This is a genomic window from Psychrobacter sp. UBA3483, from assembly GCF_002377905.1.
In the GTDB taxonomy this organism is placed as follows: domain Bacteria; phylum Pseudomonadota; class Gammaproteobacteria; order Pseudomonadales; family Moraxellaceae; genus Psychrobacter.
Genome location: NZ_DFQS01000005.1, coordinates 115343 through 208988 on the forward strand (window position 1 = coordinate 115343; position 93646 = coordinate 208988).

The following is a 93646-nucleotide window of genomic DNA, read 5'->3' on the forward strand; positions in this document are numbered from 1 at the left end:
ACCGTACGGTCTTTTAAGGCTTGCCAATGGATGGCACGTGATTCTAAATCGACGGCAGATTGACGCCCTTCAATCAGTCCAAAACGCTCACTGATTTCAGGTAGCAGAACGGTTAGCATGCTGGCATCGACTGCCACGTCAAAAAATGGAATAGGTACGATTGCAACACCAGCAGAAAGCTTGGCGCGTTTTTTGACCAATTTTTCGCACTCCTTTTTGACTTTATCTAGGTCTAGATTAGGATCGATGGTATTAGGCAGTTTTTCAGCGGTTGGGGTGGTTTTCATGACGCGTCCTTAAAATGTTTAAAAAATAGAAAGTAGTTAATATAGTAAAAGCAAACTTGGCAAAAATGATGAGTGTCTTATAATTTTCTCATAAGTCATCTTCTAATAACTCATCTTGAATCTTTACCATTTTATGGCTTTATAAGCGCCATACAATCATTGCTTTGTAGCAAAATGCAGAAAATTGCAGGCTCTCTGCACCGTTTTTGTAAATAAAGGGCAGGTTGGCAAGCAAGCGTTTAAACATTCGCCATCTGTAACCTTTATTTTTTCTACATGATATGTCATATAAATTACGCCATAAACCATAATTGGGCAATCGCCAAACCTAGACGATAGTGCTAAAAATTCTCATTGTGGCTATGTGCCAAAGCCAGTAGAATAGCACCATGCTAAATTTAACCCCCCGTTATACCTGCACTCGTATCGACGAGTTGCCCGCCGCGTTGCAACCACTTGCCGCCCAATCCTTTACCCTTGCTAGGCTTTATGCCGGTCGCGGTATCACTGCGTCTGATGAGTTAGAGACTGGCTTATCTGGTTTATTGCCAGCTGAAATGCTACATGGCGTCACCGAAGCGGTGCGTTTGTTAGATGTCGCCATCGACGAAGGTCAGCGTATCTTAATCGTCGGTGATTTTGATTGCGATGGGGCAACCAGTACCGCATTAATGATGCGCGCGCTGACCAAGATGGGCGCGGTGGTTGATTTTTTAGTCCCTGACCGTTTTAAATATGGCTATGGTCTGACGCCAGAGATTGTCGAATTAGGTATCCAGACTTATAAGCCCGACATGATTGTGACGGTGGATAATGGTATCTCAAGCCATGACGGCGTGGCGCGGGCTCAGGCTGATGGCATCACTGTCATTATTACTGATCATCACTTAACCACCAAAGAAACACCGCCTGCCGAAGCAGTGGTCAATCCCAATCAGCTTGATTGTCACTTTAGCAGTAAGGCATTGGTTGGCGTCGGTGTGGCGTTTTATGTGCTGGGACGCTTGGCGAAACTGCGCCGCGAAGCAGGCAAGTCTAGCGTGCAAGTCAGCCAATATTTAGATTTGGTCGCGCTTGGGACGATTGCCGATGTGGGTGTACTTGATAAAAACAATCGTATTTTAGTCCATCATGGTTTGAGCGCCATTCGCCAAGGTCGCTGCTCGCTTGGGATATTGGCACTGCTCGAACAAGCGGGCCGTGACCCGAAACAATTGCAGGCGCAGGACTTTGGTTTTGTTTTAGGTCCGCGTATCAATGCCGCTGGGCGTATGGATAATATGCGTATCGGTATCGAGTGCTTATTGACCGATGACTGGAGCACCGCACAGCGTTTGGCGCAAGAGCTTGAGCAGCTTAACCGTACGCGCCGTCATGTCGAAGGTGAAATGCGCGCGCAAGCAGATAACATTGTGCAAGCATTAGCTACTGCTAACTCCAATGCCAATAATGATGCTGACGAGAGCGATGAAACTCTTATTCAGCCTAAAACTGAAAAGTCAGCAATTGATAATCAAAACCGCAGCATCATTTTATATCAAGACGATTGGCATCAAGGGGTTATCGGTATTGTCGCTGGACGTTTAAAAGAAAGCCATTATCTGCCCAGTATCGTTTTTGCACCAGCAGACACAGAGCGCACGGGAGCTGACGATGCCATCAAAGGCTCGGCACGCTCTATTGCAGGCGTGCATATTCGTGATGCGATTGAGCAAGTGGCCGAACGTTATCCTGATTTAATCAGCCACTTTGGTGGTCATGCCATGGCAGCAGGTTTAACCATCAAACGTCGTAATTTTGATGGCTTTGTGGCTGCATTTAACGAAGTCATGGCGCAGATGGATGATAAGGTATTTGCTGAGCAGAAATTTACCGATGGACCATTGCAAGCGGCTGACTTTAGCTTATGGTTTGCAGAGCATCTAGCCAATGCCAGTATATGGGGTCATGGCTTTGCGCCGCCGATATTTGACGGTGTATTTGAGGTATTAAGCTTTAAGATATTAAAAGACAAACACCTTAAATTGTCGCTACGTTATCCCGATGTGCAATATCCGATTGAGGCCATTCAATTCAATTTCGATAGCAGTGCTTGGGATTACCGCGCCGAAAAAGTGCATGTATTATTTCAGCTAGATATTAACGAGTGGAACGGTAAACAAAGCTTGCAGTTGATGGTAAAAGAGTTGGCGCTGGTAAAAGAAACAGTAGAGGAAAGCGAGTAGTTGCTAGGCTTTAATACTTTAATACTTCCATTCAATGGTTGGAAATTGCCAGTCATAACGAATGGCAAGCATGCGTAAGGTAAAAATCGTCGCCATTGCCGAGATATCGGCAATCCAAGCGCTTACGCCAAGATTGTGTAGGGCAAAATAAAGGATACCGCCCGTTAAAGCCGCACTGATATAAATCTCTTGCTGTAGCACCAGCGGAATCTCATTACAAATCATATCGCGGATGATACCGCCGACAATAATGGTAATCACCCCGAGTAATAATGCCACCGGCACATTGGCGCCCATACTATCAGCAACTTTGATACCTATTAAGGTAAAGGCTGACAGGCCAATAGTATCAGAGAGTTTAAGGAATTTATCAACGCGCCTAGAGTTGGGATGAAAGAATATCTGCATCACCAGTGATGAGATGGTAATAACCGTCAGGTAACTCATGTCTACCATCCAAAACAGCGGATGACGATCCAAAATCACATCGCGCACCGTACCGCCGCCGATGGCAGTCACAATCGATACCAGTAAGCAGCCAAAGACATCAAAGTTCTTATGCTTGGCTAATATCGTCCCTGAAATACTACAAGCGACAATCCCAATCATATCAAAAAGATAAATCAGCGAGCGCGGGTCAAAAGTAGTCATCAATTCAGAATTTAAAGCAATGGTGAGCATGCGTTTTTCTCATTAAAGCACTGCTATTTTTTCGGCCATGATGATAAGCGGCTAAACGACTCATTCGTTAATCGACCAAGCGAATAGAAGGCAGGTGCCAATCGAATTTAAGCGCGAGCATACGCACGGCAAAGATGATAAATAACATCATAAATTCATTGGTAACCGCATCAACGCCCCAGTAATCAAGCGCTAAATAGCTCAAGGATCCTGCAATACTAGCGGTGATATAAATCTCACGCTGTAGCAGCAGCGGTATCTCATTACAGATGATATCACGTAATAAACCACCGATAATCGCCGTCCAAACTCCCATCATAACTGCAATAACCGGCGACATATCTTGTGCCAACGCCACTTTAAAACCAATGACACTAAAGGCCGCGAGCCCAATCGCATCAAAGAATTTAAGCGCTTTATCAATCTTATGATACAGATGAAAGAAAATTTGTAGAATAAGAGAGGTGAGGGTAATGACGATGACATAGTTGAGGTCAGTCATCCAAAATAGCGGATGACGATCGAGCGCCATATCACGTAATGTACCGCCGCCAATGGCATTGACCATAGAAACCAAAATGCAGCCAGCAATATCAAAGCCTTTATGCTGCGCCAGCAAGGTACCCGCGATGGCGCAAGCAATGACGCCTACCATATCTAATAAATACAGCAAAACATCGGGGAAAATAAAGTGATTCATCATGACTTATTTTAGCCTCAACCGTCTTTTGCAAATAAAATCAGTCCTAGAATAATTAGCCCAATACCGACCAATCCCATTGCTGATGGTATGGCATTATCCAACAATAGTATACCACCAATCAAAGCAAAGATTACCTCGCTGGCTTGGGTCGAGTCAACGCCTGCGACTTCGCTTGAAGTCACCGCTTGCTCACGTGCATAAAAAAATATGCTTGTCGCCGCTACTCCAGCCAGTAATGCTACTAGCAAGGTATTAAATAACTGGGTGGTTGCAGGTGGTTCAGGCTGGATAAAAGCGCCTAAAATTAGCCAAAATGGAAAACTACCCAAAGTCATTAGCCAAACCTTGTTAAAGGCATTTTGTAATAGCGTCGTCTCGATAGCAGGAATGCGGGCGATGAAGTTTTGTAGAGGCGAAGAGGGTATGACTTCGATGCTAGAGGGGGTTTTTAAGGTAGCGTTGTTATCCGAAGTGCTAGACATGACAGCAGACAAATCGAAAGCTTCTGAGACAAGCGGTTGGTTAGCATTCTCGTGATAACTTTGTTCGCGATTGGGTTTATTTGCTTCTTTTGCTTGTTGCGTTTTAGCCTTATCTTTATGGGGATGGTGTTTGCGCGAGTTGTGTGAGACTTGCCAGACCAGTTGATTGCCGATTGGGTAACTAAAAGCCGCGATTAGCGCAGGTAGGGCACCGTAAAGCAGCATTTCTGCCATCGGTGCGCTATCAATATCGGCGAGGGCAGAGGCGCGCAAGCCTTCGCTGACATTGACCAATACTACCCCGATAAACACCAAAAAGGCATAAATAATAAATTTCTTATCAAACCTTTGCCCAAATGCCAATAGTACCAACAAACTGGTTACGACGGTAAACATAAAGGTAGCAGCCACGACCCAGCCTGCCACGTGGTCGCCTGCATAGCAAATACCGGTATAAAATACCCCAAAGCCAATACTGCCGGTAAGACACCAAAAGCGCCAGTGCTGAAGAAAAATGCTCGCAAGTGCTTCAATACGCCTAAAGCCATGTTGCAGGATAATAACAGCGCTGATAATCAGCCACATAAAGACATAGCGTAGGCTCGCTGACCAAAACCAATGACCACCGGCATTACTCATCAGCTCATTTAAAATAAATGTCGAGCTAAAGAACGCCCCTGCCAATAAGCCCAGTAAAATCAGTTTGACCATGTATGCGTCCTTGCAGTCGGCTGGTTAGCTATAGTCAGAGCACTTTTAAACCGCTACGGTGTTACCTGTCCTAGATGTACTCAATGTACTATCTGCGGTCGGTCGCCTTGTAGCGATTCTAAAATTCCTTGACTATATTCAGAGGATGTTTAGTTTGGAATTTTGGTTGCTTGTTTATTTGAACTACTGATTTGCCCAATTTGCGCAAAGCTCATTCCATTATTTACCTTTAGCATCGGCCCAAATAATCTTATGCAGTTGTAGTTGAAAACGTACAGGCAAGGCATCAGCCAGTATCCATTCAGCTAACTCACGCGCCAATACTGGCACATCGGGGCTGCTCAATGCTTCACTAGCAACGACTTCTTCTGCGACAGTAAACATTGGTGAAAACCAAACCGTACCGACCAATTTATCAAGTTGATGCTCAAACAGTGTTGCCTTTGCCCACTCATAATCATTGCGGTTCATAATGACAAATTTGATTTGGTCGTGCTGGGTGAGATAGTTAAGGTTTGACCAAAGGTTTTTATCGACTTCACCTGAGCTTGGCGTTTTCAGATCCATCACTTTGCTGACCGCAGGCGGTACATTTTTTACCGTCAGCGCGCCTGCGGTTTCAAGTGAAATCTCATAACCGTCATTTAATAAACGTTGCATCAATTCAATGGCATTTGGCTGCGCTAATGGCTCGCCACCAGTCAAGCAGATACGCTGACACGGATAGCTTTTGATTGTTGCGATAATGGCTTCTAACGATTGCCGCTCACCGCCACTAAAGGCGTACTCGGTATCACAATACACGCAGCGTAGCGGACAGCCAGTCAAGCGTACAAATATCGTCGGCAAGCCTGAGGTTAGCGCTTCACCTTGCAAGGAATAAAAAATCTCGGTCAAACGTAGCCCTGCTTCGAGATCAGTGACAGGAATTGCCGAGGTGCGTAAAGATAACTCACTCATAATATGTCAAATACAGTTAGGGATTGATAATGCTATCAAGCATTTATTAAATGAAAAAAGCGTCAATAATCTGACTAACTCTAAAAATGTTGGTATTCAAATGAGACGAAGATTATAACGTAAAGTTTTGCATTAAACTGCCATAAGGCATTAAAAAAGATGCTAGAGTCAACCTCAGCATCTTTTTTGATAAAAAATTAACGTCATAACTAAAGCTTAATCACCGAAAAGCTAGGCCAAACGTAATAACTCATTGACCGAGGTTTTGGCTCGGGTTTGCGCATCGACTTTCTTCACGATGATAGCAGCGTACAAACTGTGCGTACCGTCTTCTGATGGCAAGCTACCGGGTACAACGACTGAGCCTGCTGGTACACGGCCGCGATGAATCTCGCCCGTTTCACGGTCATAAATGCGCGTTGATTGCCCGATAAACACGCCCATAGAAATTACTGAGCCTTCTTCTACTATCACGCCTTCAACGATTTCAGAGCGCGCGCCGATAAAGCAGTTGTCTTCGATAATCGTTGGATTGGCTTGCAGCGGCTCTAAGACACCGCCGATACCGACGCCACCTGATAAATGCACGTTTTTACCGATTTGGGCACATGAACCAACCGTCGCCCACGTATCTACCATCGCGCCTTGATCGACATAAGCGCCAATATTGACGTACGATGGCATCAAGACAGCACCGGCTGCGATGTATGAACCTTTACGAGCAACCGCTGGTGGTACCACGCGTACGCCCGCTGCTTTAAACTGCTCTTGCGTCCAATCAGCAAATTTGGTCGGTACTTTATCGTAAAACTGCACGTGTTCGCCCGCCGCTTGCACATAGTTATCATTTAAGCGAAATGATAATAACACCGCTTTTTTGGCCCATTGATTGACCACCCATTCGCCATCTTTTTTCTCAGCAACACGCAAGCTACCGTTGTCTAACTGTTCAAGCACTGCGTTGATAGCCTCGCGTATATCTTGTGGCATGGTAGCTGGGCTATAGTCATTACGATTTTCAAAGGCTTGCTCAATGGTTTGTTGCAATGTCATAAATATTCCTAAAGTTTGTGAAGGGTAAAAAAAATAACAAAAGTGGTCGTTTAAATTAATCAAGCATGTTGTTACCAAGCATGTTATTACCAAGTATTTTGTTGCTAGGCAGCAGTATTGCTATTTATCCAGTCTACAATATCTTGATAAACCTGCTGTTTATTCTGCTCATGAATCGGCTCATGGCGCATGTGCGGGTAGAGCTGTAGCGTGATATTGCTAAAGTTCTGTTTTTCTAAACGGCTGGCAATTTTGCGGATACCTTTGCCCATATCGCCGATCGGATCGTTCTCGCCACTGACCAGTAACATCGGAAAATCTTTGGCAATAGTCGTTGCCCAGTTTTTATTGAGACCCGCTTCCATTAAGCTAAACAAGGTTAAAAACCCATTGTTGGTAAAGTCAAAGCCCGTCAATGGATCGGCTTCATAAGCTTCGACAGCCGCAGGGTCTTCGTTCAACCAGGCAAATTCTGAAGAAGAAACACGGTTATCAAGCTTGCTATTGAGTACCTTATTCATCACATTGGCAAAAACTGGGTTTGGCTTTTTGGGCGCTACTTTTGCCAGTACTTTATTGATCGGTAATAGCACTTTGGTCAATGGATTGGCATCAGCGGTACCCATTAAAATTGCACCAGTAAAGTTCTGGGCGTGATGTTTGAGAACATTGCGCACGATAAACGAGCCCATCGAATGACCCATAACGAAATGCGGCACATTAGGATGGCGCGCTTTCAAGCTGTCCGCCATGATAATAACGTCTTTTAATAGCGACTGCACCGGATGTTCTTCAGCAAAAAAACCCAAATCATTGGCTGATTTGACCGTCTGTCCATGACCCAGCTGATCATAAGTGGCGACCGCAATGCCATTATCCGCTAAAAACTGCGCAAGCTCTGCATAGCGGCCACTGTGCTCTGCCATCCCATGCACAATCAGTAGGGTAGCAGTAATCGGCGTCGTCTTATCGCTTGGCTCAAAAAAAGTATGGTGCAGATAATGGGTGTTGTCAGAGGAGGTAATTTGCGCGGTGTTACTCATAAACGAATCCTAATATTGATATAAAAGAGACAGAAAAAACCTTATAGTCAAAATTATAGGAATTTGACTATAAAGCATTAAATTTTTTTAGTATGCTGTCATTATAGTTTTACTTTGTTGGGCGTTGATAGATTATTTTACCTTCTTTAATGGTGGTGACTACATGAATGTCTTTAAGCTTATCTGTATTTATCGTCAACGGATTGGCATCTAATATCACCAAATCAGCGAGCTTACCCTTGGTTAAGCTACCTTTATTATTTTCCTCATAATACTCATAAGCGGCATTGGTGGTGATGGCTTTGAGCGCTTGATAAGGGGTCGCGCGCTCATTGGCGCCGATAATCTGGCCTGAGCGCGAAGTGCGATTGACCGCAGACCAAACGGTAAATAACGGGTCGACGGGCGTCACGGTATCGTCAGAATGGTTGGTGTATTTTAACCCCATTTTATCCGCTGTCGCTATCGGACTTAGAAAATCAGCACGTTTTTTACCTAAATTTTGCACATGCACATCACCCCAAAAGTAGGCATGATTGGTAAAAAATGACGGTAGCATCTTATATTTTTTAAAGGCTTCTAGCTGATCGGGGCGCGCAAACTGAGCATGAATAGGCACCGTACGGCGATCTTTATCAGCGGCTTGCCCCGTCTTTTTGACTGCATATTCATGAGCTTTGATAATCATATCTGTCGCGCCATCGCCATTATTATGGATAAACAACTGGTTATCGTGCTTATAAGCCTTGGCAAACATCTCATTGAGCGCATCTTGGCTGATACTCGGTAATCCACGACAATCTTTTTTGCAGTCTCGTACTGGCGTCAAATAAGGTTGACTAAAATAAGCGGTCTTCCCTTGCGGCGAGCCATCAGCTATGATTTTAGTCCCTTGTACTTTAAAACCGTTTTGATAGGTTTTCCAAACAAAGTCTTTGTCCGCTAAGTTTTCATCTAAATCACTGCTGCCTGCCAGTGCGACTAAGTCTATTTTCAGCTTGCCAGCATCCGCTTGTTTTTGGAAAAACTGAATAGTATTACGAGCCGTTGAACCGTTGTGGGCGGTAGTCAGACCATTTTTGGCATAATAATCTTGGGTTTGCTCAAAGAATTTGGCTTGATCGGGCTCTAATACCTCTAGCATTTGCCGCATAAATGGATACATAGCGATTTCTTGGACGAGACCATTTGGTTCGCTAGAACCTTTAACCCGTGCAATATTACCACCTTCTGGGTTTTTAGTATCTGCGGTAATGTTCAGGGCTGCTAAGGCCTTGCTATTAGCGACACCCATATGACCACTGGTATGTTGCAAATATACAGGGTTATTGGGCAATACTTTATCGATATCTGCTTTGTTTGGATGACGACCTTCTTTTAATTGACTCTCATCATAACCCCAACCGTAGATCCATTCACCATCGGCGATGTTATTGTCCTTTTTATAGTCTTTTAAGGCTTGTAGTAATTTATCCATACTATCTATCTTGCCAACTGGCGGCGGGTTTAAATTTGCCTGACCCATGGTGTTTGACACCATATCAAAATGACTGTGCGGATCGATAAAACCCGGTAGCAAGGTTTTGCTGTTTAAATTCACTTGAGCGGCATTTTTATATTCTGACTGCGCCGTATTTAAATCGCCAACATAAGCAATTTTGCCAGCCTGCGTGACCAAAGCTTCGACCATCTGCGGCTGCTCACCTTCCATGGTGATGATATTGCCATTGTAATAAACCGTTGCTGAGTTGCTTGCTTGTTCTGTATTTGGCTGTTTTGCGGTGGTTTGCAGGGCAGTACAACCAATCATGCTCATCAGTCCAATACTCAGTAACGTCGGCTTAATGGTACTTATGGTCATGGCGCTATCCTTAATAGTGTTTTTATAGTTGTTTTTATACGAATAAGAGCTCTAACCAATTTAACGATAAAGCTTTAAAGGGTCAATGCTAGTTATGATTTTATCGTTGGTCAACAATGCCATCAGTTTAAAATAAATTCAATATTTTAACAGCCGAGGACGATGCTAAAGGCTCGGCTTATATTATTTGTGGAATATATTTTATAGAACAGTCAAGCACTGTATGATTTATATGAGAAGAAAATAAAAGGAATGGTTTTTGGTGTTTGTCGGCTTGCAAAATAAAACCAACAGCCATAAAAAAACCCCCATCAAAGTGATGAGGGTCTTGGCAAATGCCATAATCGAATCAAAGAAGATTCAAAAGATTTACGACTAAAATATGGCTCTCCAACCTGGGCTCGAACCAGGGACACACGGATTAACAGTCCGTTGCTCTACCAACTGAGCTATTGGAGAATAAGCGGTAAGGGTTTTATTACTTACTGCGAGCTTAGAAAGTCTCTAACGAGTTCTTGCTAAGTGGGGCGTATTCTAGCAAAGATAAAAAATACGTCAAGCTTTTTTTTGCAGATTTTAGAAAGATTACGTATTTACTTGGTAGATAAAAGCATTTACAAGGTTTTTCGCGCCAATACAGGGCTAAAGTAAGCATAAATAACCCTAGCCAAATCAATAAAGAATATCTGCTACGCTCATTCTAAGGTCTTTATTTGCGATTTAGCAGAGGCTGCTGTATAACAGATATTTAAAATAAATAGGTTTTTCGATAACAGCAAGGAATATTATGTCGCAATACAATACCAGCTCTACTGCCAAAAGCGCGCCTCTCAATCATGAATTGTATATGTCGGTGCTGATGACGCCAGATATGGCCAATTTTATTGGTAACGTCCATGGGGGTGATTTGCTCAAGATGCTCGACCAAGTCGCTTATGCTTGCGCCAGTCGCTACAGTGGTAGCTATGTAGTGACGCTATCGGTCGATCAAGTAATGTTCCGCGAGCCTATCTACGTGGGCGAGTTGGTAACTTTTGCCGCTAGTATCAATTATGTCGGCAGAACATCTATGGAGGTGGGCATACGGGTTGAAGCAGAGGACGTTCGCGCCCGTACGATTCGCCATACCAATAGTTGTTACTTTACTATGGTGGCGATTGATGATAACGGTAAACCGACGCCTGTACCTGCGCTTGATATTAAAAATGAGATGCAGCAGTGCCGTTTTGATGCAGGCTTAGCGCGTAAAGAATTGCGTATGCAAAGCTCACATCGCCCGAGCTGCGATATTGATCAGATGATTAGCGAAAGCTTAGGCGCTAATAAGGTGACAGATAAAAGTGGCAACGACAATGATATGATTGGTGAGCTTTCTCAACATGAGAACCGCAAATAAAGCGCTTTTTACCCATCAAAACCATCAATACTTCAACAAAGTCTCACGAAAACATTACTGACCAGCAGTAGGTATTTGGTTAAATTTAATGATAAATAAGACAGTTCACGATCGTTAGCGCTCATGGCTTAACTTTTTTGATGGCTGTTTTAATTCATTGTATTAACCATTAATGTTGAGACTCATATGAGTTCAAAAAAAACTGTATCATCAAGCATGCCTTCCAAAGACCAGCCCACACCGCCAGTCGTCCGTACCCGCGGTGCTGGCAGTGCGCGTTCTATTGCCAATTTGACTAAAGATACCAGTACTACCGAAGACGGTATCAATCCTAAGCTCAGTTTTACTAACGTCATGAACCCTGAAACCAATCAGCAAGACAAGAAACAGGAAGACAAGAAACAGGAAGACAAGAAATCCTCGTCGCTGGTTACTGTACTAATTGCCGTTGGGGCTAATATTATTATTGCCATTGCCAAAACGGTGGCGGCATTTATGACTGGTTCCGCTTCTATGATTGCCGAATCAGCGCACTCATGGGCGGATGCTGGCAACGGTACCTTGCTCATTGTGGCGGAGAAAAAAGCGGTCAAACCTGCCGATAACAGCCATCCGTTAGGCTATGGTAAAGAATCATACGTATGGTCGATGATTGCCGCTTTTGGCGTTTTTATGGCAGGCTCGATTGTTTCTATCTATACCGGTATCACCGAATGGAATGCGCCTGAAACAGAAACAAATTACACCATTGGATTTATTATTTTGGCAGTGGCCTTTGTGCTTGAAGGTTTTTCTCTGGCGCAGGCGTATTTACAAAGTAAAAAGCATGGTCAGGCTATCAATGTCAGTGCGTTAGGTTATGTGGTGAATACTTCAAACCCAACGTTGCGCGGGGTGTTTTTTGAGGATTTGGCCGCGGTCATTGGCTTGGTGGTCGCAACGGCAGCGATGGGTATGCATGCCTATACAGGTGAGCCATTTTGGGATGCCCTTGGTTCTATTATCGTTGGCATATTATTGGGTATGGTTGCCATCTTTTTAATCAATCGCAATCGTGATTTTTTGGTTGGCTATAAAGTCTCAGAAAAAACCCACTGCTATGTCTTAACGGAGCTATTGAATCATCCTGATATCGACAGCGTCTCTTATTTGCACCTAGAGTGGGTCGGGCCTAAAAAAATATTTATGGTGGCAGCGGTTGATATCGCTGGTAATCAACAAGAACAGCAAATCGCGCAAAAATTTGAAGATATTGAAAGCCAATTCCGTGCCAATCCATTATTTCAAGAAGCGATTTTGACATTATCCGTTCCCAATGCTGAGGTTTTACGCCTGCCAGATGATCAGTGTGCTTAATAAGATTTGCCATATAATAAATAATCTTCACCTATAATAATAAGAGTCCTACATGAAAAATTACCTAAAATCTTGCAAAAAAAATACCAGTCGGCGTCCTACTACTACTACTACTACTACTATCAATCCATTGCTTACTTTGGTGGTGACAACGCTTCTATCAGCTCCTATTGCCAATGCAGAATTGATTATCCACAGTGAGCCTAATACCGTTCGTCAGGACACCAATAATATTGCCAATCAGCAAATTGCTAAACAAGCACCGAGCGATGTTTCTATCATCAAACTGATGCAAGTGATGCATATCGACGAGCAAATCCAAGCTATCGTCAATGGACAACAAGCGGCCATTGATGCCATTAATACGCAAACCAAAAATCAGGCTCAGAGTAATAGTCAGCGCGGCGGCGACAAGAATTTAAATAAGCGTCAACGCGAGCTACAAGAACAGATTCAAAGTGTCTTAGGTCAATACGCTAAGATTATGACTAACGGTATCGGCAATGCAGCCGACGCCCAAACCTTAACGCAAGCCTATATTAGTGCGGCTAGAACGTACTACACGCAAGCTGAAGTTGACGCCCAAATAAAATTCTACGACACAAAGATGGGGCAAAGTATCCTTGCTAAGCAGCCACAAATTACCGCAGCTTTTTTACAGCAATCCTTGCCTGATGATACCAGCGAGACTGAAGCGCAGCTAAGCGAGCTTTTGCCACAAATGAAGCGGATTATTAAAGGCGTCTTTTAATATTATTATTTTTAAGTCTACTTCCAATGCATCTTATGCACCTTAACGCACGTCTTTAAAATCAATATTGCTAGACTTAATAGTAGTTTGTAAGACTAAATTCTTTAGGTATAAAAAAAGGTCACCCTATAAGTGACCTTTTTCAAACAACATTTATTTATAGACTTTTTCAGTCGCTGTTACTTTTTCTTTGGGGCATTTGCACCAATAAACCAAGCGTCTTTATCAACGATACGGCTTACTTCGGTCAGCAAATCCGCCGTATCTTCATCGCCTGCGTCACCCGCAGTATCAATGCCTTCGCGCAGTGAAGCGGCAATGGTTTTATAGCGATTGGTAAGCTCGCGTACGTGCTCATCAACTTCTGTGATATCAGTTGGATAAGTCTCTAAGATAGAGTCTTCGACCACACGCTTAGAGATACCATTGGCTTTACCGCCAAGGATAACGATGCGTTCGGCAACTGTATCAAATGCTTCAGTCAAACGCTCATAAGTCTCGTCTAGTAATTGATGTACACCGATAAAGCCAGTACCTTGCAAGTTCCAATGGCACTGCTTGCTGTCCATACTTAGGTCAATCAGATTGGCTAAGTTAGCGTTCAACAATTCAACCATTTTTTCAGCTGTTTTGTCATCAATACCACTTGCGTAACGTTCTCTCATCATTTACTCCATTATTTTAAGTTTTTATTAGTTGTTGGATTAATCTTTAAGCATGTTGTTGATTGTACTTATTGCTTATTCATACTGCTTGTTCATTAATTCAGTACTCATAGTAGCAAGTTATGAGAGCGATTTAACCCCTATGTTTTAGGCTTTATTAAGTGGTCGTGTAATGACTTTGTTAAACGTGAAAAGCTTTGTAAAGTTAACTGCCATTCTAAACCTTTCCTATAAATAATAGACGTTACATGAATAGTAAAGTTTTTAAGGTAATTAACTTATTAACCCTTATTTTAATGTTGAGCGATGATAAATCTGGTTTAGATTTTAGGGTTCGACTAGCTAAGCGAACAACAAATGAAACCCACGATTATCCTTTAAAAACTGTGCTTTAGACCCCATATTGTTATCAACCTAAGCTCTTATAACTTTTTATAAATGTCAGGAAGAAAGCCATTATGCGAATGCCTGAACCGCGCTCGTCGCGTCAGTTAAACCAATTGGCCACTCAGCTGCAAGGCGAAGCTGAAATCAGTGGTGTCAACGCGTCTGGTACGCAAATATCAAGCCGCGCCTTTGAGATGGTCACCGACTTTGAGCCGGCAGGCGATCAACCGCAAGCGATTGCAAAGCTTGTTAAGGGTATCAATGCGGGGATGGATGAGCAGCTATTACTCGGTGTGACCGGTTCTGGTAAGACTTATACCATGGCAAAGGTCATCTCTGAATGCCAACGTCCAACCATTATTATGGCGCACAACAAAACCCTTGCCGCGCAGCTTTATGGTGAGTTTAAAGCGTTCTTTCCAAATAATGCGGTTGAGTATTTTGTCAGTTATTACGACTATTATCAGCCGGAAGCCTATGTTGCTGCCAGCGACACCTTTATCGAAAAAGACAGCGCCATCAACGACCATATTGACCAAATGCGCCTATCAGCGACGCGGGCGCTACTTGAACGCCGTGATGCGATTATCGTGGCTTCGGTCTCCTGCATTTATGGTTTGGGCGACCCAGAAAGCTATCTAAAAATGCTTTTGCATATCGTCGTCGGCGACAAAATCGATCGTACTGCTACTATTAAACGTTTGGTTGAAATGCAATATAACCGTAATGAGCTAGATTTTGGCCGCGGTACCTATCGCTTGCGTGGTGAGCTATTAGATATTTATCCTGCGGAATCTGAGCAGCTAGCGGTGCGTGTGCATCTGTTTGATGATGAAGTGGAGAAAATCACTTGGTTTGACCCATTAACCGGCAAAACCGTGCGAAGTGTGCCGCGTATTACCATTTATCCAAAATCGCATTATGTGACTCCGCGCAATAAATTGGAAGCGGCAAGTCATACGATTCGCGCCGAGCTTGAGCCGCGTCTCGAGTATTTTCGCGATAATAATAAATTGGTTGAAGCGCAGCGTTTAAAAGAGCGTACCCAGTATGACCTTGAGATGATTCAGCAGCTCGGCTACTGTAACGGTATCGAAAACTACTCGCAGCATCTGTCTGGTCGGCCATCGGGGGAGGCACCGCCGACTTTGTTTGATTATATTCCAGAAGATGCGCTGTTATTTATCGATGAATCGCACGTGACGGTGTCGCAAATTGGCGCGATGTACAAAGGCGATAGGTCGCGTAAAGAAAACCTCGTCAATTACGGCTTTCGCTTGCCAAGTGCGATGAATAATCGTCCGATGAAGTTTGAAGAGTGGGAGCGTATCAAGCCAAAGACCATTTATGTTAGCGCCACGCCAGCACAGTATGAGCTTGAACATAGCGAGCAGGTGGTCGAGCAAGTGGTACGTCCAACGGGTCTGATTGACCCTGAGATTGAGATTCGTCCGGTATTGACGCAGGTGGATGATGTGCTATCAGAGATTACCAAACGCCGTGAAAAAGATGAGCGCGTGTTGATTACCACCTTGACTAAGCGTATGTCAGAGGATTTGACCAGTTATCTAAAAGAGTACGATGTCAAAGTCGCCTATCTGCACTCGGATATTGATACGGTAGAGCGTATGCAAATTATTCATGAGCTGCGTACAGGCGTGCATGATGTGTTGGTTGGTATTAACTTGCTACGCGAAGGGCTTGATATGCCAGAGGTCTCATTGGTGGCGATATTTGATGCGGATAAAGAAGGCTTTTTGCGTTCTGAGCGTGCGCTGATTCAGACCATTGGTCGTGCGGCGCGCCATATCAACGGTAAAGCGATTTTGTACGCGGATCGTATTACGCCGAGTATGGAAAAAGCGATAGAGGAGACCGACCGTCGCCGCGAAAAACAAGTCGCCTTTAACCTCGAGCACAATATTACGCCAAAAGGCGCACGCCGTAGTATCACCGATAAAATTGATACCGGTGAAAACCTCGATGCTAACGACAATCAAGTGATTCCTGTGAAAAGTAATCTGCCTGATGTCGATATCAACATTTTGCGCAGCCCTGATTTGCTCGCCAAAGAAATCAAACGTTTAGAGAAGCAGATGCAGCAAATGTCGCGAGATTTGAAGTTTGAAGAAGCGGCAAAAACGCGTGATAAAGTGCTAGAGTTAAAAGCGCATTTGATTTAATGGTTTAATTCCGATTGAATGTAGACGTAGATAAGGTGAGTTGCATAAGCTGCAGCTCACCTTTTTTTATTTAACAGTGAGAATCAAGAAAACTTGTCCTTGTATGTATTGATAACTAATAATTTGCTATTAGATAACTTGTAATTATACCAAATGCCACTTAAGATGATATGAAGCAGCGGCATGCGCTATATCACTCACGGACGACTTAGGCGGATTACCTATCATGCATAATAATATCAATAACAATAGTCATAAATTACTCAAGTTAGACTTCAATGAAAACTCTTTAGGCATGTCGGACGCTGCCAAAGAAGCCATCACCAATGCGTTGGCTGGCGCTGCTCGCTATCCTGACAAACATCGCGCTACGCTGCTGAACAAAGTAGCGGCTCTCAACGGCGTCCCTGAAAATCAGGTTTTATTGGGCAATGGCTCAATTGAGAATATCAGAGCGGTCGTACAAATGCTGCATGACAAAGCCTTGAAAACAGACATAGAATTTCAGCTTATCATTCCAGACCCAACTTTCGGCTGTGCCGAGCTGTATGCACGCTCCTTAGGTATACCCGTGGTCAAAGTGCCATTAACTCGCGATGATTACGACTTAGACTTTGATAACCTAAAAAAAGCTGCCGCTACGTTTGACGGTATCAGTCTTTTTTATTTGTGCAATCCCAATAACCCAACCGCTATCATTACCGAAACGGATACGCTCAAAGCGTGGATAGAAAATGCGCCAAAAAACCACTACTTCTTAGTGGATGAAGCCTACTTTGGCTATATTACAGACCCAAGTTTTGAGAGTGGCGTTGAATGGATAAAAGAGGGACTATCGGATAACCTGATTGTCGTGCGCACTTTTTCAAAATTATTTGGGCTTGCAGGCTTGCGTGTCGGTTATGCGATTGCCAATCCGCAGATGATTGCAGACATTGGGTCTTTAATGTCTACGGATAATATCAACATGTTAGGTGCCGTTGCGGCAATAGCAACGCTACAAGACGAGGCGTTTTTGGCGTACAGTTTGCAAACCACCAATCAGGCAAGGCAACTGATGGAGACGGCGCTCGATGAGTTGGGACTGCGCTATTTGCCTTCACAAACCAATTTTATTTTTCATGCGGTCAATGGTGATGTGCAAACCTATATCGATCGAATGTGTGAACATGGTATTGCCGTTGGTCGCGAGTTTCCCTCGATTCCAGGTTTCAATCGCATCACACTTGGTACGCCCGAAGAGATGACAGTCGTTATTAAGACGTTGCAGTTATTTCGTGAAAAAGGGTGGGTGTGATTACATACCATCGTATGATGTAGTTTACCAACAAAGAAAGGAGAGGTGCTTAAACAGCATCTTTCCTTTTTTACCAACATCAAACGCAGTTTTACATATTCTGTCTTAAAAAATGTCAGCACACCTTATAGGATAAGTTAATAAAGCACGATTTATCATAAGTAAATATGCGAAGCGCATACCATAAAGACCATAAGAATAAACGTGCTAAAGGTTTTTAAAATTTTAATACAAAGGGTGTATGTATGTTTGATATCAAATCATTTTTTAAGAGAGAAGTAGAAAAAAAACTCATCGACGTCGATGATTATATTTTTATGCCTGAGCGCATCGAGATGGCGCTTGAAGGCGGAGAGTTAAATTGTGTGTTAAATAGTGATGGCCGCGTCGATATTTTTTATAGTAAGCAGGGTGTGACAGAAGTCAGCTCCGCATCGCGTAAGCATCCTTTTACGGCGTTTGAAACCGAGTTGTATCATGGCGTTTATGACGATGTTATCCATGATTTGGTCAAAGAAGTAGATAAAATAATCGACGGCTCATCTAAGTATTTTCATCGCAGCAAAATATTGCCGTCGACACCATCATTACCCGTTCGTCCAACGCCTAGCAATGAGTTATAGCTATATCTTGAACCATTATAAGGGCGTCAGAACTATATCAAGACTCTCAATAATAAAGTGAGTAATAAAAAAGGGTAAATCAGATGATTTCCCCTTTTTTTTTGGCTAATATTTTTTTATATAAAGGATGCAAAATATTGTGCTGAGCATATTGTGCTAAGCGCCACTTAAAACGGCAGACTTTTTCACTGCCATGGATTTGTCAGCAGTAGAGAGGGCAGCGACATTAGTAAGCGGGCGCGATTGACTGCCGTCAATCAAGTGGTTAGTCTGTGTTTTAGTAAGCAAGCTTTTTGCAAATTTAACGCTATCATCTCGTTTTTTTAAGGTGTCAGTGTAATACCATTCGCATTGAAACGCCTGCTCGGTGATATCAAGAAGCATATAACCACGCTCGGTCTGATTGTTAAATTTCTGATGCGGGTTGAGCTCAACCCCTGCGGTTTCAGGGAAGGGTAAAGAGGTTAGGGCCGGACAGACAAACTCTACTGCCAAAGAGCCTTTGCCCGTTAGAGGGTTATAGCTATTCGCTTCAAAAGGGTTTTTTGCGATATCAAAAGCGAAAGATGCATGATAATCGCCAGTTAATACCACGGTATTGGAAATATTGTTATCTTCGATAAAGTCGAGCAAACGTGTACGCGCACTGGCATAACCATTCCAAATATCACCAGAATTGGTGGCATAAGTGCCTTTAAATGGCGCTAAAATAACTTGTTGTCCAAGTACTTGCCATGTTGCTTGACGGCGTTTGCCTTCGAGCATCTTTAAATAAAGCCAGTTTTCTTGTTCAAGACCTAATAATTGACGTTCAGGCTTGTTACTGGCTTTGGCATCAAGCTTTTCGCGACCAAATATGCGTGTGTCTAACATGTTCAAATCAAACAATTTGCCAAATTCAAAGCGTCGATAAATACGTAATTGACTGTCTAGCTCATTACTAGTGTCGTCGCGAATAGGCATCCACTCATGATAAGCGCGCACGGCAGACATTTTGCGTTCTATATAGCTACCTTTACTCTCAGTATGGAAACCTGCGCCATCTTTCCATGAATTGTCTGCAATTTCATGGTCATCCCAAACAGCGATAAAAGGATGCTGGCGGTGACATTCTTGCAAATCGACATCGGTACGGTAGCAAGCATAGCGGCGACGATAATCCTCTAAACTGATAATCTCGTTTTTTGGCTCTAGCGGTCGTTCTTCTTTTAAGTCATTATCGCGATAAAAGCCTTCTGGGTACTCATAGATATAATCACCTAAATGTATGACGGCAGAAATATCAGCTTGCTTGGCGATATTGGCATAGCCATTAAAGTAGCCAAAGCCATAGTTTGAGCAGGAAACCACTGCTAAGCGCACACGATCGACTTCGCTCGCTGGCAGGTCTGGGCGTGGTATGGTGCGTGTGCGACCGATAGCAGAGCGATAGCCCAATGCTTCAAAGGTATAGTAATAAGTGGTATTAGGTTGTAGGTTTTTAGGGTCGACTTTTACAGTGAAGTCAGATTGCGCTGTTGCTATTGCGCGACCTTGAGTAACAATGTTTTTCAGCGCTGGGTCTGTTGCTACCGTATAAGCAACAGGAATGCTGGCGGCGTTGATACTACCGTCATTGGTAATTCGTGTCCATAGTATGACCCGATCTTGGAGCGGGTCACCACTCGCGATACCATGCACAAAAGGCGCTGCACCTTGATAATTTAAGTCATCTAAATCATCGAGGCTATTTGGCAGCTTAACGTCGTCATCATCTGATGAACAAGCGCTGAGCTGAGTCAACACAGTACCGGCTACCGTTACCTGACCACCTAGTTTTATAAATGCACGTCTTCTCATCAGTCATCCTTGACATGGGTTAAAGATAAATTCCATTTATCATTCACAATAGTAAATAATCTATATGAATAAGTTGGGTTGTGCAATCAATAACCCAGCTTATTTCGTGAAATAAGCCCTTTAGTCAAGTCGCTGATCCAGCATCTATTTTTCAGCTACTTATTTAACGATACTGCCATAACAGCTTTGCAGCGTTTTTGCGACGACTCTAGTGACCAGCTGTGTGCGATAGTTGGTATCAATTGCCGCATTGCCAAGTTCAACAAGGGTTACTTGCTGCGGCGCTTGCTCACTGACGCAGCCGCAAACTCTACCTTTTATCTCTTGCTCTTGGGCATCTGTCATCGCCACACTAGCAATGCGCCACGCGTTTTGTTTTTCAATCTGACTGCGACATTGGTTATCAACAGCCGCTTTAAAGATATTCATCCCAATCTCGTTTGCCGAACCGATGGCCGTGCCAGCATTGGTATTCATATCAGCAGTGGCACAGCCAGCTAGGGCAAATGTGGCAAAAACGATGCTCGAAGCAAATAGTTTTTTCATAAGTTTTCCTTTAAGTGTTATCAGTATTGGTAGCGGTTTTATTCTACAGATTTTTTAGACTATAACGGTAAAGATAAAAAATAAACACAAAAAAAGAGACCATGATAGGTCTCTTTTTTATAGGTATAAAGGCTTTAAAAATCTAGCAACCAAGCTTACCTTCTGCCTCAAGCGCCTTTTTGCTACGAATTGGTGCTGGGCAATCTTCACCATAGTATTGACGATCGGCAAAGTAGCTTGAGCGTACCATTGGGCCGGCCCAAATGCTAAAGAAACCAATCTTTTTACCATAGTCCATATAACGCTGGAATTCGTCTGGATGGACATAACGATCGACAGGCGCATGATCCTTACTGGGTTGCAGGTACTGACCAATGGTAATCATATCGACGTCATGGGCTTTTAAATCGTCAAGCAGGGCATAAATTTCTTCTTCGGTCTCACCAAGTCCAACCATAAAGCCGCATTTGGTGGCGATATCAGGACGGCGCTCTTTATACAGCTTGAGCAAATCGAGCGAATGCTGATAATCAGAACCGGGACGGAAGGCTTTATACAGACGCGGCACCGTTTCGATATTGTGGTTAAAGACATCTGGCGCGGTTTCAGTCAATAAGTCTAAGGCAATATCCATACGACCACGGAAGTCTGGCACCAGTATCTCAATCAAGCAATTTGGGCTCAGCGCGCGCGATTCATTTAACACTTCAACAAAATGTCCAGCACCGCCGTCCTTTAAGTCATCGCGGTCAACCGAGGTAATCACTGCATATTTTAGACCCAAACCTTGAATGGTTTCAGCGGTATGGCGTGGCTCGTCTTTGTCCAATTCATTTGGGCGACCATGACCGACATCACAAAACGGGCAGCGACGGGTACAGATATCACCCATAATCATAAAGGTTGCCGTACCATCAGCAAAGCACTGCGGCAGATTCGGGCAAGCGGCTTCTTCGCAGACGGTATAAAGCTTTTGCTCACGCAGAGTGGCTTTGATACGCGCCACTTCCGCAGGTGAGGACATTTTAACCCGAATCCAATCAGGCTTTTTCTTTGCCTCGACGGTCGGAATCACTTTAATTGGGATGCGCGCTACCTTGTCGTAGCCACGTAGCTTTTCGCCTTGGATGGCTTTTTTCGGTTTTGCACGGGCAGCGGGGACGTGGGTTTGTACGGCGTTTGTCATAATCAAATGTTCTCTTAACCCTTGAAAGAATAAGGGTTTTTGGCATTATTAGAATGTTTTATGAATGCAGCTATTATAGCAGATAATGGCTAAAGGTTTTTTGGGCAATCTTGTTAAGACAATCAAAAAAACTACTAGGGCTAAATAAGCTTTTATAACTAATAAGACTACTACGAAGCGCACCTTTACCCTAGTTTTATTTATTGATATCAATACCCATGTCATTTAGCACATCTATGGCTGCACGAAACGCTTCTTGGGTGGCAGGCGCGCCGCAATAAGGCAAGCTGTGCATCAGTACTTCTCGGATTTCAGCGACACTGGCGCCATTATTAATCGCTCCTCGGATATGTCCCTTGAGCTCGCTTGGGCTTTTTTGCGCGATCAAAAACGCCATGGTAATTAATGAGCGATATTTACGCGGTAGTATCGAGTCGTCTTGCCACGTACTGCCCCAAGCGTGTTCGATAATCCAGTCTTGCAGTGGTTGGGTAAATGGTGTCGCCGAGTCAAGCGAGCGTTTGACATGTTGTTCGCCCATCACTTCGGTACGAACTTTTAGACCGTTTTGATAATTGGTATTATCGTCCATCTTATTATCCTTAATATTTATTGGTAAAGTGTGTTTTATCAAGTCGCATATAAAAATTCGCTGACAAAAAACATCTGATAAGTTTTGAGGTTGTCAAAGTATAGCAGGCACACGGTTTTTATTTAACCGCGTCAATCATATTGGTTATGGCACTATTTTTATAATAAATGTCCAATATGGCGTTATTCTGCGCCTTTTCACGGCTCAGCCATTAACATTTTGAGCGTTTTGAGCTATGATTGCACGGATAATTATTCAATGCAGTACATCGATGTAGGCTGTCATCCTGACTACTCACGTGATGTACTGGTCACCAACCGACGAGGACGACTATTGTGTTAGAAGCTTATCGTAAACATGTCGCAGAACGTGCTGAGCTAGGGACTGTACCACTTCCACTAAATGAGAAGCAGGTAGCAGAATTGGTAGAGCTACTTAAAAACCCACCAGCGGGTGAAGATGCGTTCTTGATGGACTTGTTAGAAAACCGTATTCCTGCCGGTGTTGACCAAGCCGCTTATGTTAAAGCTGCATTTTTAGCTGCTATTGTTAAAGGCGAAGCGACTTCACCACTTATCAGCAAGAAAAAAGCCGTTGAAATCTTAGGTACTATGCAAGGTGGTTACAACGTTCAGCCATTGGTTGCAGCATTAGACGACGCGGAAGTCGCACAAGAAGCTGCTGATGCGTTAAAGAAAACATTACTCGTATTTGACGCGTTCAATGACGTGACCGAAAAAGCCGAAGCTGGCAATGCTATTGCTAAAGAAGTGGTGCAATCTTGGGCTGACGCGGAGTGGTTCTTAAGCCGTCCTGAAGTGCCAGAGAAAACCACTTATACTACCTTTAAAGTCACTGGCGAAACCAACACCGATGACTTGTCTCCTGCGCAAGATGCGTGGAGCCGTCCTGACATCCCATTGCATTCATTAGCCATGCACAAAAACTCTCGCGACGGCATCACTGCTGACGAAGAGGGCGTTGTTGGTCCAATGAAGCAAATCGAAGCGTTAAAAGAAAAAGGTCATCCACTTGCCTATGTTGGCGACGTGGTCGGTACCGGTTCTAGCCGTAAGTCTGCAACCAACTCGGTACTTTGGCTAATGGGCGAAGACATTCCGAACGTACCAAACAAGCGTGGTGGCGGTTTGGTGCTTGGTAACAATATCGCTCCTATCTTCTTTAACACCATGGAAGATTCTGGCGCCTTGCCAATCGAAAAAGTTGCCGTTGATAACCTAAACATGGGCGATGTATTTGACATCTATCCGTATGAAGGTAAAATCACTAAGCACGACTCTGACGAAGTATTGTCAACCTTTACGCTAAACTCGCCAACATTGCTTGACGAAGTTCGCGCAGGCGGCCGTATTCCATTAATCGTTGGTCGTGGTTTGACCAACCGTGCGCGTGAATATATGGGTCTTGGTCATTCAGACGTCTTTGCTAAGCCAGAAGAGCCAGCGGATACCGGTAAAGGCTTTACCCTTGCACAAAAAATGGTCGGTAAAGCTTGTGGCCTAGAAGGCGTACGTCCTGGTATGTACTGTGAGCCAAAAATGACGACGGTCGGCTCGCAAGATACGACTGGTCCTATGACTCGTGATGAGCTAAAAGACTTGGCATGTTTGGGTTTCCAAGCGGATCTTGTGATGCAGTCATTCTGTCATACTGCTGCTTATCCAAAGCCAGTTGACGTTGAAACTCAGCATACCCTACCTGACTTTATCATGAACCGTGGCGGCGTCAGCTTACGTCCTGGTGATGGTATCATTCACTCATGGTTGAACCGTATGCTACTTCCAGATACCGTTGGTACTGGTGGTGACTCGCACACGCGTTTCCCAATGGGTATCTCGTTCCCAGCGGGTTCTGGTCTAGTAGCATTCGCAGCGGCAACTGGTGTGATGCCACTTGATATGCCTGAGTCTGTTCGTGTACGCTTCATTGGTGAGCGTCAACCTGGTATCACGCTACGTGACTTGGTCCATGCGATTCCTTATCAAGCCATCAAAGAAGGTTATTTGACCGTTGATAAGAAAGGTAAAATCAACGAGTTTAATGGTCGTATTTTAGAGATCGAAGGTCTAGAAGATTTGACCGCTGAGCAAGCGTTTGAGTTATCTGATGCGTCAGCTGAGCGTAGTGCTGCCGGTTGTACCATTACTTTGTCTGAAGAATCAGTGACTGAGTACCTAAACTCAAACATCACTTTGCTTAAGTGGATGATTTCAGAAGGTTATGGTGATGCGCGTACCATCAGCCGCCGTGTTGAGCAAATGCAAGAATGGCTAGCGAACCCAAGCCTATTGCGTGCTGACGAAGATGCAGAATACGCCATCGACATGACTATCGATATGAGCGAAATCAAAGAGCCAATTCTTTGCTGCCCGAACGATCCAGACGATGCTAAGACATTGGCTGACGTGGCTGGTGATACCATTGATGAAGTATTCATTGGTTCATGTATGACTAACATTGGTCACTTCCGTGCTGCGGGTAAACTCTTGCAGGACGTACCAGCGGGAAGCCTCAAGACTCGTCTATGGATTGCGCCACCGACTAAGATGGATGCGCGCCAATTGATGGAAGAAGGTTATTACAACATCTATGCTCAAGCCGGCGCTCGTACGGAAATGCCAGGTTGTTCACTATGTATGGGTAACCAAGCACGTATCGCCCCGAAATCTACGGCGGTATCCACCTCTACCCGTAACTTCCCGAACCGTCTAGGTCAAGGCGCGAACGTTTATCTCGCGTCTGCAGAACTTGCAGCGGTAGCGGCGGTACTTGGTAAATTGCCAACCAACGAAGAGTATCAGCAATACGCTGGCATGCTCAACAGCATGGGCGATGAAGTTTATAAGTACATGAACTTCGACCGTATGGAAGATTATACTGAAGAAGCGGACAAAATTAACGTTGCTCAGTTGACCTAGTTTTTTATCCGAAAGCTTTTTAATTTTTTGAAAATAAACCCCGTATCGTGATGATGTGGGGTTTTTTAATTATTTAAAAAGCATGAATAATGGTTTGCAAACTTTTATTGAGTGCTTATAATCAAAGTCGTTGATTAACTACTTTAGTTGACGACTCTACCGTTAAAGGTGAGTGATAATAAATCCTATGGAAAATAAAAATATGCTTGATAAAGTAACGCCGCCACCTTTACCAAATTCTGGGATGGTTAATCATCATAGTGCTGAGGCAAACTATGGCATTATAGACTGGTTTAAAAAAGGTCTAAGGAATTATACCAATTTCTCTGGACGTGCTCGGCGTAAAGAGTATTGGTATTTCGTATTGGTGCAAATGGGATTGATTATTGTAGCGATGATTTTAGATGCGATTATATTCAATTCAGAAACAGGGCTATTCTATATCGTTGTAGCGCTTGGTTTGTTTTTACCGGGCTTAGCGGTGACTATTCGCAGATTGCATGATACCAGCCGTTCAGGATGGTGGTTTTTGATATCTATTTTGCCATTGATAGGCTCTATTATCTTACTGCTATTTTTAGCGAGCGATACCAAGCTTGAAACCAATCAATGGGGTCCGCCAGCAAAATAAGCGCTTTTTTATGTCTTGTTTTGCGATAAGCCACGACTGGTTTCTCGTCTTTGGTTTCTTGCTTTATATTCTGTATAATACAAGAGCAGGCGGAAACCGTGGCTCTGCACTTAATTGATCTTTTCTATAATTAATTCGATATAAAAACGATACAGCGAGATGAAATGTTGTTTTTCGCAGCCTCTGTCGGCGTAGGCACAGCACGCAAGAAAAACAATGTTTCATTGAGCGACTTGATAGCTACGTATCTGATTTATTTGGATTTGACTATATCTCGGGACGGACCGATACTTTGCTAGGCAACTTTTTTTATACTGAAGTGCTAAGCGCTTTGGAGTTTTGGTTGATTACTTTATCCCCACTCAAACGTCGTATCGTCTATGTGACTATCTTTGAGCTTATCGCTATCATTGCTTCTACCTTTGTATTGATGAAACTTAGCGGCGGCGATGCGGCAGAGTCGTTACCCGTTGCTGTCATGGTGTCGTTGGCCGCTGTTATCTGGAACTTTTTATATAATACGGCTTTTGAAGCGTGGGAACGGCGCAAGCAGGTCAAAAAGCGCACCTTATTAATTCGAAGCGCTCATGCGATAGGATTTGAAGGTGGCTTGGTATTGATTTGCTTACCGCTATATATGATTTGGTATGACGTTGGTTTAATCAAAGCCTTTATGATAGAAGCGGCGTTACTGCTATTTTTCTTGGTCTATACCTTTGTTTTCACTTTAGGTTTCGACAAGATATTTACCTTACCGCATTACGATAAGACCGCTTCTGCATCTTGAGAAGCCAATAGATGAATTGCATTAAATGACCCAAAAAAGGCTGCTATTAGATTAGGCAGCCTTTTTGTTGATCGTATAAAAATTAGTGTTATAAACTTTTATTTACCCTGATAAACGGGCTTACGTTTTTCCATAAAGGCGGTGATGCCTTCGGCAAAGTCAGCGGTTTTTGCCATCATGGTTTGTTGGTCAACTTCCATATCGAGCGCTTCATTTAAGCCTGCAAAAGCATGCACGTTAATCATATGCTTCATTGAAGCCAAAGCTTTACCGGGTAAGTTGCTTAGGCGCGTTGCCAATGCCAATACGCTGGCGTCAAGCTCATCTTTGCTCACGACGCTATTGACTAAGTTTAGACGCGCGACATCGTCGCTAGTAAGCTTATCACCCAGCATCACAAGCTCAGTCGTTTTGGCCGCGCCAATCAATTGATTCAATAGATAAATGCCACCCGCATCTGGAATCAAACCGATATTGACAAAGGCTTGCACGAATTTGGCATTGTCAGCGGCAATACGGAAATCACAGGTTAATGCCAAGTTCATTCCAGCGCCAGCGACGGCACCTTCTAATTTAGCAATAATGGGTTTGTGAATATTACGCAGCTTTAAACTCACTTCTGCCACTTCTCTGAGCATAAAATCAAGCTTTGCCACCAATGCTTCTGATTCCATGCCATTCTCTAACATCTCACCAATATGACCGCCACTAGAGAAATTATTATTTGACCCTTGCAAGACAATCACGCGCACGTCGGCATCTTGATCAGCCTGATCAAGCGCATCCATAATTGCGCCTTTTAATGGTGTGCTAAAAGCATTTAGCGTCTTAGGGTCATTCATGGTAATGGTAGCAATATGGTTTTCGCTGTGATATTCGACCAAAGGTTGTGACATAGTTGGTTTCCTTAATAAGAAGTTTTAGATAAGCATTGCTGATGACAATGGACGTTGTGATGGATATGGTTGTTGGGTGCAATAAATCGTGCAAGCTGATTACTATAGCAGCTTGTTATGATTATAAAAGCGAGTTTTGTGGGCGCTAAAGGCACGGTCAAAAATGTTTAATTTTTCCTTGTTTTGCTATATATTTATTTTAAAAAATATATACGATCTGTCGTACAAAAATAACGCTATGAAGTATTTGCTTGGTGCATTATGCTAAACAGCAGTAGTGTTAAGGATTTCGTTAACCAAACAAGCAATCAATAAGCAAAAAACAAGGAAGTAATTATGCCAATGATAAATGTAAATAACGTTGATATTTATTATGAAGACAGTGCGCCGGAGGATAAGCAAAAGCCAGTGATGGTATTTGCCCATGGACTACTATGGAATACGCGGATGTATGATAAGCAGGTGGAGTACTTTAAATCTGGCTGCCGCTGTATTGCATTTGATTTTCGCGGGCAAGGTCAGTCGGAGATTACCAAATCAGGCTATGATATGGAGACGCTGACTGAGGATACGCTAGCATTGTTGGATGCACTAAATATTGATAAATGTCATTTTTTAGGGTTATCGATGGGCGGTTTTGTCGCTCAGCGTATCGCGCTAAAACGTCCGGAGCTACTATTATCGCTGACCTTACTTGAAACGTCAGCAGACCCTGAAGACCCAAAAAACGTGCCGCAGTATCGCAAATTGATGAAGGCTATTCGCTGGCTTGGTATGAAGCGCGTCAGTCAAAAAGTCATGCCTATTATGTTTGGCAGTAGTTTTTTGGCGGATAAGTCGCGTAAGGCTGACCGTAGAGCGTGGCTTGCGATGTTACAAGGCAATCGTAAAGGTGGCGTCGTAAAGGCGACCACAGGTGTGATTGAACGCTCAGACACTTACGATCAGCTAGGCGAGATTAGCACGCCGACATTGATTATCGTTGGCGATGAAGACGTGGCAACGCCTTACGCAAAGGCGGAGCGGATGCATTTTGCTATTAAAGGCTCGAAGCTTGCGGTTATTAAAGGCGCTGGGCATACAGCGACGGTAGAAGAACCTGAGCAGGTTAATAAAGTGATTAATACCTTTTTAGCCAACTGTGTCTAACTTTGAGCGAGACTGAAAGCAGCTTGAATAAGACATAGTAGTTAATGAAATAATAGGTGTAATGGACATTTTCCATGCTAAAAGCCGTTATCTTAAATAGGATAACGGCTTTTTTATTGAAACTTAGACTAACACATTAACTTTAAAGCGGCAGTTTTAAAAAAAACATACGATAAAGCAGTAAAGCTAATGTCTTTATTTATAACCGGGTCGTATAGTCAGTATTGATATCATCAAGGGTGCCAAAGACCTCAGCGCGATTGACGATTTCGGTTGCCCATGCACGGTGTGTGGCGGGCTCAAGCATGGTATCGTTATATTTAAAGACCGCTTTTGCTTCGCTATGCAAGATTGCCTGCGCTTCATCCAAGGTACTTAACGGCACGCAATACGCTTGCTGTACCAACGCAATCTGGCTTGGATGAATGACCGTTTTGCCGACCAGTCCTAAGTTCACGTCACGCATCAGCTCTTTCATAAACAGTGTTGGCTGCTCTAAGTATTCAAATACCGGTGCGGTAAGATAAAAACCATGCGGTACAAAGCAGCCAAGCAGCTGATAGGCAAGCGTACCAATCGGGGTGTCATAGACAATGCTGTTTTTAGGACGGCGTAAACGCAGCGCTGCAAATAAGTCATTACCACCGATACGCAGGGCAAATACTGGCTGGCTAAAAGCTTCTTTAAAGCCAATCGCCAACTCTTGATTGTGATGCGGGTTAAATAGCGCTGCCGTCTCAAGCGTCGGCATCAATAGCTGCTCAGTGCTTAAATTCTGAGACGCCATGCGCCAATTAGACAAACTATACATATCGACTTTTGGCATCACAAAACCGTCGACCAAATCAATATGGGCAAAATCTGCCAGCTGCTCTAGCATGGCCGGATGACGTGGGCGAATAAATACTAGCGGCCTGGTTGGCTGATTGGTGTGCGCTTTTGATTGAATGCCCTCTTTTTTTGCAGGGTCATTAATACTATCGACATGCGCCGCCCACGTATGTAGCAGCGTTTGCAGGCGTATGAGCGCCAATTCAACATCGTTATGGCTGACTGCATCTTCTAAGCAGATAATAATACTGTTAATGGTCGGTAATTTGTCGCGCGTAATGACTTGCCAAATATCTTGCCGCGTCGCAGGCATATATAGGCTAGCACCCAGCTGATACGGGTGATGGGTATGCGGTTTGAGCATCGCATGACGCTCAGTAATCAGGTGGGCGTAAGACTGATTGTTATTATAAATATTGGACTCATTGTGGGGTATATCGGACATAGTTGGCATCGTAAATAGTGATAAGTGAATGGTTATAGCAAGAAATCATAGCGTAAGGACGTATGATAAAAACAGCGGTGCTGATGCAGTATTGATGCATTTCTTTTGCAAGGCATCAATACATCAAGGCATCAATACATTAATGAATCATGAGCGATCTGTTGCCCGCTGCTTGATCAGCGTAATCGCTTGATAGGGGAGTATTTTAGCACCTAATACCGTGATATTGATATCACGCTCGCTACATAAATGCCGCAATAACACCGTATCTGGGTGATCGGCGGTGGCCAACAAGATGCGCTCAGGATCACGGCGTAATATCGCCCGTGTCGCCTCTGCAATGGTCGGCTTAATACGGTTGCGATTGCTAATGTCATACTCTGCTGCCAGCGTATCAATTAAAGCAGCTGTCTGATAGCGTGGTTGCTCAAACGTTTGCAAGCATTGTAGAGATGTAGACAATGCCCGCCGCGCGCTATCAATACGATCAACAAAAGCTAAGCTATGATCTACCTGAACCAAGTTATCGTAAAAGACACTACGATGTAGCCCCGATTGTGGCTCAGTATATAAACTGCGTGATATCAGTCCCGATACGGTGCTGTTCAATAGACCTGAAGGAATCAACCAGTCTTCCTCACTTGCCGCCAGCCAAGCAACGCCCGCGGGATCAGCAAGGGTTAATAAGGGAATAACATCCTTACCCTGATGAAAAATATTGGCAAAATATGGATGACTAGGATCGCTAAAGACTTCTAAGCTACGCGCCAGCTCTTGATAAATCGCCCCTTTGCCCGTCCAGCCGTCGACAAATACGATGGCACTCTCTGGATGAGCGTCCAATATCATCTGCAGCGCGACTGGATCAAGTCCTCGGTCGCGAATGATACTGATACCATAATGCACACTTGGCAACGCATAGCTGCTATCGGCATCTGACCTTTCGTTGTCTAATAGGGCACGCTGCAACAATACGCCAACTGGTAAACCTGCACGTACCAAGCTGACTAATATTAATGGACGTTCAGTACTTACCGTTTGCTGAAAAATATGGTGTAGCGTATAAGCCAAGTTAGCAATATCAGTTGCGGTTCTCGTTGTACCTTGCGCTAATGCCTGCTGATACAATTGCTCATGCATGGCGGTTGGCGCATCCTCTAAGGTTAACATATCTGAATAGTGGCGCTGTCCACTTTGGATGAGCGCTTCTTTTTGACTGACTGGTACATCAGCAACGGCGTTTTTATCAACGATATCAAGCAGCACAGTCACATCGCTGGCAAGATAGCTGCCTGAGCCATATTCCTGCATTTTTTGAATATTAGGGTTCGTTATAGGATGGGTCATAAGATAGTTCCTACTTACAAAAATGCGTTCGATTATTGTTTTTATTTATGGTGTGTCCTCATTTTAAAAATGGTGATAAAAATCAGATAAATTGTAGCCAAACAAGTAAAATAGTGCAGTTAATATCGGGATATTACCCAGCTATTTGACGAAGTTTGGCAAAATTTAGCCATTTTTAGACCATTTAGATGTCCATCGATTGAATTGAGGACACGCCTTAGGAGAGGTTAAGCGTTTAGAATTACTGCGAGCTAAAGCGCTCATGTAGCTGACCATGATTGGGCATGCCATACCAGTCAAGCAATTGCAAAAATGGCAAATCGGCCAAGCTATCACCAAAACCAAAACTTGGACGCTGGTTGTCTAAATGCTGGTCTAATAAAAACTGCACCGCATGGCGTTTATGAACCGCGTGCGGCAGTATCGCCAGATTGTTCGCATTCACATGCACATAAAAATCTTGCTCAAAGTCACGTATTAACGTTGGCAATTTTTTAGCGAGCTCTACTAACGCTTGATGGTCCTTTTGCCCATGCTTAATAGCCAGATAAATGGTCAGCGCTTCATTATCAGCGCCATTATTAAAGTGATCGATATGCGGTGTAAATACCAGCTGGCTGTTGTCATTTCTACTGTGATTGGCAAATAATTGGCTTAGCTGCTGTAATTTATCCTGCAATGGTGCAAGCTGACTATGCATATGCTGTTGCCAATGGGTTTGTAGCGCACCGTCTCTATCAAGAATAATCGCACCGTGGGTTAAGACCTGCCAGCTATCAAAAGGCAGCTTAACGCGTTTGATTTCACTGCGATCGCGTGCGGTGACCACTATCAACTCTGTAATAAGCAGCAGCCAATTAAAGAACGCGGCTTGGCGCTGACTCATAAAGCTTAACGGCTTGCCTTGTTTATTAACGGTCGCGCAAACTAGATTTTCAGGTTCAGACGTTGGTAATTCCCATGCATCAATTTTACGTTGGGTTTGAAAAAGCGTATCGTCCAAATCCATCAGCGCGTAGGGTTTGATAATATCGGGATTGGCTTGAAAAAATGGGCTAGTCATAGTATTTGCCATAAAAGCGTGCGTAAGGGTTAAATGTGAAAATCAAAGTAGGGTTTAAAGGATAGTTTTAATGGAACAGCTTTTATAAGACAGCCTTTGTAAGCTAGCTTTTATAAAACAGCTTAAAGCGTCGGACTCACCACCAACACATTATCCAAACTTTGCCACATGTCATCAACGCTATCCGCTGATGTTTCCACACACAAAACAATTAAGTCCCAATCGCTAGGCTCAACATTATAAGCAAAGTTGGTCATACCCAGCCCATAGTTGTCGCTAAAACTGAGCATCGTGGTAATCGCGCCACCAAGGGCAATCGGTGAGCGCGTTAAGGCACTAAACTCAACCGTAGCGTTTTGAGTTTGCGTCTCAAGCCATTCCGCTAATAAAAACGGCAACCAAACAAACTCATTACTGCCCAATACTAAAATCCGCTGTGGCAATTGCTCATTGTCAAACTGTTCTTTTTCAGATTGGGCTCGCTGATTAAAAAGGTTAAATGCTGCTTGAAACTTCATCAGATAATTATCAAAACTATCGGTACTATCTAGCGTTGGGAAGCGCCCCCAATTGCCAGTGTTGCCTAATGGCTGACTGCCAGCCTCAGTGGTATCGACCGATGGCATCGTAATGGATTCAGGGTTGGGCGCATCCGTCCAAGTCCAAGCCCCAGATAGTAGGTGATGACGATGAAAGTCAATATTAGGCAAACGTGCAGATATGTTGTCATCTACGTCAACTGGAGCTTGGTTCTGATTTAACGACCAATCTACCAATGTCGTTAGATGCACTTGTTCTAATTCGGTCAGTCCTGCGTTACGAAGGGCGGTGACGACATTGACGCAAGTATTGCCCGTTGACGCTTCGTCATCAACCATAATCAAGGTTTTGCTCACTAGTAGCTGTGCTTGGATCGCTTTATCTGCACTTTGATAAATCAGATGCTGGCTGGCGTGGCTGTGATCTTCGCTAAAAGTCGTTAGCAAGGTTTCAGTATTATCGTCGTTATGTTGTGCATGACGGGTTGAGTTGAGCAATAAAGCGTTTGGATATCGAGTTTGTAGCGCTTGATGTACTCCCGCAGATAAACCAACTGCCGTCTCTGCCATACCAATGACCAAAATGGGTTCAGGCAAATCATTTGGTACTAAGTTTGCCAAATCCGTAAAAGCATGACGCATGGTGCTAGGTGCGACTGGAATATGGCGACCTAAGACTTTTGAGACAAACAAAAATGCGCGTTTAGGATTGATGCGCTGCGCAAAGCCAAGCAAGTCTTCTAATTGATAGTGATTGCTTTGTTCTGTTCCATCTTTTGCAGTGGCTGAATTGGTTTGATAAGTTAAATCAAGAGTGCCGCGTGGTAGGGTGATGCTATGCTTATAAATTTTATTAGCCGTCATATTATTTTTAATATCAGTCATCGCTTATTTCTATCCCATATTTTTCGCAAAGATAACGTAGGTCGCCATCTATATTTTGATGCTTTGGCGTAAATTGCCATTGTTTGCCTGCTCGGTTTAACGTAAATAGAATCAGACTTTGATCTGACTTATCTTTTATGTCAAATTCACCAGAAAACAATAATGCATTTTGTTGCTTATCAAGGATACTTAGTTGAATAGGTGTCTGCAGTGAGTCGGTCGCTAAGTTTTCAAGCTCACTTGATAACGCAAAGTTAAGTTGTTCTATATTGGCAGGTTGGAGGTTTAGATCACAACTGAACTCAGATATGGATTTCTCAGCTTCAAGCTGTTGATCCAGTTCGACTGCACCATCTTCACTATGAGTCTGTCCGTAAAATATCATGTCTTCATCGCCACGTACTTTTGCAGTGGCGTCTACTCTAAATAATACGGCATCGATCGTAGGGGCGGTTGTTATTTTGACAATAATAGGTGCAGCGGCAAAGAGGTTGGATGTAGTTTCAGAAATTTGTTTTTGATGAATAGCATTATCATCAATTTGTGAGTTTGACGTTGATTTACTATTAGCTTTTACAGAAGGTGAGGTGTTTTTTTTATTTTTTAATTTAATTAACATAACCTTATTTTCACGGCGCATATCGTATAGACGTAGTGTCATAATAAGATCAGAGAATTTTTTATAGCCATATTTATCTAGTTTGATGTTTTCATGGTTTTGATGAATTTGGCTAGCAATATAAGATAGGTTTGACCAACCATCTTTAGCATTAGGATTCTCATTGATAAGCTTATTTATTACGCCAATAAGATGATTTTGGGTATGTAATTGCTTAGTCGTCCAACGTTCTGGTGCTATGTTTGAAGATGGGAGGTTATTTTTATTCGGTGCAGGAGCGACTTTAATTGAGTTGTTTTTAGCAGTTAATAAATCCTCTACATAAAAGAATTTATCACACGCCTGCGAAAAAGCGCTAACCGTATTGCGTTTGCCAAAGCCAAATACTTTTACATGGTTTTTACGAATACGTAGGGCCAGTGAAGTAAAATCGCTATCACTTGATATCAGACAAAAACCATCGTAATTATTACTATAAAGTAAATCCATGGCTTCGATAACCATGCCGATATCAGTGGCGTTTTTGCCTTTTACATAAGCGAAATGTTGCATAGGGTCGATGGCGTATTTAAGTAATGCTTCTTGCCAGCTCTGAATATGTGCATTGCCCCAGTCGCCATAGATTTTTTTACAAGTGATATGTCCAATATTCTCTATCTCTTGCAGAATATGACCAATATTTTTTGCTGAGGCGTTATCGGCATCAATAAGTACGGCGATACTTTTGAGTTTAGCGTGCATTTATTTTCCTTAATACACTTTCTTAAAGTGACTATTTCATATTTTTTATATCGTTGTAATGATTACTTAACCCTGACATCCTACTAACCACAAAGCACCGCGACTTTGCTTACTCAATTGCGGTGTGGTCAACGCGGCAGCTGTCGTGCGTGACATGCTAGAGGACTCAGATAAGTTATCTAAACTAATTCCAGCGCTCGCGAGTAGGGCGGATAATAACTGAAATTTCACCGCATAGTTCATATTTTGTGCATGCTCGTGGACGAGGCTAGACGTCACCATGCCGATAACTTCGCCAGTTGGCAAGAGTAGTGGGCTGCCACTAGAACCAGGTTGAATGGGCGCGGTAAATTGCATATAGCGAATATCATTACCAAACCCTGTTAAACCTGAAATACAGCCTTGCGTTACTTGTAATTGGCTGCTAAGTCCTGATAATGGAAACCCTAAAGTCGTAATGGTTTCACCCAAATTATCAGTACAACGCTGTGCTAAGGGTAAATAACTTGGTATCGGCTCGCTTACTCTAATAATGGCTGAATCACTACCGATATCGCTAAGCACCACTTGCGCCTCACGATCAGGCTGCCCTTGTTGTCGAATTCCAATCATCGCCGCCGACTCAATGACATGATAGCAAGTCAATAGATGATAAGGGTCAATAGCAAAAGCCGTCCCTGTCCAAGTTTCACCAGACTGAACGTGTCTTGGCGGGCGCGTATCACTGTTAGGATAATCTTGCTGCTGCGCGCGCTGGGCATCTTGAATAAGGGCGTGCGTATCTGGCGGACGCATATCGAGGCTAATTTGCACATGATGCTCTAGGCTTGCCAATCCTTGGGTAGAGCTCTCACCAAGGGCGCGGCATTTAAATTGTCCATTGCGTCGGTATATTTCTAATATGATTGCTGCTTTAACATGGCGCTCACTTGCGATAAATTCATAACGAATATCGCCATTGTTTAGCGTTAAATTTACTTTGCTTAATTCGACAGCGGGTAAGTTGAGGCTTGGCTCATGATAAACATAAGCAATCAATTGTAAAAAGCTTACGCCTTGTTTATCAAATAATGCAGGCAAATCCAATTGCCATGCGTTTGGGTTATCTTTGCTATTGAGCTGTGCCCACTCTTTTGGTTCATGCAGATAAGCAGGGCTACAAGCAGCTTTACGATGCTCATCTAAAGGCAGCCATAATAGTCCAAGCTGCTCGCCAAACTTTAGCTGATTTGTCGTCGCAAAAGCGACCGAACAATTCGATTGGGCGATAACCGTATTTGCTCCTAACGCTAACGTGGTTTGTGCTGTCATCGCCTGCCTCTTGTTGAATATATTCGGTTGCCGCCAATTTATTACTACCGATTTTTTATTTCATTATTCTTACTTACTCGCTAGCATTTTCTGCTTCAATCTTAACGCTAACCATAATTGAGCGTACTTGGCAGGGAATGATTTGCTGTGCAATATCCGCAAGCTTCGGTTTATCGGTTAAGCCAAGCCAATAGCCAAATCCAACTTGGGTTAAATCGACCCCGCTATGGGTGGTGTAACCAATGCCACCAGACGGACGACTGTTAATTTCAAGCACACGGTGCTGACCGTCATCATCGGCTTTGGTTTGTACACTAACGATGCCATCGCAGCCAAAGGCTTTAATCAGTGCAATAACCACATCCATTACCGCTTGCTCGTAGCCGATATGTTGGATTTTCCCTGTTTTATAACGGGTGATGGCCGCCAGTACTTCACCATATTCGCAAACGACATCGATAGAGTACTCTTGCCCTGATAAATAGGGCATGAGCAACATAGGAATAGGGCGCTCATGCACCATCAGACTGTTGGCATAGGCATTGATAAACTGCGTGGTATGGATTTTTTTCTCTTCGGTAAAGTATAAATGCTCAAAACTGTCATATTGCCCGTCTTTTTCCTTACCGGTATCAAGTCGCCAAAAGCCTTGGGCAAAAATACCAGTGACCGGTTTGACGCATAAAGGTTGATGACCGTGCCTAGCAAGTAACGCCTCAAGCTCTGCGACATTATCAAAACGCCACGCTTCTGCCACGGGAATATCATGCTCATGACACTGCTGCATAAAGGCAAACTTATCATCTATCGCTTCTAACGCCGCCACACTCGTCGCGCCAGTCAATAAACGAATACCCGCCGCCTCAAATGCCTGACGATGCGCTTCATAATCGATGCCATTACGCCCCGTGAGTAGCACTTTAACGTTGTTTTTCTGAGCTTGCTCTAAGACAAACTGCCAACGCGGCATCAATGGCTCTAAAGGTTCGAGCATTGCTTGCTCATCGCTATCTGCAGCGCTTGCAGACGGCTCACGATAAACGCTATCGGCAAATTCAAAGATCTCAGGTCTATTATGACGGTGTGAAGCAATAATGTTAAATGACGTCTCAGATTGGGCTTTTAATGCTTGTAGGCTGGCGAGCATATCACGCTGGCTTGATTGACCTTCAGCTAACCAAACGGCAGATAGTGCGGTAGTCGACGTTGTATAAAGGCTTTTGTTAGCAGAAGTTTTCATGATTTTCTCAGCGTTATTAAAACTTATAGAGTGGAACAACTAGAATTGAGTTTTGAAGAGGGTCAGTCGTTAAGCGCGTTATTATACTGCCTAAAATAGAGGCTATTATATACAAATGCTAAGCGCTATAAATACTACTGACAAAATAATGTTAAGGATTTGTAAAAATGTTTTTGCAGACTTGTTAACGCTTTATTGAACGGGCGTGCGCTGTAAAAATCAGCCGTTATCCATGCTACTATAGTGCGATAGCCAACAGCACCCATATCAACAAATAATAAATAACCTAAAGGATAAATGATGAGTCAACCTCAACAACTGATTGCTGGTGCCAATGCACCGCTGCCAGCGGATCATATTAGCATTCGTATTTTAAGCCAAAGCGCCATTGATTGTGCCGCTTATCGCCTGACGACTGAGGGTAAAGTACGTGGCGATGGCGACATGATATTTTATGGTCAAACGCGTAGCGATGATGGCAGCGTCAGTTTCCGTGGTCATGATAGCGATGGATTTTTTGATATTAACTTACCTGCGCAGCCAGCGAGTATTGAGAAGATTGCCCTTGCGTTTTCTAGTGCGCAAACGCTGGCGCAAGTCGGTGACGTAGATGTTCAAGTCTTACAAGGCAGCCAAGTGCTGCTGACTTGTCAGTTAAGTGCTGCTGGACGTAATGAAAAAGCCATTATTTTAGCAGAGTGTTACCGTCGCCAAGGCAACTGGAAGTTTCGTTTTATCGCCCAAGGTTTTGAAGGTGGCTTAAAGCCGTTGTCTGAACATTTCGGTGTTGAAATTGCTGATGAAGCGCCAGCTCAAGGCAGGTTACAAAATCAAGCGCAAAGCCAATCTCAATCTATCAATACGCAAAAAGCGGGTAGTGCGCCTCAAACAACGCCGCCGCCAATTCCTACAGCTTCTCAAAATCCGTCAATTAACCTAAGCAAAATTACCTTAACCAAAAACCAGTCTAGCATCAATCTAAAAAAACGTGACAATTTTGGTAAAATATCTGTCAATCTTAACTGGAATCAACGTCCAGATAGCAGTACACAAGCTCCTAAAAAAGGCTTATTAGGCGACCTATTTAAGCAGCATAAAGCGGGTGGTATTGACCTTGATGTTGGAGCGATGATTCATCTGAAAAATGGCGAAAAAACGCTGATTCAGGCCTTGGGCAATCGCTTTGGCAATCTACAATCAGCGCCTTATGTGTTGTTACGCGCCGATGATAGAACTGGACAAGTCAGCGGCGGTGAGTGGCTCGATATTAACGGGCAACAGTGGTCGCAGATTGAAGAAGTCTTTATCTTTGCTTTTATTTATGAAGGCGTACCAAACTGGGCGCAAACCGATGGCGTCGTGACCATTCATGTACCCGACCAGCCACCGATTGAAACTCGTTTGACAGAAGGCACAGGTAATTTGCCGATGTGCGCAATTGCGCGTTTGGTCAATCAGCAAGGTAGTATCAACGTTGAGCGTATCAATCAATATTTTCAAGGTCACCAAGAAATGGACAAAGCCTTTAATTGGGGCTTTAGCTGGAAACGTGGACGTAAGTAAGCGCTTTAAGAGTATAGTTCTAGCTCAATAAAAAAGTCAGCCCGTCTACTATAAATAGACGGGTTGATTGCTTATATATTATTAAAATGCTTACTTCAGACTGCTTAATCTATTTACGCATGCGGTTTGATAGCAGGCATTAAATCATGAAAAGTACGACCAGAAGCGGTTTCGCCAATGGCGTGCATTTTCCACTCATTATTATGACGATAGACTTTTGCCATAATCATCGCGGTATGAGTACCTTGTGATGATAAGTTATAGCGCGCCACTTCAGTATTGTTATTGGCATTGACGATACGGCAAAAGGCGTTTTCTACCGTTTCAAAGGTCTGACCAGTAAAGCTATTGACCGTAAAAACCAGTGACACTACGTTTGCTGGCACTCTTGATAAATCAACGTTAATGACTTCATCATCACCATCGCCATCACCTGTGCGGTTGTCACCCGTATGGACGATACTGCCATCTTTTGATTGTAGTTGGCTAAACCAAATCGCATCGACGGCTTGTTTATTGGCATCAAACATGATGCATGAGGCATCTAAATCGATTGAGTCGCCGCCGCTGCCGCCGCCAAATAATTTACCCAAAAAGCCGCCTTTTTTCTCTTGCGGTCCTTGAAAAACGTCCCAACCTAAACCCAATTTTACTTGCGTAAGCTCACCACCAGCTTCTTTGCTGAGGGAGATTTTTTGACCTTTTTGTAGACTAACTGCCATGGTGAAATCCTTATAATAATTGTGAGTAGAATACTTAGGTTTTCAGTACTGTTTTTCGGTTATTAATTTCAGTATAAGCTGTAATTTTAGCTATAAACTTTAATTATAAAGTGCTATAAGATATTATCTAAAAACCCACCGCTGCCACCGCGACCGCCTGAGCTGGTACCTAAGATGCTTTGTAACCAGCCTTGATAGCTGTCGCGATTACGTGAGCAGATAATAACTTTGCCCGTTCCTGAGAAGTTTAAAACCATGCCTTCGCCGCTGGTGACCGAATTGATGATGTTGCTCATGATGCCTTTTTTCTTACTGGTCGATACCGAAAGCTTATAATCAAGGTTTGAATCCCAGCACACCACATGGCCGTTATCAATGATGACGTCTTTATCAGGCGTTACATCAATCTCAAATAGCGAACCAAAACCAGAAACGACCACTTGCCCTTGACCTTGGGTTTGCATGACCATAAAGCCGCCGGTATCACCAAATACCGCGCCGCCGAGGTTACGCTGGATATTGGCTCTGATATCGACGCCTGTTTGTGCGGCAACGAAAGCGCCATCGCTCAAGGTATATTGCTGAGCGCCGCAATCGATGATTTGCATATCGCCATCAAGCGTCGGTGCTAGCAAACAATCACCTTCACCATTGACGGCTTCAATTTGCTGTTGAAAAAGTGACTCGTCGTTAGCAAAGCGGCGCATCAGTGACTGCATGAGACCACCTTGTAGCTTACCTTTAAGCTCAAGGTTTGACTCCATCATCACCATGGCGTTGGCTTCACAATAAATTGAATCGCCTTTTTTTAAGTTACAATGCAAAAAAGGCTCAATCGTGCCGATTAGGCTAAACGTTGCGGCCATGGGGTGCAAATCCTTATTCTAATGTTTTGGATGTTTTTTCTATAAAAATGAGCGTTTCAATTTAACTGGGTCAATTACATTTAAAGCCATCAAATGCTATGAATAGGCACACTTGATGGCTTATATATATCGCAATCAGCCTTCTGGTTGCGATACTTAATTTGTCAGACGATGACGTTGTTTTTAAAGCGAAAAGTTAACCGTTAAACGTTGACGCCATAAGAAGAGGCTAATGGGCCTAGACCACCACTAAAGCCTTGACCAACGGCGCGGAATTTCCAGTCACCGTTATGACGATATAACTCACCAAAAATCATCGCTGTCTCAGTGCTACCATCTTCTGATAGGTCATAACGGGCGATTTCGGCTTGACCATTATCATTGACCACACGGATATAAGCGTCGCCGACTTGACCAAAGTTTTGGTTACGCGCTTGACCTTCATAAATGATGGCACAGATAGCGACTTTGCTGACGTCAGCGGGTATGCTAGCAAGGTTGATTTTGATTTTTTCATCATCACCGTCGCCTTCGCCCGTACGGTTGTCGCCTGTGTGCTCAACCGCGCCGTTGTCCGACTTTAGATTATTAAAGAAAATAAAGTCTTGGTCATTACGCACTTTGCCTGCTTCGTTTACCAAAAAGGCAATGGCGTCTAAGTCAAATTCTTGACCGTCAGTAGCGCGTGGATCCCAGCCAAGACCAACGGTAATGTTGGTTAAGCCTGGGGCTTCTTTTGATAAGTTTACGTTGCCGCCTTTTGTTAAGCTAATAGCCATATAAATATCCTTTGGATTAATAATTAAGTGGATTTGACTTTATAAAATAAAAATAGGGCAGTCATGCTATTTGCGCGTAAGTATTTCAGCGCAAAAAGGTCAATAAATCGACCTGTACGCCATATCCTGCCTATCATTACGTTTTACTATACTAAGCGTTTGCTTACTAAGCAAGGCGTATTTTGTGTGCCTATCTGACAGTTATATTATTATTTATAAAAAAGCGTTTTATGACGGTATCAGTCCCATTTTAGCTATTTATCTTATTATCATTTATAATAGCGCGCTCAGGTTCCCTCCACCCTGACTCAAAAAAAGGCCTCCTTTATGAATACCTGTACCATTTCGACCAATCAAGCTTCATCCATTCGTTACAGCCGTGCTTTATTCTGGCTTGTTAGCCTGCATATCTTTATCATCGCCATTAGTAATTATTTAGTGCAAATACCGGTCGGGCTATTTGGCTTTATCACCACATGGGGTGCGGTTACCTTTCCTTTTATCTTTTTGATTACGGATTTGACCGTACGCATCTTTGGTCAACATCTTGCCAGACGCATTATTTTCTTTGCCATGCTGCCAGCGCTCGTCATTTCTTACTATTTTTCGGTGGTATTTGCTGATGGACAGTTTGTTGGTCATGAGCATCTGCTCGATTTTAATTTATTTGTCTTTCGCATTGTCCTTGCCAGCTTTAGCGCTTACGTCATTGGACAGCTGTTAGATATCAAAGTCTTTAATAAGTTACGCCAGCTTAAAACGTGGTGGATTGCACCCCTAGCATCGACGTTTATCGGTAATCTGGTCGATAGCTTTTGCTTTTTTGCCATTGCTTTTTATAAAAGCCCAGACGCTTTTATGGCAATGCACTGGGTTGAGATTGGCGCGATGGACTATCTGTTTAAGATAGTCATGGGCGTGCTCATCTTTTTACCTTTATATGGCGTGATATTGGCAAAATTGCAAAAGATGCTCGCTGATAAGTAGAGCGAAAACTAATAGCCTAAGCTAATCCCTGCTCACAATTCTATTCTTCACAATTACTATAAAAAACAGGTCATAACCAATAATGGTTATGACCTGCCATGGAACAACTTAACTGAATCTAATGTTTACGCTTAAAATTACGACGTTATTCAAGCGCTTGGCGTTTGCGATAATTGAGTGACGCAACAAACGCCCAACCAATAAAGGCAATACCAATCAGACCAGTGATAAGCTCTGGCACATGAAATTTCACCGACAATAGCATGATAATGGCTAGAGCGCCGATGGCATAATGCGCGCCGTGTTCAAGATAGACAAACTCATCAAGCGTGCCTTTATCAACTAAGAAAATAGTCATCGAACGCACGAACATCGCACCGATTGCCAGACCAAGCATAATCACGATAACGTCATTGGTAATCGCAAAGGCGCCAATCACGCCATCGAAGCTAAATGAGGCATCAAGGACTTCTAGGTATAAGAAGCCGATAATACCGCCCTTCATAATTGCGTTGGTCGCCGCAGCTCCCGAACCATTTTCTTCGTTTTCTAAGTCTTCTTCAAGGTCACCCTCAAGCATACCTGAGACCACTTGGACACCAAGATATACTAAGATACCCCAAACGCCAGCGATTAATACTGCGCCTGATTGGGCGTCATTGGCCCATGATACGGCAATCATCAACACGATAAGGGCTACAAACACGCTCATGGCATCGACTTTGCCCAGTTTGACCAAACGGCTCTCAAGCCAATCAAACCAATGTACTTCTTTATCATCAAAGATAAAGTTTAAGAACACGAGTAATAAGAAAATGCCACCAAAGGCTGATATTTCAGCATGGTGCGCCAATAGTCTGGCTGAGTATTCTTTAGGATCGTTTAAAGCCAAATCGACCACTTGCATAACGCCAAGGTCGGCCGTTACTGCAACGATAACAATTGGGAAAACCAAACGCATCCCAAAGACAGCAACCAAAATACCAACGGTTAAAAATATCTTTTTCCAAAATTCGTCCCAGCCTTTAAGGACTGAGGCGTTGACCACCGCATTATCAAATGATAATGAAATCTCCATGACGGCCAAAATGGCAGTGATAGATAGGGTGGTTATCATACCGCCCATACCGCTATGTGAGTATCCCCACCATGCCGCTACTGATAGAGCAATAATGGTAAAGATAAAGTCTAAATAAAAATGTCTCATGACATATCCTGTCTGGTTGCATAAAGCTAAAGTCGGTCTATTATAGACACAAACCACAAAAAAAGTGGTTATTGCTAACCACTTTTTTGCCTAATTTTAAACGAAACCTAAAGCATTACCAGTCTTTTAGCTAAGAATAATTGTGACTATTTTGCAACCATATTTTACTGGCAGAATGACAAGTGATAGCGCTGCCATATTGCTTAAAGTTTTGGCGGTGTTTATATCTAGGCATTGTTTTTAGTATGGGCTAAATTTTTGGCACAGGTTAATATCGCGTTAGATATTGACGCCATACTGATGACACATAGCTTGCAAACCGCCTGAATAGCCTTGACCAACCGCGCGGAATTTCCACTCACCGTTATGACGATAGACTTCGCCAAACACCATTGCCGTTTCAACAGAGTAATCCTCTGCTAAGTCAAAACGTACCACTTCCGTGCCAGTTTCTTCATTGACCACACGGATAAAGGCATTGGCGACTTGACCAAAGTTTTGGCTACGGGCAGCAGCATCATGAATGGTTACCGTGACGACGATTTTATCGACATCAGCAGGCACTTGGGTCAGGTTTACTTTGACCACTTCATCATCGCCGTCGCCTTCGCCAGTACGGTTGTCGCCGGTATGCTCGATTGCACCATTGTCAGATTTTAGCTGGTTGTAAAAAATAAAGTCATGATCGCCGCGTACTTTACCAGCGGTATTTAGCAAAAACACGCTGGCATCAAGATCGAATTCTGCGCCAGAGGTCGCGCGCTCATCCCAACCAAGACCGATAAGCAGCTTGGTTAAGTTTGGATCAGTTTTGGTGAGCGATAAGTTACCGCCTTTATTTAATGATAAAGCCATGAGATTATCCTTGTTATTAGAGTGATTAAGGGTTTGATGGTTTAAGTGTATAAATACAAAAACCAGAGCAATAGTGGGATTAAAGCAGTCGTAATCCTAAATTTTATGTTGCTTATTGCTTCCATATTTTTGGCGCTTCATATTACTTAGTGCTTTACGTCGCTTAGCTATTACTTAGTGACGTTCTATCATAGCAACAAAAAATTACCCAATCAAAGCTGATTAGGTCATTGTTATGTGTCCGATAAGACGGACTGGAAAAGACAGAGCTTAAATGCTGCCTTTATACATCTAAGTAATCCGCTCTAACGATGGCGAATCTCAAAACTTTGATGAATCGGCTTTTTGATATTAAAGTCAAAGCCTATCGTTTGTGGCGTGATATCGATAATGTCATAGCGTTCGGTTAACTGCTCATCGAGCTCAAAGCGGGTAAAGTTGTTTGAGAAATATAACACGCCATCGGAGGTCAAACGGTTCATCGCGCGGTTGATAAGAGCAGCATGGTCACGCTGGACATCAAAGGTACCTTGGAACTTTTTCGAGTTTGAAAAAGTTGGCGGATCGATAAAGATAATATCAAATTGTTCCGTATTACCTTTAATCCACTCAAAAATGTCAGCGGCGACGAATTGATATTTATTGCTGCTGACATTTAAGCCATTTAAAGCAAAGTTTTGCTTGCCCCAATCAAGATAGTTTTGTGATAAGTCAACGCTAGTAACTTTTTTCGCGCCAGCCAATGCCGCGTGCACACTTGCCGTGCAAGTATAAGCAAATAAGTTCAGCACCGATTTGCCGAGGCTGTTGTCTTTGATACGGGCGCGCATATTGCGGTGGTCAATAAACAAACCCGTATCGAGGTAATCGGTAAAGTTGACATACAAATACGCACCGTTTTCACGCGCAACATAAAACTTACCGCGTTTTTCGCTACTGCCTTGCTTGCTATATTGGTCATTACCCGATTGGCGTGCACGAGTTTTGATAAAGACTTGTTCGCGGTTAATATTGAGCACTTCGCGAATGCCCATCAAGGCCAAATTGAAACGCTTTTTCGCGGTCTCTACCGGAATGGTCTTTGGCGGCGCATATTCTTGCACGTGCACATAATCGCCATACAAATCAATTGCCACTTTAAAGTCAGGCAAGTCAGCGTCGTATACGCGAATATTGCTGACAGTGTCTTTGCTAGCGAGTCTTTTAAGTTTGCCCAGATTTTTTTGCAAACGGTTAATAAAATCTTGGCCTTCTTCCACGGTAATCTCACGCTTCTCAAAGCGACTAATGAGGCTACCTGTTTGCCCAGCAATCAAGGTGCCGTAGCGGAAATAAACGGTGATTGCCCCATTATGGCAGCGCAAGGTTTTTGGCTCTTTAATGGGCAAGATATCCACTTGTTCGACAATGGCTGCCAAGATACCAAGCATCGGATTGACGCCACTACCCGCAAAGCTGTCTTGCAAAATAAGCCCAAGCGCTTGATATAATGGCTTAATCATCTCTTCATCGCCCAAACGCTCACCATAAGGTGGGTTGGTAATGACCAACGGATTGCTTAAGCGGCCATCATCGGCTAATGGCTTTAAAACGTGGCTGAGCTGGTTAAGGGCGCGCGTTTCAAGGTCAAGTAGCGGCAATAAATCCTGCAAACCTGCGGCAATCAAGTTCTTTTCTGTTGCGAGAATTGCGCCACTATCGGCATCGAATCCCAAAACAAGCGGCAAGGTATCAGGTTGTTCGTTGATAATCTCTAAAGCTTCACGAAAACGCGTCTGCGCATCGTCAATCATCTGTTGCCATAGTGCTTCATCATGATGTTGCCATTGATAAAAGCCGAATTGATTGGCCGCTTTATCGATACCGACAGCATAATCGCAGTGCATGAGTAGCGCTTCAATGATGAAAGTACCAGAGCCGCACATCGGGTCGATTAGGGCGTTATAAAAAGGGGCATTACCGGCATCATTTTTCTTATGCCAACCCGCGCTATAGAGCAGTGCCGCCGCCAAGTTTTCTTTTAACGGCGCTTCGGTCATGGCAACGCGGTAGCCACGGCGGTGCAAACTGGTGCCTGATAAATCTAAATATAGCTCAGCTTGTTTGTCATTGACCGTCGCAAATACTGAAAAATCGGGATTTTTACTATCGACGTTAGGACGGCTGTCATAGATTTCATTAAAGGTATCGGCAATCGCATCTTTGATACGCAGCATGGCAAATTGTTGACTGACGGCGACGCGCTTATCGACAGACAGACGAATGGCAAACGTCTGCTCTAAGCTAAATTGCTCGGTCCAATTGACTGATTTTGCTAAGCCATAGAGCTGTTCTGCCACATCGTATTCGGTATTGATGTTTTTACGTTTAATCAGCATCAAGACCCGCGACGCCACCCGCGACCATAAGCAAATGGTATATAAGTCGCGCAAGGAGCCGGTGACCGCCAAGCGACCCGTACTTTTCATCTCACTTGCAATGCCAAAACTGCTCAGCTCAGTCTGTAGCGGTGCTTCAAGCCCATCGGCACAAGTAATAATAAGGTCAAGCGACAACTCTGCTGCAGCGGTTGATAAGGAGTTGGGCGTGGTGGTTTCGGTCATACGGTTACCTGTGGGCTAAATTGATAAATAATGCACCTCAAAATTACGAAGTTTAAAATCGTGAGGTTTAACTGGCAATTTTACCATAATTACGAAGTGGATAGTTCAAAGTGGCAGTGTTTATGGCGCTGTGTTTAAAAGCTACGTTAAAAGAATGACGACTGACGGGGTTTTAAAATTACCGAGCCGTTATTCAGCATCTTTTTTCAATGGGTTTTCTTCAGTAATCAGTTTGGTCGTGGTCGCAAAGGGTTTGGTGTCGATAGGATAATCGACATTTTTTGGCATCAGCAGGCGCATATGCGGGTAGGGGGTTGAAATATTCGCCTCATCAAAGGCGCGTTTAATATTTTCCCTCAAGCCTTCTTTAATCTTTGGCATACGCGCCACCGCCGCAGGCTTGACCCAAAAACGCACGATAAAGAATACCCCATATTCGCCAATTTCATCGATGGTCGCTGAGGTTTCAGGGCGCTTTAATACCACTTCGCTATCAGCTAATACCTGCAAAATCACTTCGCGCGCTTTCTCAATATCATCTTCAAAAGCTATACGCATGCGAATATCAAAGCGTATAAAGTTTTTTGAGGTTAGATTGGTGACCACAGAAGAAGCAACGTTTGAATTAGGGATAATAACGGTTATATTGTCGCGGGTTAAGACATGGGTCGTGCGTAAAGCGATGACTACAACCCGACCTTCGTTGTCATTGATATTCACCCAATCTCCCACTTGAAACGATTGCTCAAGTAAAATGGTAATGCCAGCGATAAAGTTGGCAAGCGTCGATTGAGCAGCAAAGCCGACCGCCAAACCAGCGATACCCAAACCTGCTACCAATGACACGATATCGAAGCCAAATTGTGCCATGACGCTGGCAAGACCTAAGACCAATAACAGCACGGATAAAATGTTCTTAAGCAGCTGCTCAATAGAGGCGTTTAGACCATAATGCTGTAAAACCTTATGAATAATTTGTCCAGATGACGTCCATAACACATAATAAATACCCGCCCAAGTACTGGCTTTGGCAGTAGCTTTGACCGTCTCCGGCTCAAAATTTAGCTGACTCATGATGGCTATCAAGCTGGTTACAATCCAAATATAGCGCAGTACTGAGCGAACAATTTTAGACCGGCGTTCATTTAAGCGAATTCTAGTTTTGCTTTTTTTGATAATATAGATGGCAAGCCAATAAAAAAATCCCAATACCGCCAACAGTATTAGGATTTTGATGGCTGTGCTCACCAGTTCTACTGACTTAGAAGTCCAGTCGAGTGAGTCTTCTTCGATGGAGCCGCCGATAGCAATATATAGGCTGGTATGTAGGTCGCGAACAATCTCTTGAAAGAAATCAGTAATACCAGCGATTGCCATTGTTTTATCCATGCAAGGTTTGGGTCTATATAAATTGAATCGTATAAAGAGCTTATAATAGAGCCTGTCCTCAATTCAATCAATAGACATCTAAATGCGCTAAAAATGGCTAAGTTTTAGCGCTAAATTCCCAATATCGAATAAGCGCAAACCGTTCAGCCAACTCGCAATCTGAGCATGCCTGCGTTTATTGATTTAAGCCATATTAATGTTAATTTTAATAAAGATAATGTCAATAAAATAGATTTATCGGCCGATTAGAAAGTGCCTTCTTATTAGAAAGTGCCTTCTTGAGTATCGTGATACTGATAAGGAATTTTCATCATACGCTGCACATCACGTAACGCCGTACGCAGACCTTCTAGTATCGTCGGATGATAAAAAGGCGTATCGAGCATGTGTTTGATACTCATATCGTTGGTAATCGCCATTGCCAATATATGACCAATATATTCCGCATCAGGCGCAATCATACTTGCACCCAAGATTCTATCTGTCTTTTTGCAACCATAAATGTGCAGTAAGCCACAATTGACACCCATCACACGGCTACGACCTTGATTATCAAAGCTGACTTTACCAATCACGTATTCAAGCTCTGGATTTGCTTGTATTTCAGGTAGCGACATACCGACGTTGACGATTTGTGGCGAACAAAATACGATAGAAAACGGCGTGGCAGTTGGGCGAATATAAGCATCGCTATTATTGTTACAGACCAGACTACCAGCACTAAAGCCTTCATCGCTCGCGACATGCAATAAAGGTAGGTTGGCATTGGCATCACCAACAATATAGACTTCTAGATCACCAATTTTACCTGTTTTTTTATCGAGCTGCTTTGGACGATTTTTGTCATCAAGCTCAACGCCCAAGTTTTCAACGCCTAAGGCTGCGATATTATTGCGTCGACCCGTAGCGACCAGTACATACTCGCCCTGCCACTGCCTCGTTTTACCAGCGCTGTCTTCGTAGTCTATAAAAGCAGCTGCACCATCGTTACTAGCTGCTTGCTGACCGACGTCGTTAATCTTGCTACCCAAATGCATGGTCAGCTCACGACTTAAGCAATCAATGGCTTTATTACTGATATCCTCATCTTTTAAACCGGCGACGCGTTTGTCACGATTAAAAAGTGTCACCTCGACGCCTAAACGTTTAAAGGCTTGGGCAAGTTCTAAGCCGATGGCACCTGCGCCGACGACAGCGAGAGACTTTGGCAAATCAGCCAGCTCAAAGACGGTGTCGGAAGTCAGTAAGGTCTCACCAAGTTTATCAGCCCAATTATCGGGGACAAAAGGCGTGCTACCAGTTGCCACAATAATCTTATCGGCTTCAATGAGTTCATCATTGACCTCAATAAGACCTTGTTGATTGATGTAAGCGCGACCCGCTATTTTTGTCTCAGCAGGCCAGCTTTCCACTTGCTGTTGCACATAATTGGCAAAGTGATTGCGTTCGGCGCGAACCCGCTCCATCACTTGTTTGCCATCTATTTGAGCAGTAGCATGAATACCAAACTCGCCAGAATGGTTGGTATCATGGGCGCGATCGGCAGCAGCGATGAGAAGTTTACTCGGCATACAGCCGACGGCAATACAAGTCGTTGACCAATAGCCGTCATTAATAATGAGGACGTCGTCTTTTAGTTTTCTGGCTTGGCGAAAGGCGTTTTGACCGGCGGTACCGGCGCCGATGACCGCCACCGATACCTTGCGCGTCGCTTTTCTATCAGTGTTATTATCGGCAGTGCTGTCAGTCTGTTGATTCATATTACTCTCAAATGAAAAAGGTTTTATCGTAGTCGATAGAGGTAAACAAAGAAAATTGGCAAACAACCATAAAAATCTTAAAGCGCAAGCGTGGCAAGTAAACGTTCGGTATAGCCGGCTGCACGTAGATTGCGCTGCGCATGGGTAAGTGTGCCATTTTTATCAAATACAAAGGCTGAGCGTACAAGACCTAAGCTGACTTTGCCATACATATTTTTTTCTTTAATTACATCAAAGTATTGGCACAATTTTTCATCACTATCGCTAATAAGGGGAATATGCAGATTGTATTTAGCAATGAATTTTTCGTGAGACTCAACGCTATCGCGCGAGACACCGATGATATCGTAGCCCAATTCATCAAACTCATTGATACGAGTAGTAAATTCTGTCGCTTGCGTGGTGCAGCCTGGGGTATTGTTTTTTGGATAAAAATATAAGATAAGCCCTTTATCGGTATTGGCAACCAGCTCTTTTAGGCTGATGTCGTCATGAATAAAGTTGCCGTTTAGCTCGCGCACGATTGTGACTGGAAAATCGGGCAGGGCAAGGTTCTCGGTGGTCGGCTTAGCCATTATAAAATCCTTATTAGTTTCGATTATGCGTATATTATGGTAGGTGGTCTTATTATAGGCAGATTAGCAGAAATAAATCCTCAGTTTTACATTTCACTTATTCATTCGCAACAAAAAAGACTGGCAATAACCAGTCTTTTGTATTCTGTAGCAAATATTTTTTAAGTGGCTTAAGCAGGTTTTTGTGGCTGTTTTAAGTCCAAGCCAACGGTGCACTGTTGCAAGTCTTTTTGCATTTTTTTCACGTAAGGTAGACCTGATGGGTCTTTTTTGTCTCGCGCGTAGCTTTCGATTTCCCACATCTGACCGATGGTCATATTACTGCGCACACCGATGGTACATTTGCATAACTTGGTCGCTGTATTTTTGTCAGCGACTTTATATTTTACCGCGCCATTGACACAAGTGTTGATATTATCCTGTTTTATGTCGGCCGCATTTGCTTGTGGTAATGCAAATAGAGCAGCAAGGGCTAGGGGTAATACGGGCAAAAACTTCATAAACATCCTCTACGGGTCGCGTCAATTTCTCAGATTTTTATATAAAATCTTGGTAGTGTTATGTGGTCACAGGTTTGATGACTCATATAAATAGCTCTATATCAGTAACTATATATCGGGAACTGTAAAAGCCTTTTTTATTTATATCACTCATTATGTTTTAGTAAACCGGCAGTAGGTATCGCTTGTGACTGACATAGTCGCCCATACCATAACAAGTAAATTGCTTAAAATACAACGGTAGCGTGCTGTGTTAATGCAAGCAAATGTTGCGCAAATGTTTAATGAGCCGTTGCACTAAGACAATAATAAGGACATTTTTATATAATTAACAGAACATTTTCAAAGGTTTATGAAAACCCTTTAGACTGATAACGGGTAGGATCAGCAACCCCAGCTTGGACAAATCCTTGCCGACGCAGGACGCAGCTGTCGCAAACACCGCAAGCAAGGCCGTGGGCATCTGCTTGATAACAAGAAATTGTCTGCCTATAATCGACCCGGAGCGCTAAACCAAGCTCAATGGTTTTGGCTTTGCTTAAATGCTGCAGCGGTGTTTGAATTGATAATTGGTGACCGTTGACTCCAGCTTTGGTCGCAAGGTTTGCCAGATGTTCGAATGCAGCGATATATTCTGGGCGGCAATCAGGGTAGCCGGAATAATCGACCGAGCTGACACCGATGACGATATGATTGGCATCGGTGACTTCGGCGACAGCCAAGGCATAAGATAAAAAGATGGTGTTACGTGCCGGCACATAAGTGTTTGGAATGGCATTATTATCGGCGTTATCGACATCGCGATTGTTACTCGGGAATTTATCGGTATCGCCATCAGGGACGACCATACTGTGGTCGGTGAGTGATGAGCCACCAAGCTGAGCGATATCGATATCAATGATGCGATGGTTAACGTTTGCCGTCTCAGCGATGGCTTTGGCAGCGACAAGCTCACTATTATGTCGTTGACCATAGTTAAAACTAACCGCCGTCACAGACGCATAACGTGCCTTTGCCCAGTACAAACACGTCATGGAATCAAGCCCGCCTGATAGCAGCACGACGGCATTTTGGCTTTTATGCAGTGCTGCTAAATCAGCATTATCTTTGAGACTAGGAGAGGAGGTTGGCGCAGTTACGTAAGTCATAATATTGTCTATCATTGGTTTCAGAAATTTGAAAAATTTGAGTTTTGAGAATGGGTTATTTTAATAAAGGTGGCATTATTACATAACTTTGAAGGTAGGGTTCATTGCGATTAAACTGAAATAACAATAGGCTTAAAAAGCCATTAATTTTGTGCGACTTTTCAATCTGTTAGCAAAATTTGTTATAATCGCTGCTTTTAAAGCCCAACTGCTGAAAAATATTGCTAATTGCTTTGTAGTAAAATCAGCTTTGTAAAGATATTGAGTACCTTATGACCGTCGAGACCTTGTTTACGCCTAAAATTCCTTCTCAGTTTGATGAAGCCTCTTCGAAAACCAGTGCTACCGATACTGGCTGGGATAGTTATGCTGAAGATACTGATAGTATGAGGTATGACGACATTGCTGGCGCGGCTATAAGTAATAATACCGCTGAGCAAACATCCTCTACGCAAATTTTACCGACTGAAACGGCAGAATTTCGCAAGCTACAAAAAAAGCTACGCCGCCAAGTATCATGGGCGATTCGCGATTTTAATATGATTGAAGATGGCGATGTAGTCATGGTTTGCGTCTCAGGCGGCAAAGACAGCTATACGTTGCTCGATATCTTATTGCTGCTCAAACGCATTGCCCCGATTAGCTTTGATATCGTCGCGGTAAATCTTGATCAAAAGCAGCCCGGTTATCCAGAAGATATTTTGCCCGCTTATTTGAATGAGCAAGGTATCGCCCATTATATTTTAGAAAAAGACACGTATAGTATTGTCAAAAGCGTAGTGCCAGAAGGTAAAACGTATTGCTCGGCCTGCTCACGCCTGCGTCGCGGTTCGCTATATGGTTTTGCCAAACAAATCGGTGCCACCAAAATCGCTCTTGGCCATCACCGCGATGATATGCTCGCGACTTTCTTTTTAAACTTATTCCACGGCGGCGCGCTGAAATCCATGCCACCAAAACTGCTAAGCGATGATAAACAAAACTTGCTGATTCGTCCGCTTGCTTATGTTGAAGAAAAAGACATCATTGAATACGCGCGTTTAAAAGAATTTCCGATTATTCCGTGTAATCTATGCGGTAGCCAAACCAATCTGCAACGCGCAATTATCAATGACATGCTCCGTGAATGGGACGACGCTCACCCGCAGCGTTTGGCGTCTATTTTTAAAGCCATGCAAAACGTTGCACCGTCACAATTAGCCGATCGTGAGTTGTTTGACTTTGAAACCTTAAGCATAGAGCGCGATAACAATGAGCGCTTATTTGAAGGCGATAATATCCAAGCAGGGCAGAGGGATAGTTTGGCTGCGATTGGTTTGCCTATAGCACCCAAAACCCAAGTCTTTAATTCGAAGTTTGCCAGTCATCAGGACCCTAACCAGCAAGCGGAAACAGCGGATAATACTACAAAAAATAATCGCAACACGCAAAAAATCCCTACTATTAATCCGGTGATTTAAATCATATAGACAGTAATTTTTATAACATTAACGTCAAAAAAAACCAGCGCATTATTCATTAATGGCTGGTTTTCTAGTATTTATTTAACGTTAACAATTAACTTTTGGCAAAAACAGGTAAAGGATTAAAGCTCACCTCTGAGCGTGGTAATTTTGCCACATCCTGCATGCGCCAATCATTCTTTCCATCATAACTGACTTGCAAATAATATTTGCCTTTTACGTCATCCAGATCGACTTTTGCCGTGTACTTGTTACCTGCTTGGTGCTTGAGTACCGCATCACGGTCTTTTTTAATGTCGGTGGCATGCGAGATAGACAACTCTAACGCATCAGGATAGGTCAACGGCTCACCGTTCAATAACTTACCTGACTGCAAGCTCTGCTCAGGATAGTTGAGATAAAACACGACATCGCCATTATCGGCAAACTGCATCTTGCCATGTAAATCTAAATCATAGGTCAGCTTGTCGCGTGAAACGTCATGATATAGGGTTTTGCCATCCATATACCAATCGTCGCGTACCACGCTATCACGGATTTGATAAGAGTAATAAACAAACCAAATACAAGCAATGACCACAAAGGCGGGCATGCCAATGACAAAGATAACCACCATATAGTTTTTATACCATGGCTGACTGTCTTGATGCTTAAAGTTCGGTGCTGGACTAGACATAACATACCTATTAATCAGATATTCGTTTATAAAGTGCGGTTCGTCAGCTTATTATAAACGCTATCAAAAAATAAACTGACGGCTCAGTACAGCCAGTTTAATGATAAATGCTTCAACCGCAAGTCAGTGACGATTAGCCTTTGACCAAGCACCACTAACGAGCGGATGAATACATAAAACTAACTACATACTCAATAATTACTGACCTTGCGTGGTAAAGATATTTTGTTTGCTTACATTATATTTACCATCTTCACTGGTCACCGTCAAAGTAATCGGCGTTTGACCAAACTCAATCACCTTAGGGTCGCCATAGATACTGACAGGCATATCAAAGCTTTCGCCTGCTTCTAACGGCACATCATTAAAGCGTACACCTAAGCTCAAGCCTTCTTGTGGTTCAAGGCTTATTTTATAAGTATGCGCACTTTGGGTTTTGTTGGTCAATTTGACGATATAACTGTTTTCAATCATGCCTTGCTGATTGAGTGACGACAACTGATTGCGGTCACGGCGAATATCAATCTCTAACGGTACGCGGTCAGTCAATGCATATACCACACCGCCACAAAGTACCGCCAGCAAAGTTAAATAAGCAAAAAAGCGCGGGCGCAGTACACGGCTTGGCTCTTTTTCGACCAATTGACGCTCTGTGGTATAACGAATCAGTCCACGTGGGTAACCAACCTTGTCCATCACCTCATTACAAGCATCGACACAGGCGGCACACTGAATACAGGCAACCTGCAACCCATCACGAATATCGATACCCGTTGGGCATACTTGCACGCACATCGTACAATCAATACAGTCGCCTAGGTTTTCAGGGTGGGTGCCTTTTTTACGGGCGCCGCGAGGTTCACCGCGCTCATAATCATAAGAAACAATTAATGTATCTTTATCAAACATCACGCTTTGGAAACGGCCGTACGGACAGATTTGAATACACATCTGCTCGCGCATGTAGCCTGCATTGACATAAGTTGAAAAAGCGAAAATAAATATCGATACCCATATCCATGTTGACCAATCAGGGAAGGGGATAAACCCTATCATCTGCCAGTTTTGATACAGCGCCTCTGTACCAGAAACATAACTGACGAATGTCATCGCCGTAATCATCGAAAATACAAACCAGATAAAGTAGATCAAAAAACGCTTGAAGACTTTTTTAGCATTCATAGGTTCTTTATCAAACTTGATGCGTTTGTTACGATCGCCGATGACTATTTTTTCCACATACTGGAACATATGCGTCCAGATGGTTTGCGGGCAAGCATAACCACACCAAACCCTTCCTGCATATACCGTCACCATAAATAGTGCAAAAGCCGCAATAAGAGCAAAAACCGCTAGAAAGTAAAAGTCTTGGGTCAAAAAGGTCATACCAAAAATATAATAATGCTGCGACGGCACATCAAACCAGATAGCTTGCCTACCGTTATAGCGAATCCACGGCAAAATCAAAAATAACGCCAATAATGCGTACATGCTAATCACACGGATATTTTGGTAAAACCCGGTGATAAATCTAGGATGAACGCGTTTTTTATTGGCGTTAAGATCCACCTCAACGACAGGAATTTTATTGGATGGTTGTGCTGACATAAACGTGCCTCTTTAAAAAAAGAATCAGTCTGCTGGCATGATGAACAAATACCTTTAACAGCGAGGTATATGGATGTGCGATGTTATCAATGTCAGTAAGTAGCAAGAGCCATACCAAAAAAAGTATCCAAGCTTGCTACCAAATGAGCGATTGTAAATAATGGATATAGAATATGCTTAAATAGATGATTCTATAGTGTTTCTAATGGATTGCTATTTTAGCAGTTTCCCTACTATAAATGGGGTGAGAATGTTAAAAAGCAATAGTTATCTGCCAATTATTGATAGACAAACAGCTTATAAGTGTCGGTCATAATAAAACTTAAAAATCAGCGGTGATAAAGCATAAGAGATTATTATCTTTAATAAAATTATCAGCAGTTTGCTTCTAGTATCTAATAATAAGCAGAATTTATTAATAAGACATAAAGCTGATAAATACGTAAAAAGGGAGAACTGCAATAACAGTTCTCCCTTTGTCAAATATCACTTATTTATGGTATACGACTGACTAAATATGCTTAGTTTGCGACTGCCGCTTCAGGAGTTGCTGCTTTTGGTGCAGCGGCAGAAACAGGCTGCGCTTTGGCAGGCTGAGTTGTTCTATCAGAAAGAGAATAAACATACGCAGCAAGCAGCATAATGCGCTCATTACCCAGTTTGGTTTCCCATTCTGGCATCACACCAGCACGACCATAACGGATGGTATCGCGGATACTTTCACGATCGCCGCCATACAACCAGATATTATCGGTCAAGTTTGGCGCACCAGTAGAGATCATACCTTTGGCATCTTCACCATGACAAAGTACACAGTTGGTAGGCTCATGGAAGATGGCTTTACCTTGAGCAACTTTGGCTTGGTCAAGCTCGTAACCTGGCTGGTTACCAGAGATTGACAAGACATATTCGGCCGCGGCACGCACACCATCTTCACCAAGTTGGTCACGCCAAGCTGCCATACCACCGATACGACCGTTATGTAGCGTCGTCAAGATATGCGAAGCTTCGCCGCCATATAACCAATCACCATCGGTTAAGTTAGGATAGCCTAGAGCACCTTTAGCATTAGAGCCATGACAGACGGCACAGTTCTGTAAGAACAAGCGACTACCAACTTTTAACGCGTTGGGGTTTTCAGCAAGCTTTTCAACATACGGTGCAAGCTCAGCGATTTTTTCATCAATCTCAGTTTGCAGATTCGCAGGTGGTGTTTCACTGCGACGCATGGTTGCTTGCATTTCAGATAGCGTTGCTAGCGTTTTAGTCGCACCGCTAGCATCTGCTTTAGCCAAGATGTTTTGCTCAAAGTTATCGGTAAAAACCTTGTTATTACTTTCAAGCTCACTCGCTAACTCGTTATGCGAGGTCCATGGCACAGTTTCGCCATCTACTTCTACGGTCGTGATACCTTCCCATTTCGATGGAAAGATAGCAGGGAAAAATATCCAGTAGGCAACAGCCCAAATAATCGAGCCAAAAAATATCACTAACCACCATTTAGGCAGTGGCTTATCGTATTCTTGAATGCCATCGTAAGTGTGCCCAGTCGTACCGTCTTCTTCTACTTCTGGCTTGTATTTCAACACCATTAGTAAGACACCGAGGATACCCGCCCAACACATAATACTTAGTATGGTGATCCAAGAACTCCAAAAAAATGTCATCGTTTATCCTTATTGCGCTGCTCTTCAGCCAAAGCTTCTTTATCTTTGTCATCAAGCGCAAGTTGTGCATCTTCTTCGAAGCGTTTTTTGTTTTTTGGCGAATACGCCCACCATGCAACGCCTACGAAGGCAATAAAAGCAGAAACGGTCGCAATTGTTTGTAATTCACCAATACCCATTAGCGCTGTCCTTCCATCGCGGTACCCAATTGCTGTAAGTAGGCAACCAGAGCATCAAGCTCAGTGGCGCCAAGTACCGCATCTGGCGCTCCTTCGATATCTTCTTCAGTGTAAGGCACACCAAACTGATCACGGAATAGACGCATTTTAGTTTGCACATTGGTACCATTTACTTCATTGGTTGCAAGCCAAGGGAAACCAGGCATTACAGATTCAGGTACTAATGAACGTGGATCGATAAGATGTTGTTTTTGCCAATCTTCAGAATAGCGTCCACCAACACGTGCCAAGTCGGGACCAGTACGTTTGGAGCCCCATAAGAATGGGTGATCCCACGTAGATTCAGCAGCACGCGAGTAGGGTCCATAACGCTCAACTTCTGCACGTAATGGACGCACCATTTGCGTATGACAAACGTGACAACCTTCACGAATATAAATATCACGACCTTCAAATTCGAGCGCGGTCCACGGCTCCATAGAGGGAAGAGGAGCGTTTACCCCACCTTCCTCAGGACCCTTGTTATCATAAATCAGCGGTACAATTTCAACGAGCGTTGCAAAGCTGATTGCGATAACGATAAAGATAACCAATAAGCCTGTATTTTTTTCAATAATTTCATGCGGTGTACCAGACATGATCGCTCCTTATACGTTAGCTGCCGAAGGTTTTTCAACACTAGGTTCATGATCAGTAGGATCTGCGATATCAACAGGCTTACCTTCTGGCATTTTAAGTGTTTTATAAACGTTATAGGCCATAACAACCATACCCGATACATACAATAGGCCACCAAAAGCACGACCAATATATGGGAAATGTGAGAACTCAACGGTATCAACGAAGCTATATACCAACGTACCATCTGGATTGGTTGCAAGCCACATCATGCCTTGGCCAATACCTGAAATCCACATAGAAACGATATAGAAAATAGTACCCGCTGTTGCTAACCAGAAATGCGTCGTGATTAAGCTAATAGAGTACATTTTTGGCTTGTTATAGATACGTGGTAATAGTACATATAGCGAACCAATGGTAATCATACCAACCCAGCCAAGCGCACCTGAGTGTACGTGACCGACTGTCCAGTCCGTGTTATGCGATAATGCGTTAACGGTCTTAATAGACATCATCGGACCTTCAAACGTTGACATGGCGTAGAACGATAATGCCACAATCATAAAGCGAATGATCGGATCGGTACGCAGTTTATCCCAACTGCCTGATAGCGTTAGTACACCGTTAATCATACCACCCCAAGATGGCGCAAATAGGATGATTGAGAACACCATGGCTAGAGACTGCGTCCAATCTGGAAGCGCTGAATAATGCAAATGGTGACCACCAGCCCACATGTATGAAGCAATCAATGCCCAAAAGTGAACGATAGACAAACGGTAAGAATAGATAGGACGACCAATCTGTACTGGAACAAAGTAATACATCATTCCAAGGAAAGCTGCCGTTAAGTAAAAGCCTACCGCATTATGCCCGTACCACCACTGCACCATCGCATCGGTCGCACCGCCAAATAGTGAATAAGATTTAAACGCACTAACAGGGATTGCCATACTGTTTACGATATGCAAAAGAGCAATCGTAATAATAAATGCGCCAAAGAACCAGTTGGCCACATAAATGTGTGAGGTTCTACGTTTGATGAGCGTACCGAAGAACACGATGGCATAAGAAACCCATACCAAAGCAATCAAGATATCGATTGGCCACTCAAGCTCAGCGTATTCCTTGGTCGATGTCAGACCTAAAGGAAGGGTAATCACCGCTGCGACGATAACCGCTTGCCAACCCCAAAAGGTGAACCAAGCTAAATAAGGAGCAAATAGTCTCGTCTTACAGGTACGCTGCACCACATAATAAGAGGTTGCGAACAGGGCAGAGCCACCGAATGCAAAGATAACCGCGTTAGTGTGTAGCGGTCTTAGACGACTGAATGTCAGCCATGGAATGTCAAAGTTTAGTGCTGGCCATGCTAACTGTGAAGCAATGAACACACCAATACTCATGCCGACGATGCCCCATATCACGGCCATTATCGTAAAGAATCTTACGACAGTGATTTCATACTCACGGTCAACTGGGGCGACTGCTGTGTTTTGTAAACTCATTGGATGATTCCTTTACAGCCCGAATTATCAACAGAATTAACTAACTCTCCGCGGCCTCTATATTATAAAAAATTATAAGCAGATTATGGTTGCGGTACATGTTGTTTTTGCCAAATCTTATTATCGTTACCTAGTTTGCTATTAAATCAACCCTACGCTAATGTTCAGCGGTTACTGCTGAGTTGAGGGCGGCGATATAAACGCACTGCGCTCACAGTTAGACGATAGAAGGATGATTTATAAATAATAAATGGTTAGATTTGATAAGACAATGTGCCTTCCTTGAGCATCAAACATCTATTGAGGCTGAGTATGTATCTTAATTATTACTGCTAAAAAGCCAGTATGAACGAAGATAGATACTGATATTCAACTGGTGATAAAAAACTTATACACCATCAATGTATGCTAGCGGCGGCTGACAAAAACCATGTTACGTAATGTTTAGTTAAAACTCCCGACTCTGTTTAAGGGTATTGTAACGCAAACCTAATCAAATATCATCAGAACTATGCGCCAAAATACAAACTCTTTGGTAAAAATAGTTGTGAGCGATATAATTCTGCAGCGTTATGACCCTATTTTATACCCAATTTCCCTACTATTCTAGGGGTGAAAAAAGATACTGCTTTTTGTCTAAAAAATACAATTAAGCGTTGGTTTTGTAACAATTGCAGCATTTGCGCTATAAATAGGTTTTACTTATGATCGAAACGCACCTTATAATGACGCCTTGTATTATCGTTAACAAAATGCTTTTGTACTGATGTTAACGAATATTTTAACCATTTAAATAGTAGCTAAGCTTGGGTGTATGATGGCGCAAGCCTATCTGCATAAATACCCTCATAAATAATAGGTATTAAGGATAATAATATGGCAGTTTTTTTGACAGACGAATGGTTTGAGCAAGTTGAGAAAATGGGTCAAGAAGCCGGTGAGTTAAATTTACCACCAGCGCTTGCCAACATGGTAGTCAATCTAAAAGTTACGGATGCTGAGCAAGATATTGAAGCCAGTTTTGCTGACGGTTTATTGCATCGCGGTTTGAATGATAAGGCAACCACAACCTTATTATTGGATCGTAGCTTGCTGCAATCTATCATAACCAACTTTGATACCAATGAAATCATGGGTGCCTTTATGGCAGGTAAAATCCGTGTCGAAGGTGATATGTCACAATTAATGGCGGTACAAACGGCGCGTCCTAGTGCTGAGCAAAAAGAGCTGTACAGTAATATCAAATCAATGACCACGATGGCTTAATGGTCTGTTTTTCATCTTTATATCAATAACATTTAGCATAAAAAAGCCCTTAATTCACATTAAGGGCTTTTTCGTCGGAGAATTTAACAGTAAGGTAATTTCTAAATTAACTGGCTTTTGATTGTTGAGCACTTGCTTGCGATTTTTGATTTTCTTTATAAATTGCCGCTTGTAGCCAAATATTGGCCTGTACATAGGCATGCACTTGGATAGCAGCGGTGGTTTCGATTTTAGGCGCGCCAATACGAATGACAAACGGGTCAGCATCTTGCTCGCGCAGTACCACTACATCAAATAAGATAATGGTCTGACCATTAAATAGTGTTTCTTGCTTACCAAGTACCTGACCTTGACACCATGCTTCGTCTTCTTGGCCTAAGGTATCACCGAATAAATACGCACACATATGGCCAAGATTAATCTCGACGGGTGCCATTTGCTCTTTGGTTTCAGGCTGCCATGCTTTGATTTGCTCTTGTAAATCGTCAGGCATTTTTCCATCATTGGCAGCGACGATATCGTTAAAAGCGCGATGGTAGCGAATGGCTTCTTGGTCTTCGACCATAATCACTTCGTCTTGTTCGCTCAGCTTAATCTCATGCGCCCACGCACTAAAGTTCACATAATAAGCGGTATCTTGCTGATATAAATGGCGATTTGCAGTATACAACTGGTCGAAAGCATAAATAATACTGCCATCAGTGGTGCGTAAGCGTAAGACGGCATCGTGGGTGTTGTCATTGACAATCATGCGTTCGATTTTGCAGGTCAGCCCATAAGGGCTATCGACACAAGGGTAAGCATTAATAAAGCATTCAGGCTTGCCATCTTTCATCGCCAGCACTTGATTGATATGACAAGGTTGGTCTTCAGATAGCAATAAACAGCTGTCTTTGGCGCTGACATTGCTGTTAAGCCCTTTTGGCATCGCCGCTTTTTCAATCATCTTTTGTAGCCATTCTGGCACGTCTTGACTCATGTCATCGGTCAAAATACGCCAATGATCGGCGTGACCGGCAGATTGCTCGTCAGTTAAGGTGATTTTGGTGGGTGATTGGATGTTTTTATATTGATAATTAATGGTCATGAATATACTCAAACTTAAGTCAGCCATGAAGTTTGGGTCTAAAACTGTGATTGCTGACCATTATCCAATATATGAGCGGATTGGTTTATGATAACCAGCAATGTCGTCAGTAAAGAGGCAACAAACAACAATGAGGGGTTAATGACAATTGTCCTTAGCATACAATATATAGGTATAGACGCAACTAATAGCAAGCCCCTCGCGAAAAATAATATAAAAAGTTGAGTTTTTATTAAAAAATACCGGCAGTTTGCGCTAATGACTGGCACATATAAGTCAAATTGTGTCAAACTAGCTCCCTTTTGACAGCGGTATTTTGCTGCTCATAACCCCTGTTTTTGTGTTCGATTGATATGTTTTTGCGCCAACTGCTTTTATCAGTGTCATGCTATGAGGCAGTTGTTGCATTGGGTTTTATAACATACATAAAGTCGCACGTAGATAAGATAAAGAGTTTGAATATGTTTCGTCCTTTAGCGTTATTTATCGGCTTACGGTACACCCGAGCAGAGCGTAGTAATGGTTTTATCTCCTTTATATCGCTGATTTCAATGATTGGTCTGACGCTTGGCGTGGCGGTACTGATTACGGTGCTATCGGTCATGAATGGTTTTGATCGCGAGCTAAAGACTCGTATTTTGGGCATGGTGCCACAAGCGACCGTTATTTCAACCGAGATTATCGGTGATTGGAAAGAGGTGGCCGATAAGATCAAAGAAGATCCCGAAGTTGCTGCGGTCGCCCCCTTTATTCAGCTGCAAGGTATGCTGACCTCCAACGGTCAGGTGGCTGGGATTATGGTCACCGGCGTTGATCCTGAGTACGAGAAAAACGTCTCTATCATTAACGAGCACATGGTAGAAGGCAGTATTGATACGCTGCAAAACGGCGAATTTAGTATTGTCCTTGGTGAAGAGATGGTGCAATCTTTGGGGCTGCGCTTAGGCGATAAAGTGACTTTGGTGCTGCCAGAAGCGTCGCCATCGCCAGCAGGGGTGATACCGCGCTTTAAGCGTTTTACCTTGACGGGTATTTTTACTATCAGTCCCGAAGTGGACAGTTTGATGGCGTTTATTCCGATGGGCGATGCGGCAAAATTACTGCGTCTACCAGAGGGTGCGCAGGGTATTCGTATGAAGCTTGACGATATCTTTAACGCACCGATGGCGGCCCAAAAAGCGGCTGCTATTGCGCCTGACAAGCTTTATCCTAGCGATTGGACGCAAACACACGGTAATCTATTTGGGGCCATTCAAATGGAAAAAGCCATGGTTGGCTTGCTGCTGTTTTTAATTATCCTCGTTGCCGCTTTCAATATTGTTTCAAGTTTGGTGATGCTAGTCACCGACAAAAAAGCAGACATTGCTATCTTAAAAACCTTTGGTGCTTCACCGCGATTGATTACCCATGTATTTATGGTACAGGGCATCGTGATTGGCTTTATTGGTACGATTGCGGGCACCATACTTGGTGTTATCTTTGCCCTGACCGTTAGTGATATTTTGGGCTTTATCAATCAAACCTTTGGCCTAAATCTGTTTGATGCTTACTTTGTAAATTATCTGCCATCGCAGCTGCGTTTGACCGATGTGGTGCTGATTACTAGTGCGTCATTTATACTGAGCTTCTTGGCGACCATTTATCCAGCACGCCGAGCAGCTAAAATTCAGCCTGCACAAACGCTGCGTTACGAGTAGTCTACAGGCGTCAATCGTCAATCGTCAATGCCATGATAAATAAAACAAAGGAAGTACCATGTCTGAAATTTTAAAAGCGACCAATATTAATAAAATTTATGATGAAGGGGCGGTGAGCACGCAAGTATTGACCGGTCTAGATTTGACCGTCAATGCTGGTGAGCGCATTGCGATTGTTGGTACCAGTGGTTCGGGGAAAAGTACCTTGCTGCATTTGCTTGGCGGACTGGATACCCCAAGTAGCGGGGAGGTTTGGCTACACGGGCAGCTATTAAATAGTATGAATGAGACCGAGCGCGGGGCGATGCGTAATAAACACTTGGGGTTTATTTATCAGTTTCACCATTTGTTAGCCGAATTTACCGCGGTTGAAAACGTTGCTATGCCGCTACTGATGCGCCCAAAAGTATCGACGACCGAGGCACGTCAACAAGCGATAGATATTTTAAAAAGTGTTGGTTTGGAGCATCGTTTGGCCCACAGGCCCGGTGAACTATCAGGCGGTGAGCGTCAACGTGTGGCGATTGCTCGCGCGCTTGTGACCAAACCATCACTTATTTTGGCCGATGAGCCGACTGGTAATTTGGATTATGACAACGCGCAAAGCGTGTTTGGGCTGTTATCCGAGCTCCAAAGCACCATGCAAACGGCGCTATTGATGGTGACGCATGACCGCAGTTTGGCAGCCCTTGCTGACCGTCAGCTCCTGCTCCGTAATGGACATTGGGAAGATTACTAAAGCCGTCATTTTTAATACTTTTTTTCAATAAACTGTAGAATTGCTGTTACTGAGCAGCAGCATGATACGGTTAGCTTTTTTATAAAAGTTACTGACTATAAAAACGACGAAAAAAACAGACTGTATCTAGCAAACTTAACGAATAGATAAAATCATAACTAAAATGCTAAATAAGGAATAATGAGATGGATAAAAATGATGATCCGATTGAAGCTTTTGGCAGTGCTGAAGAAGGTAACGAACCACTAAAGCCTTATATGGATCCGACGCTGTTTGACACCATTGATAGACAAGCGCAAATAGACTTGCTGACGCCGGTTTTTGACTCAATTACCTTAGCGGGTGCAGATTACGATTTAAAGGCGCAAGATAGTGCGACTGGCAAGCGTTATACTCTGCTAAAAGATGAGAAAGTGCTAGATATCTTTGTGATGGATGCCAACCTCACCGACAATGTTAAAAATGCTATCGACAAGCATAAAGAGGAAGAAGGCGAGTTATAAGGTCGCTTACAAATTGGGCAATGATTTTATAAGATATTTCCAACTTTATAAAATGCTGCTATTTTTATAAGATGACTGACGCGACAAGATCGATTATTAATAATTAAGGCTATTCATGCTTGCTGGTTTTTTCAGCAGAGTCTTTCTGACGTTTTTGCCAGCTGGTGACAGTCTTATAGCGCCAGATGGCTTTAAACGCCAAACCGCAGACAATACTACTGATGACCGCTAAAATTGTTAGCCCTAGACAAAAAGCGGCGATAGATACCGTACCTTTATAAGTGATGAAAGGATTGGCGCCATCAGATATGAGCCATAAGCTAAAGTCAGAAATCATTCTGCCGATAATGCGCAAGCTAATCATCGGCACATCAAGGATTTTGGCACCGATATAGTAGCCAGCATAAAACACCGGCAGAGTCGTCAGCGGGTTAGTAATCCAAGTCAGACCAAGCGCCATCGGCACATTGGCACGAAAAATAAGCGCGCCGATTAAAGCCAGCAACATCTGTCCTGGCAGGGGGAAAAATGCGCTGAGCACACCGATATAAACCGCTTTATTTAAACTATGGCGATTAAAATGCCATAAACGAGGGTCGGCAAGTTGCGGCGCAAATAGTTTTAATGAGCGACTTTCTAAGATTTTTTCAGGGGTAGGAAGTAGGTCTTTTAGACGTTTGTTTGGCACAGAATCGCCTTTACATGTTATCTTCAGCCCGCTCAATCATATTGATGGGCTGATATACAGTGATATTATTAATAAAAAATATAGCTATAAATGTTATCAGAAAAGCGGCTAGATAATGTTGAATAATCACTATTGCAATATTTCTGGTAAGTATAGGGTAATAGCCACATAAATGCCATCGCTTGACGGTTTGCTCACTTGATGGTTGGTTCAATGTTTAGAACAGTCATTATCCATCATACAACTTATATGCAATGGACGAGCTATCAAGCAAGCGAGGAGCGCTGGTGTACTGGTTAATTGGTAGCTTGATAATCATCGTTATGATGGGGGTTTTGGCCGTCGCAGATACTATGCCGCTGCCTGTTGGCTCCTTATTACCAGACCTCAGCACATCTTCTATCTTGCCGTTATTATTAATAGCTTTGACCATCGTTCTGCTATTTATCAATCAGCGTTACATTGCGTTTTCACCCTCGATTGACGCTAAAAAGAGGTATGTTAAAAATTCCTCTGCTCAAAATTTTGCTGTTCAAAATGCTGCTAAAACCCCATCTTCTACATCATCATTACTCTATAAATTTGCTCATCATTTATTAATGGCAGGATTAGCAGTGGCGCTGATTACTGGTAGTGGGCTGCTCGCTTTGATAAATCAGCAACAGGCGCAAAGTAATGCCATCAAACAAACGGTGCGCGTGCAAGCGTTGGTGAGCATCGAAGGCATCAGTGATAGTGTCTATGACGACGCAAGTAATAGTGGCTATCGGCAGGTTGCTACCATTAGCCATATATCGCCTTTACTGTCCGAGATAACGTCGCAGGATTTGGACAAACTGAGTGCTAATTATAGAGTGGATGTTAATAATAGCCTAAGCATTTTTAATGAGAACAATCATGATTCAAATGAAGCTAACTCTGAAGATTCTACAGCTTTCGAAAATAGAAAATATCGTGTACTGCTAAATGCTTATCCAAAAAAATCTTTCTCTAAAAAGCCGCTACCTAAAAAATCTTCTAAAAAAAGTACTGAGAATAAATCGGAGACTATAGATTTAAATGATTTGCAGCCAGGTGATCAGTTATTGATGACTTTGACGCTAGCCCCACTTGCTAACTCTGAGCAAGCGCTGAACAATCCAACGGGGTTTGATAGTTATCGGTGGTTGCGAGGGCGACATATCGATGGGGTTGCCACGATATTAGCGACCAGTACCTCAACTATTCTGTTTAATGGCTCAGCAGCATTGTCTAAAGCGGACAATTCTTATTTATACCGCTTTCGTAACGCGATAGACCAAGGACGTTGGCAACTACGTCAGCATTTTTATCAGGATTGGGCAGCGCAAACTCTCGCAGAGCAGCAAGCAAAAGCGGTGACTTTGAGTTTGCTGACCGGTGATCGGAGTTTAATCAATCGCGGTACCAAAGATTTATATCAGCTGGCAGGTATTTCTCATTTATTGGCCATCTCAGGAACGCATGTTTTATTTTTAGCGATTGTGTTAGCGGGGTTGGTAGTCTTACTGTTGAATCGTTTTTATCCCTCTCTCTATCGTCATATCCCGCGCTGGCAATTGCGCTGGTGGGTTATGATGAGCGCGGCTTTTATTTATGCCTTATTTACTGGGTTTGATGTGCCTGCTGCGCGTACCGCGTGGATGTTATTAGCCATAGGTTTGATACGCTTAACGCTATTGCCAATTAGTACCATGCGTATATTGTTGGCGCTGGCAGTATTGATGGCATGGTTCGACCCGTATGTGTTGTGGCAGGCTGGTTATTGGCTGTCCTTTATAGCGGTAGCGCTGCTATTAAAGTACGAAGATAGTTCAGTAGCATGGAGTCAAACAGAGTCTGCAAGCTTAACGACTACGAATTCTAATGACAATAAAAATGCGAAGATACTTCAACGTACATGGTTGGGATTTAAACGCCTGTTCAAATTACAGTTTTGGCTATTTATTGCCCTGCTGCCTATTACTTTATTGTTATTCGGTAAGGCATCACTGTTAGGGCTTATCGTTAATTTATTTGCCATCGGTTTATTTGGTTGGGTGATTGTACCGCTAAATTTACTGGCTGGGCTGTGCTATCTTATCGTGCCCACGTTAGCAGATGCTATTTGGGCACTGGTGATTGCTCTCGTCGCTCATTTACACGAGCTTATCACGTGGCTAACGGCGTTACCGATATTCTCAGGGGCATGGCTTTATACGCCAGTGAATATGGCAATTTTGCTGATGGTATTATTGGCGATGCTGCCGTGGCTATTACCGCGCGGCCTTATCAGTCGTTGGCTCGCGCTAGCGCCGTTAACGCTACTGGTTATGACGGTATACGCCAATCAGCAGTCGTTAACCATGACTCCGACTCTCTATATTCTGCCAACGGGCGACCAATATTTAAGCGCGGCGGTGCTACAATACCCTGTGCTAAATAATGAAGATAATAAGACAAACGTTAGCTGGTTAATTTTAGCCGATCATAGGCCTTATGATATTCGTACGATGCCAAGCACGCTAACCGCTGACAAGTTATCTGCGACCCTAGAGCAGCAACTGCGCAGCTTATCTATCAAGCGTCTAGAAGGTATCGTGGTGCAAAGCAGTAGCGCGGCCTTGACGACATCTTTAGCGACATTAACAAATAACAAACGTCAGTCATTGGAGCAGACCATCTATAAGCCAAACGACTCTGAGCTGCTACCAATAACCGTCGCTGAGCTAAGTCAACGTCTCCCAACCGCTCAGTATTGGCAAGCAGGGCGTAGTGAGCGTTGGCCCGAGCTCCAGCGCGCTTATCAACTAGCCAGTCAATCTGGTAAAAATAAAACTCATGCAACCATCAGTGCTCAAGTTTGTGAGCAAGGTAAAACTTGGCAACTCGCCAATGGTGATTTAACGTTGCAAGCTCTCACAGGTTGGAGCAAAATAAACGATGCCAGTGTCTGGGACTGTACGCTTGAACTTGACAGTCGACTGCCTATTCACGTGATAAACTACAATGCTGCTGACCCGCTCAAATCATTAGCTACTAAAGTACAAACACTTCAGTCCGATAACAAAGTGACACCTTCTCAGATTAAAAATGCTCAATCACGTTTGGTTTTAAATGTCGATACCCATCCGCGCGTGTGGCAAATGTGGTCGTTATTATGCGCGATTGAACCGAATACTAAAAATGACACTTTAAAGAACTCATTAAACAACACCTTAGGTAATGTCATAAACAGCACAACATGGCTTGGGCACAGCTCTTCGCATATCTCTGCAGATGCAATAAGGGCGCAACAAATCCATGAGATAATCACTTATGATAATAAGTCACTCGATGCCGCTCTAGCTTTTGAGGCCGATAGTAAGGATTAACCTTATAATCTGACTTATTGGTATTATCCTTATAAAATACCTCGCTCCTATAAGCTGTCGCCTTTATAATATCAAGCTATTTCACAGTTCTGCTATTGAACCATGAGCGAAATGCCACCATACTTAGTAGCTTATTCAACTTTATCAAAGCGCTAAAAAACGCAATTGTCTAAGTAAATATCTTTATTGCGGTTTTATTAATTTTTTGCTTTATTAAGTTCTAACACTATTTCTTTCATCGTTTTACATTGTTTCTGACTTAGGAAGTTATATGCCCAACTGGCCACCAGACCCTAACAAACGTCCTGACAACTCGGCAAATCAGCCAACGCCGCTGCAGCAAAATCAGCCGAGCGGACAAGAGTGGCGACTGCTTGAAAATACGTTATTGGCCAGTGTGGTTGAGCAGCGCCGCGCCCGTCGCTGGAGTATTTTCTTTAAGCTATTGACCTTTGGTTATATTTTATTGATATTTTTGACCATTGGTCGCGGTTGTAGTACCAAAACACCGTCCGGGCTTGAAGGCGTGGATACCAGTAAGCCGCATTTGGCGGTGGTTGAAATCCAAGGAACGATTAGTAGTGGTGATGTCGCCAATGCTTACGATGTTAATGAGGCCTTAACGCGCGCTTTTGAAAACAGTAATGCCAAAGCCGTGGCGCTTGACATCAACTCGCCCGGCGGCTCACCCGTACAGTCTGATGAAATCTGGCAGACGATGATGGATTTGCGTCAAGAATATCCTGACAAAAAACTCTACGCGGTGATTGGTGATATGGGTGCTTCGGGCGCTTATTATATCGCCTCAGCTGCGGATGAGATTTATGTCAATCCATCAAGCTTAGTCGGTTCGATTGGCGTGATTATGCCAAGCTATAATATCGAAGGCTTAATGGATAAATTTGGCGTTAAAGACCGCACCATTACCGCAGGCGAGTATAAAGACATCTTAAGCTTGTCACGTCCGCTCACTGATTATGAAGAGCAGCACGTCGAAAAAGTTTTGGACAATACTCATAAGCACTTTATCAATGCGGTCAAAGAAGGTCGCGGCGATCGTCTAAAGAATCCTGAGGAAAATAAACTGTTTTCAGGGCTGTTTTGGACCGGCGAGCAGTCGATTGAGCTGGGCTTAGCTGACAAAAAGGGCAGTATTTCGACTTTAGAGAAGAAGCTGAAGCTCGATAACGTCGTCAATTATACGCCGACCGACCCATTTAGCTTGTTTATGGATCGCTTTGCCGTTAAGTTAGGCGCAGGTCTTGGCTCAAGTATCAAGCTTGATGTGTTACCGCAAGAAGAGGGTCAAGCGCAGATGCGCTAAGCGCTTTATATTTCATATTTAATGTGTATGATTGTTAAGGCTGAGTATATGATTATGCTCAGCCTTAATTGTATATAAATTTCGATTATTATAATAAACAGCTATTTAAATTACTGAGAGCTTGTCATGAGTGCCATTAATCCACAGACCTTTGCGTCACTACCCAAGTCTAAGATAACTCAAAAACCTGTCATTCATTTTGCCCATGCCAATGGTATGCCAAGCGCCGTTTATGCGCCGTTTTTTGCCCCGCTTGCTGAATTTTTTACCATTGAATATATCCCTATGCTGGGTAATACGCCCGATTATCCAGTAGATAACCATTGGCAAAGCCTGACCCAGCAGATTATTGATAGCGTTAAACGCACGTGTGAGCAGCATGGCGTGAGTCAGGTGGTGGGTATCGGTCATTCGCTTGGTGCCATGTGTACTATGCAGGCGTTATACCGTGCGCCGGAGATATTTGCGCAAGCGGTGCTGATGGATCCACCATGGATTTATGGCAAAGTCAGCCTGCTCTGGCATTTGGCCAAAACCGTCGATAGATTACCGCTGATGAATAATCGTTTGATGGATAAGCTGTCGCCAGCGGGCGTGTCTAAGCATCGCCGTGATGTTTGGGATAGCCGCGAAGACGCCTATGATAAGCTGCGTCATAAGGGCTTTTTTAAAGATTTCGATGAGCGTAGTTTTCAAGGCTATATCGAGCATGGTTTACATGAGCGTGCGGACGGCAAAGTAACCTTGGCAATCCCTAAAGCTAGCGAAGTCGAAGTGTTTCGTACCAACCCGTCATGGTATTGGCTGACCCCAAACCGTGCGCCTAAACCGCCAGTGACGCTTATCATTGGTGAAGACAGTATCTTTCTTAAGCGCCGCTTCCCGCAGCAAATCAAATCACGCCTTACTATCGATTATGAAACCCACGCCGGCGGTCATATGTTCCCGCTTGAGCACCCAGAGTCGGTGGCGCGTCAAGTGCTTGAGCTTATCAAAAAGCAGTTGCCAAAATAAACGATGGTTGTGAATCCTCGAGGTTAGGATAAATGTAATGTGAGCAGCTAGCACACTTTTTTGAGTGACGATTTATGCTAAAAAAAGCGACCACCACAGCTACTCTGACGACTATCCCTAAGTCAGCACCGCTATTTTCACGTTTGGGTACGTTGCTGCTGGTCATTGGGATGGTAGTGACGCTTTTTATCAGTCAATTAATCGGCGTCTATGTTGCGGGAAAACTGGTATTGCCCGCTACTAAGAATGCCACTATGGGCGATATTTTCTTTTTTGGTAGCAATGATGGTACGGTGGTCAGTCTTTCTATCATTATCGGCTGTGTATTATTGGTGGCAATCAGCGTTTTATTGATTCGGGTGAGGGGCGGCAATGTAAGAAAGTATCTGGCGCTACAGCCATTTTCATGGTCGGTTGGCATCGGTATGTTAGGGTTATTGCTGATATTTATGATTGGCAGTCAAGCGTTAACTTACCTGCTCAATGAATCACCGTTGGTCTTCGTCGACCCTTTATATCAGTCTGTCAGCTCAGTCTGGTTATTGATATTTGCCATGGTGATTGTCGCGCCAATTTATGAAGAGTTGATATTTCGTGGATTGTTGTGGTCGGCTATTGCTGAGCAGTTCTCAAACGTAGCCAACGCAGAGCATCGCGGCGCATTAGTTGCAAGTTTAGTGACCAGCGTGATATTTGCAGCGATTCATCTGCAATATGGCATGTATGAGATCAGCACTATTGTGGTATTGGCATTGATATTTTGCTATGCGCGTATCAAGTCAGGCTCGCTAGTATTACCGATGCTGCTACATATTATTAATAATGGCGCCGCGATGGCGCAGTATTTAGCGGAAATTAGTTAAAGGTTTGTATATAAACGTCAAATAGCTAATTGATGAATGTCTCTATCAATTAGCTATGCACCAATTAGCTATGCACCCATTAGCTGTTATTTTATGTTTATAGTGATTGATGACTAAGCATTTGAATTTAAGACTAAGACTTCTTCAGCGGCTCGTTTAATATCATCAATTGTTAGCTGCGGTTTACCGCTCAATGCCTGTCGCCACTTGCGCGCACCTGTTAAGCCTTGAAACAACCCCAGATAATGCCGCGTCATCGTTGGTAGTGCTTCACCTTTAGCGATTTGTTTTTCTAGATAAGGGTACAACTGCGCTAAAATATCTGAGCGCTTAGGACTAGGTTCGCCCCATAAACTATTGGCTTCTGCCAACAAGTACGGGTTGTGATAAAACGCCCGTCCAATCATCACCCCGTCGACATGCTGTAAATGCGTTTTAATATTCTCAATCGTCTCGATACCGCCGTTAATCTCGATATCAAGCGTTGGAAAGTCTTGTTTGAGACGGTAAACATCCTCATAACGCAGTGGCGGTATTTCGCGATTTTGTTTCGGGCTCAAGCCCTGTAGCCACGCCGTACGGGCATGGACAATAAAGCGTGTACAACCTGCCGCTGCGACTTTTTCGACAAAATCTACCATAAACTCATAACTGTCAAAATCGTCGATACCAATACGATGCTTGACCGTCACCGGAATATCGACCGCTGCCTGCATGTGCTTGACCAAATCAGCAACCGTCTGCGGCTCTGCCATGAGGCAAGCGCCAATCTTATTATGTTGGACACGATCAGAGGGGCAACCAACGTTGATATTGACCTCATCATAGCCGTGCTGCTGGGCAAATTGGGCACATTGGGTCATCTCGCTAATATCTGCGCCGCCAAGTTGTAGCACCAGCGGCTGCTCAAGCGTATCAAAGCGCAGATGCCGCGCGCGATTGCCATGGAGCAGCGCACCGGTACTAATCATCTCGGTATAAAGATAAACGTGCGGATTAAACAGCCGTGCAAAGTAGCGATAATCTGTCGTTGTCCAGTCAATCATGGGCGCAACAGAAAGTCGTTTGTTGGTCATATCAACCATTAGGGTAAAGCCTCAGTGTTTTTAAGTGTAAGTCTCATTAGATGCTAAAAAATAACAGATAGAGCACCACGCATTATAGAGGTAAGGCGCTCTTTTATTAATCAGTCTAATGAGATTAAAAAATGGGAAAATCAATGACAATGCCAAATAGAGCTATCAGTAGCTAGCAACTTATTAAATCACTTCATCAATTTTTTTGAATTCGGGTAGGTTATAAAAATAAATACCCACGATAATGCCGATAAAGCCAACAAAGGCAATGTATAGCGCCGGCGAAAAACTGATATATAAAGTCGCATAACCCAGTCCAAAAGGCACCAACACTCCGACAATCCCATAAGCGACATTATAACAAAGCGCCATGCCAGTTAGGCGCACATTGGTTGGAAATAATTGCACCAAAATGGCGGGCACCATCCCCACAATACCGGCGCAAAACCCTAACAGCGCATACATGATAAGAATATAATCGCCACTTGCTTGCAGATGATAAAAGAACGCAAACATCTGCGCAATTAATAAGATAGAGCCAATAGCCAATACTTTACCGAAGTTTTGATGGTTGGATATAAAGCCATAAAACACACAGCCAAAAATCATAAACACAATACCCAAGCTGTGTGAAAATCCAAATAAATCCGTGTCTAAGGTAAAGCGCAGTTCAATTAAATCGGGTAGGAGCAGAATAACAACCGTTGTGATACTGGCTATGATAAAGGTGAGCAGCAAACCGATAAAGATAGAATGCTTACAATGCTTAAAGAGCAGGATAAAGGGTTTGGCAATATAGTCTCGTGGTTTTGCGGCTTTCATGGCGATAAAAAACGGCGATTCATCTATCCAGCGCCACGCCAAGAGAGGCACCACGCTTAGGATGGCTGCCATAAAGAATGGTACCCGCCAGCCATAAGCGGCCAGTTGCTCCGTGGTCATGGAGTTGGTCAACCAAAGAAAAAAGGCGTTAGAAAATAGTACACCGACAAAAAAGCTCGCCGTCACATAACTACAAGCGACTGACAAATATTGGCGCGGTACATGCTCTGACACAAAAACCCAAGCTAAAGGCACAAAAAGTCCAAACGCCATTCCTTGTATCAGGCGCAAAATAATGAATAAAGCGGGCGCCGCCATGCCCCATTGGGTATAGGTTGGCAAGCAAGCCATCGCCAGCAAACTTGCGGCTGTCACCAAAATACTCATTAATAATATCGGCTTTCGACCGCTGATATCACCAAAGCGTCCAAAGATAACGCCGCCAAATGGGCGTGCCAAATACCCAATCGCAAACAGCCCAAGCCCTTGAATTTTTGCCATCGCCGCGCTGGTATTAGCAGGAAAAAAGGCGGCAGCGATGATATCAGCAAGATATAAGTAAATCAAAAAATCAAAGAACGCGACTGCGCTGCTAAAGCAGATAAACAGCACAGCATTTCTATCTTTAGAAGACATCAGAGCATATTGAGAACGAGAAGGCATAATAGATCACGCATCCACATAAAAAGGGGTTTATTAAAATGGGTAAATAAAGCGTATCGAATAAAGGTCGTGCGCTAAAAAGGTTTGGCTATTTATAACAACTTATAACAACCAATCAATCGGTAGCCACGACATAATGGCCAACCAAACATGATCACTAATATCGACGCGCGGCTCTGAATCGTAAACGACCTTTTCACCAGCTTCTACGGTATGCCACTGCAAGCTGCCATTTTCTAACAACTTAACTTCATAGGCTTGCCCTAATAAGTCATCGCTGAGTGCGCTATGCAATTGCTTTGCCAGCTCTTCATCATTGATAATGACGCCCATCTCAGTATTGATGTTGGCGGAGCGTGGATCGACATTGTACGAGCCGATGAACACTTGATAGTCGTCGACAGCAAAAGTCTTGGCATGCAAGCTGGTGGACGATTGACTGCGTGCCTTCCAAAGCTTGTTTTCGCGTTTTTCTTCAGAGGCGGTCGATTTTAGCTCGTAGATTTTTACTCCGGCTCGCAATAAGCTTGGGCGCCATTGACTGTAGCCAGAATGCACCGCGGTCACGTCAGTGGCGTCAAAGGAGTTGGTCAAAATCTTGATATCAATCCCAGCTTCTGCCAGCTCGACCAGCGTATTGACCCCGTCTTTGGTGGGGACAAAATAGGATGAGATAATCGTCAGGCGTTTGGTTGGACTGCCCAATAAAGTACGCAGCTGATGCACCAAATTGGTATCGGCTGGGACAGTTTTGGTTAATTTGCCAACGTCATCACTTAAAAATTGCATGTCAGTCCAGCGAAAAGGCACGCGCTTATTGATGAGGTCACTATCAATGGAGGAGTCTTCGATAGCGGTTTTGTAAATATCTAAGCTGCTTGTACTGTTGTTTTTCTCATCGGCCCTGAGTTTGTCTAACCCTTCTAGAAAATCCGTGGTTTCGCCTTTATCAAGGGTGGCAAGGGTTTGGATGTCAAATGAAATCGGCGCTGACCAATAACTTGCAAAGCTATTGTCAATGTCAGCGACCACTTTACCGATAAGTAACACGTCTAAATCGGCAAATTGGCTGTTTTTATCATTACTTAGGTATTCATCGCCAATATTACGCCCGCCAATGATGGTGATTTGCTTATCAAAAGTCATGCTTTTATTATGCATGCGCCGATTGATGCGCGGTAGACCCGTGACATAGTTCAAGGTTTGAAATTTACGGTACATCAATGGATTGATAATACGTACCGCGATATTTGGGTGGCTAGCAAAACGTAATAAATGCTGATCGAATTTGGCGCTATTATTAAAATCATCTAACAACAAACGAACGATGACCCCGCGCTCGGCTGCGTCCCATAAGTCTTTTAGCATCAGCTGTCCGGCTTGGTCATCGTGCCAGATATAATATTGGGCGTCGATATTACGCGTGGCCATGTTGGTCAAAATACTGCGCGAAGCAAAGGCATTGGCACCTGTCACAATCGGATGATAGCCCGATAAATCAGGATGAATCTCGTTTTGTTCACTGATAGCCGCTACTAGGTCAGTGCTATCCGTTTTTGCATTGGTATTTGGGCTATTTTGTTGGCCGTCTTTCTGATTGTTATTTTGCTCGCGACTGTCTTGCTGGTATAAGGCGTCAATACGCGCGGATAAAGCTTGGCTTTCAGGCAAATGCGGCTGCTTTGGCAAACTCTGACATCCACTAAGACCTAAGGTAAGGCCGAGAGTTAAGCTCAACGATAAGTTACTTGGTTCTATACTGAACATCGACATAAATGAGTGACCTTAGTGGAACTGAATGTAATAAAGCACTGGTTAAAATGGGCTTGATTTATGGGCTGTTTTTACCGATGGTAGCACTGAGTATGACGCCTATAATGATATTGTTCAAAGCAATATTCGAAGCGCCGCTAAGCTTAACAGCTGACGCCATCTATGCCTATTATAAATACGTTATTTTTTCGGTTATGGCGACTTGTTTTGCCATGATTGACATATCTTGTAGTCATCGTTTGCGCTTGTATTGTATCGTTAAAAATGTATTACGCTATTTTCCCTTAAAGATTCAATGCAAACTGTTTAACGGCAAGGGGTTAATGGCAAATAAGGCTTAAGCGCTATGCAAAAATAATATTTAGCATGGCTTTGAAACCAGCTGTTTGGAATAAGTTGCCATGCTATGATAACGCGAATAAAAAGTGTTTATAATCAAAAATAAGCGGTATGTTTACTAATAACTTGGGCAATGGAAAACTTATGAGTCAGTCGCAAGCGCACGATGATAGCAATGCAAATAAACCAGAGACAAATAAATTAGATGCAAACTGGCGCGATGACGCGCTCAATTTAAACCTCGATTATGGCATGCAGACCATCGCCGTACGAGCAGGCCAACATCGTACCGATGAAGGCGAGCATTCAGAGGCTATTTTTACTACCAGCTCTTATGTCTATGAGTCGGCAGCAGATGCGGCCGCGCATTTTGATGGTAGTAAAACGGGCAACGTCTATTCACGCCATACCAATCCTAGCGTGCGCACCTTTGAGCGGCGTTTGGCAGCACTTGAAAACGGTGAGCGCGCGGTGGCAACGGCTTCAGGTATGGGCGCAATTTTGACCATGTGCTTAGCGTATCTGAAAGCGGGAGATCATTTGCTCGCTGCCAATCAATTATTTGGCTCATCGATTGGTCTGTTTAATAACTATATGGCAAAGTTTGGCGTTGAAGTCAGCTATGTCGATTGCTTCGATAATGATGCTTGGGCACAAGCAGTGCAGCCAAATACCAAGGTGATTTATTGTGAAAGCCCTAGTAATCCGCTGGCGCAAATTTGTGATATTGGCTATCTGAGCGAGCTGTGTAAAGCCAACGATATCTTATTGGTCGTTGATAACTGCTTTGCCACACCAGCATTGCAACGCCCACTTGATTTGGGCGCTGATGTGGTCATTCACTCTGCGACCAAATATTTAGACGGTCAAGGACGGGTATTGGGCGGCGCTTTAGTCGGTAGCGATAAGCTTATGCAAGAGGCCTTTACCGTGGTGCGCTCGGGCGGTATTAGTATGAGCCCATTTAATGCGTGGGTCTTTACTAAGGGGCTTGAGACGCTTAAATTGCGTATGCAAGCGCATTGCCAGAATGCCAATCAAGTGGCAGAGTTTTTGGTTAATCATCCCAATGTCAGTACCGTGCATTTTTCGGGATTAAGCGACCATCCCGCTCATGAGCTTGCGACGCGCCAACATCATATGAAAGATGGCTATGGTGCTATCATGGGCTTTGAGGTTAAATCGTCGACTGGCGCTGATTCGAGCAAAAGGGATTCAAAAGCCGCTGCTTGGCATGTGATTGACTCAACACAAATGGTTTCTATCACCAATAATTTGGGTGATGCCAAAACCACCATTACCCATCCAGCGACCACTACCCATTTTCGCTTGAGTGCAGAGGCGCGCGCAGAAGCAGGCGTTAATGATAGCCTTATTCGTCTGTCGGTTGGTTTAGAGGATGTGGAGGATATCATTAAAGATTTGGCGCGTGGTTTAGACAGTTTGTAAAGATCAAGGTATAATCGCGGTTAACATCAGGTTTACGTGATGAATAACGTTTTATAATGATATGCATTAAAACAAAATATAAAGAGGCAACTATGAATATTCAAGCATTGATGCAACAAGCACAAACGATGCAAAAGAAAGTCGAAGCAAACGTTGAAAACGCCAAAAAAGAACTGGCGAATAAAGAAGTGCAAGCCGAAGCGGGCAGTGGTCTAGTAAAAGTTACTATGACAGGTCGTCACGTGGTTAAGCGTTTGACTATCGATCCAAGCTTATTGGAAGATGAGCCAGATATGATCGAAGACTTAATCGCTGCTGCGATCAATGATGCCGTGCGTCAAGCGGATGAGCTGTATGAAGAAACCATGGCTGGCGCAACATCAGGTATGGGTTTGCCACCAGGTATGCAAGGTCTGTTCTAAATAGCGAATTATAAGCGCTAAAAACTGCTGATTGAACACAAAAATGGGGTTGTTATCGATATGATACGACCCCATTTTTATAGCTACGATTTATCAATTAAGTTAAATAAAGGAAGTTACTTTGCTGACAGCCAAATTTGATCAGCTGGTCAAACAGCTACGTATTTTGCCGGGTGTGGGTCAAAAAAGCGCTCAACGTATGGCATTGCATTTGCTTACCAAAAAACGTCCGCAAGGGTTGGCGCTGGCGCAAGCACTAGATGAGGCGATGAGGGATATTGTCGAATGTCAGCGCTGCCATAGCTTTAGCGACGAGATGATTTGTCCATTATGCCAAGATTCAAGGCGTGATGATGGTTTGCTATGCGTGGTCGAAACTGCCGCCGATGTGATGGCTATCGAGCAAACCGCAGGCTATCGTGGACGCTATTTTGTATTGGGCGGGCATTTATCGCCCATAGACGGTGTCAGCGCCGATGATTTAAATATCGATCAACTGGTCTGGCGGGTCAAGCAAGAGCCTGTTGAAGAGCTGATATTGGCAACTGGTACGACGGTTGAAGGGCAAACGACGGCACACTTTATCAGTGAGGCGGTTGGTCGTCATGTCAATAAAGTCACCCGCTTGGCGCAAGGCGTACCGATGGGCGGCGAGCTTGAGTACCTTGATAGTATGACCCTTGGGCAAGCCATGCAAAATCGCTCTTTCTTGTAGTATTGACGGTAGCAATTTTATAAATTCTCTATAAAAGCCAAGTCTTGTCCATTTTATTTTGTGATATTGTTATAATGGTTTTGATATTCACTTTTATTAAGGCGCGGTTTAGCGTTTTATTTTCTCCTATTTATGCAGGTATCTGCCCGTGTCTAACCATGCTTTAACCGCCTCTAGTCCATCAAGTACCGCCAATTATGCTGCTGGCGATGATAATTTAGCACCGCAATCAGCGAATATTGCTACGCAAGCAGCAGATTTGCCACCCGAGCCTGATATCGATGCCTTGTTAGATGCTGCTGATGACGCGGCTGTCACTTGGATACGTAAGCAAGAGGATTTGGCTGAAGTTATCGATGCGTTGGCAACTTGCGGCCGGGTGGCGTTAGATACTGAATTTATCAAGCGCGATACCTACTATCCGCGCTTGGCACTGGTGCAGCTGAATACTGGCAATCATGTGTATTTACTAGATGCGCCGCAGTTGCAATTGGCCGAGCTATGGGAAGCGTTGGCTAAAGTAGACGTGGCGATTTGGCATGCCTGCGGTGAAGATTTGGGGATTTTTTATCTATTGTCTGACTGCCCGCCGTTGACCAATATTTTTGATACGCAAATTGCCCTGTCATATTTAACTGGCCAATTGCAAATGGGCTATCAGCAGGCGCTTGATGACCAATTAGATATGCATATCGATAAAGAGCAAAGCCAATCAGACTGGCTGAAACGTCCGCTATCAGATGAGCAAGAGCAGTATGCGATAGATGACGTGCGTTTTTTGCCAGCGCTTTATCTAAGCCTTGAATATGAGCTAAAAAAACAAGGGCTGTTTGAATATGTATGGGCGGATTGCCAGCTGTATGCCAGTGACTTGTATGACGCGCAGCATGTAGCCGATGATGAGATGTATCTAACGATGGCAGATTATCGTTATACCTCTGAGCAGATGGCTATATTGCAAGCAGTGGCAACATGGCGCGAGGAGTTAGCACGCGCGACCAATCAGCCGCGTACCTTTGTCATTAAAAAACAAGCAGTACGTGAGATTATCACCGAAAAACCAAGCAGTATGCGAGAGCTTGCGCACAAAACCACGATGCACCGTAGTATGCTGCGTCTCTATGGTGAAGAACTGCTCAGGGTGATTAAAGAAGCCAAAAACCTGCATCCTGCTGAGCATCCGGACTGTCTACTGCCACCGTATCGTTCAAAAAACAAAGTCTTATCAAAAGCTGTGCAACGAGCAATCGATGCGCAAGCAGAAGAAATTGGCGTGCCTGCTAATGTATTGATGCGTAAAAAATGGCTCGCGCAGCTCTATGAAGTGATTGCTTTTGATAAAGAGTTAAGCGAGTTGCCTGAAGGGTTAAAAGGTTGGCGCAATGAGTGGGTGATGCAAACCTTGATTCCGGTGATTGAAGAGCATAAAACCGAATTGCAACAGGGTATGGGTGTCAATGTTCGCTAAGTGATAAAAATTAGCATTTATAAGTACTTAGCATTCATAAATGCTTAAGCTCGCTATGGTCAAACTGTCCATGTTGTAAAAAATACTTGGTTTGTGCGGCCACTGTTTTATCGACCAGCATGCCAGTATGCGAGACGGGCAAGACAATATGATCAGTGGCTGCCTCTATTTTAGTTTCTTCTATATATACTGTGCCATCGTGTAGTAGATGTTCTGCTGATGGCATATTATTTGTCTTACAAAGTTTGCGATTATGATACTGCAAAAATAACTGCCCTAAGCCATAAGGACGATTACCGGCAATCACGCCTAAGGTAATATGCTCCGGTAAGGGCGCGACGGTTCCATCTAGCGCATCGACGTACGAACGCCCCACTACCACTGGGGATAAGCGCCAAATATAATCTGCACAAACACTACCTAAATGCGGTGTCCCGAGCGTTACGCAGCGCCCAATTTGCCATTGTGGATATTCATTAACGAAATCACGAATAATCAAACCACCCAAACTATGACCGACTAAATCGATTGGCTGGTCAGGATGGTGGTTTTCTTCTAGCCAACGATTGAGCCGTGCGCTATTGGTTTTGATGCCATCACGCAGACTACGATAGCCAAATTGATAAGTATCAAATCCTGCGGCTTGCAAGCGTTTGGCTAATGGCCGCATAATCCAAGCGGTTTGATGCAGACCATGAATCAGAATAACGCGACTTTTTTGTATCGAAGCTTTTTTTTGCATAAAAATTTCCAAATCAGTAATATCATAAGATATATTATCGACGCTTGTTTATTAAAATAAGCGGACAGACAGATTCTTTTATATTAACTCTTTAGGGGTAAAGGTTGTCAAATTATCTAGGGTGTTTTTTCTTCATATCCGCGGTTCTATCGCTATCAGGATGCGTTAGTCAAGAGTTAGAAAAGCCTGTGTCTGTTCTGGCAAGCGTACCAATAGTAAGCCAACCGTTAGTAGTTGAGCCACCTCTGCAAATTGCTACTTGGTCACCAACTAAATATAACGGTCGGTTTACAGCTATGGTATCTGGATATCTAACAGTTGTTAATAACTGTCTTGCTTTGACTAGGGATAGTGAAGAGCTAACGACGAAAGACAATACATACTTATTGGTATTAGCGGATGATTCATTTTCGTGGGATGTAGATAAAAAGATTCTGTTATTTGAAGGAAAACCCTATAAGATTGGCGATGAGCTTTATCTTGGTGGCGGGGCATTTACTTATCCTAATGCTAACATTACAGATCAGGTAAAAGTGAGCTGGATAGAATGTGGTTTAGATAAAGGTTGGTTGGGTGGTTAGGCCTAAGGAACAGCGAAAAATATTGACAATGTATAGGCAAAATAAAAACCTCCAAATCAGCTGCTGACTTGGAGGTTTTTTTTATAAAAAACTGTTTATGATTTCTCGAAAAATACGATTACATGTAGTTTTCGATACTTGGGCAAGAGCACATGAGGTTCTTATCGCCATAAGCGTCATCAACACGTGCCACGCTCGGCCAGAATTTATGGGCACGAATATAAGACAGTGGGAAGGCAGCGGTATCACGGCTGTACGGATGCGACCATTCGCTGCTGGTAATCATCGCCGCGGTATGCGGTGCATTAACCAATGGGTTGTCCTCTAACGTCCAACCATCTTCGCCAGCTTTGGCTTTCATTGCCTCATTTTTGATAGATTGTAGCGCACTGATAAAACGATCTAACTCTTCTTTCGATTCAGACTCAGTAGGCTCAATCATCAACGTACCCGCGACAGGGAAACTCATCGTTGGTGAGTGGAAACCATAATCCATCAAGCGCTTAGCAATATCGCTTTCACTGATGCCAGTTTCTTCCTTCAATGGACGAATATCGATGATACATTCGTGAGCGACGCGGCCATTTTTACCCGTATAAAGAACAGGGTAGTGGTCTTTCAGCTGGCTGGCAACATAGTTGGCATTTAACAATGCAAGCTCAGTTGCTTTTAGCAGACCATCACGGCCCATCATGGCAATATACATCCATGAGATAGGTAAGATACTCGCTGAACCATAAGGTGCTGCTGATACCGCTGAGCAATCATTTTGTGCATTATGCACAGGGCTCAACGTATGGTTGGCCATAAATGGTGCTAAGTGTGCCTTCATACCGATAGGGCCCATGCCAGGACCGCCGCCGCCATGTGGGATACAGAAAGTCTTGTGTAAGTTCATATGCAGTACGTCTGCTCCAACATCAGCAGGCTGCATCATGCCGACCTGCGCATTCATGTTGGCGCCATCCATATAGACCTGACCGCCATGTTTATGAATCAAATCACAAATATGACGGATGCCTTCTTCAAACACACCGTGCGTTGATGGGTAAGTAATCATCAAGGCACCTAAACGCGCGCTGTGCTCTTCACATTTAGCGGTCAGGTCACCGATATCTACGTTACCGTTGTCATCAGTTTTGACCACGACGACTTGCATACCCATCATCATGGCGGTAGCAGGGTTGGTACCGTGCGCTGACATTGGAATCAAGCAAACATCACGGTCCGTTTCGCCCAATGACTCATGGTAACGACGGATTGCTAATAGACCGGCGTATTCGCCTGAAGCGCCAGAGTTTGGCTGCATAGACACTTCATCAAAACCTGTGATGGCTTTTAATTGCTCTTGTAAGCTATCAATCATTGCAATGTAGCCAGTCACTTGACCGCGCGGTGCAAATGGATGCACATTGGCAAATTCAGGCCAGGTAATCGGTAGCATCTCACTGGTCGCGTTTAATTTCATGGTACAGCTACCAAGTGAAATCATACTACGGTTCATCGCCAAATCTTTGTCTTCAAGCGATTTTAAGTAGCGCAGCATTTCATGTTCGGTATGATGGGTGTTAAAGACTGGATGGGTCAAGATATCGTCGCTACGCAAGTGCTTACTATCGAGTGACACGCGAGCTTCTGTCGGCAAGTCATGGGCTTTACTGACGAATAGTTGCGTTAAGACATTAAAATCTTGCGCGTCGCTGGTCTCACTAAAGGCGACGCTTAATTTGGTGTCGCCAAGACGCCATAAGTTGTAGCCAGTATTGTCGGCGTTTTCAAAAATCTGCGTTGCCATTTTTTCTGAACCACAATCAACGACAACACTGTCAAAGAATTGATCATGTACCACGTTTAGATTGCTGTCGTTAGCACCTTTAATAACATCAGCAAAGGCAGTTGCAAACGCATGGATACGAGTGGCAATACGCTTGACGCCATTTGGACCATGATACACGGCATACATACCAGCTAGATTGGCAAGTAATACTTGTGAGGTACAGATGTTTGAGTTGGCTTTTTCACGGCGGATATGCTGCTCGCGAGTTTGCAGTGCCATACGTAGCGCGGTATTACCCTGCGAGTCTTTAGAGACACCAATAATACGGCCAGGTGCTGAGCGCTTGGCTTTATCAGAGAAGGCAAAGTAGGCGGCGTGTGGACCACCAAAACCCATTGGAATACCAAAACGCTGGGTGCTACCGAGTGCTACGTCTGCGCCCATATCGGCTGGTGATTTTAATAGCACCAAGCTCATGATATCGCTGACAACGCTGACGTAGGTTTTGTTTTTCTTCACCGCTGCGATAACATCGGTTAAGTCTTTTACATCGCCTTCAACACCGACGTATTGGAAAATAGCACCAAAATAATCACCTGATTTAGCCAGTTCAAAATCACCAACCACCACCTCCCAACCGAAATATTTGGCACGAGTATTGATGACATCTAAGGTTTGCGGATAGATACGCTCATCCACAAAAAACTGGTTTGATTTACTTTTGCTCACGCGCTTCGACATCGCCATCGCTTCTGCCGCAGCCGTTGCTTCGTCAAGTAATGACGCGCCAGCCATCTCCAAACCTGTTAAATCAATACAAACTTGCTGGAAGTTTAGCAATGCTTCTAGGCGACCTTGGGCGATTTCAGCTTGATAAGGAGTATAAGCGGTGTACCAGCCTGGATTTTCAAGGACGTTGCGCTGAATAACTGCTGGCATGCGCACAGGCGAGTAACCTTGACCAATATAGCTCTTATTAACCGTGATATCGTCTGCCATGGTACGCAATTTAGCAAGCGCGGCGTGCTCACTCATCGCCACAGGCAAATCTAGCTCTTTATGCAGGCGCACTGGCTCAGGCACGGTATCATTGATAAAGCTTTCCATATCTTGATAGCCAACGGCATTTAACAGGTCGGCTTGTTTGGCATCATTTGAGCCTAAATGACGATAGACAAATTCAGCTTCGTTGAATAAACCTTGAAAGGTATCAAACGTTGGGTTTTGCGAGATAGTCATAACAGTCCTTGGTAAAAGGGATGATAAAGGAGAAGGCTAAAATAACGAATAATTAATAATTAATAACGGTTTACGGTTTTAGACGTAATGGACAAATTGAGTTTGGTCAAAGCGGAACTGGCTGTTATAAATGCCATTATCAGCGCGCTCACCGGCACCAATCATCATAATGATATGGTGATCGTCGCTTAAATTTAATAAGCGTTTCATCGCAGGCTCATCAAAGCCGCCCATCGGACAGCTATCAAAACCGTGCGCGCGTAAAGCAAGCATGAGGTTTTCGGCTGCAAGAGCAGTATTGTTGGTGGCCCAGTTTTTGGTGTCTTCAAAGGTATAATAAGGCGATTTAATCGGACCTTTTACCCGTCTGACCACTTGCGTTGCACCCCATTTAGCCGCTGATATAACGTTGACCGGTCCGCGTAAGAAATCCATGGTCACAACTTTGTTGTAGTAGTCTTTGACCTTTTTTGGCACTGGCGTATCCGGATATTCACGCAATATTTGCTTAGCATGATCGTGCCAAACATCGGTACGCGCAACGACGGCAATCAAGCGCGCTGAGGTTTTAGCCGCGTTTTGATTCATGCAGTTTTTTACCGCGCGTTTGCGTTTATCCGCATCATCAATCACATAAAATTCCCACGGCTGTAGATTGCTCGAGTTCGGCGCGAGCATGGCCAAACGCAGACAATCTGCTAAAACGTCATCAGGTATCTTGGTGTCGGTAAAACGACGGACAGAGCGGCGTGATTCAACCACATCGCGAAACGCTTGTAGCTGCGGGGTATGATCAGGCGTAGCAATAATGGTTTGCTTATTAGTATCAGGGGTCATATGAAAATCCATGCTGGGATTGAGTGCGTGGCTAGGTTTGTGTGTCGAGATACTTGAGGTGCGTGGTTAATATTCTTTGCTCAATGAGTACGGCCCAAAAATGAGCGGGCGAGTGCAAATGCTAAATTGAGCGCTAAGGCTAAGTATGTTAAGAAAAAGCGCACAGATACCAGCTGACGCCAATATCTGTCATAACAAGTTGTGTTTTTAATATTAAAAATAGCGATAGCTTAATTAATTAGCGCTAATTAGCTTACTATTACAGCTCATTTTCGTACTCGTCAGCACTCATCAAGGCTTCGTAGTCAGCGATATTGTCAGGCTTCATTCTAAAGAACCAACCTTCACCGTATGGGTCAGAGTTGATGATTTCTGGATCATCTTCTAATGCTTCATTGATGGCAACCACTTCGCCTGAGAGAGGTGCATAAACGTCAGAGGCAGCTTTTACAGACTCAACCACAGAGATTTCGTCATCAACCGCGATGATATCTCCAACGTCTGGTAATTCAACAAACACCACGTCACCGAGCAAGTCTTGCGCATGATCAGTGATACCAACCGTAATCGTACCGTCGTCTTCTAGGCGCAGCCACTCGTGGCTAGCGATGTATTTTAGTTCTGCTGGGATGTTGCTCATGGTCTCTCTCCTAAATGATAGAGAATGGTTAATAAAAAAGGGACGCTCATAATAAAAGGTATCAGGGATATCAGTCAAATTGCTGCTTGCCGTTACGCACAAAGGGCAGCTTGACAACGCGCACGTCGACGAATTTACCCTTGCCGCGCAAATCGACCTGCACGCTATCGTCATCTGATAAGCTGGCAGGGACACGGGCAATCGCAATCGAATTTTTTAGGCTAGGGGAGAAAGTGCCACTGGTAATCAGGCCAGTTTGCTCGTTGTCTAATCCTTGATTGATGGTCACGGTCATGCCTTCACGTAAGACGCCGCGTGTCGTCAATAGCAAACCGACTTGCTTCATGGCACTGTTGTCATCTTTTGCTTGTTGACGCTTACTTACTAAGGCGTCACGGCCGATGAAGTCGCGCTCATCTTTTAGCGCCAACGTCCAGCCCATGTTGCACTCATAAGGGCTGGTTTCTTCATTCATATCATGACCATAAAGGTTCATGCCCGCTTCCATACGCAAGGTATCACGCGCGCCAAGGCCCGCAGGTTTAACGCCATTGGCTTTTAATTGCTCAAAAAACGCTGGCGCATCATCGCCATGCATGATCACTTCAACGCCATCTTCACCTGTATAGCCAGTACGCGCCACAAACCAATCGGTGCCTTCAATATCGGTTAAATCAGCACCAACGAAAGGCTTAAGGGCAGCCAGTGTATCTGCCCAACTCGGTTTGACTTGTGCCAGTTTTGCAACGGCATTCGGGCCTTGGACGGCGAGCATAGCTAAGTCATCACGTTCCGTTAAAGCAACCTCAAAACCTTCGGCAACTTTATTAAACTGTGCCATGTCTTTATCACGGGTAGCCGCATTTGAAACGATACGATATTCGCTCGCGTCTTCATTCATCAGATAAACGATTAAATCGTCAATAATACCGCCTTGCTCATTGAGCATCGGAGAGTAAAGTGCTTTACCAACGGTTTTTAATTTATCGACATCATTGGCAAGAAGTTTTTGCAACCATGCTTTGGCATCCGAACCTTTAATATCAACCACCACCATATGTGAGACATCAAACATACCAGCATCGGTACGCACGGCTTCGTGTTCTTCGATTTGTGAACCATAATGGATTGGCAATTCCCAACCAGAGAAATCCACCAGTTTGCCGTCATTATCAAGGTGCGACTGGTAAAGGGGCGTGCGTTTAGGGGCTGAAACGCTGGTATTGTGAGAACTGGTATTGTGAGTGTCGGTCATAACAAATCCTTATGGAACATCAGCAGCACTTGATAATCATTCATAAAATATCAAAGTAGCAAGGCAGATGTGCATTATCATAGTAGTGAGTAGCAATCTTGCAGGGCGCAAGCAGTGCAACCAAGGGTAGTACAAAAAAATAGAGCAATCCGCCAAACAGACGCCAAACGTCGGTTTAAGCAAAAGCCCTATCTGTCCTGTAACCTGAGATTTTCAACACGAATCATCGTTATTTATCTATCAAAGCCTAAGCCTTAAAGACAATCGCAATAATGTCGCATTTTCTCCCCTTCGGTGGGTAAGGCGTCGTCCGTCCTTACCGCTCTCCAGATTTGTTATGCCTTATGTTTTGGCCTGCTATGCAGTTGCGATAGCAATAAAACAGTCATGACATATGTTTTTCAGTCCTTTTACCTGAGCGATTGGCAGGGTGTATGCGCCTTCGGTGGTCATCAAGCAGTTATCAGCGCGGCTCGTAAATATAAGCGCACTTAATATCATGCCCAAGACTCTCTCCTGAAAAACGCTTTTATTATGAAAGGTTCAGCCCGTTTTTACAAGCCATCTGCCGCATTAAAGTCGATAATGTTGTTAAAAACAACTTTTTAGCAGGAGCACTGACAAATTTATTAATGAATAGTACCTTTGCAAGATGGTTAAATGAGCGAATTTTACAGTGATTTACCATAGCAGAACGTAAAGCGACTACTGATTGCAGCCACAAATATGCTAATCTATGGCGATAGTTTCTGATAGGTTATTTTTATGCATTGTGATATTTATAAATTTCCCAAACATGACGATATGTACGTTTACATTGCGCGCCCTGACTATCCTGATGATACCGATGAGATTAAAGACTGGCTTGGTGTACTGCCAAAAGAGTTTCGGGCAAGCTTAGGACGTAGTCAGTTTGTCATGCATTTAGACTTGGCGAGCACGCCAAAACTGGCGCGCGTTGACAAAGAAGAAGTATTGGCAAAACTAAAGATACAAGGGTATTTTGTACAAATGCCGCCGCAAGATGTGATGCGCCGTCAAGCGGAGCTACGCACTCGTGAAGCGCAGGACAATATCTACGATTAGGGCGCTTTTTTAGCGTTAATGCACTTTGCTAGCAAGTCGTGATAAACTAATCGCCATTAGACAAGCATAATTAAGTACAGTTAATAATTATGTATTTTGTCGCACTGTTAGTCTGACAAAACTTACCCTATACCATTAGACGCCTCACGCGCCAATGGTAATAAACGCAGGTAATGAAACACGCATGGATTGGTTAAAAGGCATTATAGAAAGCTTACCGATGGGCGCTATCAGTGACATTCTCGGTGAGATTACGATTTGGTGGGGGCAACTGGTAAAAGATGTGCCGCCCGCAGACTTACCTATGTATGCATATCTTGGCGGCGTAATTATCGTTTTGATACTTTGGCTGCTGGTTGCTCGCATTTTGCCGCGTCCACTTGGCGGTATGAGCTGGATGATATTGTTTGCCGTCTTGCTCGCGCCCGGTACGGCACTTGGTGACCCTAGCGTGATTGCGCCGGCGAGTATCAGCGTCGTTTATGCGATTATGATGAAAGATACGGCTGGCGCGATAGCCAATATGCTGCCGATTTTGGTAGTATTAGTCGTGGGCTTGTTTGTTGGTTTTGTTTGGCAACTGATTCGCGGCGCGTTTGAGTCCAGCTTGGATAAAGCCCGTAGCCGTACGGCAGAAGATGCGCAAGCGACTGCCCAATTGACTACTGGTAATTATTTAGCAGACGATATTCATTTGATAGAAACCGCTGACCCTTCAGTATTAACAGCTAAGCAAGAAACCATTAAGCCTGATACCGATGTTGATTTAAAAAAAGACCATAAATAACAGACATGAGTAATAAAGCTTTTTGCTGTAGATTCTTATTAGACAAAAGACACCCTGCGTGTCTTTTTTTATACTCACTTATAAGCTTTACAGTGAATCAATGATAACTACGAACGCATGAGTATTTTGGCAATCAATGGTGCTGTGCTAATCTAAATAATTATGTATCTGCTAACGATTTTCCCTAAACCTTTTACTATATTTAACAGATAACAATAACGGATTCTAATAACTGTTTCTAACCACTGAGAATGTATTATGAGCACGACTGATAAAACGAAAAAAAGCTTTACCGGTACGCAAAACTACATTGCTACCGATGATTTGCAGCTGGCCGTTAACGCGGCAATGACGCTACAAAAGCCGCTACTTATTAAGGGCGAGCCGGGGACAGGGAAGACGTTACTGGCTGAAGAAGTTGCTGAGAGTTTAGGGATGCCGCTGATTACGTGGCATATCAAATCAACCACTAAGGCGGAACAAGGGCTGTATGAGTACGATGCCGTCTCGCGCTTGCGTGATTCGCAATTGGGCGACGACAAGGTGTATGAGATTGGCAACTATATCAAGCCTGGTAAACTGTGGGAAGCTTTTACGAGCAGTGAGCGCAGTGTGTTATTGATTGATGAGATTGATAAGGCCGATATCGAGTTTCCAAACGACTTACTGCATGAGCTCGATAAGATGTCGTTTTACGTCTATGAGACGGGCGAGACCATCACTGCCGAGCAGCGTCCAGTGGTTATCATTACCTCAAACAATGAAAAAGAGCTGCCAGATGCGTTTTTACGCCGCTGTTTTTTCCATTATATCGATTTCCCAGAAGAAGATACCATGCGCCAAATCATTGAGGTGCATTTCCCGAATATCCAAGAAAAATTGGTCAATGATGCGCTCGATATTTTTTATAAACTGCGTAACATCCAAGGACTTAAAAAGCCACCATCAACCTCAGAATTGGTCGATTGGCTGACGCTATTATTGGCTGATGATATGGCACAAAACGAGCTGGAAGAAAACTTACGCGGGGAAAAGTCTATTCCGCCGCTATATGGCGCGCTGCTGAAAAACGAAGCCGATGTGAGTTTATTGCAGCGTTTTGCCAATATGATGCGTCGTTAAGCGATAGCTCGTTTGTCATAATTGAAGCTAATGAAGCAGTCCAACTCGTAACTCTATCAGCCAATAAGTGATGCGACTTTTATGTTTATCAAATTGTTCTATACCCTGCGGACCTACGGCGTGCCAGTCAGTACGCGTGAGCTGCTTGACCTAAACGCGGCCTTAGATCAAGGGCTGATGATGCAGCCGCATCCTGAAAACCCAGAGCTATCTACTTTTGCCAGTCGCGAGGATATGTATCGACTGATTCGGCTTTGTATGGTCAAAGACGAGCGTCACTTTGATAAATTTGACCGTGCTATGGCAGATTATTTTGAGGGCGTCGATAGTCTTGATATGGATGAGCTGCTTGCAAAGTTGACGGATATTCCAAAAGAATGGCTAGATTTAAAACTTGATCCAAAAAATCTGACCGAAGAGCAGCGGCGCTTGCTGAAAAAATACGGCTCATTAGAAGAGCTGATGAAAGCGCTTGAAGAGCGTCTTAAAGAGCAAAAAGAGCGTCATCAAGGCGGTAGTAAATGGGTCGGCACAGGCGGCACGTCACCATTTGGTGCCTATGGCGACCATCCAGAAGGCGTGCGCGTCGGCGGCGAGTCACGTAAGCGCAGCGCTGCTAAAGTGTGGGAGCAGCGCAAATATCGCAATCTCGATGATGACAATCAGCTTGGCACGCGCCAAATCCAAATGGCACTGCGCAACTTGCGTCAGTTTGCCCGTACCGGCAGCGCCGATGAGCTAGATATTCACGAAACCATTAAGCGTACCGCCAAAAAAGGTGTGCTCGATATTCATATGCAAGCTGAGCGCCGCAACCGCGTCAAAGTGCTGATGCTATTTGATGTTGGTGGCAGTATGGATGTTCACGTCGAAGCATTGGAAAAGTTGTTTTCTGCGGCCAAAAACGAGTTTAAAACCTTAGAGTTTTTTTACTTTCATAACTGCTTATATGATTATGTTTGGAAAGACAATAATCGTCGCCATAGCGCTCCGATGCCGACTTATGAGCTGCTCAATACCTATGGTCGCGAATATCGGTTGATATTTGTCGGCGATGCATCGATGTCGCCGTATGAGCTGATGACGGTTGGCGGTAGCGTCGAATATATGAATAATGAGGCGGGCATTGTTTGGCTAAAACGGGTACTGGCGCATTTTGATAAAGTCGCTTGGCTCAATCCTGAAAATCCTGCGTATTGGAATTACACCCAAACCATCGTTGAGATTAAAAAACTCTTCGACAATAAAATGTATCCGATGACCTTGCATGGTGTGGAAGAGATGACCAATTATCTGGCGCGCTAAGGGACAGTTGTAATACCAATCCCAATAATTAAAGTTGCGCCCAAGTACGAGTAGTTAAAGACCGAATTCT

The 93646-nt window shown here is 43.7% G+C and carries 80 protein-coding genes, 1 tRNA gene and 2 riboswitches (1 of these 83 only partly in view); of the genes, 32 read left to right on the top strand and 49 right to left on the bottom strand.

What is annotated here, in order from left to right; translation table 11 throughout:
• Positions 1 to 287 carry the 5' portion of a hypothetical protein gene (locus B2866_RS01255; protein ID WP_200662905.1) on the bottom strand. It extends 229 nt beyond the left edge of the window, so 287 of the gene's 516 nt are visible here — the first part of the coding sequence; its start codon is at positions 285 to 287; the stop codon falls past the left edge of the window.
• Between the two features lie 389 nt (positions 288 to 676).
• Between B2866_RS01255 and recJ the strand changes: the two genes are divergently transcribed.
• Positions 677 to 2512, top strand: coding sequence for a single-stranded-DNA-specific exonuclease RecJ (gene recJ / locus B2866_RS01260; protein WP_296189787.1), 1836 nt, complete (start codon positions 677 to 679; stop codon positions 2510 to 2512).
• Positions 2513 to 2530: 18 nt separating this feature from the next.
• Here the strand turns inward: recJ and B2866_RS01265 are convergent, their stop codons facing one another.
• From B2866_RS01265 to B2866_RS01300, 8 genes are all read right to left on the bottom strand, one after another.
• A complete protein-coding gene (locus B2866_RS01265; RefSeq protein WP_201542595.1) occupies positions 2531 to 3193 on the bottom strand; it encodes a trimeric intracellular cation channel family protein in 663 nt (220 codons plus the stop codon).
• A 67-nt stretch (positions 3194 to 3260) separates the two neighbouring features.
• Positions 3261 to 3896: a trimeric intracellular cation channel family protein gene (locus tag B2866_RS01270; protein WP_296189792.1), complete on the bottom strand. Its 636-nt coding sequence runs from the start codon at positions 3894 to 3896 to the stop codon at positions 3261 to 3263.
• Positions 3897 to 3910: 14 nt separating this feature from the next.
• Complete coding sequence (locus B2866_RS01275) at positions 3911 to 5089, bottom strand: multidrug resistance efflux transporter family protein (protein WP_296189794.1); 1179 nt, start codon at positions 5087 to 5089, stop codon at positions 3911 to 3913.
• Between the two features lie 219 nt (positions 5090 to 5308).
• Positions 5309 to 6049, bottom strand: coding sequence for a 7-carboxy-7-deazaguanine synthase QueE (gene queE, locus B2866_RS01280; RefSeq protein ID WP_296189797.1), 741 nt, complete (start codon positions 6047 to 6049; stop codon positions 5309 to 5311).
• A 231-nt stretch (positions 6050 to 6280) separates the two neighbouring features.
• Positions 6281 to 7102: a 2,3,4,5-tetrahydropyridine-2,6-dicarboxylate N-succinyltransferase gene (dapD, locus tag B2866_RS01285; RefSeq protein WP_296189800.1), complete on the bottom strand. Its 822-nt coding sequence runs from the start codon at positions 7100 to 7102 to the stop codon at positions 6281 to 6283.
• A gap of 104 nt (positions 7103 to 7206) precedes the next feature.
• Positions 7207 to 8145 (bottom strand): alpha/beta hydrolase, encoded by a 939-nt coding sequence (locus tag B2866_RS01290; RefSeq protein WP_296189802.1) that lies wholly within the window; start codon positions 8143 to 8145, stop codon positions 7207 to 7209.
• 109 nt (positions 8146 to 8254) lie between these two features.
• Positions 8255 to 10006, bottom strand: a complete 1752-nt coding sequence (locus B2866_RS01295) for an amidohydrolase (protein WP_296189806.1) — start codon at positions 10004 to 10006, stop codon at positions 8255 to 8257.
• Between the two features lie 383 nt (positions 10007 to 10389).
• Positions 10390 to 10465 (bottom strand) — tRNA-Asn (locus tag B2866_RS01300).
• A gap of 328 nt (positions 10466 to 10793) precedes the next feature.
• Here B2866_RS01300 and B2866_RS01305 point away from each other — a divergent pair.
• The 3 genes from B2866_RS01305 to B2866_RS01315 all read left to right on the top strand — a co-directional run bounded on the left by B2866_RS01305 (position 10794) and on the right by B2866_RS01315 (position 13509).
• Positions 10794 to 11402, top strand: coding sequence for an acyl-CoA thioesterase (locus B2866_RS01305; protein WP_296189807.1), 609 nt, complete (start codon positions 10794 to 10796; stop codon positions 11400 to 11402).
• A 186-nt stretch (positions 11403 to 11588) separates the two neighbouring features.
• On the top strand, positions 11589 to 12758 hold the full coding sequence (locus B2866_RS01310) for a cation diffusion facilitator family transporter (protein WP_296189810.1): 1170 nt from the start codon (positions 11589 to 11591) through the stop codon (positions 12756 to 12758).
• A gap of 52 nt (positions 12759 to 12810) precedes the next feature.
• Complete coding sequence (locus tag B2866_RS01315; protein WP_296189812.1) at positions 12811 to 13509, top strand: DUF2059 domain-containing protein; 699 nt, start codon at positions 12811 to 12813, stop codon at positions 13507 to 13509.
• Positions 13510 to 13688: 179 nt separating this feature from the next.
• On the opposite strand, the gene dps is transcribed toward B2866_RS01315, so the two are convergent.
• Positions 13689 to 14174, bottom strand: a complete 486-nt coding sequence (gene dps, locus B2866_RS01320; RefSeq protein ID WP_068406213.1) for a DNA starvation/stationary phase protection protein Dps — start codon at positions 14172 to 14174, stop codon at positions 13689 to 13691.
• A gap of 458 nt (positions 14175 to 14632) precedes the next feature.
• Between dps and uvrB the strand changes: the two genes are divergently transcribed.
• The 3 genes from uvrB to B2866_RS01335 all read left to right on the top strand — a co-directional run bounded on the left by uvrB (position 14633) and on the right by B2866_RS01335 (position 18664).
• Positions 14633 to 16744 carry an excinuclease ABC subunit UvrB gene (gene uvrB / locus B2866_RS01325; protein ID WP_296189817.1) on the top strand — a complete coding sequence of 704 codons (2112 nt, stop codon included), beginning with the start codon at positions 14633 to 14635 and terminating at the stop codon, positions 16742 to 16744.
• Positions 16745 to 16970: 226 nt separating this feature from the next.
• Positions 16971 to 18041: a pyridoxal phosphate-dependent aminotransferase gene (locus tag B2866_RS01330; protein WP_296189818.1), complete on the top strand. Its 1071-nt coding sequence runs from the start codon at positions 16971 to 16973 to the stop codon at positions 18039 to 18041.
• 245 nt (positions 18042 to 18286) lie between these two features.
• Positions 18287 to 18664, top strand: a complete 378-nt coding sequence (locus tag B2866_RS01335; RefSeq protein ID WP_296189822.1) for a hypothetical protein — start codon at positions 18287 to 18289, stop codon at positions 18662 to 18664.
• 156 nt (positions 18665 to 18820) lie between these two features.
• Here B2866_RS01335 and B2866_RS01340 read toward each other — a convergent pair whose 3' ends face one another.
• The 4 genes from B2866_RS01340 to B2866_RS01355 all read right to left on the bottom strand — a co-directional run bounded on the left by B2866_RS01340 (position 18821) and on the right by B2866_RS01355 (position 22827).
• Positions 18821 to 20503, bottom strand: a complete 1683-nt coding sequence (locus B2866_RS01340; protein ID WP_296189824.1) for an alkaline phosphatase D family protein — start codon at positions 20501 to 20503, stop codon at positions 18821 to 18823.
• A 159-nt stretch (positions 20504 to 20662) separates the two neighbouring features.
• Positions 20663 to 21049: a hypothetical protein gene (locus B2866_RS01345; RefSeq protein ID WP_296189827.1), complete on the bottom strand. Its 387-nt coding sequence runs from the start codon at positions 21047 to 21049 to the stop codon at positions 20663 to 20665.
• Positions 21050 to 21191: 142 nt separating this feature from the next.
• Positions 21192 to 22235 (bottom strand): lipoyl synthase, encoded by a 1044-nt coding sequence (lipA, locus tag B2866_RS01350; RefSeq protein WP_296189829.1) that lies wholly within the window; start codon positions 22233 to 22235, stop codon positions 21192 to 21194.
• Positions 22236 to 22431: 196 nt separating this feature from the next.
• Positions 22432 to 22827: a carboxymuconolactone decarboxylase family protein gene (locus B2866_RS01355; RefSeq protein ID WP_296189832.1), complete on the bottom strand. Its 396-nt coding sequence runs from the start codon at positions 22825 to 22827 to the stop codon at positions 22432 to 22434.
• A gap of 335 nt (positions 22828 to 23162) precedes the next feature.
• Here B2866_RS01355 and acnB point away from each other — a divergent pair, with 335 nt between their 5' ends.
• From acnB to B2866_RS01370, 3 genes are all read left to right on the top strand, one after another.
• Positions 23163 to 25766 carry a bifunctional aconitate hydratase 2/2-methylisocitrate dehydratase gene (gene acnB, locus B2866_RS01360; RefSeq protein ID WP_296189834.1) on the top strand — a complete coding sequence of 868 codons (2604 nt, stop codon included), beginning with the start codon at positions 23163 to 23165 and terminating at the stop codon, positions 25764 to 25766.
• A gap of 187 nt (positions 25767 to 25953) precedes the next feature.
• Positions 25954 to 26397: a DUF805 domain-containing protein gene (locus tag B2866_RS01365; protein ID WP_296189837.1), complete on the top strand. Its 444-nt coding sequence runs from the start codon at positions 25954 to 25956 to the stop codon at positions 26395 to 26397.
• Positions 26398 to 26740: 343 nt separating this feature from the next.
• Positions 26741 to 27184 (top strand): PACE efflux transporter, encoded by a 444-nt coding sequence (locus B2866_RS01370; RefSeq protein WP_296189839.1) that lies wholly within the window; start codon positions 26741 to 26743, stop codon positions 27182 to 27184.
• 98 nt (positions 27185 to 27282) lie between these two features.
• Here B2866_RS01370 and B2866_RS01375 read toward each other — a convergent pair whose 3' ends face one another.
• On the bottom strand, positions 27283 to 28080 hold the full coding sequence (locus B2866_RS01375) for an enoyl-CoA hydratase/isomerase family protein (RefSeq protein ID WP_296189842.1): 798 nt from the start codon (positions 28078 to 28080) through the stop codon (positions 27283 to 27285).
• Positions 28081 to 28416: 336 nt separating this feature from the next.
• On the opposite strand from B2866_RS01375, the gene B2866_RS01380 reads away from it, so the two are divergent.
• Positions 28417 to 29229: an alpha/beta fold hydrolase gene (locus B2866_RS01380; RefSeq protein ID WP_296189843.1), complete on the top strand. Its 813-nt coding sequence runs from the start codon at positions 28417 to 28419 to the stop codon at positions 29227 to 29229.
• A gap of 199 nt (positions 29230 to 29428) precedes the next feature.
• Here the strand turns inward: B2866_RS01380 and B2866_RS01385 are convergent, their stop codons facing one another.
• The 7 genes from B2866_RS01385 to B2866_RS01415 all read right to left on the bottom strand — a co-directional run bounded on the left by B2866_RS01385 (position 29429) and on the right by B2866_RS01415 (position 38250).
• Entirely contained in the window at positions 29429 to 30505 is a 1077-nt protein-coding gene (locus B2866_RS01385; protein ID WP_296189846.1) for an HpcH/HpaI aldolase/citrate lyase family protein, read from the bottom strand.
• A 147-nt stretch (positions 30506 to 30652) separates the two neighbouring features.
• The gene (locus B2866_RS01390; RefSeq protein WP_296189849.1) at positions 30653 to 31852 is read right to left on the bottom strand and encodes a cysteine protease StiP domain-containing protein; all 1200 of its coding nucleotides are present in this window, start codon (positions 31850 to 31852) and stop codon (positions 30653 to 30655) included.
• Positions 31853 to 32093: 241 nt separating this feature from the next.
• Positions 32094 to 32915: an HAD hydrolase family protein gene (locus tag B2866_RS01395; RefSeq protein WP_296189853.1), complete on the bottom strand. Its 822-nt coding sequence runs from the start codon at positions 32913 to 32915 to the stop codon at positions 32094 to 32096.
• 122 nt (positions 32916 to 33037) lie between these two features.
• The gene (locus B2866_RS01400; RefSeq protein ID WP_296189856.1) at positions 33038 to 34339 is read right to left on the bottom strand and encodes a phosphoribosyltransferase domain-containing protein; all 1302 of its coding nucleotides are present in this window, start codon (positions 34337 to 34339) and stop codon (positions 33038 to 33040) included.
• Positions 34332 to 35699, bottom strand: a complete 1368-nt coding sequence (locus tag B2866_RS01405; protein ID WP_296189858.1) for an NYN domain-containing protein — start codon at positions 35697 to 35699, stop codon at positions 34332 to 34334. The genes B2866_RS01400 and B2866_RS01405 overlap by 8 nt, the downstream gene beginning before the upstream one ends.
• A 66-nt stretch (positions 35700 to 35765) precedes the next feature.
• Entirely contained in the window at positions 35766 to 37010 is a 1245-nt protein-coding gene (locus B2866_RS01410; RefSeq protein ID WP_296189861.1) for a trypsin-like peptidase domain-containing protein, read from the bottom strand.
• Between the two features lie 73 nt (positions 37011 to 37083).
• Positions 37084 to 38250 (bottom strand): ATP-grasp domain-containing protein, encoded by a 1167-nt coding sequence (locus B2866_RS01415; RefSeq protein WP_296189864.1) that lies wholly within the window; start codon positions 38248 to 38250, stop codon positions 37084 to 37086.
• A 300-nt stretch (positions 38251 to 38550) separates the two neighbouring features.
• Between B2866_RS01415 and B2866_RS01420 the strand changes: the two genes are divergently transcribed.
• The gene (locus B2866_RS01420; protein ID WP_296189867.1) at positions 38551 to 39813 is read left to right on the top strand and encodes a TerD family protein; all 1263 of its coding nucleotides are present in this window, start codon (positions 38551 to 38553) and stop codon (positions 39811 to 39813) included.
• A gap of 113 nt (positions 39814 to 39926) precedes the next feature.
• Here B2866_RS01420 and B2866_RS01425 read toward each other — a convergent pair whose 3' ends face one another.
• The 3 genes from B2866_RS01425 to B2866_RS01435 form a co-directional block, all read right to left on the bottom strand.
• Positions 39927 to 40535 carry a TerD family protein gene (locus B2866_RS01425; RefSeq protein WP_296189869.1) on the bottom strand — a complete coding sequence of 203 codons (609 nt, stop codon included), beginning with the start codon at positions 40533 to 40535 and terminating at the stop codon, positions 39927 to 39929.
• Between the two features lie 113 nt (positions 40536 to 40648).
• A complete protein-coding gene (locus B2866_RS01430; protein ID WP_068408074.1) occupies positions 40649 to 41401 on the bottom strand; it encodes a TIGR00266 family protein in 753 nt (250 codons plus the stop codon).
• A 203-nt stretch (positions 41402 to 41604) separates the two neighbouring features.
• On the bottom strand, positions 41605 to 42180 hold the full coding sequence (locus B2866_RS01435) for a TerD family protein (RefSeq protein WP_068408073.1): 576 nt from the start codon (positions 42178 to 42180) through the stop codon (positions 41605 to 41607).
• A 327-nt stretch (positions 42181 to 42507) separates the two neighbouring features.
• Between B2866_RS01435 and B2866_RS01440 the strand changes: the two genes are divergently transcribed.
• Entirely contained in the window at positions 42508 to 43167 is a 660-nt protein-coding gene (locus tag B2866_RS01440) for a 7-cyano-7-deazaguanine/7-aminomethyl-7-deazaguanine transporter (protein WP_296189876.1), read from the top strand.
• Positions 43168 to 43312: 145 nt separating this feature from the next.
• Here B2866_RS01440 and B2866_RS01445 read toward each other — a convergent pair whose 3' ends face one another.
• The 8 genes from B2866_RS01445 to queC all read right to left on the bottom strand — a co-directional run bounded on the left by B2866_RS01445 (position 43313) and on the right by queC (position 53141).
• A complete protein-coding gene (locus tag B2866_RS01445; protein WP_296189878.1) occupies positions 43313 to 44374 on the bottom strand; it encodes a DUF475 domain-containing protein in 1062 nt (353 codons plus the stop codon).
• 279 nt (positions 44375 to 44653) lie between these two features.
• Positions 44654 to 45229, bottom strand: coding sequence for a TerD family protein (locus B2866_RS01450; protein WP_068408067.1), 576 nt, complete (start codon positions 45227 to 45229; stop codon positions 44654 to 44656).
• A 305-nt stretch (positions 45230 to 45534) separates the two neighbouring features.
• Positions 45535 to 47832, bottom strand: coding sequence for a bifunctional 23S rRNA (guanine(2069)-N(7))-methyltransferase RlmK/23S rRNA (guanine(2445)-N(2))-methyltransferase RlmL (gene rlmKL, locus B2866_RS01455; RefSeq protein WP_296189882.1), 2298 nt, complete (start codon positions 47830 to 47832; stop codon positions 45535 to 45537).
• A gap of 189 nt (positions 47833 to 48021) precedes the next feature.
• Positions 48022 to 49209 (bottom strand): mechanosensitive ion channel family protein, encoded by a 1188-nt coding sequence (locus B2866_RS01460; protein ID WP_296189885.1) that lies wholly within the window; start codon positions 49207 to 49209, stop codon positions 48022 to 48024.
• A 275-nt stretch (positions 49210 to 49484) separates the two neighbouring features.
• Entirely contained in the window at positions 49485 to 50981 is a 1497-nt protein-coding gene (locus tag B2866_RS01465) for a dihydrolipoyl dehydrogenase (protein ID WP_296189888.1), read from the bottom strand.
• A 77-nt stretch (positions 50982 to 51058) separates the two neighbouring features.
• A complete protein-coding gene (locus B2866_RS01470; RefSeq protein WP_296189891.1) occupies positions 51059 to 51556 on the bottom strand; it encodes a peroxiredoxin in 498 nt (165 codons plus the stop codon).
• 170 nt (positions 51557 to 51726) lie between these two features.
• Positions 51727 to 52056 carry a hypothetical protein gene (locus B2866_RS01475; RefSeq protein WP_296189895.1) on the bottom strand — a complete coding sequence of 110 codons (330 nt, stop codon included), beginning with the start codon at positions 52054 to 52056 and terminating at the stop codon, positions 51727 to 51729.
• A 350-nt stretch (positions 52057 to 52406) separates the two neighbouring features.
• Entirely contained in the window at positions 52407 to 53141 is a 735-nt protein-coding gene (gene queC / locus B2866_RS01480) for a 7-cyano-7-deazaguanine synthase QueC (RefSeq protein ID WP_296190001.1), read from the bottom strand.
• Positions 53142 to 53476: 335 nt separating this feature from the next.
• Here queC and ttcA point away from each other — a divergent pair, with 335 nt between their 5' ends.
• Positions 53477 to 54664 (top strand): tRNA 2-thiocytidine(32) synthetase TtcA, encoded by a 1188-nt coding sequence (gene ttcA / locus B2866_RS01485; RefSeq protein WP_296189897.1) that lies wholly within the window; start codon positions 53477 to 53479, stop codon positions 54662 to 54664.
• Between the two features lie 97 nt (positions 54665 to 54761).
• Here ttcA and B2866_RS01490 read toward each other — a convergent pair whose 3' ends face one another.
• The 6 genes from B2866_RS01490 to ccoN form a co-directional block, all read right to left on the bottom strand.
• Positions 54762 to 55343, bottom strand: a complete 582-nt coding sequence (locus B2866_RS01490) for a FixH family protein (protein ID WP_296189899.1) — start codon at positions 55341 to 55343, stop codon at positions 54762 to 54764.
• A gap of 198 nt (positions 55344 to 55541) precedes the next feature.
• Entirely contained in the window at positions 55542 to 56951 is a 1410-nt protein-coding gene (gene ccoG, locus B2866_RS01495) for a cytochrome c oxidase accessory protein CcoG (RefSeq protein WP_296189902.1), read from the bottom strand.
• 521 nt (positions 56952 to 57472) lie between these two features.
• Positions 57473 to 58618, bottom strand: a complete 1146-nt coding sequence (gene ccoP, locus B2866_RS01500; RefSeq protein ID WP_296189904.1) for a cytochrome-c oxidase, cbb3-type subunit III — start codon at positions 58616 to 58618, stop codon at positions 57473 to 57475.
• A complete protein-coding gene (locus tag B2866_RS01505) occupies positions 58615 to 58797 on the bottom strand; it encodes a CcoQ/FixQ family Cbb3-type cytochrome c oxidase assembly chaperone (protein WP_068408133.1) in 183 nt (60 codons plus the stop codon). Before B2866_RS01505 ends, ccoP begins: the two co-directional genes overlap by 4 nt.
• On the bottom strand, positions 58797 to 59435 hold the full coding sequence (gene ccoO / locus B2866_RS01510) for a cytochrome-c oxidase, cbb3-type subunit II (protein ID WP_296189907.1): 639 nt from the start codon (positions 59433 to 59435) through the stop codon (positions 58797 to 58799). Before ccoO ends, B2866_RS01505 begins: the two co-directional genes overlap by 1 nt.
• Before the next feature lie 9 nt (positions 59436 to 59444).
• Positions 59445 to 60926, bottom strand: a complete 1482-nt coding sequence (ccoN, locus tag B2866_RS01515; protein ID WP_296189909.1) for a cytochrome-c oxidase, cbb3-type subunit I — start codon at positions 60924 to 60926, stop codon at positions 59445 to 59447.
• 876 nt (positions 60927 to 61802) lie between these two features.
• Here ccoN and B2866_RS01520 point away from each other — a divergent pair.
• A complete protein-coding gene (locus B2866_RS01520) occupies positions 61803 to 62192 on the top strand; it encodes an SCP2 sterol-binding domain-containing protein (RefSeq protein WP_296189911.1) in 390 nt (129 codons plus the stop codon).
• 106 nt (positions 62193 to 62298) lie between these two features.
• Here B2866_RS01520 and B2866_RS01525 read toward each other — a convergent pair whose 3' ends face one another.
• Complete coding sequence (locus tag B2866_RS01525; RefSeq protein ID WP_296189914.1) at positions 62299 to 63279, bottom strand: hypothetical protein; 981 nt, start codon at positions 63277 to 63279, stop codon at positions 62299 to 62301.
• Positions 63280 to 63740: 461 nt separating this feature from the next.
• Between B2866_RS01525 and B2866_RS01530 the strand changes: the two genes are divergently transcribed.
• The 3 genes from B2866_RS01530 (at position 63741) to B2866_RS01540 (ending at position 66218) form a co-directional block, all read left to right on the top strand.
• Positions 63741 to 64976: a lipoprotein-releasing ABC transporter permease subunit gene (locus B2866_RS01530; protein ID WP_068408140.1), complete on the top strand. Its 1236-nt coding sequence runs from the start codon at positions 63741 to 63743 to the stop codon at positions 64974 to 64976.
• A 58-nt stretch (positions 64977 to 65034) separates the two neighbouring features.
• Positions 65035 to 65715 carry a lipoprotein-releasing ABC transporter ATP-binding protein LolD gene (gene lolD, locus B2866_RS01535; protein ID WP_068408142.1) on the top strand — a complete coding sequence of 227 codons (681 nt, stop codon included), beginning with the start codon at positions 65035 to 65037 and terminating at the stop codon, positions 65713 to 65715.
• A gap of 185 nt (positions 65716 to 65900) precedes the next feature.
• Complete coding sequence (locus tag B2866_RS01540; protein WP_191690622.1) at positions 65901 to 66218, top strand: hypothetical protein; 318 nt, start codon at positions 65901 to 65903, stop codon at positions 66216 to 66218.
• A gap of 109 nt (positions 66219 to 66327) precedes the next feature.
• Here B2866_RS01540 and B2866_RS01545 read toward each other — a convergent pair whose 3' ends face one another.
• Positions 66328 to 66906, bottom strand: coding sequence for a DUF2062 domain-containing protein (locus B2866_RS01545; protein ID WP_068404088.1), 579 nt, complete (start codon positions 66904 to 66906; stop codon positions 66328 to 66330).
• A gap of 287 nt (positions 66907 to 67193) precedes the next feature.
• Between B2866_RS01545 and B2866_RS01550 the strand changes: the two genes are divergently transcribed.
• The 4 genes from B2866_RS01550 (at position 67194) to B2866_RS01565 (ending at position 73478) form a co-directional block, all read left to right on the top strand.
• Positions 67194 to 70277 carry a ComEC/Rec2 family competence protein gene (locus tag B2866_RS01550; protein ID WP_296189925.1) on the top strand — a complete coding sequence of 1028 codons (3084 nt, stop codon included), beginning with the start codon at positions 67194 to 67196 and terminating at the stop codon, positions 70275 to 70277.
• A 271-nt stretch (positions 70278 to 70548) separates the two neighbouring features.
• On the top strand, positions 70549 to 71601 hold the full coding sequence (sppA, locus tag B2866_RS01555) for a signal peptide peptidase SppA (protein WP_191692556.1): 1053 nt from the start codon (positions 70549 to 70551) through the stop codon (positions 71599 to 71601).
• 126 nt (positions 71602 to 71727) lie between these two features.
• Complete coding sequence (locus B2866_RS01560) at positions 71728 to 72615, top strand: alpha/beta fold hydrolase (protein ID WP_191692557.1); 888 nt, start codon at positions 71728 to 71730, stop codon at positions 72613 to 72615.
• A 74-nt stretch (positions 72616 to 72689) separates the two neighbouring features.
• Positions 72690 to 73478, top strand: a complete 789-nt coding sequence (locus tag B2866_RS01565) for a CPBP family intramembrane glutamic endopeptidase (protein ID WP_296189935.1) — start codon at positions 72690 to 72692, stop codon at positions 73476 to 73478.
• Positions 73479 to 73591: 113 nt separating this feature from the next.
• On the opposite strand, the gene dusA is transcribed toward B2866_RS01565, so the two are convergent.
• From dusA to B2866_RS01580, 3 genes are all read right to left on the bottom strand, one after another.
• Positions 73592 to 74563: a tRNA dihydrouridine(20/20a) synthase DusA gene (dusA, locus tag B2866_RS01570; RefSeq protein WP_296189937.1), complete on the bottom strand. Its 972-nt coding sequence runs from the start codon at positions 74561 to 74563 to the stop codon at positions 73592 to 73594.
• A 174-nt stretch (positions 74564 to 74737) separates the two neighbouring features.
• The gene (locus B2866_RS01575; protein ID WP_102076639.1) at positions 74738 to 76039 is read right to left on the bottom strand and encodes an MFS transporter; all 1302 of its coding nucleotides are present in this window, start codon (positions 76037 to 76039) and stop codon (positions 74738 to 74740) included.
• A 102-nt stretch (positions 76040 to 76141) separates the two neighbouring features.
• Positions 76142 to 77812 (bottom strand): phospholipase D family protein, encoded by a 1671-nt coding sequence (locus B2866_RS01580; protein ID WP_296189940.1) that lies wholly within the window; start codon positions 77810 to 77812, stop codon positions 76142 to 76144.
• A gap of 2 nt (positions 77813 to 77814) precedes the next feature.
• On the opposite strand from B2866_RS01580, the gene B2866_RS01585 reads away from it, so the two are divergent.
• From B2866_RS01585 to B2866_RS01605, 5 genes are all read left to right on the top strand, one after another.
• Positions 77815 to 78153 (top strand): hypothetical protein, encoded by a 339-nt coding sequence (locus B2866_RS01585; protein WP_296189943.1) that lies wholly within the window; start codon positions 77815 to 77817, stop codon positions 78151 to 78153.
• Between the two features lie 142 nt (positions 78154 to 78295).
• Positions 78296 to 79600: an O-succinylhomoserine sulfhydrylase gene (locus B2866_RS01590; RefSeq protein WP_296189945.1), complete on the top strand. Its 1305-nt coding sequence runs from the start codon at positions 78296 to 78298 to the stop codon at positions 79598 to 79600.
• A gap of 92 nt (positions 79601 to 79692) precedes the next feature.
• On the top strand, positions 79693 to 80022 hold the full coding sequence (locus B2866_RS01595; protein WP_068404078.1) for a YbaB/EbfC family nucleoid-associated protein: 330 nt from the start codon (positions 79693 to 79695) through the stop codon (positions 80020 to 80022).
• 121 nt (positions 80023 to 80143) lie between these two features.
• Complete coding sequence (gene recR, locus B2866_RS01600; protein WP_296189951.1) at positions 80144 to 80737, top strand: recombination mediator RecR; 594 nt, start codon at positions 80144 to 80146, stop codon at positions 80735 to 80737.
• Between the two features lie 148 nt (positions 80738 to 80885).
• On the top strand, positions 80886 to 82205 hold the full coding sequence (locus B2866_RS01605) for a ribonuclease D (RefSeq protein ID WP_296189952.1): 1320 nt from the start codon (positions 80886 to 80888) through the stop codon (positions 82203 to 82205).
• 34 nt (positions 82206 to 82239) lie between these two features.
• On the opposite strand, the gene B2866_RS01610 is transcribed toward B2866_RS01605, so the two are convergent.
• Positions 82240 to 82947 (bottom strand): esterase/lipase family protein, encoded by a 708-nt coding sequence (locus tag B2866_RS01610; protein ID WP_296189955.1) that lies wholly within the window; start codon positions 82945 to 82947, stop codon positions 82240 to 82242.
• Positions 82948 to 83051: 104 nt separating this feature from the next.
• On the opposite strand from B2866_RS01610, the gene B2866_RS01615 reads away from it, so the two are divergent.
• On the top strand, positions 83052 to 83528 hold the full coding sequence (locus B2866_RS01615; protein WP_296189957.1) for a hypothetical protein: 477 nt from the start codon (positions 83052 to 83054) through the stop codon (positions 83526 to 83528).
• A gap of 118 nt (positions 83529 to 83646) precedes the next feature.
• Here B2866_RS01615 and gcvP read toward each other — a convergent pair whose 3' ends face one another.
• The 4 genes from gcvP to gcvT form a co-directional block, all read right to left on the bottom strand.
• Positions 83647 to 86544 (bottom strand): aminomethyl-transferring glycine dehydrogenase, encoded by a 2898-nt coding sequence (gene gcvP, locus B2866_RS01620; RefSeq protein ID WP_296189958.1) that lies wholly within the window; start codon positions 86542 to 86544, stop codon positions 83647 to 83649.
• A 78-nt stretch (positions 86545 to 86622) separates the two neighbouring features.
• Positions 86623 to 87381, bottom strand: coding sequence for a nitroreductase family protein (locus B2866_RS01625; protein WP_296189960.1), 759 nt, complete (start codon positions 87379 to 87381; stop codon positions 86623 to 86625).
• 259 nt (positions 87382 to 87640) lie between these two features.
• On the bottom strand, positions 87641 to 88021 hold the full coding sequence (gene gcvH / locus B2866_RS01630) for a glycine cleavage system protein GcvH (protein WP_296189963.1): 381 nt from the start codon (positions 88019 to 88021) through the stop codon (positions 87641 to 87643).
• A 70-nt stretch (positions 88022 to 88091) separates the two neighbouring features.
• The gene (gcvT, locus tag B2866_RS01635) at positions 88092 to 89276 is read right to left on the bottom strand and encodes a glycine cleavage system aminomethyltransferase GcvT (RefSeq protein WP_296189965.1); all 1185 of its coding nucleotides are present in this window, start codon (positions 89274 to 89276) and stop codon (positions 88092 to 88094) included.
• Positions 89277 to 89458: 182 nt separating this feature from the next.
• Positions 89459 to 89616: riboswitch (glycine riboswitch) on the bottom strand.
• 52 nt (positions 89617 to 89668) lie between these two features.
• Positions 89669 to 89805: riboswitch (glycine riboswitch) on the bottom strand.
• A 236-nt stretch (positions 89806 to 90041) separates the two neighbouring features.
• Here gcvT and B2866_RS01640 point away from each other — a divergent pair.
• The 4 genes from B2866_RS01640 to B2866_RS01655 all read left to right on the top strand — a co-directional run bounded on the left by B2866_RS01640 (position 90042) and on the right by B2866_RS01655 (position 93576).
• Positions 90042 to 90362 carry a YcgL domain-containing protein gene (locus B2866_RS01640; RefSeq protein WP_296189968.1) on the top strand — a complete coding sequence of 107 codons (321 nt, stop codon included), beginning with the start codon at positions 90042 to 90044 and terminating at the stop codon, positions 90360 to 90362.
• A 184-nt stretch (positions 90363 to 90546) separates the two neighbouring features.
• Entirely contained in the window at positions 90547 to 91149 is a 603-nt protein-coding gene (locus B2866_RS01645; protein ID WP_296189971.1) for a hypothetical protein, read from the top strand.
• 258 nt (positions 91150 to 91407) lie between these two features.
• Positions 91408 to 92271 (top strand): AAA family ATPase, encoded by an 864-nt coding sequence (locus B2866_RS01650; RefSeq protein WP_296189974.1) that lies wholly within the window; start codon positions 91408 to 91410, stop codon positions 92269 to 92271.
• Between the two features lie 81 nt (positions 92272 to 92352).
• Positions 92353 to 93576 (top strand): vWA domain-containing protein, encoded by a 1224-nt coding sequence (locus B2866_RS01655; RefSeq protein ID WP_296189976.1) that lies wholly within the window; start codon positions 92353 to 92355, stop codon positions 93574 to 93576.
• Positions 93577 to 93646 lie beyond the last annotated feature (70 nt).

Bases quoted from the DNA above. Each gene is read 5' to 3' on its own strand.
- B2866_RS01440 (WP_296189876.1), top strand. From the start codon at position 42,508: ATGAATACCTGTACCATTTCGACCAATCAAGCTTCATCCATTCGTTAC.
- B2866_RS01490 (WP_296189899.1), bottom strand. From the start codon at position 55,343: ATGTCTAGTCCAGCACCGAACTTTAAGCATCAAGACAGTCAGCCATGG.
- lipA (WP_296189829.1), bottom strand. From the start codon at position 22,235: ATGACAAACGCCGTACAAACCCACGTCCCCGCTGCCCGTGCAAAACCG.
- B2866_RS01405 (WP_296189858.1), bottom strand. From the start codon at position 35,699: ATGCACGCTAAACTCAAAAGTATCGCCGTACTTATTGATGCCGATAAC.
- B2866_RS01655 (WP_296189976.1), top strand. From the start codon at position 92,353: ATGTTTATCAAATTGTTCTATACCCTGCGGACCTACGGCGTGCCAGTC.
- B2866_RS01380 (WP_296189843.1), top strand. From the start codon at position 28,417: ATGCCAATGATAAATGTAAATAACGTTGATATTTATTATGAAGACAGT.
- B2866_RS01375 (WP_296189842.1), bottom strand. From the start codon at position 28,080: ATGTCACAACCTTTGGTCGAATATCACAGCGAAAACCATATTGCTACC.
- B2866_RS01580 (WP_296189940.1), bottom strand. From the start codon at position 77,812: ATGTCGATGTTCAGTATAGAACCAAGTAACTTATCGTTGAGCTTAACT.
- B2866_RS01585 (WP_296189943.1), top strand. From the start codon at position 77,815: ATGAGTGACCTTAGTGGAACTGAATGTAATAAAGCACTGGTTAAAATG.
- B2866_RS01445 (WP_296189878.1), bottom strand. From the start codon at position 44,374: ATGAGACATTTTTATTTAGACTTTATCTTTACCATTATTGCTCTATCA.
- B2866_RS01270 (WP_296189792.1), bottom strand. From the start codon at position 3,896: ATGATGAATCACTTTATTTTCCCCGATGTTTTGCTGTATTTATTAGAT.
- dusA (WP_296189937.1), bottom strand. From the start codon at position 74,563: ATGGTTGATATGACCAACAAACGACTTTCTGTTGCGCCCATGATTGAC.
- B2866_RS01640 (WP_296189968.1), top strand. From the start codon at position 90,042: ATGCATTGTGATATTTATAAATTTCCCAAACATGACGATATGTACGTT.
- B2866_RS01565 (WP_296189935.1), top strand. From the start codon at position 72,690: ATGCTAAAAAAAGCGACCACCACAGCTACTCTGACGACTATCCCTAAG.
- B2866_RS01345 (WP_296189827.1), bottom strand. From the start codon at position 21,049: ATGAAAAAACTATTTGCTTCGAGCATCGTTTTTGCCACATTTGCCCTA.
- B2866_RS01410 (WP_296189861.1), bottom strand. From the start codon at position 37,010: ATGACAGCACAAACCACGTTAGCGTTAGGAGCAAATACGGTTATCGCC.
- lolD (WP_068408142.1), top strand. From the start codon at position 65,035: ATGTCTGAAATTTTAAAAGCGACCAATATTAATAAAATTTATGATGAA.
- B2866_RS01335 (WP_296189822.1), top strand. From the start codon at position 18,287: ATGTTTGATATCAAATCATTTTTTAAGAGAGAAGTAGAAAAAAAACTC.
- gcvP (WP_296189958.1), bottom strand. From the start codon at position 86,544: ATGACTATCTCGCAAAACCCAACGTTTGATACCTTTCAAGGTTTATTC.
- B2866_RS01575 (WP_102076639.1), bottom strand. From the start codon at position 76,039: ATGCCTTCTCGTTCTCAATATGCTCTGATGTCTTCTAAAGATAGAAAT.
- B2866_RS01355 (WP_296189832.1), bottom strand. From the start codon at position 22,827: ATGGACGATAATACCAATTATCAAAACGGTCTAAAAGTTCGTACCGAA.
- gcvH (WP_296189963.1), bottom strand. From the start codon at position 88,021: ATGAGCAACATCCCAGCAGAACTAAAATACATCGCTAGCCACGAGTGG.
- recJ (WP_296189787.1), top strand. From the start codon at position 677: ATGCTAAATTTAACCCCCCGTTATACCTGCACTCGTATCGACGAGTTG.
- B2866_RS01625 (WP_296189960.1), bottom strand. From the start codon at position 87,381: ATGACCCCTGATACTAATAAGCAAACCATTATTGCTACGCCTGATCAT.
- B2866_RS01595 (WP_068404078.1), top strand. From the start codon at position 79,693: ATGAATATTCAAGCATTGATGCAACAAGCACAAACGATGCAAAAGAAA.
- ccoN (WP_296189909.1), bottom strand. From the start codon at position 60,926: ATGAGTTTACAAAACACAGCAGTCGCCCCAGTTGACCGTGAGTATGAA.
- B2866_RS01295 (WP_296189806.1), bottom strand. From the start codon at position 10,006: ATGACCATAAGTACCATTAAGCCGACGTTACTGAGTATTGGACTGATG.
- uvrB (WP_296189817.1), top strand. From the start codon at position 14,633: ATGCGAATGCCTGAACCGCGCTCGTCGCGTCAGTTAAACCAATTGGCC.
- B2866_RS01400 (WP_296189856.1), bottom strand. From the start codon at position 34,339: ATGACTGATATTAAAAATAATATGACGGCTAATAAAATTTATAAGCAT.
- B2866_RS01540 (WP_191690622.1), top strand. From the start codon at position 65,901: ATGGATAAAAATGATGATCCGATTGAAGCTTTTGGCAGTGCTGAAGAA.
- ccoP (WP_296189904.1), bottom strand. From the start codon at position 58,618: ATGACATTTTTTTGGAGTTCTTGGATCACCATACTAAGTATTATGTGT.
- B2866_RS01315 (WP_296189812.1), top strand. From the start codon at position 12,811: ATGAAAAATTACCTAAAATCTTGCAAAAAAAATACCAGTCGGCGTCCT.
- B2866_RS01475 (WP_296189895.1), bottom strand. From the start codon at position 52,056: ATGAAGTTTTTGCCCGTATTACCCCTAGCCCTTGCTGCTCTATTTGCA.
- ccoG (WP_296189902.1), bottom strand. From the start codon at position 56,951: ATGTCAGCACAACCATCCAATAAAATTCCTGTCGTTGAGGTGGATCTT.
- B2866_RS01365 (WP_296189837.1), top strand. From the start codon at position 25,954: ATGGAAAATAAAAATATGCTTGATAAAGTAACGCCGCCACCTTTACCA.
- B2866_RS01470 (WP_296189891.1), bottom strand. From the start codon at position 51,556: ATGGCTAAGCCGACCACCGAGAACCTTGCCCTGCCCGATTTTCCAGTC.
- B2866_RS01415 (WP_296189864.1), bottom strand. From the start codon at position 38,250: ATGAAAACTTCTGCTAACAAAAGCCTTTATACAACGTCGACTACCGCA.
- B2866_RS01330 (WP_296189818.1), top strand. From the start codon at position 16,971: ATGCATAATAATATCAATAACAATAGTCATAAATTACTCAAGTTAGAC.
- B2866_RS01520 (WP_296189911.1), top strand. From the start codon at position 61,803: ATGGCAGTTTTTTTGACAGACGAATGGTTTGAGCAAGTTGAGAAAATG.
- gcvT (WP_296189965.1), bottom strand. From the start codon at position 89,276: ATGACCGACACTCACAATACCAGTTCTCACAATACCAGCGTTTCAGCC.
- B2866_RS01420 (WP_296189867.1), top strand. From the start codon at position 38,551: ATGAGTCAACCTCAACAACTGATTGCTGGTGCCAATGCACCGCTGCCA.
- B2866_RS01525 (WP_296189914.1), bottom strand. From the start codon at position 63,279: ATGACCATTAATTATCAATATAAAAACATCCAATCACCCACCAAAATC.
- B2866_RS01310 (WP_296189810.1), top strand. From the start codon at position 11,589: ATGAGTTCAAAAAAAACTGTATCATCAAGCATGCCTTCCAAAGACCAG.
- rlmKL (WP_296189882.1), bottom strand. From the start codon at position 47,832: ATGACCGAAACCACCACGCCCAACTCCTTATCAACCGCTGCAGCAGAG.
- B2866_RS01530 (WP_068408140.1), top strand. From the start codon at position 63,741: ATGTTTCGTCCTTTAGCGTTATTTATCGGCTTACGGTACACCCGAGCA.
- B2866_RS01425 (WP_296189869.1), bottom strand. From the start codon at position 40,535: ATGGCAGTTAGTCTACAAAAAGGTCAAAAAATCTCCCTCAGCAAAGAA.
- B2866_RS01450 (WP_068408067.1), bottom strand. From the start codon at position 45,229: ATGGCTTTATCATTAAATAAAGGCGGTAACTTATCGCTCACCAAAACT.
- B2866_RS01390 (WP_296189849.1), bottom strand. From the start codon at position 31,852: ATGACCCATCCTATAACGAACCCTAATATTCAAAAAATGCAGGAATAT.
- B2866_RS01430 (WP_068408074.1), bottom strand. From the start codon at position 41,401: ATGGCCGCAACGTTTAGCCTAATCGGCACGATTGAGCCTTTTTTGCAT.
- B2866_RS01290 (WP_296189802.1), bottom strand. From the start codon at position 8,145: ATGAGTAACACCGCGCAAATTACCTCCTCTGACAACACCCATTATCTG.
- B2866_RS01465 (WP_296189888.1), bottom strand. From the start codon at position 50,981: ATGAATCAACAGACTGACAGCACTGCCGATAATAACACTGATAGAAAA.
- B2866_RS01590 (WP_296189945.1), top strand. From the start codon at position 78,296: ATGAGTCAGTCGCAAGCGCACGATGATAGCAATGCAAATAAACCAGAG.
- sppA (WP_191692556.1), top strand. From the start codon at position 70,549: ATGCCCAACTGGCCACCAGACCCTAACAAACGTCCTGACAACTCGGCA.
- B2866_RS01505 (WP_068408133.1), bottom strand. From the start codon at position 58,797: ATGGGTATTGGTGAATTACAAACAATTGCGACCGTTTCTGCTTTTATT.
- B2866_RS01265 (WP_201542595.1), bottom strand. From the start codon at position 3,193: ATGCTCACCATTGCTTTAAATTCTGAATTGATGACTACTTTTGACCCG.
- B2866_RS01305 (WP_296189807.1), top strand. From the start codon at position 10,794: ATGTCGCAATACAATACCAGCTCTACTGCCAAAAGCGCGCCTCTCAAT.
- queE (WP_296189797.1), bottom strand. From the start codon at position 6,049: ATGAGTGAGTTATCTTTACGCACCTCGGCAATTCCTGTCACTGATCTC.
- B2866_RS01275 (WP_296189794.1), bottom strand. From the start codon at position 5,089: ATGGTCAAACTGATTTTACTGGGCTTATTGGCAGGGGCGTTCTTTAGC.
- B2866_RS01435 (WP_068408073.1), bottom strand. From the start codon at position 42,180: ATGGCTATTAGCTTAACAAAAGGCGGCAACGTAAACTTATCAAAAGAA.
- B2866_RS01395 (WP_296189853.1), bottom strand. From the start codon at position 32,915: ATGACTAGCCCATTTTTTCAAGCCAATCCCGATATTATCAAACCCTAC.
- ttcA (WP_296189897.1), top strand. From the start codon at position 53,477: ATGACCGTCGAGACCTTGTTTACGCCTAAAATTCCTTCTCAGTTTGAT.
- ccoO (WP_296189907.1), bottom strand. From the start codon at position 59,435: ATGTCTGGTACACCGCATGAAATTATTGAAAAAAATACAGGCTTATTG.
- B2866_RS01560 (WP_191692557.1), top strand. From the start codon at position 71,728: ATGAGTGCCATTAATCCACAGACCTTTGCGTCACTACCCAAGTCTAAG.
- B2866_RS01645 (WP_296189971.1), top strand. From the start codon at position 90,547: ATGGATTGGTTAAAAGGCATTATAGAAAGCTTACCGATGGGCGCTATC.
- B2866_RS01610 (WP_296189955.1), bottom strand. From the start codon at position 82,947: ATGCAAAAAAAAGCTTCGATACAAAAAAGTCGCGTTATTCTGATTCAT.
- B2866_RS01460 (WP_296189885.1), bottom strand. From the start codon at position 49,209: ATGGCAATCGCTGGTATTACTGATTTCTTTCAAGAGATTGTTCGCGAC.
- B2866_RS01650 (WP_296189974.1), top strand. From the start codon at position 91,408: ATGAGCACGACTGATAAAACGAAAAAAAGCTTTACCGGTACGCAAAAC.
- dps (WP_068406213.1), bottom strand. From the start codon at position 14,174: ATGAGAGAACGTTACGCAAGTGGTATTGATGACAAAACAGCTGAAAAA.
- dapD (WP_296189800.1), bottom strand. From the start codon at position 7,102: ATGACATTGCAACAAACCATTGAGCAAGCCTTTGAAAATCGTAATGAC.
- B2866_RS01340 (WP_296189824.1), bottom strand. From the start codon at position 20,503: ATGAGAAGACGTGCATTTATAAAACTAGGTGGTCAGGTAACGGTAGCC.
- B2866_RS01385 (WP_296189846.1), bottom strand. From the start codon at position 30,505: ATGTCCGATATACCCCACAATGAGTCCAATATTTATAATAACAATCAG.